This is a genomic window from Aliiroseovarius pelagivivens, from assembly GCF_900302485.1.
GTDB classification, from domain to species: Bacteria; Pseudomonadota; Alphaproteobacteria; order Rhodobacterales; family Rhodobacteraceae; genus Aliiroseovarius; species Aliiroseovarius pelagivivens.
In genome coordinates this window covers 225481-339664 of sequence record NZ_OMOI01000001.1, presented here as the reverse complement: position 1 = coordinate 339664, position 114184 = coordinate 225481, and the positions used below count along the sequence as shown (strand labels likewise).

111 protein-coding genes and 1 riboswitch (2 of these 112 running past the window's edge) are annotated in these 114184 nt (G+C 58.3%); of the genes, 40 read left to right on the top strand and 71 right to left on the bottom strand.

The genetic code is table 11. From position 1 onward, the window contains the following. The 3 genes from ALP8811_RS01695 to ALP8811_RS01685 all read left to right on the top strand — a co-directional run. Positions 1-6, top strand: the end of a protein-coding gene (locus ALP8811_RS01695; RefSeq protein WP_108855467.1) for an EF-hand domain-containing protein. The gene continues 543 nt to the left of window position 1, outside the view; only the last 6 of its 549 coding nucleotides appear in the window; the start codon falls outside the window, past its left edge; its stop codon occupies positions 4-6. Between the two features lie 98 nt (positions 7-104). Then, positions 105-1040 (top strand): aldo/keto reductase, encoded by a 936-nt coding sequence (locus ALP8811_RS01690; protein ID WP_108855466.1) that lies wholly within the window; start codon positions 105-107, stop codon positions 1038-1040. Beyond that, positions 1033-2100, top strand: a complete 1068-nt coding sequence (locus ALP8811_RS01685) for an NAD(P)/FAD-dependent oxidoreductase (RefSeq protein WP_108855465.1) — start codon at positions 1033-1035, stop codon at positions 2098-2100. The genes ALP8811_RS01690 and ALP8811_RS01685 overlap by 8 nt, the downstream gene beginning before the upstream one ends. Here ALP8811_RS01685 and ALP8811_RS01680 read toward each other — a convergent pair. From ALP8811_RS01680 to ALP8811_RS01665, 4 genes are all read right to left on the bottom strand, one after another. Continuing rightward, positions 2097-3020, bottom strand: a complete 924-nt coding sequence (locus ALP8811_RS01680) for a histone deacetylase family protein (protein ID WP_108855464.1) — start codon at positions 3018-3020, stop codon at positions 2097-2099. The two genes, ALP8811_RS01685 and ALP8811_RS01680, sit on opposite strands and share 4 nt — an antisense overlap. 24 nt (positions 3021-3044) lie before the next feature. Further along, on the bottom strand, positions 3045-5726 hold the full coding sequence (locus ALP8811_RS01675) for a bifunctional acetate--CoA ligase family protein/GNAT family N-acetyltransferase (RefSeq protein ID WP_108855463.1): 2682 nt from the start codon (positions 5724-5726) through the stop codon (positions 3045-3047). Positions 5727-5816: 90 nt separating this feature from the next. Continuing rightward, the gene (gene cueR / locus ALP8811_RS01670) at positions 5817-6218 is read right to left on the bottom strand and encodes a Cu(I)-responsive transcriptional regulator (protein WP_108855462.1); all 402 of its coding nucleotides are present in this window, start codon (positions 6216-6218) and stop codon (positions 5817-5819) included. Beyond that, on the bottom strand, positions 6215-8677 hold the full coding sequence (locus ALP8811_RS01665; RefSeq protein ID WP_108855461.1) for a heavy metal translocating P-type ATPase: 2463 nt from the start codon (positions 8675-8677) through the stop codon (positions 6215-6217). The genes cueR and ALP8811_RS01665 overlap by 4 nt, the downstream gene beginning before the upstream one ends. 133 nt (positions 8678-8810) lie before the next feature. Between ALP8811_RS01665 and ALP8811_RS01660 the strand changes: the two genes are divergently transcribed. Further along, on the top strand, positions 8811-9002 hold the full coding sequence (locus ALP8811_RS01660) for a heavy-metal-associated domain-containing protein (protein ID WP_108855460.1): 192 nt from the start codon (positions 8811-8813) through the stop codon (positions 9000-9002). A 29-nt stretch (positions 9003-9031) separates the two neighbouring features. On the opposite strand, the gene oppF is transcribed toward ALP8811_RS01660, so the two are convergent. From oppF to ALP8811_RS01635, 5 genes are all read right to left on the bottom strand, one after another. After that, positions 9032-10018 carry a murein tripeptide/oligopeptide ABC transporter ATP binding protein OppF gene (gene oppF / locus ALP8811_RS01655; protein ID WP_108855459.1) on the bottom strand — a complete coding sequence of 329 codons (987 nt, stop codon included), beginning with the start codon at positions 10016-10018 and terminating at the stop codon, positions 9032-9034. Next, positions 10015-10989 (bottom strand): oligopeptide/dipeptide ABC transporter ATP-binding protein, encoded by a 975-nt coding sequence (locus tag ALP8811_RS01650; RefSeq protein ID WP_108855458.1) that lies wholly within the window; start codon positions 10987-10989, stop codon positions 10015-10017. The genes oppF and ALP8811_RS01650 overlap by 4 nt, the downstream gene beginning before the upstream one ends. 14 nt (positions 10990-11003) lie before the next feature. Continuing rightward, entirely contained in the window at positions 11004-11897 is an 894-nt protein-coding gene (locus ALP8811_RS01645) for an ABC transporter permease subunit (protein WP_108855457.1), read from the bottom strand. A 58-nt stretch (positions 11898-11955) separates the two neighbouring features. After that, a complete protein-coding gene (oppB, locus tag ALP8811_RS01640) occupies positions 11956-12879 on the bottom strand; it encodes an oligopeptide ABC transporter permease OppB (protein WP_108855456.1) in 924 nt (307 codons plus the stop codon). 181 nt (positions 12880-13060) lie between these two features. Further along, positions 13061-14686 carry a peptide ABC transporter substrate-binding protein gene (locus ALP8811_RS01635; RefSeq protein WP_108855455.1) on the bottom strand — a complete coding sequence of 542 codons (1626 nt, stop codon included), beginning with the start codon at positions 14684-14686 and terminating at the stop codon, positions 13061-13063. Positions 14687-14989: 303 nt separating this feature from the next. Here ALP8811_RS01635 and deoC point away from each other — a divergent pair, with 303 nt between their 5' ends. After that, complete coding sequence (gene deoC, locus ALP8811_RS01630; protein WP_108855454.1) at positions 14990-16042, top strand: deoxyribose-phosphate aldolase; 1053 nt, start codon at positions 14990-14992, stop codon at positions 16040-16042. 10 nt (positions 16043-16052) lie between these two features. Next, on the top strand, positions 16053-18404 hold the full coding sequence (locus ALP8811_RS01625; protein ID WP_108855453.1) for an aldehyde dehydrogenase family protein: 2352 nt from the start codon (positions 16053-16055) through the stop codon (positions 18402-18404). Between the two features lie 66 nt (positions 18405-18470). On the opposite strand, the gene ALP8811_RS01620 is transcribed toward ALP8811_RS01625, so the two are convergent. The 7 genes from ALP8811_RS01620 to ALP8811_RS01590 form a co-directional block, all read right to left on the bottom strand. Continuing rightward, positions 18471-19148 carry a DUF1523 family protein gene (locus ALP8811_RS01620; protein ID WP_108855452.1) on the bottom strand — a complete coding sequence of 226 codons (678 nt, stop codon included), beginning with the start codon at positions 19146-19148 and terminating at the stop codon, positions 18471-18473. A gap of 8 nt (positions 19149-19156) precedes the next feature. Continuing rightward, positions 19157-19423, bottom strand: coding sequence for a hypothetical protein (locus ALP8811_RS01615; RefSeq protein ID WP_108855451.1), 267 nt, complete (start codon positions 19421-19423; stop codon positions 19157-19159). A 2-nt stretch (positions 19424-19425) separates the two neighbouring features. Then, positions 19426-20787 carry a DUF6638 family protein gene (locus ALP8811_RS01610; RefSeq protein WP_108855450.1) on the bottom strand — a complete coding sequence of 454 codons (1362 nt, stop codon included), beginning with the start codon at positions 20785-20787 and terminating at the stop codon, positions 19426-19428. A gap of 377 nt (positions 20788-21164) precedes the next feature. Next, positions 21165-23099, bottom strand: a complete 1935-nt coding sequence (locus tag ALP8811_RS01600; RefSeq protein ID WP_108855448.1) for an AAA family ATPase — start codon at positions 23097-23099, stop codon at positions 21165-21167. A 14-nt stretch (positions 23100-23113) separates the two neighbouring features. Then, the gene (locus ALP8811_RS01595; protein WP_245924500.1) at positions 23114-24283 is read right to left on the bottom strand and encodes a hypothetical protein; all 1170 of its coding nucleotides are present in this window, start codon (positions 24281-24283) and stop codon (positions 23114-23116) included. Beyond that, positions 24276-24668 carry a hypothetical protein gene (locus ALP8811_RS16225; RefSeq protein ID WP_146183975.1) on the bottom strand — a complete coding sequence of 131 codons (393 nt, stop codon included), beginning with the start codon at positions 24666-24668 and terminating at the stop codon, positions 24276-24278. The genes ALP8811_RS01595 and ALP8811_RS16225 overlap by 8 nt, the downstream gene beginning before the upstream one ends. A gap of 6 nt (positions 24669-24674) precedes the next feature. Further along, the gene (locus ALP8811_RS01590; RefSeq protein ID WP_108855447.1) at positions 24675-25751 is read right to left on the bottom strand and encodes a coiled-coil domain-containing protein; all 1077 of its coding nucleotides are present in this window, start codon (positions 25749-25751) and stop codon (positions 24675-24677) included. A 203-nt stretch (positions 25752-25954) separates the two neighbouring features. Here ALP8811_RS01590 and ALP8811_RS01585 point away from each other — a divergent pair, with 203 nt between their 5' ends. After that, the gene (locus ALP8811_RS01585; RefSeq protein ID WP_108855446.1) at positions 25955-27235 is read left to right on the top strand and encodes an acetylornithine deacetylase/succinyl-diaminopimelate desuccinylase family protein; all 1281 of its coding nucleotides are present in this window, start codon (positions 25955-25957) and stop codon (positions 27233-27235) included. A 95-nt stretch (positions 27236-27330) separates the two neighbouring features. On the opposite strand, the gene ALP8811_RS01580 is transcribed toward ALP8811_RS01585, so the two are convergent. Continuing rightward, entirely contained in the window at positions 27331-29865 is a 2535-nt protein-coding gene (locus ALP8811_RS01580) for an ABC transporter permease (RefSeq protein ID WP_245924498.1), read from the bottom strand. Beyond that, on the bottom strand, positions 29862-30530 hold the full coding sequence (locus tag ALP8811_RS01575) for an ABC transporter ATP-binding protein (RefSeq protein ID WP_108855445.1): 669 nt from the start codon (positions 30528-30530) through the stop codon (positions 29862-29864). The genes ALP8811_RS01580 and ALP8811_RS01575 overlap by 4 nt, the downstream gene beginning before the upstream one ends. Before the next feature lie 27 nt (positions 30531-30557). On the opposite strand from ALP8811_RS01575, the gene ALP8811_RS01570 reads away from it, so the two are divergent. Continuing rightward, positions 30558-31211 carry an arylesterase gene (locus tag ALP8811_RS01570; protein ID WP_245924496.1) on the top strand — a complete coding sequence of 218 codons (654 nt, stop codon included), beginning with the start codon at positions 30558-30560 and terminating at the stop codon, positions 31209-31211. 175 nt (positions 31212-31386) lie between these two features. Next, on the top strand, positions 31387-31992 hold the full coding sequence (locus ALP8811_RS01565; protein ID WP_181363667.1) for a LuxR C-terminal-related transcriptional regulator: 606 nt from the start codon (positions 31387-31389) through the stop codon (positions 31990-31992). A gap of 104 nt (positions 31993-32096) precedes the next feature. Here the strand turns inward: ALP8811_RS01565 and ccoS are convergent, their stop codons facing one another. From ccoS to ccoN, 8 genes are all read right to left on the bottom strand, one after another. Continuing rightward, on the bottom strand, positions 32097-32258 hold the full coding sequence (ccoS, locus tag ALP8811_RS01560) for a cbb3-type cytochrome oxidase assembly protein CcoS (RefSeq protein ID WP_108855443.1): 162 nt from the start codon (positions 32256-32258) through the stop codon (positions 32097-32099). 4 nt (positions 32259-32262) lie between these two features. Further along, complete coding sequence (locus ALP8811_RS01555) at positions 32263-34458, bottom strand: heavy metal translocating P-type ATPase (RefSeq protein ID WP_108855442.1); 2196 nt, start codon at positions 34456-34458, stop codon at positions 32263-32265. Between the two features lie 33 nt (positions 34459-34491). Next, a complete protein-coding gene (locus ALP8811_RS01550; RefSeq protein WP_108855441.1) occupies positions 34492-34977 on the bottom strand; it encodes a FixH family protein in 486 nt (161 codons plus the stop codon). 3 nt (positions 34978-34980) lie between these two features. After that, complete coding sequence (gene ccoG, locus ALP8811_RS01545) at positions 34981-36393, bottom strand: cytochrome c oxidase accessory protein CcoG (protein WP_108855440.1); 1413 nt, start codon at positions 36391-36393, stop codon at positions 34981-34983. A 397-nt stretch (positions 36394-36790) separates the two neighbouring features. After that, the gene (ccoP, locus tag ALP8811_RS01540) at positions 36791-37663 is read right to left on the bottom strand and encodes a cytochrome-c oxidase, cbb3-type subunit III (RefSeq protein WP_108855439.1); all 873 of its coding nucleotides are present in this window, start codon (positions 37661-37663) and stop codon (positions 36791-36793) included. Positions 37664-37699: 36 nt separating this feature from the next. Continuing rightward, complete coding sequence (locus ALP8811_RS01535) at positions 37700-37879, bottom strand: cbb3-type cytochrome c oxidase subunit 3 (protein WP_370738861.1); 180 nt, start codon at positions 37877-37879, stop codon at positions 37700-37702. Positions 37880-37888: 9 nt separating this feature from the next. Further along, positions 37889-38623, bottom strand: coding sequence for a cytochrome-c oxidase, cbb3-type subunit II (ccoO, locus tag ALP8811_RS01530; RefSeq protein ID WP_108855438.1), 735 nt, complete (start codon positions 38621-38623; stop codon positions 37889-37891). Between the two features lie 14 nt (positions 38624-38637). Beyond that, positions 38638-40239, bottom strand: coding sequence for a cytochrome-c oxidase, cbb3-type subunit I (gene ccoN / locus ALP8811_RS01525; RefSeq protein ID WP_108855437.1), 1602 nt, complete (start codon positions 40237-40239; stop codon positions 38638-38640). A 213-nt stretch (positions 40240-40452) separates the two neighbouring features. Here ccoN and ALP8811_RS01520 point away from each other — a divergent pair, with 213 nt between their 5' ends. Beyond that, positions 40453-41292: a universal stress protein gene (locus tag ALP8811_RS01520; RefSeq protein ID WP_108855436.1), complete on the top strand. Its 840-nt coding sequence runs from the start codon at positions 40453-40455 to the stop codon at positions 41290-41292. A gap of 18 nt (positions 41293-41310) precedes the next feature. Here ALP8811_RS01520 and fnrL read toward each other — a convergent pair whose 3' ends face one another. After that, positions 41311-42051 (bottom strand): transcriptional regulator FnrL, encoded by a 741-nt coding sequence (gene fnrL / locus ALP8811_RS01515; protein ID WP_108855435.1) that lies wholly within the window; start codon positions 42049-42051, stop codon positions 41311-41313. A gap of 78 nt (positions 42052-42129) precedes the next feature. Here fnrL and hemN point away from each other — a divergent pair, with 78 nt between their 5' ends. Then, positions 42130-43485: an oxygen-independent coproporphyrinogen III oxidase gene (gene hemN, locus ALP8811_RS01510; RefSeq protein ID WP_108855434.1), complete on the top strand. Its 1356-nt coding sequence runs from the start codon at positions 42130-42132 to the stop codon at positions 43483-43485. 35 nt (positions 43486-43520) lie between these two features. On the opposite strand, the gene ALP8811_RS01505 is transcribed toward hemN, so the two are convergent. From ALP8811_RS01505 to ALP8811_RS01495, 3 genes are all read right to left on the bottom strand, one after another. Then, complete coding sequence (locus tag ALP8811_RS01505) at positions 43521-44279, bottom strand: esterase/lipase family protein (RefSeq protein ID WP_108855433.1); 759 nt, start codon at positions 44277-44279, stop codon at positions 43521-43523. 70 nt (positions 44280-44349) lie between these two features. Beyond that, complete coding sequence (locus ALP8811_RS01500) at positions 44350-45486, bottom strand: DUF8173 domain-containing protein (RefSeq protein WP_108855432.1); 1137 nt, start codon at positions 45484-45486, stop codon at positions 44350-44352. 107 nt (positions 45487-45593) lie between these two features. Continuing rightward, on the bottom strand, positions 45594-46490 hold the full coding sequence (locus ALP8811_RS01495) for a LysR family transcriptional regulator (protein WP_108855431.1): 897 nt from the start codon (positions 46488-46490) through the stop codon (positions 45594-45596). Between the two features lie 95 nt (positions 46491-46585). Here ALP8811_RS01495 and ALP8811_RS01490 point away from each other — a divergent pair, with 95 nt between their 5' ends. After that, positions 46586-47008 (top strand): PACE efflux transporter, encoded by a 423-nt coding sequence (locus ALP8811_RS01490; RefSeq protein ID WP_181363666.1) that lies wholly within the window; start codon positions 46586-46588, stop codon positions 47006-47008. A gap of 129 nt (positions 47009-47137) precedes the next feature. Here ALP8811_RS01490 and groL read toward each other — a convergent pair whose 3' ends face one another. The 4 genes from groL to ALP8811_RS01470 form a co-directional block, all read right to left on the bottom strand. Continuing rightward, a complete protein-coding gene (gene groL, locus ALP8811_RS01485) occupies positions 47138-48787 on the bottom strand; it encodes a chaperonin GroEL (protein WP_108855429.1) in 1650 nt (549 codons plus the stop codon). Positions 48788-48839: 52 nt separating this feature from the next. Next, positions 48840-49127 (bottom strand): co-chaperone GroES, encoded by a 288-nt coding sequence (locus tag ALP8811_RS01480; protein ID WP_108855428.1) that lies wholly within the window; start codon positions 49125-49127, stop codon positions 48840-48842. 138 nt (positions 49128-49265) lie between these two features. Next, positions 49266-50390 (bottom strand): cytochrome-c peroxidase, encoded by a 1125-nt coding sequence (locus ALP8811_RS01475; RefSeq protein ID WP_108855427.1) that lies wholly within the window; start codon positions 50388-50390, stop codon positions 49266-49268. A gap of 108 nt (positions 50391-50498) precedes the next feature. Continuing rightward, on the bottom strand, positions 50499-51149 hold the full coding sequence (locus ALP8811_RS01470) for a DUF2161 domain-containing phosphodiesterase (protein ID WP_108855426.1): 651 nt from the start codon (positions 51147-51149) through the stop codon (positions 50499-50501). A 186-nt stretch (positions 51150-51335) separates the two neighbouring features. Between ALP8811_RS01470 and ALP8811_RS01465 the strand changes: the two genes are divergently transcribed. From ALP8811_RS01465 to ALP8811_RS01425, 8 genes are all read left to right on the top strand, one after another. Continuing rightward, a complete protein-coding gene (locus ALP8811_RS01465; RefSeq protein WP_108855425.1) occupies positions 51336-52256 on the top strand; it encodes a manganese-dependent inorganic pyrophosphatase in 921 nt (306 codons plus the stop codon). A gap of 139 nt (positions 52257-52395) precedes the next feature. Further along, positions 52396-52992 (top strand): hypothetical protein, encoded by a 597-nt coding sequence (locus tag ALP8811_RS01460; RefSeq protein WP_245924493.1) that lies wholly within the window; start codon positions 52396-52398, stop codon positions 52990-52992. A 533-nt stretch (positions 52993-53525) separates the two neighbouring features. Next, a complete protein-coding gene (locus ALP8811_RS01450; protein WP_108855423.1) occupies positions 53526-54401 on the top strand; it encodes a TIGR01459 family HAD-type hydrolase in 876 nt (291 codons plus the stop codon). Positions 54402-54588: 187 nt separating this feature from the next. Beyond that, positions 54589-55032: a MaoC family dehydratase gene (locus ALP8811_RS01445; protein ID WP_108855422.1), complete on the top strand. Its 444-nt coding sequence runs from the start codon at positions 54589-54591 to the stop codon at positions 55030-55032. Positions 55033-55108: 76 nt separating this feature from the next. Then, positions 55109-56059 carry a bifunctional riboflavin kinase/FAD synthetase gene (locus ALP8811_RS01440; protein WP_108855421.1) on the top strand — a complete coding sequence of 317 codons (951 nt, stop codon included), beginning with the start codon at positions 55109-55111 and terminating at the stop codon, positions 56057-56059. Then, positions 56056-56346 carry a Dabb family protein gene (locus tag ALP8811_RS01435; RefSeq protein ID WP_108855420.1) on the top strand — a complete coding sequence of 97 codons (291 nt, stop codon included), beginning with the start codon at positions 56056-56058 and terminating at the stop codon, positions 56344-56346. Before ALP8811_RS01440 ends, ALP8811_RS01435 begins: the two co-directional genes overlap by 4 nt. Continuing rightward, positions 56346-56798 carry a YcgN family cysteine cluster protein gene (locus ALP8811_RS01430; protein ID WP_108855419.1) on the top strand — a complete coding sequence of 151 codons (453 nt, stop codon included), beginning with the start codon at positions 56346-56348 and terminating at the stop codon, positions 56796-56798. Before ALP8811_RS01435 ends, ALP8811_RS01430 begins: the two co-directional genes overlap by 1 nt. After that, entirely contained in the window at positions 56798-57847 is a 1050-nt protein-coding gene (locus ALP8811_RS01425; protein WP_108855418.1) for a threonine aldolase family protein, read from the top strand. The genes ALP8811_RS01430 and ALP8811_RS01425 overlap by 1 nt, the downstream gene beginning before the upstream one ends. Before the next feature lie 18 nt (positions 57848-57865). Here ALP8811_RS01425 and ALP8811_RS01420 read toward each other — a convergent pair whose 3' ends face one another. Together ALP8811_RS01420 and ALP8811_RS01415 are read right to left on the bottom strand one after the other, a co-directional pair. Continuing rightward, positions 57866-58687 (bottom strand): alpha/beta fold hydrolase, encoded by an 822-nt coding sequence (locus ALP8811_RS01420; RefSeq protein ID WP_108855417.1) that lies wholly within the window; start codon positions 58685-58687, stop codon positions 57866-57868. Between the two features lie 2 nt (positions 58688-58689). After that, positions 58690-59289 carry a 2-hydroxychromene-2-carboxylate isomerase gene (locus ALP8811_RS01415; RefSeq protein ID WP_108855416.1) on the bottom strand — a complete coding sequence of 200 codons (600 nt, stop codon included), beginning with the start codon at positions 59287-59289 and terminating at the stop codon, positions 58690-58692. Between the two features lie 107 nt (positions 59290-59396). On the opposite strand from ALP8811_RS01415, the gene ALP8811_RS01410 reads away from it, so the two are divergent. Next, positions 59397-60410, top strand: a complete 1014-nt coding sequence (locus ALP8811_RS01410; protein ID WP_108855415.1) for a ribose-phosphate pyrophosphokinase — start codon at positions 59397-59399, stop codon at positions 60408-60410. A gap of 66 nt (positions 60411-60476) precedes the next feature. On the opposite strand, the gene ALP8811_RS01405 is transcribed toward ALP8811_RS01410, so the two are convergent. Continuing rightward, the gene (locus ALP8811_RS01405) at positions 60477-60800 is read right to left on the bottom strand and encodes an H-type lectin domain-containing protein (RefSeq protein WP_306418701.1); all 324 of its coding nucleotides are present in this window, start codon (positions 60798-60800) and stop codon (positions 60477-60479) included. Between the two features lie 83 nt (positions 60801-60883). Further along, the gene (locus tag ALP8811_RS01400) at positions 60884-62086 is read right to left on the bottom strand and encodes a TCR/Tet family MFS transporter (RefSeq protein ID WP_108855413.1); all 1203 of its coding nucleotides are present in this window, start codon (positions 62084-62086) and stop codon (positions 60884-60886) included. A gap of 231 nt (positions 62087-62317) precedes the next feature. Here ALP8811_RS01400 and ALP8811_RS01395 point away from each other — a divergent pair, with 231 nt between their 5' ends. Continuing rightward, positions 62318-63244: a heparin lyase I family protein gene (locus tag ALP8811_RS01395; RefSeq protein ID WP_108855412.1), complete on the top strand. Its 927-nt coding sequence runs from the start codon at positions 62318-62320 to the stop codon at positions 63242-63244. 97 nt (positions 63245-63341) lie between these two features. Here the strand turns inward: ALP8811_RS01395 and ALP8811_RS01390 are convergent, their stop codons facing one another. The 7 genes from ALP8811_RS01390 to ALP8811_RS01360 all read right to left on the bottom strand — a co-directional run bounded on the left by ALP8811_RS01390 (position 63342) and on the right by ALP8811_RS01360 (position 70085). Continuing rightward, positions 63342-63749, bottom strand: a complete 408-nt coding sequence (locus tag ALP8811_RS01390) for a F0F1 ATP synthase subunit epsilon (RefSeq protein WP_108855411.1) — start codon at positions 63747-63749, stop codon at positions 63342-63344. Positions 63750-63807: 58 nt separating this feature from the next. After that, the gene (gene atpD / locus ALP8811_RS01385) at positions 63808-65232 is read right to left on the bottom strand and encodes a F0F1 ATP synthase subunit beta (protein WP_108855410.1); all 1425 of its coding nucleotides are present in this window, start codon (positions 65230-65232) and stop codon (positions 63808-63810) included. 18 nt (positions 65233-65250) lie between these two features. Next, entirely contained in the window at positions 65251-66129 is an 879-nt protein-coding gene (locus ALP8811_RS01380) for a F0F1 ATP synthase subunit gamma (RefSeq protein WP_108855409.1), read from the bottom strand. A 14-nt stretch (positions 66130-66143) separates the two neighbouring features. Beyond that, positions 66144-67682: a F0F1 ATP synthase subunit alpha gene (gene atpA / locus ALP8811_RS01375; protein WP_108855408.1), complete on the bottom strand. Its 1539-nt coding sequence runs from the start codon at positions 67680-67682 to the stop codon at positions 66144-66146. Next, positions 67682-68242 (bottom strand): F0F1 ATP synthase subunit delta, encoded by a 561-nt coding sequence (locus ALP8811_RS01370; protein WP_108855407.1) that lies wholly within the window; start codon positions 68240-68242, stop codon positions 67682-67684. The genes atpA and ALP8811_RS01370 overlap by 1 nt, the downstream gene beginning before the upstream one ends. A gap of 362 nt (positions 68243-68604) precedes the next feature. Continuing rightward, a complete protein-coding gene (locus ALP8811_RS01365; RefSeq protein ID WP_108855406.1) occupies positions 68605-69372 on the bottom strand; it encodes a class I SAM-dependent methyltransferase in 768 nt (255 codons plus the stop codon). Between the two features lie 71 nt (positions 69373-69443). Then, positions 69444-70085: a DUF938 domain-containing protein gene (locus ALP8811_RS01360; protein WP_245924489.1), complete on the bottom strand. Its 642-nt coding sequence runs from the start codon at positions 70083-70085 to the stop codon at positions 69444-69446. Positions 70086-70168: 83 nt separating this feature from the next. Here ALP8811_RS01360 and gloB point away from each other — a divergent pair, with 83 nt between their 5' ends. From gloB to ALP8811_RS01345, 3 genes are all read left to right on the top strand, one after another. Beyond that, the gene (gloB, locus tag ALP8811_RS01355) at positions 70169-70933 is read left to right on the top strand and encodes a hydroxyacylglutathione hydrolase (RefSeq protein WP_108855404.1); all 765 of its coding nucleotides are present in this window, start codon (positions 70169-70171) and stop codon (positions 70931-70933) included. Between the two features lie 159 nt (positions 70934-71092). Further along, positions 71093-73420, top strand: coding sequence for an ATP-dependent Clp protease ATP-binding subunit ClpA (gene clpA, locus ALP8811_RS01350; protein ID WP_108855403.1), 2328 nt, complete (start codon positions 71093-71095; stop codon positions 73418-73420). Between the two features lie 20 nt (positions 73421-73440). Next, positions 73441-74391: a M23 family metallopeptidase gene (locus tag ALP8811_RS01345; protein WP_245924488.1), complete on the top strand. Its 951-nt coding sequence runs from the start codon at positions 73441-73443 to the stop codon at positions 74389-74391. Here the strand turns inward: ALP8811_RS01345 and ALP8811_RS01340 are convergent. The 3 genes from ALP8811_RS01340 to ALP8811_RS01330 all read right to left on the bottom strand — a co-directional run bounded on the left by ALP8811_RS01340 (position 74388) and on the right by ALP8811_RS01330 (position 77947). Further along, positions 74388-76124: a peptidoglycan -binding protein gene (locus tag ALP8811_RS01340; protein WP_108855401.1), complete on the bottom strand. Its 1737-nt coding sequence runs from the start codon at positions 76122-76124 to the stop codon at positions 74388-74390. The two genes, ALP8811_RS01345 and ALP8811_RS01340, sit on opposite strands and share 4 nt — an antisense overlap. Before the next feature lie 3 nt (positions 76125-76127). Further along, a complete protein-coding gene (locus ALP8811_RS01335; protein ID WP_108855400.1) occupies positions 76128-77324 on the bottom strand; it encodes a biopolymer transporter ExbB in 1197 nt (398 codons plus the stop codon). Between the two features lie 83 nt (positions 77325-77407). Continuing rightward, positions 77408-77947, bottom strand: a complete 540-nt coding sequence (locus tag ALP8811_RS01330; RefSeq protein WP_108855399.1) for a gamma-glutamylcyclotransferase — start codon at positions 77945-77947, stop codon at positions 77408-77410. Positions 77948-78019: 72 nt separating this feature from the next. On the opposite strand from ALP8811_RS01330, the gene ALP8811_RS01325 reads away from it, so the two are divergent. Continuing rightward, positions 78020-79021: a DUF2125 domain-containing protein gene (locus ALP8811_RS01325; protein WP_181363665.1), complete on the top strand. Its 1002-nt coding sequence runs from the start codon at positions 78020-78022 to the stop codon at positions 79019-79021. Positions 79022-79025: 4 nt separating this feature from the next. Here the strand turns inward: ALP8811_RS01325 and ALP8811_RS16530 are convergent, their stop codons facing one another. From ALP8811_RS16530 to ALP8811_RS01300, 5 genes are all read right to left on the bottom strand, one after another. After that, positions 79026-79532 (bottom strand): extensin-like domain-containing protein, encoded by a 507-nt coding sequence (locus ALP8811_RS16530; RefSeq protein WP_306418700.1) that lies wholly within the window; start codon positions 79530-79532, stop codon positions 79026-79028. Between the two features lie 345 nt (positions 79533-79877). Further along, a complete protein-coding gene (locus ALP8811_RS01315) occupies positions 79878-80795 on the bottom strand; it encodes a prephenate/arogenate dehydrogenase family protein (RefSeq protein ID WP_181363664.1) in 918 nt (305 codons plus the stop codon). Beyond that, positions 80792-81913 carry a histidinol-phosphate transaminase gene (gene hisC, locus ALP8811_RS01310; RefSeq protein WP_108855395.1) on the bottom strand — a complete coding sequence of 374 codons (1122 nt, stop codon included), beginning with the start codon at positions 81911-81913 and terminating at the stop codon, positions 80792-80794. The genes ALP8811_RS01315 and hisC overlap by 4 nt, the downstream gene beginning before the upstream one ends. A gap of 180 nt (positions 81914-82093) precedes the next feature. Then, complete coding sequence (rpsD, locus tag ALP8811_RS01305; RefSeq protein WP_108855394.1) at positions 82094-82714, bottom strand: 30S ribosomal protein S4; 621 nt, start codon at positions 82712-82714, stop codon at positions 82094-82096. A gap of 151 nt (positions 82715-82865) precedes the next feature. Further along, positions 82866-83933 carry a Hint domain-containing protein gene (locus ALP8811_RS01300; RefSeq protein WP_108855393.1) on the bottom strand — a complete coding sequence of 356 codons (1068 nt, stop codon included), beginning with the start codon at positions 83931-83933 and terminating at the stop codon, positions 82866-82868. 188 nt (positions 83934-84121) lie between these two features. Here ALP8811_RS01300 and ALP8811_RS01295 point away from each other — a divergent pair, with 188 nt between their 5' ends. After that, positions 84122-85288, top strand: a complete 1167-nt coding sequence (locus tag ALP8811_RS01295) for an alpha-hydroxy acid oxidase (protein WP_108855392.1) — start codon at positions 84122-84124, stop codon at positions 85286-85288. A 47-nt stretch (positions 85289-85335) separates the two neighbouring features. On the opposite strand, the gene fliP is transcribed toward ALP8811_RS01295, so the two are convergent. Genes fliP through fliF form a run of 4 tightly spaced genes read right to left on the bottom strand, consistent with a single transcriptional unit; the run spans position 85336 to position 88634 of the window. After that, positions 85336-86067, bottom strand: a complete 732-nt coding sequence (gene fliP, locus ALP8811_RS01290; RefSeq protein WP_108857372.1) for a flagellar type III secretion system pore protein FliP — start codon at positions 86065-86067, stop codon at positions 85336-85338. Between the two features lie 17 nt (positions 86068-86084). Next, a complete protein-coding gene (locus ALP8811_RS01285; protein ID WP_108855391.1) occupies positions 86085-86375 on the bottom strand; it encodes a FliM/FliN family flagellar motor switch protein in 291 nt (96 codons plus the stop codon). After that, positions 86368-86994: a FliH/SctL family protein gene (locus tag ALP8811_RS01280; protein ID WP_108855390.1), complete on the bottom strand. Its 627-nt coding sequence runs from the start codon at positions 86992-86994 to the stop codon at positions 86368-86370. Before ALP8811_RS01280 ends, ALP8811_RS01285 begins: the two co-directional genes overlap by 8 nt. Further along, the gene (gene fliF / locus ALP8811_RS01275) at positions 86991-88634 is read right to left on the bottom strand and encodes a flagellar basal-body MS-ring/collar protein FliF (RefSeq protein ID WP_108855389.1); all 1644 of its coding nucleotides are present in this window, start codon (positions 88632-88634) and stop codon (positions 86991-86993) included. The genes ALP8811_RS01280 and fliF overlap by 4 nt, the downstream gene beginning before the upstream one ends. A 127-nt stretch (positions 88635-88761) precedes the next feature. Between fliF and ALP8811_RS01270 the strand changes: the two genes are divergently transcribed. The 10 genes from ALP8811_RS01270 to ALP8811_RS01225 all read left to right on the top strand — a co-directional run bounded on the left by ALP8811_RS01270 (position 88762) and on the right by ALP8811_RS01225 (position 98727). Next, the gene (locus tag ALP8811_RS01270) at positions 88762-89262 is read left to right on the top strand and encodes a flagellar basal body-associated FliL family protein (RefSeq protein WP_108855388.1); all 501 of its coding nucleotides are present in this window, start codon (positions 88762-88764) and stop codon (positions 89260-89262) included. Between the two features lie 11 nt (positions 89263-89273). Then, entirely contained in the window at positions 89274-89699 is a 426-nt protein-coding gene (locus ALP8811_RS01265) for a hypothetical protein (RefSeq protein ID WP_108855387.1), read from the top strand. After that, positions 89696-90304, top strand: coding sequence for a MotE family protein (locus ALP8811_RS01260; protein ID WP_108855386.1), 609 nt, complete (start codon positions 89696-89698; stop codon positions 90302-90304). Before ALP8811_RS01265 ends, ALP8811_RS01260 begins: the two co-directional genes overlap by 4 nt. A gap of 71 nt (positions 90305-90375) precedes the next feature. Then, a complete protein-coding gene (gene motA / locus ALP8811_RS01255) occupies positions 90376-91245 on the top strand; it encodes a flagellar motor stator protein MotA (protein ID WP_108855385.1) in 870 nt (289 codons plus the stop codon). After that, positions 91242-93440 (top strand): hypothetical protein, encoded by a 2199-nt coding sequence (locus tag ALP8811_RS01250; protein WP_146183973.1) that lies wholly within the window; start codon positions 91242-91244, stop codon positions 93438-93440. The genes motA and ALP8811_RS01250 overlap by 4 nt, the downstream gene beginning before the upstream one ends. 252 nt (positions 93441-93692) lie before the next feature. After that, on the top strand, positions 93693-95717 hold the full coding sequence (gene flhA, locus ALP8811_RS01245) for a flagellar biosynthesis protein FlhA (protein ID WP_245924632.1): 2025 nt from the start codon (positions 93693-93695) through the stop codon (positions 95715-95717). Next, complete coding sequence (locus ALP8811_RS01240; protein ID WP_108855383.1) at positions 95714-96487, top strand: flagellar biosynthetic protein FliR; 774 nt, start codon at positions 95714-95716, stop codon at positions 96485-96487. Before flhA ends, ALP8811_RS01240 begins: the two co-directional genes overlap by 4 nt. Beyond that, a complete protein-coding gene (locus tag ALP8811_RS01235; RefSeq protein ID WP_108855382.1) occupies positions 96487-97575 on the top strand; it encodes an EscU/YscU/HrcU family type III secretion system export apparatus switch protein in 1089 nt (362 codons plus the stop codon). Before ALP8811_RS01240 ends, ALP8811_RS01235 begins: the two co-directional genes overlap by 1 nt. 1 nt (position 97576) lies before the next feature. Next, a complete protein-coding gene (locus tag ALP8811_RS01230) occupies positions 97577-97966 on the top strand; it encodes a hypothetical protein (protein WP_108855381.1) in 390 nt (129 codons plus the stop codon). Between the two features lie 122 nt (positions 97967-98088). After that, positions 98089-98727 (top strand): 50S ribosomal protein L25/general stress protein Ctc, encoded by a 639-nt coding sequence (locus ALP8811_RS01225; protein WP_108855380.1) that lies wholly within the window; start codon positions 98089-98091, stop codon positions 98725-98727. 54 nt (positions 98728-98781) lie between these two features. Here ALP8811_RS01225 and ALP8811_RS01220 read toward each other — a convergent pair whose 3' ends face one another. Next, positions 98782-99453, bottom strand: coding sequence for an FkbM family methyltransferase (locus ALP8811_RS01220; protein ID WP_181363662.1), 672 nt, complete (start codon positions 99451-99453; stop codon positions 98782-98784). A gap of 143 nt (positions 99454-99596) precedes the next feature. Here ALP8811_RS01220 and pth point away from each other — a divergent pair, with 143 nt between their 5' ends. From pth to ALP8811_RS01205, 3 genes are read left to right on the top strand one after another with little or no spacing between them, the layout of a single operon-like run. Then, complete coding sequence (pth, locus tag ALP8811_RS01215) at positions 99597-100310, top strand: aminoacyl-tRNA hydrolase (protein ID WP_108855378.1); 714 nt, start codon at positions 99597-99599, stop codon at positions 100308-100310. Beyond that, positions 100307-101329 carry a DUF2332 domain-containing protein gene (locus ALP8811_RS01210; protein ID WP_108855377.1) on the top strand — a complete coding sequence of 341 codons (1023 nt, stop codon included), beginning with the start codon at positions 100307-100309 and terminating at the stop codon, positions 101327-101329. Before pth ends, ALP8811_RS01210 begins: the two co-directional genes overlap by 4 nt. A 22-nt stretch (positions 101330-101351) precedes the next feature. Beyond that, the gene (locus tag ALP8811_RS01205) at positions 101352-102515 is read left to right on the top strand and encodes a serine hydrolase domain-containing protein (RefSeq protein ID WP_108855376.1); all 1164 of its coding nucleotides are present in this window, start codon (positions 101352-101354) and stop codon (positions 102513-102515) included. Positions 102516-102576: 61 nt separating this feature from the next. Here the strand turns inward: ALP8811_RS01205 and trpB are convergent, their stop codons facing one another. The 13 genes from trpB to ALP8811_RS01140 all read right to left on the bottom strand — a co-directional run. After that, a complete protein-coding gene (trpB, locus tag ALP8811_RS01200) occupies positions 102577-103824 on the bottom strand; it encodes a tryptophan synthase subunit beta (protein ID WP_108855375.1) in 1248 nt (415 codons plus the stop codon). 104 nt (positions 103825-103928) lie between these two features. Then, on the bottom strand, positions 103929-104576 hold the full coding sequence (locus tag ALP8811_RS01195; RefSeq protein ID WP_108855374.1) for a phosphoribosylanthranilate isomerase: 648 nt from the start codon (positions 104574-104576) through the stop codon (positions 103929-103931). A 5-nt stretch (positions 104577-104581) separates the two neighbouring features. Continuing rightward, positions 104582-104932, bottom strand: a complete 351-nt coding sequence (locus ALP8811_RS01190) for a LapA family protein (protein ID WP_108855373.1) — start codon at positions 104930-104932, stop codon at positions 104582-104584. A gap of 9 nt (positions 104933-104941) precedes the next feature. Further along, on the bottom strand, positions 104942-105223 hold the full coding sequence (gene ihfB / locus ALP8811_RS01185) for an integration host factor subunit beta (RefSeq protein ID WP_108855372.1): 282 nt from the start codon (positions 105221-105223) through the stop codon (positions 104942-104944). Positions 105224-105498: 275 nt separating this feature from the next. Next, positions 105499-107184, bottom strand: coding sequence for a 30S ribosomal protein S1 (gene rpsA / locus ALP8811_RS01180; protein ID WP_281260681.1), 1686 nt, complete (start codon positions 107182-107184; stop codon positions 105499-105501). A 201-nt stretch (positions 107185-107385) separates the two neighbouring features. Beyond that, positions 107386-107922 carry a hypothetical protein gene (locus ALP8811_RS01175; protein ID WP_108855370.1) on the bottom strand — a complete coding sequence of 179 codons (537 nt, stop codon included), beginning with the start codon at positions 107920-107922 and terminating at the stop codon, positions 107386-107388. Positions 107923-107996: 74 nt separating this feature from the next. Then, positions 107997-108599, bottom strand: a complete 603-nt coding sequence (locus ALP8811_RS01170; RefSeq protein WP_108855369.1) for a (d)CMP kinase — start codon at positions 108597-108599, stop codon at positions 107997-107999. Beyond that, positions 108596-109117 carry a hypothetical protein gene (locus ALP8811_RS01165; protein WP_108855368.1) on the bottom strand — a complete coding sequence of 174 codons (522 nt, stop codon included), beginning with the start codon at positions 109115-109117 and terminating at the stop codon, positions 108596-108598. The genes ALP8811_RS01170 and ALP8811_RS01165 overlap by 4 nt, the downstream gene beginning before the upstream one ends. Continuing rightward, positions 109114-110466, bottom strand: coding sequence for a 3-phosphoshikimate 1-carboxyvinyltransferase (aroA, locus tag ALP8811_RS01160; RefSeq protein ID WP_108855367.1), 1353 nt, complete (start codon positions 110464-110466; stop codon positions 109114-109116). Before aroA ends, ALP8811_RS01165 begins: the two co-directional genes overlap by 4 nt. An 88-nt stretch (positions 110467-110554) precedes the next feature. Then, positions 110555-111283: a tRNA (guanine(46)-N(7))-methyltransferase TrmB gene (gene trmB / locus ALP8811_RS01155; protein WP_108855366.1), complete on the bottom strand. Its 729-nt coding sequence runs from the start codon at positions 111281-111283 to the stop codon at positions 110555-110557. A gap of 73 nt (positions 111284-111356) precedes the next feature. After that, positions 111357-112523, bottom strand: a complete 1167-nt coding sequence (gene metK, locus ALP8811_RS01150; RefSeq protein ID WP_108855365.1) for a methionine adenosyltransferase — start codon at positions 112521-112523, stop codon at positions 111357-111359. 6 nt (positions 112524-112529) lie between these two features. Next, positions 112530-112578: riboswitch (SAM-SAH riboswitch) on the bottom strand. A 33-nt stretch (positions 112579-112611) separates the two neighbouring features. Continuing rightward, positions 112612-114135, bottom strand: coding sequence for an apolipoprotein N-acyltransferase (lnt, locus tag ALP8811_RS01145; protein WP_108855364.1), 1524 nt, complete (start codon positions 114133-114135; stop codon positions 112612-112614). Then, positions 114128-114184, bottom strand: partial view of a hemolysin family protein gene (locus tag ALP8811_RS01140; protein WP_108855363.1) — the end only. Its footprint extends 900 nt past the window's final position; 57 of the gene's 957 nt are visible here — the last part of the coding sequence; its start codon lies off the right edge, out of view — the gene reads right to left on this strand; its stop codon occupies positions 114128-114130. Before ALP8811_RS01140 ends, lnt begins: the two co-directional genes overlap by 8 nt.

Genomic DNA, 114184 nt, shown 5'->3' with positions numbered 1-114184 from the left:
CAGTAAGTGCGTCCCTGCTTCCCTTCTTGGTGAGCCGTCCGAAGATCAGGCCCCGCATCGCGCGGGGCCTTTTCCTTTGCGCGACCTCGTGGCAGTGTCGCGCCATGACAGATCTGATTTCCCTTGATGGCACCCCTGCCCCGCGCTTTGCCTTTGGCACCATGCAGTTTGGCGGCACGGCGGATGAAGACGCCTCGCGCGGAATGATCGAGGCTTGCATCGAGGCAGGCATCACCCATTTCGACACAGCAAATCTGTATACAGACGGTGCATCCGAGACGATCTTGGGCAAGCTTATCGCGCCCCTTCGCGAGCGTCTGATCATCGCGACGAAAATCGGGTATGACGCGCCTGACAGTGTAGCCGCGCTGCGGTCACAGTTCGACGCGTCGCGCGCGCGGTTGGGGCTAGATGCGGTCGATATTCTCTATCTGCATCGCTTCAATCCGAACCTTGCCATGGACGCTCAGATCAAGCTGTTGGCCGCGCTTCAAGCGACAGGGCAGACACGTTATCTGGCGCTGTCAAACTTTGCGGCGTGGCAGGTGATGAAGGCACAGTCGATCGCGCTGGGGCTGGGTACAAAAATCGACGTGGTCCAGCCGATGTACAGCCTTGTAAAACGTCAGGCCGAGGTTGAACTTCTGCCCATGTGTGCGTCCGAGGGTATTCTGGCCGCAACATACTCGCCGCTGGGCGGAGGGCTTTTGACCGGGAAGTACGCCAAGGGCGGCACGGGCAGATTGTCCGAAGACGATCGCTATGCCGCGCGCTATGGGCTGGACTGGATGCACAACACAGCCAAGGCACTGCCCGAGATCGCGCAAGACCTGAACACCCATCCGGCTACACTGGCCGTGGCGTGGGCAGCCCACCATTCAGCGCGCCCCGCACCCATTCTGTCGGCGCGGTCGCTAGAACAATTACAGCCGTCTCTGGACGCGCTGTCATTCGAGATGACTTCGGCGCTACGCGCCCAACTAACCGCGCTGACGCCCACCCCTGCACCAGCGACCGACAGGATTGAAGAACATGGATGATTTTCTGATCATTGGCGGCGGCGTTGCTGGCACATCTGCGGGCGCGCGTCTGTCAAAACTGGGCCGCGTGCGCCTGTTGGAAGCCGAAGGGGCGCTGGCCTATCATGCCTCGGGCCGGTCTGCGGCGCTGTTTGAAGAAAGCTATGGCACGCCCGCCGTTGTGGCGATGAACCACGCCTCGCACGATTATCACAAGGCGGCTGATCTTCTGTCGCCGCGCGGATTGATGATAGTGGGGGCCAAGGGGCAGGACGACCTTCTGGCCGATGATCTGGCCAAGATGCAGTTGGATGCCATCAGCATAGAGGAAGCACGGTCCTTAATGCCGATCCTGAACGCCGATGCGCTGTGCGGCGCGGGCTATCATGCCGAGGCATGGGACATAGACACCGATCGGCTTGTGCAAGGCTTCGCACGTGATCTGCGCCAGAACGGCGAGATCGTCACCGGGGCGAAAGCCACGGCGATCACGCGGCTGCCTGATGGCTGGCAGGTCGAGACGCCGAAAGGCGTGTTCTCGGGTCGTGTGCTGATCAACGCAGCAGGCGCGTGGGTGGACGAAATCGCCACCATGGCCGGTGTGGCTCCCATCGGCATTCGCCCTCTGCGCCGCTCGATGGCGCGCATTCCGGCGCCGGGCGGGTTGGACGTATCAGGCTGGCCAATGACCCTGAACGCGGGCGAAACGTGGTATTCGAAACCCGACGCGGGCGCGTTGATCGTGTCGCCTGCCGATGCGGATCTGACCACGCCCCATGACGCATGGGCTGACGACATGGTGCTGGCCGAAGGGCTGGCCCGGTTTGAAGAACTGGTCACGGAACCCGTCACCCGCGTCATTTCAAATTGGGCCGGGCTGCGCAGCTTCACGCCAGATGGAAACCTTGCCATCGGGCCGGGTGCAGATGACCCAAGCTTTGTCTGGTTTGCTGGGCAAGGCGGCTATGGCATGCAGTCTAGCCCTGCGGCCTCACAATTGCTGGCAGATATCGTGGGCAATGCGCCATCCGAGTTGGACGCCGAGACTGTCGCCAGCCTCAGCGCAAAGCGTTTCGCTTAATCCAATAGGACGTCTAGGTGCTTCACGACCGAGCGCGCCAGCACGTCGGGTTCATACCCGCCTTCCAGCATCGACACGATCCGACCTTCGGCGAACTCGTCCGCCACGGCCTTCAGCTCGCGCGTGACCCACGCGTAATCGGCATCGGTCAGCTGAACGCTGGACATGTCATCGGCCACATGAGCGTCGAACCCGGCAGAGATAAAGACGAATTCCGGTTTGAAGTCGCGCAGATGGGGGATCCAGTGACCTGACACGGCCTCGCGGAATTCGGCACTGCCTGCACCGGCGGACAGGGGAATATCGACTAGATTATCTGTCTCTTTCTCGTGCCCTGTGAAGGGATAGAACGGGTGTTGGAAGCTCGAACAGAACAGAACGCGGGGCTCGGCCTTGAAGATCTCTTCGGTGCCATTGCCGTGGTGAACGTCAAAGTCGATGATCGCCACACGCGACAGACCATGGGCCTCGAGCGCATGTGCTGCGGCTACGGCAATGTTGTTGAACAGGCAAAAGCCCATCGCCTTATCGCTTTCCGCGTGGTGGCCGGGCGGGCGGACCATGCAGAAGATCGGGTTGGCTTCTTTCGACATGACCAGATCGACACCCATGCAACCCGACCCGGCGGACCGTTCGGCGGCTTTCAGGGTGCCGGGGCTCATCACTGTATCCCCGTCAACCTCGACGCTTTCCATGCCCTGTCCCGGTGCCAACGCATAGACGCGATCCAGATAATCGCCGTCATGCACACGCTCTAACTGCTCGCGGGTGACCAGCGGCGCATCGTGATGGCGCACCACATAATCCATGCCCGACATGATCAGCTGATTGTTGATCGCATCCAGCCGCGCCTTGCTTTCCGGATGCAATGGCCCGGCGTCATGGTCGCGACATTCAGTGTGCGAAATAATGGATAGCATTTGGTCTCCTCCCCCAATTCCTATTCAAAGCCAGCGTTCAACGATGACCACATCGCGGTCATCGGGGTCTGGCCGCTGGGAAAAGCCCAGCTCTTTCATTAAGCGAAGCATTGGGTCGTTCTTTTTCAGAACCGTCCCTTCAATCACATCAAGCCCGTGATGCTGTGCCGCGCTGAACAGCCCTTTCATCAGCCGCGTACCAAGACCCTGATGCTGGATCCGGTCCGACACGACGATGGCAAATTCGCAGCTTTTCTGATCCGGGTTGATCACATATCGCGCCACCCCGACCAACACATCCTTCCCGTCGATCTCGGCCATGGCGCCAAGGGCCATTTCGCGGCGATAGTCGATGGCTGAGAACTGAGCCAACATTTCTGGGCTGAGTTCATTTACCGAGCCCATGAACCGCATTTTCTTGGCCTCGGGCGACAGGTCACGCATGAAGGATTGCAGATACTCGGCATCTTCGGGCCGGATCGGGCGGATCACAAGAAGCGTACCGTCCGACAAGAAGGTCTCGCGTGCAAGGTGGCGCGGATAGGGATGGATCGCCATGTGGTCATAGGGACCGTCCTTTGCGGGGGCCCGCTGGACCGAGATCCGCGCATCCACCGCCAACACCCCGTCCGGGCTGGCAAACAGTGGGTTGATGTCCAACTCGGTGATTTCAGGCAGTTCGCTGACGATGATCGACACGCGTTTTAGCACATCAACCAGCGCATCGCGGTCCACGGGGGCCGCATCGCGGAAGCTTTCTAAGGCTTTTGACACGCGCGTTTTGTTGATCAATCGTTCGGACAGAACCGCGTTCAGAGGAGGAAGCGCGACCGCGCTGTCTTTCATCACCTCGACCATTGTGCCGCCTGCTCCGAACAGAACTGTGGGGCCGAAAACCGGGTCTCGGCTGGCCCCGATCACCAGCTCGCGTGGGTCTTTCAGGTTGGCCATAGGTTCAACCGTAATGCCATTGATCTGCGCCTCGGGCCTTGCGGCCTTGGCAGATTTGACCAGCTCATGGAACACCCGCGAGACCGACGTCGCATGGGCCACGTTCACCCGCACCCCGCCTACATTGGTCTTGTGTGTGATGTCGGGCGAAGCAATCTTCATCGCCACCGGATAGCCTACGGATTCAGCCGCAACCAAAGCCTGCGAGTGCGTCGTCGCCTCGATCGTCATGTTCACCGGAATGTTGAAGGCCTTCAGCAGCGCCTTGCTTTCCGTGTCCGACAGCATCTTGCGCCCATCTGACAAGGCCGACGCGATGATCAGGCGCGCGCCGTCCAGATCCAGCCCCTTTTCGAACGCGCGGGCACGTGGAACTTCCAATGCCAGTTTGCGGTTGCGCCGGTGTTGCACCAGATAGCTGAACCCTTCGACCGCCCGTTCAGGCGTTTGGAAATCCGGCACCCCTGCTTTGGACAGGATGGCACGGCCTTCCTCGACCGATGGCTCACCCAGCCAGCAGGCCAGCACCGGCTTCTTGCGCCGCCGGGGCAGCGCGTCCACTACAGCTTGGGCAGTAGCGACGGCATCCGTCATCGCCTGCGGGGTCAGCATCACCAGAACGCCGTCATTGTCAGGGTCGGCAAGCGCGGCTTTCACCGCTGCTGCATAGGTCGCAGGGTCCGCATCGCCCAGAATATCGACCGGGTTGGCGTGGCTCCAAAACGCGGGCAGCACTTTGTCCAGCTTTGCTTTGGTGGCATCCGATAGCGGCGGCAGCGCGATGTCCAGATCACCAGCGCGGTCAGCGGCCAGAACGCCAGACCCGCCGCCATTCGTGATGATGCACAGACGATCGCCATTCACCTTGCGTGTGTTGGCTAGAATTTCTGCCGCGGCGAACAGCTGACCCAAAGTACCGACACGCACTGCACCTGCCCGCTCCAGCGCCGCGTCGAACACATCATCCGAGCCGATCAACGCGCCCGTGTGCGTATGGGCCGCCTGAGAGCTGGTCGCGTGGCGGCCAGATTTCAGTACGATCACCGGTTTCAGACGCGACGCCCGGCGCAGCGCCGACATGAAATTCTGCGCATCCTTGATGCCTTCAATGTACAGCAAGATAGCATCGGTGCGCGGATCCATTGCCAGAAAATCCAGCACGTCTCCGAAATCGATATTGGTTGAGTTGCCAAGGCTGACCATGGCGGAAAAGCCCGAGTGATGCGGCCCGGCCCAGTCGGCAATGGCCGAGACCAGTGCGCCGGATTGGGAAACGAATGCCAGCCGGCCCTTGGGCGGGTCCGAGCGTAGAAAACTAGCATCAAGCCCCAGCCATGGACGCACCAGACCAACACAGTTCGGCCCCATAAAACGGATGCCGCCCTTGCGCGCGGCAGCCACCACCTGCGCTTCCAGATCCTTGCCGCGACCATCCCCTTCTCCAAAGCCCGCCGACAGGATAATGGCAGATTTCACGCCGGCCTCAGCACAGTCGCGCATGATACCGGGCACGGTGTGCGCAGGCGTTGCGATTACGGCCAAATCTACTTCGTCCGGCAGATCCGTGATACGGCGATAGCACGTCGCATCCCCGATGGATTTGTGTTTCGGGTTGATCGGATAAAGGGTACCCTCGAACTCGCCAGCCACCAAGTTGCGCCATGCCATCGCGCCAACTGAATCACCGCTGGGGCTTGCCCCGAACACGGCGACCGAGGTGGGATCGAAAAGCGGGGTCAGCGGGCTTTTGTCCATCAGACGAATCCTTTGCGATTGCGCTTTCATACTCAGCGCAGCTTCGTTCATGGATAAACGCCACGACAACCCGCGAGTCTTTGATGTGCCTCAAGCTTTTGACACAGATGTGGCTTCGATGCCCTTAAGGATCGGACAATCAGGGCGGTCATCCCCGGCGCAAGCCTGCACCAGATGGGACAGCGTATCACGCATGGCGATCAGGTCGGTAATCTTCGCCTCGATCTCGTCCAGATGGGTGCGCGCGATGCGTTTGACGTCGGAACTGGCGCGGGATTGATCCTCGTAAAGGGCCAGCAGCGTGCGGCAATCCTCGATCGAGAAACCCAGCGCGCGGGAGCGGGCGAGGAAGGTCAGCTTGTGCAGCTCGGTCTCGCCAAACACACGGTAGCCGTTGGAGTTGCGCGAGGGCGTGACCAGCCCGATCTCTTCGTAATAACGGATGGTTTTGGCGGGCAGGCCCGTCTGGGTGGCGGCGTCCGAGATATTCATGTGGCCTCCTTCAGCGCGGGCTTGATGAACCGCAGGCGCAGGGCGTTGGTCAGAACCAGAACCGAGGATGCAGCCATTGCCCCTGCCCCCAACATCGGCGACAACAGCACACCCCAGATGGGATAAAGCACGCCAGCGGCGACCGGCACTAAAGCGACGTTGTAGCCAAACGCCCAAAAGAGGTTCTGGCGGATGTTGGTCATGGTGCGGCGGCTGACCTGCAACGCGTTCACGACACCCGACAGCGCGCCCGAGGACAGGACCACGTCGGCCGCTTCGATAGCCACGTCCGTGCCGGTTCCGATTGCGATGCCTACATCTGCTTGGGCCAATGCCGGGGCGTCGTTGATGCCGTCCCCGACGAAGGCGACCTTGCGACCTTCGGCCTGCATATCCGCAATGGTTTGAAGCTTCTCACCCGGAACAACACCTGCGACCACGCGGTCGATCTCCAACCGGTCGGCAATGGCGGCGGCGGTGGCCGTGTCGTCGCCGGTGACCATCACCAGTTCTTTGCCCATCGCCCGCAATGCATTCAGCGCGTTTGACGTATCGGGTTTCACCGGGTCGGCGACACCTATCAACGCGGCGAGCTGCCCGTCATAGGCCGCGAAGAACACGGTCTGACCATCCGCGCGCATGGGATCGGCCCGGTCGACAAGATCCGTCAGAGGTACGCCCTCGCGCGCCATATATTGCTGCGAGCCGATCAACATGCGCTTGCCCTCGGCATCTGCAGACAGGCCGAAACCGGTTTCAGTTTGGACGGCGCTGACCTTTGCTGGCGTTAGGCCGCGATCTGTCGCGCCGGACAGAATGGCCTGCGCCAAGGGGTGTTCGCTTTGCGCCTCGGCCCCTGCGATCAGGGCAAGAAGCGTGTCGGCATCCTGCCCGTCTGCAACCTCGTAAGCGGTCAGCGCAGGCCGCCCTTCGGTCAAGGTGCCGGTTTTGTCGAAGGCAACCACATCCACCGATTGCAGCGCTTGCAACGCGTCTCCGCGCCGGAAGAGCACGCCCAGCTGCGCGGCGCGACCTGTCCCCACCATGATCGAGGTCGGCGTGGCCAAGCCCATTGCACAAGGGCAGGCGATGATCAGCACGGACACACCCGCTACCAGCGCCAATCCCAGCGCGGGATCGGGCCCGATCAGCAGCCAGACCGCGACGGTCAGCACCGCGACGGCCATCACAACCGGGACAAACACGGCGGTGATCCGGTCGACCAGCGCCTGAATGGGCAGCCGCGCGCCTTGGGCGTCTTCAACCATGCGCACGATTTGCGACAGCATCGTGTCAGGGCCAACAGCGGTCACACGCGCTTTCAGGGCACCGGTGCCGTTCACTGTGCCTCCGGTGATCGGGCTGCCCGATGATTTCGCGACGGGCACCGGTTCCCCAGTGATCATGCTTTCGTCGACAAGGCTTTCGCCCTCGATGATTTCGGCATCCAGAGGGACACGTTCGCCAGGGCGGATCACGATGACCTCGCCGGTGATGACCTGCGCGACGGGGCGGGTGATCTGGCGGCCCTCAACCTCGACCGTGGCTTCGTCCGGCGCAAGTTCGACCAACGCCCGGATCGCTTCGCCAGTGCGGCCCTTGGCACGGGCCTCCATCCAGCGACCGACAAGGATCAGGGTGACAATGACAGCGGCGGCCTCGAAATACACGTTCACGGTGCCCGGGGGCAGGATGCCGGGGGTGAGGACCGACACCAGAGAATAAAGGTAAGCCGCCGATGCACCAAGCGCGACCAGCGCGTTCATTTCAGGCGCACCACGAAGAAGGGCGGGAATGCCCTTGGCAAAAAACAGGCGACCGGGGCCGAACAGAACAATTGTTGTCAGGATCAGTTGAAGCCAGTGCGAGTTCGCCTGCCCAATGTTGCGCATGACCCAATGGTGGAAGGGCGGAAAGAGATGCCCGCCCATTTCGATCACGAAGACCGGCAGGGTCAGGGCAGCAGCCAGCAGGGCCTTGTGTTTCAACGCCCGTGCCTCGTCCGCTTTGTCGCGCGGCCCAGCAGAGCTGCTATCCGCGCGCGGTGTCGTCGGAAAACCCGCCTTGGTAGTCTTCGCCGACAGCGCCTCGGGCGTCACGGATCCCGTCAGAAAGGTCACGAACGCGCGTTCCGAGGCAAGGTTCACCCGCGCATCCAGCACACCGGGCGTGGCTTTCAGCATCCGCTCGACCCGGCCCACACAGGCGGCACAAGACATGGACTGCACGTCCAGAACAACCGTGTCACGCCGCGCAGGATAGCCCGCGCGATCCAACGCGGTGGCAAGGTTTTCAGTGGTGGCGGGGGCTGCAAAGGACACCCGCGCCGTTTCCGTGGCAAGGTTCACCGGAGCCGCGTCCACGCCTTCGACCGAGTCCAACGCACGCTCGGCCCGTCCGACGCAGGACGCGCAGGATAGGTTTTCCAGCTCGAGAGTTAGTGTTTTCAGCGCAGCCATAAGATTCTCCGGTGTGACGGAGTATAGATAGGGGTTCCAGTGACTGGAAGGTCAAGGGGTGCGCGGTGAATTTGCCATGTTGACCACCGAAATAGGCGCTGTATTCAGAATACAGATCACGACAGGAGCCACCATGACCACTTTCCACGTCCCCGATATGAGCTGCGGCCATTGCAAAGCCTCGATCACTGAAGCGCTGGAAGGGATGGGCGAGGTCACCCTAGACTTCGACATGGACGCCCGCGACGTGAAGGTCGAGGGGCTGGAGCCCGCCGCCGTCATCGACGCACTGGACGAGATCGGCTTTCCCGCCAGCGCAAAATAAAAAACCCCGGCACTTGGCCGGGGTTTTCATTAGCGTTTGTGACAGGCCACTTGCTGACCATTGCCGCGATCCGTCAGGGGCGGCTTCGTTTCCGCGCATTCCGGCCCGGCAATCGGGCAGCGCGTGCGGAATACACAGCCGGATGGTGGGTTCAACGGCGATGGCAGATCGGCATCCAGGATCATCACCTCTTTTGAGGCTTCCGCGTTCGGATCCGGGATCGGCACGGCAGAAATCAGCGCTTCGGTATAAGGGTGACCGGGCGAACGATACAGCTGCGCTGACTCGCTGATTTCGACCACATTGCCCAGATACAGAACCATCACGCGGGTCGAGATGTGTTTCACCACCGACAGGTCATGCGCGATGAAGATCAGGCTCAGTCCCATCTCTTCCTGAATTTCCATCAGAAGGTTGATCACCTGCGCCTGAATGGACACGTCCAAAGCGGACACAGGTTCATCACAGATGATCAGTTGCGGCTTCACGATCAGGGCACGCGCAATCCCGATCCGCTGACATTGCCCGCCCGAAAACTCGTGCGGGTACCGGTTGATCATGTTGGGCAGAATGCCAACGCGATCCAGCACTTCACGCACCCTGTCTTTCACTTCAGAAGCTGACAGGTTCGGGTGGTGAGTGGTTAACGGCTCGGCCACAATTTGCCCGATGGTCATACGCGGGTTCAGGGACGCCAGTGGATCCTGAAAGATCATCTGCATCTCTTTGCGATGCTCACGCATGTCGTGCTTGTTGAGCTGCAACAGATCATTGCCCAACCAAAGGACGGTGCCTGCTTCCGCTGGGACCATGCGCATGATGGCGCGCGCCAGCGTGGACTTGCCACAGCCGCTTTCGCCCACGATGCCCAGTGTCTCGCCCGGCATCAGATCAAAGTCGATCCCATCCACAGCCTTCAGTTTGTCAACTGGGGTCCAAGGCATCGCGCCCTGACGTTTGATGTCGAACCAGACCTTCAGGTCGCGAACAGAGAGAAGCGGGGATTGCACGTTCATGACAGCTCCTCCAAGGATTTCAGACAGGCCCGGTGGCGCACCGCGCGCCCCGCAACGCCTTCCAGCGTCGGACGTTCGACGACGCAGCGATCATCCGCAAATTCGCAACGCGGCGAGAACGGGCAGCCCTTCGGCATGTTCATCATGTTGGGCGGGCTACCGGGGATTGTCGCCAGCGTATCACTTTCGATGTCCAGACGCGGCACAGCTTTCAGAAGGCCCATCGTGTAGGGATGGGTCGGCATCTCGAACAGGCCCTTGGTGGTGCCATATTCCATCTGCTGACCGCCATACATAACCAGCGTTTCCTTACACGATCCCGCAATAACGCCAAGGTCATGGGTGATCAGAATGATGGCCATGTTGAAGTCCTTTTGCAGGTCCTCAAGCAGCTTCATGATCTGCGCCTGAACGGTCACATCCAGCGCGGTCGTGGGCTCGTCCGCGACCAGAATATCTGGCTTGCACAGCAGCGACATCGCGATCATCACGCGCTGACGCATCCCGCCCGAGAACTCGTGAGGATACATCGTCACGCGCTGTTTCGCTTCGGGAATGCGCACGGCATCAAGCATGTCGACAGCCTGTTTGACCGCTGCTGATTTCGAGATCCCTTTGTGATGGGTCAGCACCTCGGCCATCTGATCGGACACTCTGAGGAACGGATTCAGACAGGTCATCGGATCCTGAAAGATCATCGCAATCCGCTCGGCGCGGATTTTGTTCAGCTTGGCCACAGGCATGTTGAGGATTTCTTGCCCCTCAAGCTTTACCGATCCAGTTGCTTTACCGTTCTGCGCCAAAAGGCCCATGATGGCGAAGACAGTCTGGCTTTTGCCCGATCCGCTTTCCCCCACCACGCCAAGGGTTTCGCCGGCTTCCAGATCAAAGCTGATCTTGTCCACGGCGGTCACAGTACCATCCTGTGTGTCGAAGTTGACGCTCAGGTCACGGACTTCAAGTAGTGCCATAACTCACGCCTCCCTTAGCGGTCTTTCGGGTCCAGCGCATCGCGCAGACCGTCACCGATGAAAAAGAAACAGAAGATGGTGACCACGAAGAAGAACAACGGGAAGGCAAGCTGCCAGAGCGTCCCATAGTTCATGGTCTTGGTGCCTTCAGACAGAAGTGCACCCCAGCTGGTGAAGGGTTCCTGAACGCCAAGGCCAAGGAACGAGATGAAGCTTTCGGTCAGGATCATCTGCGGCACAAGAAGCGTCGCATAGACCACCACCACACCCAGAAGGTTGGGCACAATGTGGCGGATGATGATGCGCCATGTGGGCACGCCGATGGCAATCGCAGCTTCCACGAACTCGCGGTTCTTGATCGACAGGGTCTGACCACGGACGATGCGGCTCATGTCCAGCCATGCGGTCAGGCCGATGCCCACGAAGATCATGGTGATCGAACGGCCCGCGACGACCAGCAGCAGGATCAGCACGAACATATACGGGATCGACATGAAGATATCGACCAAACGCATCATGACGCTGTCCACACGCCCACCGATGAAGCCAGCAGTCGCGCCATAAATCGTGCCGACAATCACCGCGACCAGCGCGCCAATCACGCCAACGGCCAATGAGATACGCGAGCCTTGGACCACACGGTTATACAGGTCGCGCCCATTTTCATCGAAGCCAAAATAGTGCCCGTTCGAGACCGAGGGTTGGCCCACGGTCGCCACGTTGCCAAGCACGTCCCAGTCGATCGTCTCGATATCGTAGTCGCTGATACTCTGCCCAAAGAGCGAGAAGAGTACGATCAGCGTCAGCACGACCACTGACACCATCGCGGCTTTGTTGGCCACGAAGCGCCGGCGCGCGTCTGCCCAAAGGGACCGCCCTTTGACGTCCTCGGTCATACGGCTGGCCATTTCAGCCGTTTTAGGTTGCTGGAGGGGCTGAACAATTCTGTCTGTCATTGCTTTACCCTCACAACCGGATCTTCGGGTCGATCCACGCATAGAGGATATCAACCACCATATTGAACATGATTGTCATGGACCCCAGAAGGATCGTCAGCCCCATCATCACAGCGTAGTCACGGTTGAAAGCGGCGTTCACATAGAAATAGCCGATGCCCCCGGTGCCAAAGATTGCGTCGATGATGAAGGACCCGGTAACCATGCCGACGAAGGCCGGTCCCAGATAGGAAATGACGGGCAGAAGCGACGGCTTCAGCGCGTGACGCCAGATGATCACGTTGTCGGGCAGACCCTTGGCCCGCGCGGTACGAATGAAGTTTGATCGCAGCACTTCCAGCATAGACGAGCGTGTCAGGCGGGCAATCGACGCCATATAGCTGGTCGACAGCGCAATGACGGGCATGATGATGTGCTGCCATTGACCTCCGTTCCAGCCGCCACCGGGCAGCCAGCCCAGCCACAGCGTGAAGACAAGGATCAGGATCGGCGCCATGACGAAGTTGGGCAGCACTTGCGCGCCGATGGTCACGCCAACCGCGAAGTAGTCCAGCCAGCTGTTCTGACGGATCGCGGCCGAGACGCCCAGCGCGCCACCCACGATGATCGCGACAAGGAACGAGATGATCCCGTAAGTCAGCGTCACTGGAAAGCCCTGCGCGATGATGTCATTCACCGAACGGTCTTTGTATTTGTAGCTCGGACCAAAATCGAACTGGGTCACAATGCCCACGACATAGTCCCAAAGCTGCTTATAGACAGGCTGATCCAGCCCGTATTTCGCCTCGATATTGGCGAGGACCTGCGCAGGCAAGGGTCGTTCAGACGTGAACGGTCCGCCGGGCGCGGTCTGCATCAACCAAAACGAGGCGATGAGAAGAATGATGAGTGTCGGGATCGCGACGGCGACCCTTCGTATGATAAAATTAAGCATCTGTACCCCTAGGAGATGCGGCGTTATCGGACCCGTTACACACGAACACGGCGGACCCTACGTAAAGCCGGATCAAGCGCCTATGACAGTTTGACATACAGTGTTCGTTGATCTGGATCAGAAACGCGGATGGGGCACCGCACGCGGATGCGCGGTGCCCCTGTTTCAGATCAGTTCCGGATTACTTCGCGACCTTATACAGGTCTTTCGAGTACCAGTTCTGTTCCACGTTTTCGACGGGCCAGCTGCCGATCAGCTCGGGTTTGATCATGAAACTACCAGCATAGTGGTAGATCGGGATGATCGGCATGTCGGCTGCGATGATTTCCTCGACCTTGGTGTAGTTCGGCTGAGGGTTGTCCATCGTTTTGGCGTCTGCCAGCAAGCCATCGACCATGTCGTTGGCGTATTTGGCGTCGTTATAGCCCGAGCCCGACTGGACCAGATCCAGGAAGGTCGAGGCTTCGTTGTAGTCGCCGCACCAGCCAGCACGCGCGATCTCATAGTTCTGCTCGCCGCGGGTGGTCAGATAGGTCTTCCATTCCTGGTTTTCCAAGGTGACCTTCACGCCAAGGTTCTGCTTCCACATCTGGCTGACAGCCAGCGCCACTTTCTTGTGGGCTTCCGATGTGTTGTACAGCAGGGTCAGGTCGATCGGGTTGTCCGCGCCGTAGCCAGCTTCGGCCATCAGTTCGACAGCTTTTGCATTCCGCTCGTCTTGGCTCCAACCAGCATAATCAACCGACGGCACTTCGAAGCCTGCAGTTGCACCCGGGGTAAAGGTATAAGCAGCGGTCTGGCCGCCCTGCAGAACCTTCTCGGTGATGATGTCACGGTTGATTGCATAGGACAGAGCGCGGCGAACGCGTTCGTCTTTCAGGAATTCCGGTGTGCTGTCGGACACGTTGATCGTGTAGTAGTACGAGCACAGACGCGGGAAGGCAGTGGCCTCATCCGGGTTCGACACTTTCAGCGACGGATACTGACCTGCGGGGATCTCGGTGCGGTCCAGTTCGCCAGCCTGATAACGGGTCAGGGCGACGTTTTCGTCGTTGATCACCAGCGACGTCACGGTGTCGATGATGGTGTTGTCGTTGTCCCAGTACATCTCGTTGCGCTCACGCACCAGACGTTCGTTGGCGACGTGCTCGGTCAGTTTGTACGCACCGTTTACAACGATATTTGCGGGCTTGATCCAGTCCGAACCGTGGGCTTCGATCGCCCATGCCGGGGTCGGGAAAGTCGAGGTGTGGGTGGTGGTCAGCGCGAAATAGGGCAGCGAGCTTCCCAGCGTGACTTCCAGCGTGTGGTCGTCGATCGCTTTCACGCCCAGCTCTTCCACAGCCATATCGCCCGACATGACTTCGGCGGCATTCTTGATGCCCATAACTTCCATGTACCACTGGTATTCCGAGGCGGTGGCCGGATCGGCCAGACGACGCCACGCGTAAACGAAGTCGCCAGCGGTTACGGCTTTGCCGTCCGACCATTTGGCGTCATCACGCAGTGTGAAGGTATAGACAGTCTTGTCATCATTGGTGGTGTGGCTCAGCGCGACACCCGGGACCAGCTCGCCTGCGCGGTTCTGGTTATAGAGACCTTCAAACAGGTCGCGCACGATTTCCGAACCGGATACGTCTTCCACGATCTGCGGGTCAACCGAGGTGTGTTCGTCCAGAACGCGATATGTGAAGGTCTGGTTTTCAGCAAGCTTTTCGCCGGTTTTGGGGTGCATCATGTCTGCAAAGGCCGGGCCAGCAAGTGCAAGGGCCGAGCCCAACAGGGCAGCTTTGATCGAGATGTTCATTAATATTCTCCCTAGTCAATTAGCGATAAGACAGGTGCATTTTGATTAATTTGGGGCCAAGAAAGACTCAGCCCATGTTCTCCTGTCGATGGAGCATCCTAAGCCTAAGACAAAGATCGAAACAACCATTTACGGAGCGGCAAGATATCTACCCGACTCCCCCGCCATTTCGGCGTAATTCATGTTATTTGCCGTCATAATCACATCAACCTTCGTCAGAATGACGACTGTTTGCGTCACCACCCCTGACATCACGGTGATTATTGCCATTCGTGGTCGCTCGTGCGACCATTTGGTAAAACTATGACCACATCAAATGCCCAAGGGGTGAATTCCGTGAAAAGCGAACCGCAGACAACCTCGGATGAGGGGCTGAAGGCGTCGTCTGACCAGTTGCCGCAACTGGCCTTGCCGCGCAATCCGGGGATGGACCTGGATATGAACTGGGTGCGGGCCGTGCAGGCCAATACATCCGCCATTGAACGCCGCTGTGCGACCCTGTCGGGACGTCGCAGCGTGAAGAAGGACTATCAGGCCGCGTGGCTTTTGAAGGCGATCACGATGATCGACCTGACCACATTGTCGGGCGATGACACCGAGGGCCGCGTGCGCCGTCTGTGCGCCAAGGCAGCCCAGCCCGTCCGGCCCGAGATCATGTCGGCCCTCGGGATGGAGCCTGTAACTACCGGTGCCGTCTGCGTCTATCACGACATGATCGAAACCGCCGTATCCCAGTTGAAAGCGCTTGGCGTGACCATGCCGGTTGCGGCCGTGTCGACTGGCTTCCCGGCTGGTCTCAGCCCCTATCACCTACGCGTCGAAGAAATCCGCGAAAGCGTGCGCGCCGGGGCCGAGGAGATCGACATCGTGATCTCGCGCCGCCATGTGCTGACCGGCAACTGGCAGGCTCTGTATGACGAGATGCGCGACTTCCGCAAAGCCTGCGGCGATGCCCACGTAAAAGCCATTCTGGCAACCGGGGAACTGGGATCACTGCGCAATGTCGCGCGTGCCTCGCTGGTGTGCATGATGGCGGGCGCTGACTTCATCAAGACGTCGACCGGCAAGGAAAGCGTGAACGCCACGCTGCCTGTCAGCCTTGTGATGATCCGCGCCATTCGCGACTATTTCGAGGCGACGGGTTACAAGGTGGGCTACAAGCCCGCTGGCGGCATTTCGAAAGCCAAGGACGCGATTACCTATCTGTCGCTGATCAAGGAAGAGCTAGGCGATGACTGGCTTGACCCGCACCTGTTCCGCTTCGGCGCCAGCTCGCTTCTGGGCGACATCGAACGCCAGCTGGAGCATCATGTGACCGGCCACTACTCGGCCACCTACCGCCATCCGATGGGATAAGGACAAAGACATGACCGTGAAAGAACACTTCGACAGCATGGATTATGGCCTAGCCCCCGAAAGCGCGGCCGAGGCTCTGGACTGGATCACCGCGCGTGACGGTGCGTTCGGGCTGTATATCAACGGTGCGATGACCGCGCCGGGTGAACTGTTTAAAAGCCGAAACCCCGCAACGGGCGAGGTCTTGGCGCAGGTAACGCAAGCCAGCGCAGATGATGTGGATGTGGCCGTGATCGCAGCCCGCAAAGCACAGAAAAGCTGGGGGGCTTTGCCCGGCCATGCGCGCGCCAAATACCTTTATGCGCTGGCGCGGCTGGTGCAGAAGCACTCGCGGCTCTTTGCCGTGCTGGAAAGCATGGACAACGGCAAGCCAATCCGTGAAAGCCGCGACATCGACGTACCCTTGGTCGCGCGTCACTTCTATTATCACGCAGGCATGGCGCAGCTGCAGGATGCCGAGTTGCCGGACCGCGAAGCGTTGGGTGTCTGTGGCCAGATTATCCCGTGGAACTTCCCGCTTCTGATGCTTGCGTGGAAAATCGCGCCCGCAATTGCGATGGGCAACACCGTGGTGCTGAAGCCTGCCGAGTATACCTCGCTGACCGCGCTTCTGTTCGCGCAGATATGCGACGAGGCCGGACTGCCCAATGGCGTTGTGAACATCGTGACCGGTGACGGCCGCGTGGGCGAGGCGATTGTCACCCATGAAGACATCGACAAGATCGCCTTCACAGGGTCCACCAATGTGGGCCGCCAAATCCGCCGCGCAACCGCCGGGTCGGGCAAGTCGCTGACGCTCGAACTGGGGGGTAAGTCGCCTTACATCGTCTTCGACGACGCGGACCTCGATTCAGCAGTCGAGGGGTTGGTCGATGCGATCTGGTTCAATCAGGGACAAGTCTGCTGCGCAGGCTCGCGCCTGATCGTGCAGGAAGGCATTGCCGATCGCTTCTATGCCAAGCTGAAGGCCCGCATGGGCAAGCTGCGCATTGGTGATCCCTTGGACAAATCCATTGATGTCGGAGCCGTGGTTGACCCGATCCAGCACCAGCGGATCACCGACATGGTGAACGCAAGTGCGGGCGAGGGCGAGCTCTACCAAGCCCCCTGCCCGCTTCCCGATCAAGGCTGCTTCTATCCGCCGACACTGATCACAGGGCTGTCGTCTGCCTCGACGCTGATGCAGGAAGAGATCTTCGGCCCAGTTCTGGCCGCAACTACCTTCCGCACCCCGTCCGAAGCGGTCGAGATTGCCAACAACACCCGCTACGGGCTGGCGGCGTCGGTCTGGTCGGAAAACGTGAACCTGACGCTGGATGTGGCCCCCAAACTGGTGGCCGGCGTGGTCTGGGTAAATGGCACCAACATGTTTGACGCTGCTGCCGGCTTTGGTGGCGTGCGCGAAAGCGGGTTTGGGCGCGAAGGCGGTTGGGAAGGCTTGCAAGCCTATACCAAGCCGCGCGGCAAAGCCGTTTCGTTGAAACCCATTGCACCCGTGTCCGCCCCGAAAGACGCGAAGGTGGATGCGCTGGACCGTACCGCCAAATTCTATGTCGGCGGCAAGCAGGCCCGTCCTGATGGCGGCTATAGCCAAGCGGTCTGGGCGAAATCCGGCGCGCTTCTCGGCCATGTGGGCATCGCCAACCGCAAGGACATCCGCAACGCGGTCGAGGCCGCGACGGCGGCAAGCGGCTGGGCCAAGACCACAAGCCACGCCCGCGCGCAGATCCTCTATTACATTGGCGAAAACCTCTCGGCCCGTGCAGACGAGTTCGCTGCCCGGATCGATGCCATGACCGGCGGTCGCAGTGGCGCGAAAGAGGTCGACGCGGCGATTTCGCGCCTGTTCACCTATGCCGCTTGGGCCGACAAGTTTGACGGCGCCGCCAAGCCCGTGCCGATGCGCGGCGTGGCGCTGGCCATGAACGAACCGGTCGGCGTGATCGGCGGGTTCTGTCCGGACGAAGCCCCGCTTCTGGGTCTGGTGTCCCTGATGGCGCCAGCCATCGCCATGGGGAACCGCGTGGTTCTGGCCGCATCACAGCCCTACCCTCTGGCAGCGACCGATTTCTATCAGGTTCTGGAAACCTCAGACCTGCCCGGCGGCGTGGTGAACATCGTCACCGGTGATCACGCCACGCTGGCAGCCCCCTTGGCCGGTCACTTGGGCGTGGATGCGGTCTGGTCGCATACCGGCGCAGACATCTCGGCGACGGTCGAGCTGGAAAGCGCAGGCAACCTGAAGCGCAGCTGGATCAACAATGCCAAAGCGCGTGACTGGATGGGGGCCGCTGGCGAAGGCCGCGAGTTCCTAAGCCACGCGACCGAAGTGAAAACCGTCTGGGTGCCTTACGGCGAATAACTCAATTCAGAAAAGAAAAACGCCGCGCGAGGGCATCTCGCGCGGCGTTTTGTTTTTTCACTCTGGTTACTTCCTGCGCCAGCTTCCCAGCCAACGCGACATGCGCCCTTTGGCTTCGTCTGCACGGGCATCCACCGCCTCCCACGCCTCGCTTGCATCCTCAAGTGCGGGGTCGATCGAGCGTTCGCGGAACTGACGCCACAACGCACGGATAAAGCCCAGCGCGATGGCAACAAACAGGAAGAAGGCGATGTTGAACCACGGAATGATTGTCACGTCCGGCCCGGCCACCGGGCGGATGCCCACAGCGTTGGGGAACGTCGAGAGCAGCTCGTTCCGCCAGCCGTAATGCGTCACCACCGCCCACTTCGGCTCTTCAGAGGTCGAACGCAGGTCGTCGACTTCGGTCTGCAAGCTGGCGGTGTCAAATTTGAAATAGGGCGGCCACGACCAACCGGTGTCTTCGTTGCGGTACACCATGACCTCGTCCGCATCCGTGCGAAAGAAGCCCAGAAGATATGTCTTCTTTTTCACAGTCTGAACGAACTGAACGTCACGGTTGATCAGGCCTGCAGACTGGTCGTCAGGCTTAGACCAGAAAACCCGGGTCCAGTCGTCCAGATCCTGACGCTCTTGATAGGTGTTTACAACACGCACCACGTCATGTTGCGGCAGCGTATAGTGCAGCACGCCAAACAGGATAAGTGCGATCAGGCTGCGGATGATGATACGGAAACGGCGCATTTTGAACCTCAGTTAATAAGTATAATCGACAGCAGCACCAGCACAGCAGGAACCACATAGACCAGCAAGATCAGCTTGGGGCGGAAGCTTTTCTGATAGTCCTCCATCCCCTCGCGCAACCACGCCTCGCGGTCGCTTTCATTGCCATTGGGATGCTCTTCAGCCCATTTTTCTTCCAGCTTCTCAAGGCGGACCGAACGGGAATAGAGGCTGACCAGCACATAGATGATGCTGAGCCCGATAAAGCCAAAAATGATCAGACGTAGAAACCCCATCCCTACCTTCCTTTCACCGCACCCCACGGGCCGACCATTTCGATCACCTGTTCGCGGGTGCGTTTGCGTGTGGTGCTCGGGACTTTCAACGGATCTTCACGCCCGCCAAACAGCTTGTCCCGCGCACCAGCCTTGTTTGCCATATAATCACGATGCAGGAACTCTGCCACAAACTCGCGCTTTTCGTCCGGCCATGTGGCGTAGGAAGCATAGAACAGCTCTTTGTGACAGATGAACAGCTGGCGGAAATCCATCGGTGCAAGCTCGGACAACAGCCGGTTGATCAGGTCGCGATCCGGGTGATCGGGACGCGCGCGCAACGTGTAGAAATAGGCCGGGTGACGGCTGTCGATCCGCGGCCACTGCCCGCCTGCCTCGGCCCAGCGCACAAGTGCTGCCAACCCGTGGAAGGCCTGCGGCAGATCGCGGCCCATGCGTTGCGCCACATGCCGCAGCGTGCGCGAGGACATGTCGCCCAGCTCCATCCCGGCCGAGGTCGCGGCGTCTACTAAAATGAACTCCATCTTCTGACGCAGAATGCGCGCGCCCGACGCGCCGCGTTCCTTTACCAAGGGCTCGACCAGATCGTTCTTACGCAGGAAACTGGCGATGCGGTTGGGTTCGGTCGTGTCGACAAAGGGCAGACGCGGGAACCGCTCCATCCTGTCCTTGTCGCCCGAGACCACGACGCAAGGGCTTTCAACATCGCGGAAGATGTAAAGCCCGCCGAAATGCGCGGTCCAGAAATTGCCCTGCTCGAATTCCTGCACACCCAGATCGACCGGAACCTTGGTCACGTCCCCGGTTTCGCGGGCCAGATCAATCATCTGAGCAATCAGATCATCGTCATACCACGCGTTCGGCGCGGTCTGGAAATGGTCGATCTTTTCGGCCAGCGCACGGGCGTTTTTGACGTGACTTTGGGTCGTATCCGCCTCGATCACGATCTTGCGGATATCAAACAGACGCGCGGGATCCGAAATGTCATAGACCGAGTTCATTAACTCGCCCGCCACCGCGTCATGGGCGGTCAGCGCAAAAAGCTTCGCCTCGTTATCCGCAATGAACTGCCGAAGGATGCCGCGCGAGGTCGAGAACATGGCACCCAACAGCGGCGCCTTTTTCTGATCCACCGTTAGAATGATGAACTGCCGGTTGCAGCCATTGGGGTTGAGGTAGAGCGGATCTTTGAATTCCTCGCCGATCTCAGGCGAAAAACCCGAGACGTCGATGTGAAATTCCTTCAGCTTCGTCTGCTTGCCCGAAATCCCCTTGAGCGCGCGGTTATACCGCTCGATCAGCGCGGGGCTGTCGACCCGGATCAAATTGCCAAACATGAGGCCGCGTTGGATGAGGCGTTTCATGATGTGCCCCCGTTTCTTTCACAAGCCGAGCGATGCGCCCGGCCCGTGGGTGTGTGCGGAACGCGCCCACCCACGCCAAAGGCGTACTTCTCGCACGACGGGGCAGGTCGGGCGCGTCGCGGCGTTGCCACGAAGTGTGCCATCATATCAATTTGAATCCTAGGCAATCTAATTCACCTTCGACTTCAAAAAACGAGCCGCTGCGAACAAGGCAAACGCAATAATTCCGATGGGCACAACTGATCCAATTGCCTGCCCCCAAGTCGCAATAATCGAAGCGTCTTCAGGAAGATTTGGATAGATTTGAAACCAGAATTTCACACTGCCAAGCACAAATGGAAGAGCGAAGAGCAAGGACCACGAATTCGTTAGTGACTTCATCTCTTCCCCTCCAAATACCGCTTCTTCGCCTCTTCCTGACGGCCGAAGTCGCGGACCATCGCTTCGATGGCGACCTCGTCGGATTTGTCGGCGTAACGGAACTCTGAATCGGCGTAGCGGTTGACCTCTTGGATCACCATATCGGTGGTGATGGGCACGCGCAGTTCGGCGATCATGTCTTTCTTGGTGTCATAGTCTTTGACCAAGAACAGCTCGGGGTTTTCCATCCACTCATCGGGCAGTTCAAAGTCCATCGCGCGGACTTTCACCGCGTCGGTGATGTTCTTGATCGAGCGGCCCGTGAAGCGTTCGTCGGCCTCCTGAATGCCTTTCAGATAGGTGCCGATTTTGGCGATATCGTCTAGCTCTCCGATCTGGTCATAGACCTTGTCAAAGACGTTCATCAGGCCGGTTTCCTGCGGCTTGTTATGCGCCTCGAAACTGCGGGCGACGGCGGATTTGATTTCCTGCGCGCCGTAGAGGTCATGTTTGCCCAGCGGGATGTCGTGGTTCTTGCCCATGAGCAGATGCAGGATGTCGATATAGTCCTCGCGCGTTTGGGGGCCATCCACCAAGAAGCGCGCACCGGCGCGTTGGCGGAGCGCATCGTCCACATTCTCGGGATAGTTCGAGAACATCCCAAACGTGCAGTTGCCGCGCACCACGGTGTTGGCGCCCGCGAAGCTTTCCATCAGGACAGCCGTGACCTCTTGCTGGCCCGCGCTGGATTGCCGATCCCCGCGCTTGCCCGCGATCTGGTCGATGTCATCCACGGTGCCAAAGCCGATCACATTGGGGTCGAGCACATTGTTGATGAACGCCTTCGCGTTCTGGCCCGACTTGCCCTGATAGCTGTCGATATTGTCGATGCCGAAATTCTGATACCGGAACGGATAGCCCGCGACGGCGCAGTAATCATTCACCAGCCCGGCCATCATCTGGATCAGCGTGGTTTTCCCGGTGCCCGGCTTGCCGTCGCCCATGAAGGTGAAGATGAAGCCGCCGAGTTCGGCAAACGGGTTCAGTTTGCGGTCGAAATCATAAGCCATCAGCATTTTCGACAGCTTCATCGCCTGATATTTGGCGATGTGATTGCCCACAACTTCGTTGGGTTTCTTGAAGGTCATCGTGATCTTCGAGCCGCGATGGGCGCGCGAAGGGGTGAAGCCCGAAATTGTCAGCTCATCGGCTTCAACCCGGTAATTGGCCGAGGTAAACGGGCCAAGGTGGCTGGCGGTCTGGGCGCGCAGCGCGACCTTCTCCATCAGCTGTTCGACAAAGGCCAGAACGGTTGGAACAAGCTTGTCCTCGGAGGTCACGAAGGTGGCCAGTTCCTGATCCAGCTCCCACAGGGCGCCGTTCAGGGCGAGCGGTGCGTTGTCGGTCAGAATCTCTTCAACTGCGCCGACTTCGATGGCGGCTTCGCTGGCGTGATCGGCCAGAAGATACGACGTCGCGTTGGCGAAGACATGCAGGACGATCAGCGCCTCGGCGGTCAGAAGTTCGGAAAACGCAGCGGATTTGTCCGCGCCCAGACGGCCTTCGAGGTTCGCGCGACGCAGGGCAGCCAGTTCGGTCTGTTCGGCAAACCCCTCGCCCACCGCAAGCGCAATCGCGATGGCGCGGCGCAGCGTATGCAGAACAGTCGCCTGCATAGGCGAGACAAGCGGGTCGTCCCCGTCCGAGCCTTCAATCCGTTCGACCAGATGCACCCCTTCGGGCCGTGCAGTTGAGCGTGTCACCAGACCCGGCGTCGTGGATCGGAAACGGCGCGCGCGTCCAATGCCGGGGCTGCGTTCCGCCTTAGGGGCTTCCTTCGGTTTGGCAATCCGGGGCGTGTGATCGAACCCATCCAGATGCCCCGCAGCCGCGCCGTAATGCGCGCGGATTTCTTCTTCGCGAAGCTCCATCAGATCAGCGGGTAAAGACATCTAAAACTCCTAAATCAACGGTAAGACAACACCCGGCCACCCGGGCTGACTACAAATTTGCGTACGTCGTGGAACCCGGCGGGGTTCTTTTCGGCAAGCACTTGAAACGGGCGTTCAGGCATGATGATGGCACGTTCCATGCTGGTCGCGCCGATGTTCGAGCCGGAGCCCGCAAACGGGTCCAGAGCAAAAATCTCGCGCTCGACTTTGCCAAACCAGCCGGACTTCTCTTCCTTGACGCTCTGGCTTTTCAGCTCTTCTACGGTCCACGCCAGCGCCCAGTCTTCACCGGGGGGGCTTTTCGCCTGTTCCAGCACCTCGCGCAGAGGGCCGGTTTGGCGTGTGAACGTGTGGCTATACATCGGGCCGACATGGAACCGACGCAGGCGTTTCGGGTGCAGGTCGTCGAAATCCTTGTCGAACCCGGTGGCGATGGTCACCAGCTGCAAACCCGCCATCGACTGCGCCATCAAATGCGACTGCATTTGCGGCCAGCGACGTTCGTCCTTGGGCAGTGCGACGCGGCCTGTGTCCTCCAACTCCATCAGATAGATGGTGGGCAGGTTCACTTCGCTGTCATAGACCGCCCAATGGGCCAGATAGACGCGACGGGTATCGCGACCTTCGCCCTTGTTGTGCCGCCAGATAACGTCGGGATGCATCTGCGGCCAGAAAAGATCGCCGCGCGCCAGCTCTTCATAATACAGGCGCTGCGACAGCGCGTATTGCAGCCTTTTCGGCACGCTCAGATCACCCACGATCTGGCTGACCATCTGACTTTTCAACGCCTCGACCGAGGCCATACCCTTCAGATGTGTGTCCGCCTGTGCCGCATCGGACGCCATCTGGAGCAGCTCGGCATGGATCGGAAATCCGCTATCGCGCCGGTCAAAGGTCAACGTCTTGCCCCCCAGCCCATAGGCCGTTTCGGACATGTGATACTTGTTGGCCAGCGCCTTGAAGCTGAGGCCAAGCTTGATGACGTAGCGGGCAAGCACGTCGACCTCGTCGCGCGCAAGTTTGCCTTCGACTTCCATCTGTCCGGCCACGCGGGCGAGATGCGCGGTGATCTTCTCGAACTTCGAGAAATACCGCCGCGTGATCTGTGTATCCGTCAGCTCGGCATGGTCGCGGGGGGCGAATCCGGCCGAGGTGCGTTCTGAGGTTTTGATGTCGTTATTCACGGATCATCCTTGAATCTGAATCCAACAAGCTTTGCCGGACCTTAGCTGCTACTCCACGATGCCCTGTAACCGTCCAGATAGTGTCCGCAAGCAACTCTCGATGAGTCAAATCTCGAAGCCTGCGAAGAGGTGAAACCGGCAACAATTTAGCGAGAAGGCTGAAGTAATGCCAAGTACCCCAGGCCATCAGAGGTGCTAGGATTGTGAACATCACCCAAACTGCAAATACACACAAAACCGGAATGGCAACAACGATCAAGAAAAGCGTTTCAACCAAATTCCAACCGATTTCAGCACCTGTGAGCCAATCGAGTCCTATAAGCACAATCGTCGAAAGCAGGAATACACCTACCAGTGCCGATAGTGCCCATAGAAGAAATCTCATCGGTTTTTATTGCCCATACAGATTCTTGTCGTGCTTCTCGACAATCTCTTGGAAACGGCGAGCGAAGCGTTCGTCCGCTTTGGCCTTGGCCTCCAACACGTCGCGGGCGAAGACCATCTGGTCCTCATGGGCTTCCATCATGTCGGCCATACGCTGGTTCGTTGCCGTGCCAATCGCGGCCATGGCGGCTTGGGCTTCCTTGTCGGTCTCGACGCCGATCTCGTTGATCCGGTGCGCCACGTCCTGCTGCTGCGCCGTTTTCAACGATTTTGTCAGCGCATCATACAGCACCACGCGTTGCTTGGTGTCTGTCTGCAGCTTGTTGATCAGCACCATCTGCGTCGCCGCTTGGTTCTGCAGTGAATCGACCCAGGTTTTGCCCTTCTCGATATAGCGCTCAAGCGTTTGGGACTGCGCAAGCTTCACTTGCTCTTCCTGCACCATCTCGTTGTATTTGCTGTTCAGGTCCGCCAGCTCGGTCTCAAGCTGCGTGCGTTTGGCGGCGTCCTGTTCGTTGGCAATCTTGTTCTCAAGCTCGATGATCTTGGGGTCCATACCAAGGATTTCAGCGCGAAGGCTTTCCAGCTCGCCTACGGTCATTTCGCGGTCATCCAGCGTGGTCGCCAGATTTTCACCAACCTTTTCCTTCTGCTCATTCAGCATCGCAAGCTGACCTTCCAGCAGGTTCACAATGCTGTCCGACTGCGCGATCAGCTCTTGCAGCTTGTCATCGATCGAGGCCGTACGCATCCGTTCCTGACGCATGCTTTCGGATTTCCCCTTCGAGAAGATGCCGACAAAGCTTTCCCAGCCGGTTTTCGACCGCATCTGGTCAAAATCTGTGGAAAAGCCCGAGGTCACGTCATCAAGACCCATGATCAGCTCGGCGATATTCGCATTCATCGCTTCAGTGTGGGAATGCACGTCGTCCAGCGTCGCGTTTTCAATGTCGATCGAGATATCTTCGCCCGATTCCGCCTTGGCACGCGCGGTTTCAATCCGCGTGGTCAGTTCGGAAATCTTGGCCTGCGCCTCTTGAACCTGCGCCTGGCTTTCACGAATCTGCTTATCAAAACTGGACATATGCCCTCCTTCTATCCACAAAATTCTTCGGTCAGGTCTTGCTGCCTGCGCGAAGCATGTTAATCACTGTTACATTAGTATTTAGGTTGAGCTTACCGCGATTTAAAGACCCACAACAGCGTTTTCCTTCGCGTTTTCCGGGAAAATAGATGGCCAGTGTATCCACCATTGAGATACGCGCGCAGGACGCCTAGGGTCTCGGTATGACCGACAGAACCGACCCGTTGCTTACCGAAATCGCGCGCCGTCAGGATGACCTGATCCGGCTGACCCAAGACCTGATCCGCATCCCCACGCTGAACCCGCCGGGACGGGAATATCGAACCATTTGCACCTATATTGCCGAGCGGATGGGCGCGCAGGGGTGGACCGTTGAATTGATCCGGGCCGAGGGCACGCCGGGGGACAGCGACACGTATCCGCGTTGGAATGTGATTTGCCGTCACGAAGGGGCTGCGCCGGGCGATTGCGTGCATTTCAACAGCCATCACGACGTGGTCGAAGTGGGCCATGGCTGGACCAAAGACCCATTTGGCGGCGAACTGGAAGACGGGCGCATCTATGGGCGCGGGGCTTGCGATATGAAGGGCGGGCTAGCGGCCTCGATCATCGCGGCGGAAGCCTTTGTCGCGCTATATCCTGACCATCGCGGAATTGTGGAAATCAGCGCCACAGCGGACGAGGAATCGGGCGGATATGGCGGTGTCGCCTATCTGGCCGAGAAGGGCTATTTCAACCCGGACCGCGTTCAACACGTCATCATTCCCGAACCCCTGAACAAGGACCGTATTTGCCTAGGGCATCGCGGCGTCTGGTGGGCCGAGATCGAAACCAAGGGGCGCATTGCCCATGGCTCGATGCCGTTTCTGGGCGACAGTGCGATCCGTCACATGGGCGCGGTGCTAGAGGAAATGGAGCGCCATCTGTTCCCCCTTCTCGCCACCAAGCGCACGGATATGCCGGTCGTGCCCGAAGGGGCGAAACAATCAACACTGAACATCAACTCGATCCACGGTGGCGAGTCGGAGCAAGATCCCGGCTTTACCGGCCTGCCCGCACCTTGCGTGGCAGATCGCTGCCGCATCGTGATTGATCGGCGGTTCCTGATGGAAGAAGACATCACCGAGGTTAAAGCCGAGGTCAGCCGGATGTTGGAAGCCATCCGCAATGAACGCCCAAATTTCGAATACGAGATCCACGACATGCATGAGGTCATTCCAACAATGACCGACAAGAACGCGCCCGTTGTGACCTCGACCGCTGCAGCGATTGAAAAGGTACTGGGTGCGCAGCCGTCCTATGTGGTCAGCCCCGGCACCTATGACCAGAAGCATATCGACCGCATCGGCAAGCTGAAGAACTGCATCGCCTATGGGCCGGGCATTCTGGATCTGGCGCATCAGCCCGATGAATGGGTGGGCGTGCAGGACATGATCGACAGCGCAGGCGTCATGGCTTTGGTGTTGAAGGAATTGCTGACCTAACGCGTTTGGTAGGCCCGCATGGGGCGCTGCCCCCGCCTGACCGGACGCTGTCCGCTCAGGCTCCCCCGGGATATTTTTGGCAAGAAAATGCGGAGTTACTCGCGGGCACGCAGGACGCGGGCGGGTTTCGCGGATAGTGGGCGGTAGGCGAAGAAGAGGCCTGCAAGGACGGTGGCGATGACACCCCCGGTTACGATGGCAAGCGCATTTGCCAGATCAAAGGCAAAGCTTTCTTCCATGATGTAATGCGTCACGGCCCAACCTGCGATGCCCCCCGCGACCACCGCCACGACGCCTGCCGCAGCACCCAGCACGGCCGAGCGGATGGCGAAGTTCAGCAAGATACCAGCGCGGGTTGCGCCCAGGGTTTTCAGAATTGCGGCCTCGTAGGTGCGGGCGCGCTCTCCGGCGGCGGCGGCCCCCATCAGGACCACAAAGCCGGTGACGAGCGTGGCGAGCGCCCCGTAGGTGATCGCAGCGGCCACCTGCCCCATCAGCCCGGTGATCTGGGTGATCGCGTCACGCACGGAAATCAGGGTGATGTTCGGATGGGCATTGCCCAGATCACGCAGGATCGCAGCCTCGCCTTCCTGCTCGGAATAGATCGTGGCGATATAGCTGTGCGGCGCCCCGGCCAACGCGGACGGGTTCATCGTGAGGATGAACCCCATACCAGCCTGACTGAAGTCAACCTCGCGCAGGGATGTGATTTCGCCGGTGATGTCGCGGCCAAGGATGTTGATGGTCAGGTGGTCCCCTATGCCGATGCCCATCTCGCGCGCCTCTTCTGCGGCGAAGCTGATCTGCGGCGGGCCTTGGTAGTCCTCGGGCCACCATTCGCCTTCGACGACCGTGGTGCGGGTGGGCGTGGCCGAGTAGGTCAAGCCGCGATCGCCCCGAATGACCCAATGACCGCCTGCCACTTCGCGCGAGGGACGGTCGTTGATTTTGGTGATGACACCGCGCAGCATTGGGGCGGTGTCGATGCGGCTGACGAAGGGATCGCTTTCCAGTCGGGTTTTCACTGCGTCGATCTGGTCCGGCTGGATGTCTACGACGAAGAAACTGGGGGCCACATCCGGCAGGTCACGCGATATCGCCCCGCGCAGGTTGTTATCAATCTGCCCGACGGCGGCCAGCACGGCCAGCCCAAGGCCGAGCGAGAGGACGACCGCCCCTGCTTCGCCCCCCGGGCCTCCAACGGCAGTGAAGGCCATACGCAGTGTCGGTACGCGGCGCAGGATTTGGCGATGGCCCAGCCAACGGGCAGCGTATTTAACGGCGATGCCCGTCAGGACCAGCGTGGCGAAGGCCCCGCCAAGGCCAATGAAGCTCCACATCGCCAGCGCCTGCATTCCCGAGAACCGTGCGGCCACCCAGACCAGCAGCGCCAGAATGGCAACGCAGAGCCCGATGAACAGTGGGCGCGGCAGGCGGTTCGACCCAAGGGCCGCGTCGCGGAACAGGTCGGCGGCTTTGACTTCTTCCGTCCGGGCAAGGGGCCAGAGGGTGAAAAGGAGCGCCGCAAGGGCACCGTAAAGCGCGGCCTCGGCCAGTGGGCCGGGATAGAGGGTCAGTTCCGCGGATACGGGCAGCGACTGTGCGATGACGGGGACCAACAAGGCGGGGATCACCGCGCCAAGGATCACGCCCAGCGCCAGTCCCAGCACGGTTAAGATGCCGATTTGCAGGAAATAGGTCAGGAAGATCACGCGGCGTTCCGCACCCAGAGCGCGCAGGATCGCGATCGTGCCGGTTTTTTCGTCCAGATACGACCGGATCGCAGCCGAGATACCGACGCCTCCGACAGCCAGCCCCGCCAGCCCGACCAGCACAAGGAATGCACCCAATCGGTCAATCAGGCGCCGCATTCCGGGCGCACCGTCGCGTGCGTCTTGCCAGCGCGCGCCATTGGGCTCGAGGTCAGGCATCAGCGCGCCATAGGCGGGGCCGATACCGCCTTCGGGCAGGCGCATGCGATAGTGGCTGTCAAACAGCGTGCCTTCGGAAAGCAGGCTGGAGCCATCCAGCGCAGAGCGCCGGAGGATCGAGCGTGGGCCAAGGCCGAACCCGCCGGAGGCATTGTCGGGTTCGCTGACCAGCTCGGTCATTAGGACAAATGGGATCTCGCCAAGTGTCAGGGTGTCGCCAATCTGTAGCCCCAATCGGTCAATCAGCAGATCGTCCATGATGATCCCCGGCTGTCCGTTCACGCCGTCCAGAGCGGTCGCCATCGGCATCGGCGGGTCAAGTCGCGCCTCGCCATAAAGCGGATAGGCGTCATCGACAGCCTTCACCTGCGTCAGCGCGCGTTCTTCCCCCACCACGATCATCGATCGGAAATCAGCGACGGCTGACAGGTCGTCCGCTGCATCGCTAATCATGGCCAATTCGGCGTCATCCGCGAAGCGATAGGTGAACGAAATCGAGGCATCGCCCCCCAAAAGAACCGCGCCTTGGCTGGCAAGTCCCGCGCGCAAAGCCTCGCGCACCGTTCCGACAGCGGCAATGGCCGCAACCCCCAGGATCAGGCAGGCAAGGAAAATGCGGAAGCCCTTGATCCCGCCGCGCAACTCGCGCCGGGTCAGGCGCCACGCCATCCCGAAATTCTGGGCGAAGTTCTGGATCATGCAAGCCGCCCGTCTTGGATGTGGACCACGCGGTCACAACGCTCGGCCAGTTCAGGGGCATGGGTTACAAGGATCAGCGTCGACCCGTGGCGGTCGCGCAGACCAAACAGAAGATCCATGATCGCGGCCCCGGTGGTGCCATCCAGATTGCCGGTCGGCTCATCGGCCAGCAGGATCTCGGGCCGGGGTGCTGCGGCGCGGGCCAAGGCAACACGCTGTTGTTCACCGCCCGACATCTGGCTGGGATAGTGATGTAGGCGATGGGACAGGCCAACGGCCTCAAGCTCTTGCGTGGCGCGGTCGAACGCGTCCGACACGCCAGCCAGCTCCAACGGTGTGGCGACGTTTTCCAAGGCGGTCATGGTTGGGATCAGGTGGAAGGATTGAAACACCACCCCCATGTGATCGCGCCGGAACCGTGCAAGCCGGTCTTCATTCATCGCGCCAAGGTCTTGACCAAGCGCCTGAACTGTCCCGCCTGTCGCCTGATCCAAACCGCCCATCAGCATCAGAAGCGAGGATTTGCCCGACCCGGACGGCCCTGTCAGGCCTATGGTTTCCCCAGCGGTCACATTTAGGTCAATGCCCTTGAGGATCTCGGTCCGGCCTGCATTATTGCCAAGAGTCAGGCGCACGTCGCGCAGCGATAGAACCGGGGTCGTCATTGGGCGGACCTTCTTTAGGAGAATGGCATGATATCAGCTGCATATGGGGTTTTGACCCGCAGTCTCAAGGGGCTTTTCGTGACAGTCTTCATGACCGGCGCCGCGCAGGCGGAAACCACCACTATTCTGGCATTGGGCGATAGTTTGACGGCGGGATATGGATTGCCGCAGGGCGAGGGGTTCGTTCCTCAATTGGAGACCGCACTGATCAACCAAGGGCTCGACGTCCAAGTGGTCAACGCCGGCGTGTCCGGTGACACCTCGGCCGGAGGTGCCGCGCGCCTTGGCTGGATCCTGACCGACGAGATCGACATCGCGCTGGTTGCGCTTGGCGGCAATGACATGCTGCGCGGCATCTCGCCTGAAGAAACACAGCGCAATCTTGCCTCTATCCTGACAGAGCTGAGGGACAAAGGCATCCCTACCCTTCTGATCGGCGTCCTTGCCTCGTCAAACTTCGGCGAGATGTATCGCGCTGATTTCGAAAGGATATTCCCCGACCTTGCGAAAGAATTCAGCGTCGATCTGTTTCCGAATTTTCTGGAAGGCATCGCCACAGCCGGGTCGTTTTCCGATGCACGGCGCTTGTATCTTCAGCCAGACGGGCTGCACCCCAACCAGCAGGGCGTGGTCCGCATTGTGGACAAAATAGTCCCTTCTGTGGTATCCTTAGTGCGTTAAACCTCTGGCTGCGCCCTTATTTTACGCGTGTAATGCCGCAGTTTTTTTTGACGGGTGACCCGCATAAAACTTATTCCTTGAGACACCTATGCGGGTTTTCGTGGCTGTGCCAATTCAGCGACCCGTTGTAGCAGGTCGAGCCCTTACGCTCGATGCCAAGGTGCGGAGTTCCGCTGTGAGAATACTGATCGCCTCTGACGACCCTGCGCTACAGCGCAAGGCTCTTTCCGCCGCTGGTGCACGCGGTATGCCCGTGCCGTCCAGTTTCGACAACATGCAGCGCGTCTTGGACGCACTTGCGAGTCCCCCCGGCTTTGACTGTGCTATTATCGACTATCGGCTTCCAGACCTTGGCGGTCTGAAAACCATCGAAAAGCTGTGTCGGCGAGATAGACGTTTGGCGGTCGTTCTTTTGCTGCCGAAGAAAGAACTAGCGGCGTCGCGACAGGCGCTTCAAACCGGTGCCTGCGCGGGGGCTCCGGTCGAGATATCCGAGACTGCCTTGGCAAGTATTCTGACGTTGATCAACGAAGACCTTGGCCTGATGGTCTTTCCCAAAGCACAAAAACCAAGCTTTGAACGCGACGGCACCGGACTATCGCGGCGCGAGAAGCAGATTCTGGACAGCCTGTGCGAGGGGCAACAGAACAAGGAAATCGCGCATATGTTTGGCATTCAGGAAGTCACCGTGAAAATGCATATGCGGTCGATCATCACCAAGCTGGGCGCAAAGAACCGCACCCATGCGGCGATGATCGCACTTCGCAACGGGATTGTCTGAGCGGTAAACGATCCCACGAGACATAGAATTCCGGACGTGTTCAATATTCCGTTCGAGCGCAGCGAAAGGCCCGAGATTGAAACTCGATCAAACGTGGAAGCGCTTCATTCTTCGGGTGGCTCTTCGTCCCACCGATCGCTAAGAATTCGCTGACCGTCGCCGTCTGGATCGTCGTATTGTTCTGACTTCAAGGTCCAGAAGAACGCAGCCAGACCCAGCGCACCCAGAAGCAGGGAAATGGGGATCAGGTACACAAGCACGTTCATCAGCTTAGCCTTTCTTCAAACGCAGAGCGTTCAGTGACACTGTCACCGACGAGGTCGACATGGCAAGCGCTGCTGCCAGAGGCGTAGCAAAACCCATCAATGCAATCGGAATGGCGATGGCGTTATAGCCAGCAGCAATTGCAAAGTTTTCTTTGATCCGGCGGGTAGCAGATTTCGACATGTCGATGGCACCGGCCAGCGGCTCCATCGATTTGCCTAAAAGCACGATGTCAGACACCACGCGGGCGGCCTCCAACGCGGATGCAGGCGAGATCGAGACATGAGCTGCGGCCAAGGCCGCCGTGTCATTCAGACCGTCTCCGACCATCAGCACCTTACGGCCCGACTTGCCCAGACGGGCCACGTATTCGGCCTTATCTTCTGGCAGCGTGTCGGCCTTCCAGTCCTCGATACCCACACGGCCAGCGATGTCGGCCACGGCTGCAGGCACATCGCCCGAGATCAGGGTGACACCCATGCCTTTGGCTTTCAGCGCGGTAATAGCCTCTTCAACACCGGGGCGCAGAGCGTCGGTGAAACTGAAGGCCACCGGCTTGGCGCCCGAGATCGATAGATAGGTGGCGGTCTGCCCAACGGCGTTGGCGCCCAGCCATTCGGCGCGACCCAGACGGACCGTTTTGCCGTTCCACTGGCCTTCGATGCCTTTGCCCGGCACTTCGGTAACTTGCGCCACCTCGGCGGGTTGCACGCCAGCGGTGCGGGCAGCTTGGGTCAGGGACTGCGCGAGCGGGTGACTGGAACCTTCGGCCAGTGCAAGCGCCACCTGCAGATCGCGGTCCTTATGGCGGGCCAGCGCATCCAGCGCGGGTTTGCCTTCGGTCAGCGTGCCGGTTTTGTCGAAGACGACGTGATCAACCTCGGCCAAACGCTCCATCGCGGTGGCGGATTTCAGAAGCATCCCCTGCTTGAACAAACGGCCAGAGGCCGCGGTGGTCACAGCAGGCACTGCAAGGCCTAGAGCACAGGGACAGGTGATGATCAGTGTAGCCACGGCGATGTTCATCGACATGCGCCAGTCGCCGGAATACCAGAACCAGAACAGGAACGCGGCGAAGGACAGAAGGTGAACCACCGGCGCATAGACCGCCGCTGCCTTGTCGGCGAGCGACGTATAGCGGTTGCGCGCGGTCTCGGCGATGGCGACCAGATCGGCCATCCGGTGCAGCGAGCTGTCACGACCAGCCGCAGTCACACGCACGGTCAGAGGGCCGGTCAGGTTTACCTCGCCGGCGGACACGATGCTGTCCGGCGACGCGGCCACTGGCAGGCTTTCCCCGGTCAGAAGCGAGCGGTCCAGTTCGCTTTCGCCGCCGGTCACGATGCCGTCCACAGGCACACGGGATCCCGGCACGACGCGCACAATCTGGCCCGGCTCCAGCTCGGACACGGGAACTTGCTCATCCGCTTGGCCGTCCACAACGCGAAGCGCGCGGGGCACCTCAAGTGCGGCCAATTCCTCGGCTGCGGATCGGGCGACAGCGCGGGTGCGATAGTCCAGATAACGACCCGCCAACAGGAAGAAGGTCAGCGACAGCGCCGCATCAAAATAGGCGTGGGCGCCCGAGTGCATTGTCTCGTAAATCGACATGCCTAGCGCCAGAAGGATTGCCAGTGAAATCGGCACATCCATGTTCAAGCGGCGAACCCGAAGGGCCGACCACGCGGATTTGAAAAACACCTGGCTAGAGAAGCCAACCGTCGGAATGGCGATGCCTGCGCTGATCCAGTGAAACAGATCGCGTGTGGCATCGGTGGCACCGGACCAGACCGCAACACTTAGAAGCATCACGTTCATCATCGCAAAGCCCGATACGCCCAAACGCATCAGAAGGTCTTTGCCGTGCTTGTCCGTCGCGGTCCCGGTCAGCTGACCTGGATCCAACTCGTAGGCTTCGAACCCGATACCCGTCAGGTAATCGGCAAGCGTCTGTGCCTCGATATCCGGGTCCACATCTACAACGGCACGTTTCAGCGTCAGGTTTACACGCGCGGCGCGCACGCCATCCTGCTTGGCCAGACCACGTTCGACGCCCGCAATACAGGCCGCACAATAGATCTGAGGCAGCGACAGCATGATCCGCTTCGCTTCCATCCCATTGCCACGATAGCCCTTGCCCGCCTGTGCTTCAGCAAGCGGGGCAGCGTCACAGGCCGGACAGGCAGAAATCGGAGCAGCCATAGTGTTTTCCTTGTTCGCGCGTCAGAAGAAAGCCTAGTTGGCTTTCAGAAAGATCGGGATACGTTGCTGAAAGCTGGTGCCGTCTTCGGCCACGGCATTCATACGCAGGTTCCAGTTGCCCCCACCCAGCTTGCCGACTTGCGCCGTATAGACCCCAGTCGAGCTTTGGCTGAAGGCCGGTTCCTGATCTTCGTTCACATGTGTCGCCCGGCCCAGAAGGCCATAAAGCGACGCAACGGTCACGGCGTCGCCGTTCACGTCCTTGATGTCCAGAAACAGCGTCTCGCCTTCGATCCGGGCAGCAACATCCCAACCAAGCGCCTCTTGCGCGGTACGCTGGGCGTCGAATTTCTGGCTGGCCACGTAGGAATTCTTAGTTTCCAGCCCGGGGAATGTTCCCACGGCCGAATAGGCCATGAAAACATTCACACCGATGATGACCGAGAATGCAGTGACCACGATGGCCAGAACATGTTTGCCAGTCAGTTCGAACTCTTTCTTCTCAGTCTTCTCAGCCATGGCTTAGCGCCCTCTTCCGTTAAAGACAGTGTCAAGGTGAGCACGGTCTCCGGTCACGCCGTCCACGACCCAGATGCGCAGGTCAGTACGGTCCAGCTTGGCGGCTTCCGTTCCCGGAGGTGCAACAACGTAGACACGCTGTTTTGCCTCGGTATCAGGCGGAGCTACTAGCACAAGTTTGTCCGTGCCTTCCAGTTCTACCGTCAGGGCGCTGCCATCGGTCAGGGTGAAGTAATAGGGCCATTCTTCGCCGTGGCGGTTGCGAACACCCACGTCATAGGTGTTGCGGATCGAGCCGTCCGACAGCGTCACATAGGTCGGGTTACGCACGGGGCGAATGGTGACATCCACCTTGGGACGTGCAAACAGCGCCACGGTCAGGGCGACCCCAACAAGTGTCCAAAGCGACGTGTACAGAATGGTGCGCGGACGCAGCAGATGCTTCATCACCGGGATTTTCTGGTTCCCAGCGCGCTCGTACGACTCGTCTTTCAGCGCAAGATAGTCGATCAGGCCACGTTCCTTGCCAACCTTCACCATCATCTCGTCACAGGCGTCGATGCACAGGCCGCAGGTGATGCATTCCATCTGCTGGCCGTCGCGAATGTCGATCCCCATCGGGCAGACAGCGACACAGGCGTTACAGTCGATACAATCGCCCAGATCGTCCCGCTTCTTGCCGCGTCCTCGCGGCTCCCCACGCCATTCGCGATACGCGATGGTGATGGTGTCTTCGTCCATCATCGCAGCCTGGATACGCGGCCATGGGCAGGCATAGATACAGATCTGCTCGCGGGCGATACCACCAAAGAAGAAGGTGGTCAGCGTCAGCACCAATACCGTCGAATAGGCCAGCGGGTGCGCTTGACCGGTCACCAGATCCACCAAAAGCGTTGGCGCATCGGCAAAATAGAAGACCCACGCGCCGCCTGTGGCGACAGCGATCAGCATCCAAGACGTGAACTTGATCAGGCGCTTGCGGATTTTCTCGCCGTCCCATTTCTGGCGTTGCAGGCGGATCCGGGCGTTCCGGTCGCCTTCGATCCAACGTTCCACAAGGATCATCAGATCGGTCCACACTGTCTGTGGGCAGGTATAGCCGCACCAGACCCGGCCCGCGGCCGATGTGAACAGGAACAACCCAAGCCCCGCCATGATCAAAAGACCCGCGATGAAATAGAACTCATGCGGCCAGATTTCGATCCAGAAGAAGAAGAAACGGCGGCTGGCCATGTCCACCAGGATCGCCTGATCTGGCAGGTTCGGCCCACGATCCCAACGGATCCACGGTGCAAGATAGTAGATGCCAAGGGTGATCCCCATGATCCACCACTTAAGGCTACGGAAGGTGCCCTTTACCCGTTTCGGGAAGATTGGCTCGCGCGGGGCGTATAGCTGTTCTGGGGCGTCAGACATGACTGTTTCTCGGATCCTGTGTTTCGCTTGTGGTTCCACTTAGGAACTATTCCAGATCTAAGCATTGATGTGGATCAAGACTTTTTCTGAAGGCTTTCACCGACTGCCTATCTAAGCCCCTGAGAAACTACGAGTTTGCACAGTGTCGCAGTGCAAAAAGGTCGCAGGGAAAGGGAACGATTTCGACATTGTGCATGAAAATCTGATTCTTCCGCACCCCTAAAAAAGAAAACCCGGGCGCCATGCACCCGGGTTTGGAATTTGTCGGCACCGACCTCGGAGAAACGCGCGAACAGGATCAGAGGTCGGTGCCTTCGACCGGGGAGTGAGGCCCCGGAACTTGGTGTGCCCGAGCGCGTCCGCGCTCAGACAAAGGTCTTGGTCCAGTGCCGGTGGCTTATTCGCCGCCGCCCAACTGGTGGATGTAAGCCGAAACAGCGTTGATCTGGCTGTCGGTCAGCTTGCCGCTCCAGGCCGGCATAACGCCGTAGGGGCCTTCAGAAACGATCGACGTGATCGTGTCTTTGTCCTCGCCGAACAGCCAGATGGCGTCGGTCAGGTTCGGAGCACCTTGGGCGCGATCACCCATGCCGTCTTCCATGTGGCAGGACGAGCAGTTGTCTTCGTAGACCACAGCACCATCAGCAACCAACGACATGTCAGCAGCATCTTTGGTGACTGGCGACAGCGACATGGCATAGGCCACAACCTGTGCGATTTCTTCATCGCTCAGATAGTCGTCACCGAAGGCGGGCATTTCCGAATAACGAGTGTCATCGTCATCTTCCGAACGAATGCCGTGAGCCACAGTCGTCTGGATGTCTTCCAGCGTACCGCCCCAAAGCCAGTCATTGTCCAGCAGGTTGGGGTAGCCAACGGCACCGTTCGCGCCCGAACCGTGACACTGCGAACACCAAGTGGCATAGGTCGCACGGCCAGACTGAATGGCGTAGTTGTGCAGATCCGAACCTTGGCTCAGCGTGGTCAGGTCAGCAGAAGCCAGCTGGGCTTCCAATTCACTGTTCATGCCCTTGAAGCGATCGATTTCTTCGGCAACTTCCGCGCGGGTCGAGAAGCCAAGGTAGCCAGCGGTGGCGCCCTTGATCATCGGCCATGCAGGATAGGCGATTGTGTACCAGATCCCCCAAACGATCGTCAGGTAGAATACCCAGACCCACCAACGGGGCAGCGGGTTGTTAAACTCCTGAATGCCGTCCCATTCGTGGCCCGTGGTTTCGGGCTCTTTCTTTTCAACAGGTTTCTTACTCATTGCCGCAACTCCTTTTGAGCTGAGCGCCCGGGAACATCAGTCCCGGTCACCGGCAGGTTTGTCTTCATGGCGGAAGGGGATGTTCGCGATATCCTTGTGGACCTTGTTCGATCCCGGGCGGAACGCAAATAAAGCTGCCCCGACGAAAAAGGCGAACATCGCGATCAGGAACCAACTGTCTGCGAAGGCACGCATAATACCATAGGTGTCCATCATCCCAGCTCCTTACCGGCTTGCGTCAGGTGTGAAAGTCGAGAAGTCGACCAGAGTACCCAACATCTGCATATAGGCGATCAGCGCGTCCATCTCGGACACACCCGGCTTGCCATCGAAGTTGCGCGCTTGCGCCTTCGGATAGCGAGCCTGGAGCGCATCGACGTCCGAATTGTCGCCATCGGGATCAGCTTGGCTCAGCCAGTCTGCTTCCGCGTTTGCGATCTGTTCGTCGGTGTAAGGTACACCCACGATCCGGTTCGTCTTCATCACGTCCTGGATGTATTTCGGCTCGATCAGCTTATCCAAAAGGAAAGCATATTTCGGCATCACCGAGGGCGGTACGACCGACTGCGGATCAACCAGGTGATCTACATGCCATTCGTCCGAGTAGCGGCCACCGACGCGGGCAAGGTCAGGCCCTGTCCGCTTGGAGCCCCACTGGAACGGGTGGTCGTACTGGCTTTCAGCCGCAAGGCTGTAGTGGCCATAACGCTCAACTTCATCACGCATCGGGCGGATCATCTGCGAGTGACAGACATAGCAGCCCTCGCGGATATAGATGTTCCGGCCCTCAAGCTCGAGCGGCGAGTAGGGGCGCATGCCTTCCACGTCCTCGATTGTATTTTCGAGGTAGAAGAGCGGTGCGATCTCTACGATGCCACCCACGGTCACAACCAGAAGGCTACCGACCAGAAGAATGGTGGCGTTTTTCTCAATAACGCCGTGTTTGTCGAGAATTCCCATTAGTCATTCCCTCCTTATTCTGCCGGTGCCGCTGCTGCGTCGCCTGCTGCTTCAGCAGCCGGTGCACGCTTCACGGTCATCCAGAGGTTGTAGCACATGATCAGAGCACCACCGAGGAACAGAACCCCGCCCAGGCCGCGAACCACATACATCGGGAACTTAGCGGCAACAGTGTCTGCGAACGAGTTCACCAGGAAGCCTTGCGCATCAACTTCACGCCACATCAGGCCTTCCATGATACCGGTTACCCACATCGACGCGGCGTAGAGCACGATACCGATGGTGGCGAGCCAGAAGTGCCAGCTTACCAGTTTCTGGCTGTACAGGCCTGCGCGGTTCCACAGTTTGGGGACCAGGAAGTACAGCATCCCGAAGGTGATCATACCGTTCCAGCCAAGAGCACCAGAGTGTACGTGACCAATGGTCCAGTCAGTGTAGTGCGACAGCGAGTTCACGGCGCGGATCGACATCATCGGACCTTCGAAGGTCGACATGCCGTAGAAGCCGATGGACACAACCATCATACGGATAACCGGGTCGGTACGCAGTTTGTCCCATGCACCCGACAGGGTCATCAGACCGTTGATCATACCACCCCAGCTGGGCATCCACAGCACGATCGAGAACACCATGCCAAGGGTCGAAGCCCAATCCGGCAGAGCGGTGTAGTGCAGGTGGTGCGGACCAGCCCAGATGTACAGGAAGATCAGGGCCCAGAAGTGGATGATCGACAGCTTGTACGAGAAGACAGGGCGTTCAGCCTGCTTCGGTACGAAGTAGTACATCATGCCAAGGAAGCCAGCGGTCAGGAAGAAGCCAACGGCGTTGTGGCCATACCACCACTGCGTCATGGCGTCTTGCACACCGGCGAAGACCTGAACCGACTTCGAACCGAAGATCGAGACCGGGATCGACAGGTTGTTGACAACGTGCAGCATGGCAACGGTGACAATGAACGACAGGAAGAACCAGTTGGCGACGTAGATGTGCGGTTCTTTCCGCTTCATCAGCGTGCCCATGAAGACCACCAAGTAAGCCACCCAAACAATGGTCAGCCAAAGGTCGGTGTACCACTCGGGTTCGGCATATTCTTTCGACTGCGTCGCGCCCAGCAAATAGCCGGTTGCAGCCAGCAGGATTACAATCTGATAGCCCCAGAATACGAACCAACCCAAGTTACCGCCCCAAAGACGTGCACCCGAGGTGCGCTGCACCACGTAGAACGAGCTGGTGATCAGAGCCGTGCCGCCAAATGCGAAAATCACTGCAGAAGTGTGCAGTGGGCGCAGGCGTCCAAAGTTCAAATAACCCTCGGCCCAGGCAAAGTTCAGGTCAGGGAAGGCCAGCTGGAACGCGATAAACGTTCCGACAAGAAAGCCTACGACGCCCCAAAAGGCGGTCAAGGCAACGCCCACGCGAATGGGCCCATCCATATATCCGGTTTCAACGACCTTTTCGCTTCCCACACCTCGAAGTGTGTAAACGAACAGGCCAGCCGCGATCAGAACTACCAAAATAGCGTGTACTTGGTAGGCTACGTCGCGGGCATAGCTTGCGGCGATTGCGGCCAATACTGTTATTAGCGCGAAAATCACCAGTTTGAGGTAATCCCACATTTTGCGTCCCTTCGTCATTGTCTTGTGCCCACACGATCCTAAATAGACTCAGGGCACCTTTCGACTTTCGTCGGTTTGGACTTAACCCCTTCCCCTCGCCTTGATCCATGTCAAAACTTGCCGCACCTAGGCAGTTTTCGGCGATTGACCCATGTCAAAGCGTCACATGTGAAGGCTTGGCACCCTTCCAGTGACACTCGCTGGAGGCCTGACATGGACTACAAAACGATTATGACAATCATATCAGACGACACGCTGTTCCGTCCTGCACTGGATACAGCCCGTTGTCTGTCCGAGCGTTTCGACGCACATCTCGAAGCCTTGTGCCTTGGTATAGACCCTTCGCAGCAAGGGTTTTACTACGCCGGGGCATCCGCGATGATGGTGCAGGATAACATCGCTCAGGTACGGGAAGACATCGAAGCGCTAGAGCAAAACATCAGACAAATTCTTGCGTCGAATGTGACGCCTTGGTCGTCGGCAGCACTGGCGACACAATCGGTCACGTTGAACCATGTGGTGTCGCACCGCTCACGATTCGCAGATTTAGTCATCCTACCTCGCCCCTATGGTGAAGGCCGCGGCCACAATTCCGAGGCCATTATCGAAAGCGCCATGTTTGACGGCGGCGTACCGGTTCTGGTGCTGCCCGATGACGTTTCGATGTCGGAACCTCCCTCAAATGTGGTGATCGCCTGGAATGAAAGCACCGAATCGCTACGCGCGATTCGCGCCGCCATGCCGTTCTTGAAGGCAGCCGAATCAATCTCGATCGCTGTCATTGACCCGCCTCAGCACGGGCCTGAGCGGTCGGACCCGGGCGGGGCGCTCAGTCAGATGCTGGCACGTCACGGTGTAAGGGCCGAAGTTTCGGTTCTGGCAAAAACCATGCCGCGCATTGCCGACATTCTGAACCGCCACGCCAGTGACAAGAATGCAGACCTGATCGTGATGGGGGCCTATGGCCACTCGCGCTTCCGCGAATCGATTCTGGGCGGTGCTACCCGGCATATGCTGGAAGTTGCCGCAGTTCCGGTACTGATGGCGCACTAAAGCTCGCTGGTCGGCGGTCTAGAAAATATGGCCGCCGTCCACATCATCCCCGGTCTCGGACACCAGTCTTTGCAGGTCGGGGATGTGCACTTGGCGCTTGCCTTGCAGTTGGATCACACCCGACTTCTTCAGGGCCGAGATTTGGCGGCTCACAGTTTCCAGCGTCAGGCCAAGGTAGTCTGCCATTGCTTCGCGTGTCAGCGGCAGATCAAATTCCATGCCATCTTTGGGCAGCCGCTTATGCAGCGCCGCATCCCGGCGGGCAATGATCATGACAAGGCTGGCAATCTTTTCACGTGCGGTTTTGCGCCCCAGAACCAACATCCATTCGCGTGCGCTGTCCAGTTCATCCAGCGTCATCTGCAACAGCCGCCCGCCAATCGATGGGGTCGAGCCCATAAGATCTTCAAAGGGCTTCTTACGGAAGCAACACAAGGTCAGGTCAGTAACTGCGACCACGTCAAAGGGCGCGTGCTCGCGACCGGGGCGGCCGATGAAATCAGAGGGCAGCAACAGACCGACCATCTGAGTTCGACCATCTTCCATCGTCTGGCTTAGCGTTGCGATCCCAGTGACCACGCTGGCCACGAACTCCATCGGGTCACCCGCCCAAATGACAGGTTGGCCCGCTTCGTAGGTGCGATAGTATTTAATATCGTCGAGATGCTCCAACTCATCCGGTTCGCAGCGTGAACACACGGCACGATGGCGAATCGGGCAAGTCCCGCAATCTCTAGAGTTGAAACTGGTATCGTTCATGGCTTCCTGAACAAGAGAAGTATCTTGCTTTGATCCTGATCAAAGTATGCAGCGCGTTTGATGTTACAGCGTATTCGAATGCAGACACTTACGCAACTGAAACGCCTTGGTCTTTTTGACGCGCGCGTCCCCCGCTACACAAGTTACCCGACCGCGCCTCATTTCAAGGCAGGCTTCGGCCCCGAGACACTTGCGAATTGGATCAGCGCGATCCCCGCAGGCAATAAAGTCTCGCTTTACGTACACATTCCGTTTTGCCGGCGTCTGTGTTGGTTCTGCGCCTGTCGCACCCAAGGCACGTCGACAGCTGAACCCGTCGCCGCCTACGTGGATAGCCTGAAAAGTGAGCTTGCTACGATCAAGTCGCTTCTGGCTCCCGGGATCGAGATCGAGCACCTGCACTGGGGTGGCGGTACACCTACATTGTTGCAACCCGAGATGATCGCCGATCTGACCGACGCCATTCTGAACACGATGCCCCTTGCCGAGGGCGCTCAGTTCTCGGTCGAGATTGACCCCTCTGAAGTGGACGATGCCCGTCTTGACGCCTTGGCCGCAGCCGGAATGAACCGCGCTTCGATTGGCGTGCAGGATTTCGATCCGATGATCCAAGAGGTCATTGGACGTCCGCAAAGCTATGAAATCACCAAGGATGCTGTGGACGGTCTGCGCGCCCGTGGCATCGACAGCCTGAACATGGATATCCTGTACGGCCTGCCCCACCAGAATGTCGCGCGCGTCACGGATTCGGTTGAAAAGCTGATCAGCCTTGGCCCGGATCGTGTGGCGCTTTTTGGCTATGCCCACGTGCCGTGGATGGCACGTCGCCAGACCCTGATCCCCACCGAAGCCCTGCCGTCTGCGGAAGCACGGTTGGAGCTGTTCAACGCCGCCCGCGACCTATTTGTGGCAAGTGGCTATGACGAGATTGGCATCGACCACTTTGCCCTACCCACGGACGGGTTGGCCAAGGCGCACAAAGCCGGCACGATGAAGCGGAACTTCCAAGGCTATACCGAGGATGCGTCCGAAGTGCTGATGGGCGTGGGTGCAAGCTCGATCGCACGTTATCCGCAGGGGTATGTGCAAAACCAGCCTGCTACCGCCAAATATCAAGCTGCCGCGCGTGACGGGCAGCTGACCGCCGCCAAGGGGCACACGTTTGAAGGTGATGACATCGCGCGCGGCCGCGTGATCGAAGACCTTCTGTGCTACTTCCGCGCAGACCTTGCGGCGCTGGCCAAGGAACAGTCACTTCCGATTGAGACGCTGCTGGAGTGGGTCGATGGGCTTGAGGAAGCGATGCCCGGCACAACGGATCTGGTGGACAACGTCCTGACCATCCGCGACGAATCCCGCCCGCTTGCACGTATCATCGCCCGTCACTTTGACGCCTACGAGGTGAATGAAAGCGGGCATAGTCAGGCGGTGTAATCGCCGCCTGATCTATCTTTCGTCAACGGACGCCGTCACGGTGATTTTTTACGATAGCCCGCTTCGATGGCGATACGGTCCAATACCTCGGCCAAGGTCAGACCATGTTCGAATTCACCATCGCGCAGGAAGTTCTCGACCTGCGTGATGACCAGCGGGTTCACCATCATGAAGGTGTGGGTCACGGGAAGGGTGATGTGGTCATCCATCCCCTCGACCCGAGTACTTTCAACCGAGACCTTCCCATCATCCGCGCCGTCGATCACTGCCGAATAGATCGGGTTTAGCGACCGGTTTCCGGCGATAACGCCCAGCTCGAACTGGGCGCGGCCCGTTTGATTGGGAACCGAATCCTCACCCGTGCCCAGCTGCAACCCGGCCGGGCCATTGATCCATTCAAACGGCTCTAGCTCGGCAAATTCGTCCACCAGCTCTGACCCTTGATTGGGCGGGGCCAACATCACAACCCGGCCCAGGTTTTTGGGGCGATTGTCATCCAGCCAGACACGCACAAGGATGCCCCCCATCGAGTGGGTTACGAAGTGCAATCGTTCGTCGCCACAAGCTGCGACGGCAGGGGGAATGGCAGAATTTGCCAGAACGGGGATCTCGGCTTTGGTCGATGGATAACCAAGGTTGATCACCTTATGGCCTGCGGCCTCCAAGGCTTCCTCCATCACCCACATCGACGAGGCTGATCGCGCAAGCCCATGCAACAGCACGACACAATCCGCACGAGCGGGAAGCGCGCTGCCTAGGGCGATCAAAAGGGCAAATACTGGGGTCAATCTCATGGGGTTAGGATACCGGTATCAACACAAGGGTTCGAGCCGATAGGCCAGACGGTCACCCGATGGGCACGGTTCAGCGCATCTCGGTATAAAATCCCGGCGCAAACCAGCGGATAATCAACGCCCCTGCCCCGACCACAGCGATCGCAAGCACGCCAATCCAACCGATCACGGGGATCAAGGCCAACAAGGTGACTGAAACCGCACCAATTGCTGCAGCGATTGCGCGTTCCGACAGGGTTTCGGGCAGCGGACGACTGAGTGCGCTCATCACGCCAACACCCAGAATGTAGGTGCCAATCACGTAGCCCGCGACCCCAAGCAACACCGCCAACACGATCGAGGCCGGAACCAGCAAGATGCCATAGCCCGTCAGTGCAAACAGGAACAGAGATCCGGCCAGTGCCGAGATCGACAGGAACCCCATCCACAAAGCGCGCATCGGCGTTTCCAGCGTGCGCTCGCGCAGGTTCATCAGGAATGAGGGGGCCAGTGCAGCGATCAAAGTCGCAACGGCCGTCAGGATGAGAATTGCGGTCACCTTGCTGCCAAGCCAAGATGCCCAACCACCACTGCTGGGTTGCGCAGTGGCACCGCCGTCGGGATCAGCCGTGGGATCAAATGCATCCGCATCGTGACGTTCGATCCGGTCAGCGGGAACAACATGCGCCGGGATCTCAATCGCCTCTGGCTCATCCGCGTAAAGATAAAGCGTGCCCTCGATACGAGCATTTTCACCGAAGCTGATAGATTTCGTGGCGAAGCTGGCATCACCTGCAATCACCTCGGTCAGAAGGATATGTTCGGCCGCAATCAGCGCATCGTCACCTACAGGTGCTGTGATCTCGGCGCGTTGAGCACCCAGACGCAAATCACCCGAGATCGGGGCAGTCACCAGAACCGTATCGCCAAGCAGTTGCGCGTCTCCGCCGACCGGGGCCGAGACATTGACGTTCATGCCTGCTGCATACAGGCTTTGTCCCACCGGTGCCGAGATCGAAACCGAACGACCGCCGGCATGGGCGCTTCCGGTAACAGGCGCCGAAATCACCACCGTATTACCAGCCACAAATGCGTCATCCACGGCATCGCCTGACAGGGTGACATTATCCCCTGCGATGTAAGCGTCGTCGCCAAAGCGATAGACCTCGTCCGCAAGTGCCGGAGTTGCGATCAGTGTAGCGCAAAGAAGAAGGATTGAACGAAACATGGCTGTCCCCTGCCAAATCAATTGATGTTATCAACCTTAACATAGGTCGTGTCATAGAATTTGTAAGAGGGGATCGCAAGAATTCCAATGGATTTCCAGATGGGATCTTACCCCCGCCACGCTTCTTGAGGCAAAGTCATCAGGCGATCTCGCAGCCAACTTCCTGCCGCACCCAATCCCCGGCGCTCGGTCCAGACGACATCAACACCCGCAAGATCATCACTTTGCTGAAAGCTCGTCGACAACTTGGTCAACCTGCCTTGCGATATCGGGTCATGGACAACCGTGTAGGGAAGCTCGGCCCAGCCCAAGCCGGATTTTACCATTTCCACGATAAGGCTTGAGTTTTCAGCCTCCCACAGCAGCGGGCTCTTCATGTTTCCATAGGAACCATCCCGCCCCTTCGACCGACTATGCAGGACAATCTGCCGGTGTTCACGCAACGCCTTTAGATCAACGGGCTGCACACCAGCAAGGGGATACGTGGGCGAGCACACCATAACGAGGGCCGTATGTCCGACACCACGAAACTGAAACCCCAGTGGATAGCTTTCTTGCTCGGACATCAGCCCCAAATCAGTTCGGCCAGAGATCAGAAGTTCAGGGGTGTCATTCACCCCCGGAGACAGCAGTTCAAGTTCGACCGTAGGAAACTTCTGGGCAAATTCCGAAAGCGCATCCAGAACCGGCGGCAGGCTCAGCCCTTGCTCGATCGCCACACTCAACCGGTGCTCAATCCCCTCGGACAAAGATCCCGCCTTGGCCATCAGTTCTTTCTGCCCAAGTGAAATCGCGCGCGCATAGGGTAGCAGCGCCCGCCCCTCATCCGTCAGCACTGGCAAACGCCCAGAGCGGTCGAACAAAGTGACACCCGTATCGATCTCGAGATTGGCGATGGCGGTAGAGATGGCGGATTGCACCTTCCCTATGCGACGCGCGGCCGCCGAGAAGGATCCAAGTTCTGCAGCCAGCATGAACGCTGTAAGCCCGTCTTGTGACACCATGACCTATCTCATTATTAGATACATACGAACTTTATTACCGCAGTATCTTTGATAGATGAAGGGTGAAAAAGAAAGGGCACCCGATGGACACTCCCATGCGTAGCGGCCGCGATCGGCTGAGATACACCATCAGTTTCGAGCTGATCTTGATGGCATTTCTTGTGCCCGTGGGCGCGATCTATTTTGACAAAGGCGTGCATGAAATCGGAGCGTTGGGGCTGGTCCTCTCCCTCAAGGCAATGGCTCTGAACCTTGTGTATAACTGGGTCTTTGATCGCGTAGATGCCCGCGCTGGCCGGATTTCCTCTGATCGCTCTGTCATTGGGCGGCTTTTGCACGCGACAGGGTTCGAGCTGACCCTGCTGGTCACATCCCTTCCGATTTACATGTGGTGGCTGCAGCTTGGGCTGATCGAGGCCATTGCCACCGATCTGACCGTAACCACTTTCGTCGTCTTCTATACCTATGCGTTCACCTTGGGTTATGACCGCCTGTTCCCAGTACGCGTGGTTGCCTGACACCCCCCAAACGTAACAAAGGCGCCCCGTGGGACGCCTTTGCTCTAAGTCTTTGGACTGTTTGGCTAGTGGCGGATTGGCCTAATGGCCAATCGCCTGTCGCAACAGAATTCGCTTGGCGAATTCTGATTACATCATGCCGCCCATGCCGCCCATGCCGCCCATGTCGGGCATGCCAGCGCCTGCGCCACCGTCTTTCGACGGCTTGTCAGCAACCATGGCTTCGGTGGTGATCAGCAGACCAGCGATGGAAGCAGCGTCTTCCAGAGCGGTGCGGGTCACTTTGGCCGGGTCGATCACGCCGAACGAGAACATGTCGCCATATTCTTCGGTCTGAGCGTTGAAGCCGAACGAAGTGTCGTCGCTTTCGCGAACTTTGCCAGCAACTACAGCGCCGTCAACACCAGCGTTTTCAGCGATCTGACGCAGCGGCGCTTCGATGGCCTTGCGCACGATCACGATACCAGCGTTCTGATCCGAGTTCGCGCCTTCCAGGCCAACCAGAGCCTTACCGGCCTGAACCAGAGCAACACCACCACCAACGATGACGCCTTCTTGAACAGCAGCGCGGGTCGCGTTCAGAGCATCGTCCACACGGTCCTTACGCTCTTTCACTTCCACTTCGGTCATGCCACCGACGCGGATTACAGCAACACCGCCTGCCAGTTTGGCAACGCGCTCTTGCAGCTTCTCACGGTCGTAGTCCGAGGTGGTTTCTTCGGCTTGGGTGCGGATCTGAGCAACACGTGCTTCGATCTCGGCTTTCTCGCCAGCACCGTCGACGATGGTTGTTTCGTCTTTGGTGATTTCGATCTTCTTGGCTGTGCCCAGCATGTCCATGGTGACGGACTCGAGCTTCATGCCCAGATCTTCCGAGATCACCTGGCCGCCGGTCAGGATCGCGATGTCCTGCAGCATGGCTTTACGACGATCGCCAAAGCCCGGAGCTTTAACAGCAGCGATTTTCAGGCCGCCGCGCAGCTTGTTGACAACCAGAGTTGCCAGAGCTTCGCCTTCAACGTCTTCAGCAATGATCAGCAGAGGCTTCTGCGACTGGATTACCTGCTCGAGCAGCGGAACCATCGACTGCAGCGACGACAGTTTCTTCTCGTGCAGCAGAACCAGACAGTCGTCCAGATCAGCAATCATCTTGTCGGGGTTGGTCACGAAGTACGGCGACAGGTAACCGCGGTCGAACTGCATGCCTTCAACAACAGTGGTCTCGGTTTCCAGACCCTTGTTCTCTTCAACGGTGATAACGCCTTCGTTGCCAACTTTTTGCATCGCGTCTGCGATCTGCTGGCCGATTTCGGCTTCGCCGTTGGCCGAGATGGTGCCAACCTGTGCAACTTCGTCGCTGTCTGCAACGTCACGCGCCGAAGCTTTGATGCCTTCAACAACTTTAGCAGTTGCCAGGTCGATGCCGCGCTTCAGATCCATCGGGTTCAGGCCAGCTGCAACCTGCTTCAGGCCTTCGCGAACAATCGCTTGGGCCAGAACGGTTGCAGTGGTGGTGCCGTCGCCAGCTTCGTCATTGGTGCGCGAAGCCACTTCTTTGACCATCTGCGCGCCCATGTTTTCGAACTTGTCTTCCAGCTCGATCTCTTTGGCAACCGACACACCGTCTTTGGTGATGCGCGGGGCACCGAACGACTTGTCCAGAACCACGTTGCGGCCTTTCGGGCCCAGGGTCACTTTGACAGCGTCAGCCAGTACGTTGACGCCGCGCAGCATTGCATTGCGGGCATCGGTAGCGAACTTTACGTCCTTAGCAGCCATTTAGCTTACTCCAGTAAATTCGTGTAATTCAGATAACTCAGTCAGCAGACGATCAGGACAGGATGCCCATGATGTCGGCTTCTTTCATGATCAGCAGCTCTTCACCGTCGACGGTGATTTCGGTGCCGGACCATTTGCCGAAAAGGATCTTGTCGCCTTCTTTGACGTCCATTGCGATGCGATCGCCGTCGTCGTCCTTGGCGCCAGCGCCTACGGCCACAACCAGACCTTCGGCCGGTTTTTCCTTAGCGCTTTCCGGAATGATCAGACCACCAGCGGTTTTTTCGTCGCTCTCAACGCGGCGAACAAGCACGCGGTCATGCAGCGGGGTAAAAGCCATTTCTGAGACTCCCTAAGCTCAGTTTACGTTCCTTTAGCACTCACCTGATGCGAGTGCTAACGGCGCATAGTTAGGGTTGGCAAATAAGGGAGTCAACAAGGGCCGGGCAATTTTCGACGCTGCAACGCAGCAAGCACCTTAGTCTTCCAGCAAATGCTCGTATCGCTGATCCGTCAGCGTCTTCATGAATGCGACCAACGCATCAATCCGTCGATCATCCAAAGCAGGGCCTTCGGTCAGCTCCATAACGGACAGGTTTTGCGGAATCTCTGGCATCGCCCATGGTTTTCCGGTTTCCGGATTGATCTGCCGATCCGGGTTCCTGGTGTTGTACTTGTTATAAAACAGCACCACCGTGCGCAGATCCTTGAACACACCGTTGTGCATATAGGGACCGGTCACGGCCACATTGCGCAGGGTGGGCACTTTGAAACGACCGGCGGCTGAGGCCGCGTCGACATCGGGATTGGCGAGCAACCCGGCATCCAAGCCTGATGCACCGTTTGCCGCACGCACCGCAGCATTCACCGGAACGCCGATATTGTGATACTCGTAATTCGTGAACGTCTCGTCCGGCGCGATGGGGGACGGGCGTAGTTGGTGGCACAGGTTGCAGTTGGTGAACTGCTGCGAGGTGAACAGAACGCGCCCCAGCTCTTCTTCTGGCGTCAATTCGACCTCGCCCCGCAGGAAGCGGTCGTATTTGCTGTCAAAGGGCGCGAAAAGCGGCGTGCTTTCAAACGCGGCGATCGCTTGTGTCATCGCGTCATAGGCCGCGTCATCCGACGCCCAGATCCCGTCCCCAAACAGCGCCTTGAACGACGTGACATAGTCCGCGTCCTCTTGCAGACGTGCGACAACCGAGGTTTTGTCCGGCATCCCCATTTCAATTGGGTTCAGGGGCGGCCCACCCGCCTGCCCGGCCAGTCCGGCGGCACGACCATCCCAGAACATCCCTCCGCGCCATGCGGAAACGTCCAACTGCTCGAAGTCCGGTGTGAACATCGCGTAACCGGCAGTAGGTGCGCTGCGATCGCCAAGGCTTTCGCCATCATCTCCCAAGGACACGGCACGTCCGGTAGTCGTCTCGCGCGGGTCGACAAAGGCGAATTCGGGATCATGGCAAGTTGCACAGGATTGTGTGCGGTTCTTAGACAGGTTCACATCAAAGAACAGTGCCTCGCCCAGTTCCTCTAGCGTGTCGAACGCAAATACAGGAGAGGCCGTGGCGGCCAGAAGGGCAATTGTCAGAAGCGGGCGCATGGGCGTGTCCTTGAGTTATCCCGCCGTTCTAGCGCGCCTCACCACAAGCGCAACTTGATCCTGATCAAAATCATCAGACTAAGCAGTGGTCCGCAGTTCCATGCAGGATCATTCCGGGTCACGCCCCGTTGGCGTCAGGTCATAAATCCCACGCTCGACCCGTGCGAACCACCCATAATGGTTGATCGCCATCATGTTGGTCGCCTTCCCTACGCCCGTTGCCTTGGCAACCTCCGCTCCGCGACTTGGGCCATGCTCGGCCAGATAGGCGCGCAACTTCTCGGCGTCCTGTCGATAGGCCGTGACGAGCTTGCCGTTGGTGCCACCGGTATTCGGATCCCCTTCGCGCCGGGCGAATTCGGACAAAAGCCGCTTGGCCTTCACCTTGGACTTGCGCGGCTGAAACGGGCCCGGATCGGCGTGTACCTGCACGACCCCATCCTTCAATCGGACCGAGACAACGCCCAGTCCCAACCGCTTGCACAGCCCGACATTTCCCTTGAACGCCCGCCACCCCGGTTTGCCCGCCCAACGCGGCACGGCCACATAAACCAGATCGCTGATCGCTTGCCGCGCGACGGCCTGCTGCAGCAGTGTCAGCGAGAACCCCGCCTTCAGCTCGACGATCACCGGTACGCTGTCGCCCTCGCGTAGGGCCACTACATCCGCCGCCCCGACCTCGGCCTTGACCTCATAGCCAAGACCCTCGAGCCAGGATTTGACGGGGGCGTATAGGTCAGTTTCAGCAGGTTTGGTCACAAGGGCATTCTTTCAAGCAGAGGTTCCAACAGTTTCACCACACGGCCCGATGACCGCAAGTGGTTTGCGCCCAACACATGACAGGGTTTCTGCAACTGCACAGATGTTGGCCCTATCAGGGATGACAAGGCGCATCGGCCTTTCTATAAGGCACGCAACACGATCACACATAGACGGATGATGCATATGACAACCCTCGTATTCGGCCACAAATCCCCCGACACCGACTCGACCGGCTCGCCACTGGTTTGGGCTTGGTACCTGAATGAAGTGAAAGGCGTCGACGCCAAGCCGGTTCTGCTTGGCCAGCCCAACACCGAAGCCGCCTTCATGCTGAAGCGCTGGGGCTTTGACATGCTGGACATCATCGAGGACGTGGCCGACGATCAGGCTTGCGTTATCGTCGACACCAACAACCCCGCCGAGCTGCCCGCAAACATCAACGGCGCAGACGTTCAGGCCATCATCGACCACCACAAGCTGGTTGGCGGTCTGGAAACCAAAGGCCCGATCGACATCACCATCCGTCCGCTGGCCTGCACCGCGACCATCATGTACGACCTGATGGGTGACGACGCTGCCAAGATGCCGGAAAACATCAAAGGCGCTGCCCTGACCTGCATCCTGTCGGATACGCTGGAATTCCGTTCGCCCACCACCACCGACCGCGACCGCGAAGTTGTGGCTGCTCTGGCCGCTGATCTGGGCGTGAACGTCACTGAATATGCAGCCGAGATGTTCGCCGCCAAGTCGGACGTGTCCAAGTTCTCGGATGCTGAACTGATCCGCATGGACTCGAAAGAATACGAAGTGTCGGGCACCAAGTTCCGCGTATCGGTTCTGGAAACCACCGCACCGGAAATCCCGCTGGGCCGCAAAGAAAGCCTGATCGAGACCTTCAAAACCGTCGCTGCCGAAGACGGCGTGGACGAGGTTCTGCTGTTCGTCGTGGACATCCTGAAGGAAGAAGCCACCCTGCTGATTCCGAACGACGTGGTCAAAGGCGTAGCTGAAAAGAGCTTTGGCGCCACCGTCGAGGGCGACGCCGTTGTCCTGCCCGGCATCATGAGCCGCAAAAAGCAGATCATTCCGAACCTGGTTGTGTAAGTCACTTCGGACACCTTAAAATTAGAAGGCCCGCGCTTTTGCGCGGGCTTTTTTGTTTCCACGCACCTCACGGAAAGCTCATTCCTCAGACACATGCGAATGTGATAGGAATGCAGCACATATTATTGAAGGAACGTAGATGCGCCTGCCCTTTCACCGACTGCCCACGACCTCACCTCTTAGATCGATCGCCCTGATCACAACGGTCAGCTTGTCCGCAAGCCTTGGCGCCCATGCGCAGATGAGTCACGGCGGACATGGGCACAATCATGGCGCAGACGGCACCGGACATGACGAGATGCGCATGCCGGGGCTACGCGGCGAGAATGCAACGCCCGAGGAAAGTCAGGAACTGGCCATACTGTTTCGCAATTTCACGACGCTTGAACGCGAGGTTGAAGACCTGCCCAACGGCATTCGAACAGTGACGCGATCAACCGACCCCGCGGTTATGGAAGTGCTTGTCAGTCACGTCGCAGGCATGATTGACAGGGTCGAGCGTAAGGACGATCCGAAAATCATCATTCAAAGCCAGACCCTGAACATCTTCTTTGAGCGCGCCGAGACGATATCCAACACCATTGAGGTGACAGACGAGGGCATTGTCGTGACCCAGACGTCAGACGACCCTGATGTTGTTTCCGCCTTGCAGACCCACGCTCAGGAAGTCTCGGCAATGGCGGCGCAGGGCATGCATGCAGTTCACATGATGATGATGCAGCGCGCGGGGAATTGATCCCGAGCCAATTGGCTTGCAGAGAAAATAAAAGCTTTCATAGGGCACCGCCCGTCAAACCATGTGTTTGCCTCCGGCAAAACGGGGCGGTCGGGCGAACTGTCTATTCCTCGAGAGCAGACCTCTAACCCGACGGCCGCTCTCGCAAAACGGAATTGAGGTTTTGAAGCACTTCATTGCTTTCTTCAGATTGGGCGATCAGACAAGGATCCCATTCGTTGTAAAAAATGAATTCCCCGCCTCCAAACTCCCAAAGCTCGCAGAGAACTTGCTTTCGCATAGCTGGCGTTCTGTATAGCGCCGTAATCGCCTCAACAACGATTGGAAGGTCACTCTGATCGAACTCCAAGCTCATATGGCCATTCGTCTACGTGATGAGCTTAAACGCCATGCCACTTATTCCTAACTGCTACCTCCGGGGAATGTATCCTCGCGACCGCAGCATAGATCTGGACACGCATTCCATACAACTCCCCCTAGCCACTCCGCCTCCCCTCTGCCATATCTCCCGCAACACCCAAGGAGACCGCGCCATGACCCGTATCATCACCAGCTTGTCCGAGATTTCCGCCAACTACGACGCCCTGTTCGTCGATCTGTGGGGCTGTGTGCATAACGGAATCACCGCGTTTGACGAAGCCGTCGCCGCCCTGCGCTCCTATCGTGCAAATGGCGGCTATGTGGTGCTGGTCACGAATTCTCCCAAACCCCGCGCGGGCGTGATGGAGCAGTTGCCGGACTTCGGCGTGCCCGCGGATTGCTATGACACCATCGCCACCTCGGGCGACAGCGCGCGTGCCGCGATGTTCACTGGGGCGGTTGGCAACAAAGTCTATTTCATGGGCGAATGGGAGCGGGACGCGGGCTTCTTCGAGCCGATGGAGGTGATCGACACCCCGGTCGACATCACGCGTGTACCGGTGGCCGAGGCCGAGGGAATCGTCTGCTGCGGGCCCTTCGATCCGATGGCCGATCTGGAAGAATTGCGCCCTGCCCTGATGATGGCAAAGCAGTTGGGGCAAAAGCTGCTCTGCGCGAATCCAGACATCATCGTGGACCGTGGCGAAGCACGCGAATGGTGCGCAGGCGCCGTGGCAAAAATGTATGCCGAGATGGGCGGCGAGAGCTTGTATTTCGGCAAGCCGCATCCCCCGATCTATGACCTTGCCCGCCGCCGCATGGTGGCCGAGGGGCGGTCGACACCGGACAATCGCATTCTGGCCATTGGCGATGGAATCGCGACCGACATTAAAGGCGCGTTGGGCGAGGATATCGATTCTCTTTTCATCACGGGCGGGCTAGCGCGCGAAGAGACACAAACCCGGTCTCAGCCCGATCCAGACACGCTGGATCAGTATATCCAGTCTCAGATGATTACACCGACCTATGCGATCGGCTATCTACGCTGATATAAGCGACTGTTTTTTAGTCATTCCTGCGGTCCCGCCCGGGTGATTACAGTGCAACTGCGGCCACCTGACGCGGGCGTCATGTGGTATTTCTACGCAGATTACCCCTTGATTTTTTCTGCAACTGCAAAGTAATGTTATTACCGATACGGACGACAAATCGTCCATTTGTTACCCGGAGGACAAAATGTTGGACAACTTCCCACGCGGAACGATCTGCATTGAAGAGCTGGAAATTGGTATGTCGCGCCACATCGTCAAAGAAGTGACGGACCGCGACATTGAACTGTTTGCCGAGGTCTCGACCGACCGCAATCCGGTGCATCTGGATGACGAATTTGCCAAAGACACGATCTTTGAGGGGCGCATCGCCCACGGAATGCTCAGCGCTGGGCTGATCTCGGCCGTGATTGGCGAACAGCTGCCCGGGCATGGCACCATCTATATGGGTCAGCAACTGACCTTCCTGGCCCCCGTACGCCCCGGAGACGTCGTGCGCGCCGAGGTGACCGTTATGGACATCGATCACGCCAAACGCCGGGTTACACTGAAGACCGTTTGCCTTGTGGATGGGAAACCCGTTCTAAAGGGCGAAGCAAAGGTGCTCGCACCTTCGGCCAAGCTGGACTAAGGCGCAGCTTTCACGAATTCGATCCGCAAGCCGCCTTGGGCTTGCACAGGCCACGCTGGAACGCTAAGGCCAGAATATGCGGATCATTCGTGACTATCAGTTTGTTGAACCATCTGACCGGGGCGCCACGGCTGTCATCGGAAATTTCGATGGCGTGCATCTGGGCCACCAGTATGTCATCGACATCGCGCGCCAGAAAGCGACCGAACTGGGTGCCCCTTTGGGCGTCATGACGTTCGAACCTCATCCGCGTGAATACTTCGCCCCGAAAGCCCCTCCGTTTCGCCTGATGAACGCCGACACGCGCGCGCACCGGCTGGAAAAGCTGGGGATCGAGGCGCTGTTTGAACTCAGCTTCAACGACACGCTGTCGGCGCTGACACCTGAAGAATTCGCCCGCGATGTGATCGTAGACGGGCTGGGCCTGACCCATGTGTTCGTTGGCGCAGATTTCCATTTCGGCAAGGACCGGGCGGGAACACCGGCCGTGTTGGAAACGCTGGGGCAAGAACTGGGATTCGGCGTGACCGTCGCCCCCCTGATGTCAGATGACGTGGGCGAGGTCAGCTCGACCGCAATCCGCACAGCCCTGACCGAAGGCCGCCCACGTGACGCCGCGCGGATGCTGGGCCACTGGCACCGCATTGATGGCGAGGTGATCCGGGGCGACCAGCGCGGTCGCGATCTGGGCTTCCCTACCGCGAACATGTCGATCTCTGGGCTGCATCCACCGAAATTCGGCGTCTATGCGATCGAGGTCGAGATCCTGACCGGCCCGCATCAGGGCACCTACGGCGGCGCGGCCTCGATGGGAACGCGCCCGATGTTCGGGGAGAACCTGCCCAACATCGAAAGCTTCATTTTCGACTTTAAAGGCGACATCTATGGCGAGCAGCTGTCCGTTGCTTTGATCGAGTATCTGCGCCCGGAAGAGGTGTTCGACGGTCTCGACGCACTGATCGCACAGATGGACGCAGACTGCGCACGTGCGCGCGATATTCTCTCTCAACTAGCGGGCCGCCCATGATCCGTCATATCGTTTTCTTCACCGCCAAACGCCCCGAAGACCGCGACCGCGTGCGCGAAGGCTTGGAGCTTCTGAAAGGCATCCCAGACTGCATCCGTCTGGAGATCGCCGAGAACCGGTTCGAAGACCCGATTCCCGGCCCATCACCCGATGTGGTCGTCTATGGCGAGTTCGAAGACGAAGCCCAGCTGGCCGCCTATAAGGCGCATCCGATCTATCAAGAATCGATTGCCCGCGTCCGCCCATTGCGCGAGATGCGGATTGCGGCAGATTTTCTGGCCGACTGATGGCAAATCCCCTGCGCAAAAAATTCTGGGAGCGTCCGCTGGACCAGCTTACCCCCCAAGAATGGGAAGCTCTCTGTGATGGATGCGGCAAATGTTGCCTGAACAAACTTGAAGATGAAGACACCGGAGAGGTCGTCTTTACCCGCGTGGCCTGCCGCCTTCTAGATGGCGAGACCTGCCAGTGCTCGCAATATGACATTCGTCTGCAATTCGTTCCCGAATGCATCCATCTGACGCCAGAGAACATCGGCGAAACAGCCTATTTCATGCCCGCCTCCTGCGCCTATCGCCTGCGTCACGAAGGCAAACCTTTATATGACTGGCACCCGCTGGTCTCGGGCGACCCGGACAGCGTGCACAAGGCTGGGCGCAGCGTTCAGGGCTGGACGGTGCCGGAATTCGAAGTCCCGGAAGAAGAATGGGAAGACCACCTGATCGAGGAGCCACACTGATGTATTTCGCCTCTGACAACACGGGTCCCGTGCACCCGAATGTGATGGCCGCTTTGGCACGCGCCAACGAAGGTTACGCCATGCCCTATGGGGCAGACGATATCATGGCACAGGTCACAACCCGCATTCGCGAGATCTTTGAAGCACCCGAAGCGGCGGTGTATCTGGTGGCAACGGGCACGGCGGCAAACTCGATTTCGCTGGCGACTTTAACACGTCCCTTTGACACGATCTTCTGTTCGCCAGAGGCGCATATCCACGAGGACGAGTGCAACGCGCCCGAGTTCTATACTGGCGGCGCGAAACTGACCTTGGTGCCTGCTGAGGACGCGAAAATGTCGTCCGACGCGCTGCGCAACTCCATCGCTGGCGAAGAAACCCGTGGAGTGCACGGCCCGCAGCGCGGCCCGGTGTCGATCACCAATGTGACTGAACGCGGCACAGTCTATTCCGTGGCTGAAATCAAAGCCCTGTGCGATGTGGCCAAGGGTTTCGACCTGCCCGTCCATCTGGACGGTGCACGCTTTGCCAATGCACTCGTCGCTTTGGGATGCACCCCTGCCGAGATGACCTGGAAGGCCGGCGTCGATGTGGTCAGCTTCGGCGGCACCAAGAACGGCTGCATGGGTGTCGAGGCGGTCATTTTCTTCGACCCCAAACACGCTTGGGAATTCGAACTTCGCCGTAAACGCGGCGGGCATCTGTTCTCGAAGAACCGTTTTCTGGCGGCGCAGATGTTGGCCTATCTTGAGGGTGATCTATGGCTGGATCTGGCACGCCAAGCGAACGCGGCCAACGCACGGTTGGTGCGTGGCCTGAAGCAGATCGACGGCATCGTCTTCCTGCACGAACCCGATGCAAACATGAGCTTCGCAGGCTGGGCCCGTGCGGGTCATCAGCGTTTGCATGACGCAGGTGCGGCCTATTACATCTGGGAAGGTCAGCTGGACGGCGACAATCCCGACGAGATCCTGACCGCCCGTATGGTCGCAGACTGGTCCATGTCAGACGAAAACGTCGATCGGTTTATCGCGCTGGCGCGGGGATAATCCCGCACCGCACATTGGTCAGACGGCTTCGGCGTGCAGAAGGTGTTCACGAATGCACGCGGCGACCTCGCGCGGGTGGCTGATCGGCCCCATATGCCCCGCCCCGGCAATCACCTTTCGGCGGACATTCGGGAACCGAGCCTCCATCCGATCATGAACGGCGCGCACAAGATCGGGTGAACGTTCACCTTCCAGCAACAGAACCGGTAGCGTCACCTTCTCCAATGCCCCCGGCGCCACCTGGCCGTGCACGTCTTCATGCGTCACACAGCGTGCAGCCGGGATCAAGTGGATTTGATCCGCCATATCGGTCTTCAGACGGTTTGGAAGCGCCTCCCACCCAGCATCGCTGCCCCATTGGCAGTTGAACAGGCGTGCGGCCTCCATCCGATCACCCGCGCGCATGGCGTCCGCGAAAACACCGGTCATATAAGCATTGTTTTCGACATAGGCCGGATCGTCTTTGGCCGTCGAAAACAGGACGGGTTCGTACAGGGTCAAGCTGCGCACCTTGTCGGGCGCCATCTGGGCCAGACGCAAGGCAATCGTCCCGCCGAAGCTGTGCCCGACCAGATCAACCGGTCCCTGCGCGTGACGGTCCAAAAGATCCAGCGCGGCTTGCGTCGCAGTGTCCTGATAGTCGTCCTGCCCATCCCATTCCGCACTGCGCCCGTGCCCGGGCAGGTCATAGGCAAGTGTCGTCAGATCGTTCCCCAACACTGTCCGCACACCGCGCCACGCACCGGAATGCGCCAGCGAGCAGTGGATAAACAGCGCCGCGCGCGCGCCGGTGCCCTGCTGATCCCAATAGGTCGGGCACCCGCCCAGTTCTTCCAGCATAATTAGTCCTTATCGGCCAGATGCACATCCAGCAGGTCAAGGCGGTCTTGGCCCCAGAACTTCTCGCCATCATCGCAGACATAGAAAGGCGACCCGAACACGCCCGCATTCACAGCGTCGTCGGTGTTTCGCGCATAGGTCTCGGCCCCCATCAGAAGACCGCTGTCTGCCAGTGACGGATCAAACCCGGCCTCGGACAGGCACGCCTTGATGACTGCATCTTCCGCGATGTCTTTTTCGTCCATCCAGATCGACCGCATCAAGGCATCGACCAGCACGCCAACGTCCCCTGTTCCTGCGCTTTGAGCGGCGATGATCGCATAAGACGCAGGCGCACCATTGGTGGGCCAGTGCGCCGGGGTGAGGTTGATCGGCATATCCAGCGCCTTAGACCAGCGCTTCAGCTCTTGCATGCGATACTCCATCCGTGACGGATGGCGATCTTTTGGTAGCTGTCCACCCGTACGGGTAAAGAGTTGCCCGATATCAACCGGCTTGAAGGTCACCGACACCCCGTGCTTGTCCGCGATCTGAGCAAACCGTTTGCCACCAAAGAAGGCCCACGGCGAAAGCACTGTGAAATAATAGTCAATATGGTTCATTTTTCGGTCCCCTGTTGCGCCAATGCTGTTTCCCGAAATCTATCCCGATGCTATTGGGTGTCAACGTCACGATTCTGTCATACAGAGCAATTCTGGGATCTGCTGCCATGCCTTCCATCACCGAACCGAAACTTATCTCGGGCAATGCCAACCGCCCGCTGGCCGAAGCTGTTGCGAAACGCATGTCTATGCATCGCGGCTCGAATGTTGGGCTTGTCGACGCGCGTGTCGAACGCTTCAACGACCAAGAGGTCTTCGTCGAGATCTACGAGAACGTGCGCGGCGAGGATATGTTCATCATCCAGTCGACCTCGAACCCGGCAAATGACAACCTGATGGAACTTCTGATCATGTCGGACACGCTGCGCCGGTCCTCGGCCAAGTCCGCCACCGCCGTGATACCCTATTTCGGCTACGCCCGTCAGGATCGCCGCACCAAGGCCCGCACGCCGATCTCGGCCAAGCTGGTGGCCAACCTGATCGCCCAATCGGGCATCGAGCGGGTTCTGACCATGGACCTGCACGCAGCCCAGATCCAAGGCTTCTTCGATATTCCGGTGGACAACCTTTATGCCAGCCCGATCTTTGCGCTGGACGTGAAACATCACTTCAAGGATTGCCTGGACGAGGTGATGGTGATCTCGCCCGATGTCGGCGGTGTGGCCCGTGCCCGCGAGCTGGCAAAACGCATTGGTGCACCTCTGGCTATCGTCGACAAGCGTCGTGAAAAGGCTGGTGAAGTGGCCGAGATGACCGTGATCGGCAACGTGGAAGGCAAGCGCTGCATCATCGTAGACGACATCTGCGACACCGCTGGTACGCTGTGTAAAGCTGCCGAGGTTCTGATGGAGCAAGGCGCGCAAGAGGTGCATTCCTATATCACCCATGGCGTCATGTCCGGCCCCGCAGTCGAGCGGGTTCAGAACTCGGTAATGAAATCTCTGGTGATCACCGATTCCATCGAGCCGACACAACCGGTTCTGGATGCCAAGAATATCCGCGTCGTACCCACCGCACCGATGTTTGCACAGGCCATCCTGAACATCTGGGGCGGCACCTCGGTTTCGTCGCTGTTCGACCACGACACGCTAGAGCCGCTGTACGAAGGCATGTACTCCTGATCCACTCAGGATGTCAGAGACACGAAAGGGCCCCGCGGGGCCCTTTTTTATTGCTAGCATCCGGGATCACACATCCCACATCTCATCATCAGACACTTCGCCGATCGCAAGCCAATCCGTGCGTACACGCGCGACCCTCGTATCTCCCCAAGTGCGAAACAGAATATCGAACCCATCGGTCGTCACATTTTCGGCCATAACATCTGCACGTTGATTGCTCTGCCCTGCGATATCCCACATCGACATCGAAATCGTGACCGTCGGAGGCACCTGGAAAGCTTCAGAAAACCGAATCGGGCACTTTAACTTGCGTGGACCGCTTCCTGTCCACATCTCGCCGTCATCTTCAAAATCCGAAAACAGCACTTTGCTGCCTTGGTCGATACCCACCAAATGGGACCTAATTCGCTTCATAATCAATATTTTCCACCAAACCCAAGTAAATCATGCCCAACGTCGGCGATCAAAACAAGTTAGGGCTTCGCTTTTAAACGCAAAAAGTGTGGAAAAAGGATCAACACAATTACTGCGGACAGCAAAAACGGGGCGCCGGGCAGATAGAGACCACCTTTTGAGTCGGCAAAATACTGGAACACACCGGTCATCACCATTGGAGCAATGACTGCTGCTATCGACCCAAGGCTGGCAATAACTCCTTGCAGCAGCCCTTGCCGATCTTCTGACACCATATTCGCCATCATCGCCGTCATCGTAGGAGGCGCCATGTCGGCCAATGCTGCCACGATAATGAATGAGAACATCACCCAGACGTTTCCGGTCAACCCGAATGCAATCAAAGCTGCAATGGCACAGATGATCGAGAAGATCAGGGTTCGATACTCGCCAATTCTAGGCAGCATGAATCGCATCACGACACCTTGCGTAAAGGCAACCGCGATCCCGTAAGAGGCCAAAGAAATACCGATCAGGGCCGTACCCCAGCCAAAGACCTCGCGCGTCCAGAAAGCCCAGAGCGTTGGATAGACCATGTTGGCGAATTCAAAAGCGAAGATCAGGATAAGCGGCAGCATGAGGCCGGGCAAACGAAACGCGTCAAGAATCGAGCCGAATGGGTTCAGGTCACGTTTGGTGAAGGCGCGGCGTTTCTCAGGTGCCAAGCTTTCGGGCAACAAAAACAAACCAACCGCCACATTCAACGCGGCAAATCCCGCCGCCAGCCAGAACGGCGCCGTAATATGCACGCTGGCGACAAGACCACCGATTGCTGGCCCCATCACAAACCCGATGCCAAATGTGGCGCCGATCAATCCAAAATTCGCCGCGCGCTCTTCTGGCTTGGAGATATCGGCAAGATAGGCCGTTGCGGTAATATAGGTGGCACCAGCAATCCCGGCCAGTACCCGCCCCAGCAGAAGCCACCAGAATGTTGTGGCCAGTGCCATCACCACGTAGTCCACTGCCAAAGCAACCAGCGCCAGAAGCAGCACGGGACGACGCCCTAGACTATCAGAGATTCCACCGATTACAGGCGCGAACAGAAACTGCATCGCCGCATAGGACGCCATCAAAATGCCGCCCCAGAACGCGCCGTCAGCGGTATTGGCTGCTCCGACACGCTCCATCAGATCGGGCATAATGGGGAACACAATACCAATGCCCACCGCGTCCAAAAGGATGGTGGCCAAGATGAACCAGAGAGCAGAACGATGTTTCATCTGAGGATTTCCAAGAGGGTTAGTGCGTCAATTGGATGAAGTACTGACGGGAAGTGGCATAGGTTGCAATGTTTAAAGTTTTTGAACCCAGCGCCGCGGAAGCCTGAATTTCTTTTGAAATAAAGCGGGAAGCTGAAGCTTCCAAACGCCATACAAATTCTACGTGAAGTAGGCTTTGACACATCACTGCATGCCGGGCAGTCTTCTGCAAATTCAAATCACAGGACATTCATGAAATATACCTTTGTCGCTGGCCTGATTGCATCAATCAGCCTGTCCGCTCCTGCCGCGTTCGCAGCAGAGAAACCCGGCAAATCCATTCTGAAATCAACCCGGATCGAAAAAGAACTGCGCGCCAAAACCAAGTATGGTTACACGCTTGCAAAAGGCCACAGCCGCGCGGGTCAGAAAGCTCAAAGGTTTGAGCTTCGCCATGGCGATTGTGGCGGCAACAAGTATTGGGATGACTGTACCAACGACCGGCAACGGATTGAGCGCAAAGAAGACCCCAAAGATCGGTTGCAAAAGGTGGGTGGTCAGACGTGGTACGGGTGGTCTTTCTTTTTGAATCCCGACTTCCGCGACATCGGACCCGGAAATACAACGCTGGGACAGTTGAAGATGAAAGGGTGGCGCACCCCTTTGTGGCATTTCAACATGCGCGATGGAAAAGCGATGATGTGGTTTGGGAACGAAGGTGGGTGCACAATCGGCCGCGTTTCGAAGCTTCGCGGAAGGTGGAATGACGTCGTGATTTTCGCCGACTACAGCACCGCTCCAAAGGGGCCGAGCTTCGTGATGTATATGGACGGGAAAGAGGTCTGCAAGCGCCAAAAGCCCATGGTAACCCAAACCATGCTGAACAATAGCGAACGCGATCTGTTCCTGAAATATGGCATATACAACAGCTACTTGAGCCGCTGGCTGGAACGCAACAAAACCCAAGCTGTCACCGCTGCACCGTTCCAAGATCGCTATGCGACAGAAACCGGATCTTCGAAAACCTCAAACAGCGCGAGCTCTACCCCATTCGCCTACAACTGGGGTGTGACCCTACCCACGCAGGTCGTATTCTATGATGAAATGCGTTTCGGCAAGAACCGCGCGCAAGTGGACATACGCATGCTGGAAGCCGCGGGGGCAAAACCGGTGGACTAAACGGCTTCAAAAAGAATCCGTACCCGCGCAGACAAACAAAAACCCCGCCCAATTGGGCGGGGTTTCTTTTGTTTCTGCCGGACGTCTGCCCTGTGGATCAGCGAGCGGTGAAGCCCAGTTCGCTGGCCATAGCGGCGATGTCGACGGTGCGTTTTGCCAGCTCGTCAAGATTCTCGGCGGTCGCATTTTCCGATGCCTCAGCGGCGTCAGAGATGAAACCATCCAGAACTTCTTGCGTCACTTCCGAGGTCGGAAGCGCACGCTCGGCCAGAACCGAGGTGCCGTTGGCGGTCACTTCAGCGAAACCGCCAGTGACTGCAAACTCGGCATTGCCTTCGGGGGACTCAACGCGAACGATACCGGGGCGCAACGTGGTGATCGTCGGCGCGTGGTTCGGCATCGCGGTCAGGTCGCCATCGGCGCCCGGCAGCTGAACTGCGGTAGCCTGAAGCGAAGCAAGGCTCCGTTCGGGCGACACCAGGTCGAATTGCATCGTATCAGCCATTTGGGATCTCCTTCAGGGGTCATCAGGGGGAGGGAACCCTCCCCCATCATAGTCCCGATTAGGCAGCGTCAGCTGCCATTTTCTCGGCTTTGGCGATCACTTCGTCGATGCCGCCAACCATGTAGAAGGCGCCCTCGGGCAGGTGGTCGTATTCGCCGGCCACAACAGCCTTGAACGACTTGATCGTGTCTTCCAGCGGAACCTGAACACCGTCCGAACCGGTGAACACTTTTGCCACGTCGAAGGGCTGCGACAGGAAGCGTTCGATCTTACGAGCGCGCGCAACAGTCAGCTTATCTTCTTCCGACAGTTCGTCCATGCCAAGGATGGCGATGATGTCCTGCAGCGACTTGTAGCGCTGAAGGATTTCCTGAACGTCGGTGGCAACCTTGTAGTGCTCTTCACCGATGACCAGCGGGTCAAGCAGACGCGAGGTCGAACCAAGCGGGTCCACAGCCGGGTAGATGCCTTTTTCCGAGATCGCACGATCCAGAACGGTCGTGGCGTCAAGGTGGGCAAACGAGGTTGCGGGTGCAGGGTCGGTAAGGTCATCCGCAGGTACGTACACGGCCTGAACCGAAGTAATCGAACCCGATTTGGTCGACGAAATACGTTCCTGCATGGCACCCATGTCGGTGGCCAGCGTCGGCTGATAACCAACCGCCGAAGGAATACGACCCAGCAGAGCCGAAACTTCCGAACCAGCTTGGGTAAAGCGGAAGATGTTGTCGACGAAGAACAGAACGTCCGAACCAGTGTCGTCACGGAACTGTTCCGCCAGGGTCAGACCCGACAGAGCAACACGCATACGTGCTCCGGGAGGTTCGTTCATCTGGCCGTAGACCAGCGCAATTTTCGACTTTTCCAGATCGTCGGGAACGATAACGCCCGATTCGATCATCTCGTGGTAAAGGTCGTTGCCTTCACGGGTACGTTCACCAACACCAGCGAACACGGACACACCCGAGTGCACTTTAGCGATGTTGTTGATCAGTTCCATGATCAAAACGGTTTTGCCCACGCCGGCACCGCCGAACAGACCAATTTTACCACCCTTGGTGTAGGGGGCCAGCAGGTCGATAACCTTAATGCCTGTGGTCAGAATTTCGGTCTCGGTCGACTGCTCATCAAAAGCAGGCGCGTCACCGTGGATCGGGCGGCTTTCTTTCGATTTCACAGGGCCTTTTTCGTCAACGGGCTCGCCGATAACGTTCAGGATGCGGCCCAGAGTTGCGTTGCCGATCGGCACCGAGATCGGTGCACCGGTGTCAGTTACTTCCTGACCACGTACCAGACCTTCAGACGCGTCCATAGCGATACAGCGCACGGTGTTTTCACCAAGGTGCTGCGCCACTTCGAGGACAAGTTTATTGCCGTTGTTTTCGGTGTTCAAAGCGTTCAAAATTGCCGGAAGGGCATCCTCGAACTGAACGTCCACAACGGCGCCAATCACCTGGGTGATCTTACCTTTAGCGTTAGCCATTGTTGTTTCTCCGGTTCCTTAGAGCGCCTCAGCGCCCGAAATGATTTCGATAAGTTCGTTGGTGATCACGGCCTGACGCGAACGGTTGAACTGAATGGTCAGTTTGTCGATCATGTCGCCTGCGTTGCGGGTTGCGTTGTCCATTGCGGACATCCGCGCGCCCTGCTCCGAGGCTCCGTTTTCCAACAGCGCGGTGAAGACTTGCGTGGCCACGCCCGAAGGCAGCAGCGTTGCAAGAATGCCTTCTTCCGACGGCTCATAGTCATACACGGTCGAGACTTCTTCTGCACCGTCTTCAGGAGCATCAAAGCTGGCCGGGATAACCTGCTGGGCAGTCGGGATCTGGCTGATCACGCTTTCGAACTTGTTATAGAAGATCGTCGCGACGTCGAACTCACCCTCGTTGTAACGATTGATAAGATCGTTAGCGATGGATTGTGCGTTGCCGTAACCGACATTGCGCACGCCCGACAGATCAACGTGGTTGATCATCAGATCTCCGAAGTCACGCTTCAGCTGTTCGCGACCCTTCTTGCCAACGGTCAGCATTTTAACCGTTTTGCCAGAAGCGATCAGCTCTTCAGCTTTTGCGCGTGCCAGTTTGGCGATCGACGAGTTGAAGCCACCGCAAAGGCCGCGTTCGGCGGTCATGACCACAAGCAAGTGGACCTGATCCGAACCCGTACCAGAAAGCAGTTTCGGAGCGCTTCCGCCCCCCGACGAAGCTGCCAGCCCACCCAGAACGGCGTTAAACCGTTCTGCGTAGGGACGACCTGCTTCGGCCGCTTCCTGTGCCCGCCGCAGTTTTGCGGCGGCCACCATCTGCATGGCCTTCGTGATCTTCCGCGTCGACTTGACGCTTTCGATCCGATTTTTGAGGTCCTTAAGGTTGGGCATCTGTCTGAGCCCCCTTAAGCGAAGTCAGCGGCGAACGCGTCCAGCGCTGCTTTGACCTTGTCCTCAAGTTCACCTTTAACCTTGCGGTCGTTGTCGGTGATGTCGGCAAGCAGATCAGCGTGTTTCTGACGCAGGTGGTTCAGAAGACCAGCTTCAAAACGACCAACTTCCGATACGTCGATCTTGTCCAGGTAGCCGTTGGTACCAGCGTAGATCACGCAGACGATCTCTGCGTTGGTCAGCGGCGAGTACTGAGCCTGCTTCATCAGTTCTGTCAGACGTGCACCACGGTTCAGCAGCTGCTGTGTCGAGGCATCAAGGTCCGAACCGAACTGAGCGAAGGCTGCCATCTCGCGATACTGAGCCAGCGACAGTTTAACAGGACCGGCAACCGACGACATTGCTTTCGTCTGAGCCGACGAACCAACACGCGAAACCGACAGACCGGTGTTCACAGCAGGGCGGATACCCTGGTAGAACAGTTCGGTTTCCAGGAAGATCTGACCGTCGGTGATCGAAATCACGTTGGTCGGAATAAACGCGGAAACGTCGCCACCTTGGGTTTCAATAACCGGCAGAGCGGTCAGCGAGCCCGAGCCGTAGTCTTCGTTCAGCTTGGCCGAACGTTCCAGCAGGCGCGAGTGAAGATAGAAAACGTCACCCGGATAAGCTTCACGGCCCGGCGGGCGACGCAGAAGCAGCGACATCTGACGATAGGACACAGCCTGTTTCGACAGGTCATCATAGATGATCAGGGCGTGGCGGCCGTTGTCACGGAAGTGCTCGGCCATCGCGGTTGCGGCATAGGGTGCCAGGAACTGCATCGGAGCGGGGTCCGAAGCGGTTGCAGCAACGACGATCGTGTATTCAATCGCGCCGCTTTCTTCCAGTTTCTTCACCAGCTGCGCAACGGTCGAGCGCTTCTGGCCAACAGCTACGTAGACGCAGTAGAGCTTCTTGCTCTCGTCGTCGCCAGCGGCTTCGTTGTACGATTTCTGGTTCAGGATCGCGTCCAGAGCAACGGCAGTTTTACCGGTCTGACGGTCACCAATGATCAGCTCTCGCTGGCCACGGCCAATTGGGATCATCGCGTCAACCGACTTCAGGCCGGTTGCCATCGGTTCGTGAACCGATTTACGCGGGATAATGCCCGGCGCCTTAACGTCAGCAACGTTGCGCTTTTTGGTTTTGATCGGGCCTTTGCCGTCGATCGGGTTACCCAGACCGTCAACAACGCGACCAAGCAGTTCGTCACCAGCAGGCACGTCCACAATCGCGTTCGTACGCTTAACGGTGTCGCCTTCTTTAATGTCGCGGTCGGAACCGAAGATAACAACACCAACGTTGTCAGCTTCAAGGTTCAGAGCCATCCCGCGGATACCACCGGGGAACTCGACCATTTCACCAGCCTGAACATTGTCCAGACCGTATACACGGGCGATACCGTCACCGACCGACAGAACGCGGCCAACTTCGGCCACTTCGGCGTCTTGGCCGAAGTTCTTGATCTGGTCTTTCAGGATCGCAGAAATTTCTGCTGCTTGGATACCCATTATCCGACCTCTTTCATGGAATTCTGAAGTGCATCGAGCTTGGCTTTGACCGACGTATCGATCATGCGCGAGCCCACTTTCACGACCAGGCCACCGATGAGCTTTTCATCGACAGCCAAGTTGATGTTCACATCCTTGCCGATCGAGGCTTTGAGAGCCTTGGCAAGTTTGTCTTGCTGCGCCTTGGTCATGGCTTTGGCGGCGGTCACCTCTGCGGTAACCTCACCTTTGTCCTCGGCGATCAGGGCGCGCATGGCGTCCAGAAGCTGAGGCAATACGAACAGACGCCGTTTCTGGGCCATAAGCCCCAACGCGTTCGCGACCATTGGCGTAAGTTTCATTTTTTTGGCGACAGCTGCGATCACGGCGGCCTGTTCATCGCGGGTATGCACCGGCGAATTGATCAGATCGACAAGATCAGAGCTATCGGCGAGAGCAGTATCAAGAGCGGCAACATCCGCTTCAACTGCTTTCAGTTCTTTACCCTCTTTGGCCAAATCAAAAATGGCCGTGGCATAACGTTGGGCAATGCCAGTTGAGATCGAGACTGGTTCGGACACGTCCACCCTTCCGATGTCTTGAGCCCCATCGTGGTTTGCAGAACAAACCGGGGCGGCCTACAGAAGCCGCACTTTCGCGCGTACTATCTAAATCGTCGTCGCATGTAGCAGGGAATACCCCACCTCGCAACAGGCTTGCGTGGGTTTATCGCCAACATTTCCGGCTTAGGTTTCGTTAGAATTCGCCGCTAATTCGTCCATACCCCTTAACCCTAGGGACAATTTGCGTATTAGGGGCCAAAACTCCGGCACCACAAAACGGAATACCTTTGCATACCGTTTGACCCGCAACCTGTGCTTTTCGGGCATCATCACCTAATACACAGACCAAATCAGCATTCTGAAAGCGACTGATTCTGTGCCTAAAGCTTCCCCTGCCGCGAGGTGCTGGGCTCGGGCACACCTAACCCTTCCAATACCTTCAAGGGTCGGCGCACAGCCTGTGCCAAGCCGGGGCGTTTGGGGGCGGGCACCTGCTTTGTCACCTCGACCATCAGAACACCGCCCGCCAGAATGACAGGCAATTGGTGTCCGGCACGTTCCCAAAAGGTACCAGTCTTGCGCCAGAACCGCTTTCCTGACGGCGGCTGATACAAAGATGACAAGTGCCGTTCGACCTGAAAGCCATGCTCGCGCAATTGTCCTTCCAACTGCCCCAGCGAATAGGGGCGTCCATAGCCAAAGGGCGTGGCATCCGACCGCGCCCATAGCCCGGCCCTGTTCGGCGCAACAAAAAGCGCTCGGCCACCCGGGCCAAGCACGCGATAGCATTCGTCCAGCAACTGTGTGGGTGTGTCCGAGGTCTCAAGCCCGTGCATCACGACAAGCCGGTCCACAACCCCCGTATCCAGCGGCCACAATGTGTCTTCCACCAGAACCGAGACATTGGGCATCCCAGCAGGCCAAGGCATCACCCCCTGCGGAGCGGGCATCAGCCCGATCACCCGACGTGCCGTCGACAGATACGGGCGCAGCAAAGGCACAGCAAACCCATACCCGGCGACGGTCTGTCCTTTGGATTGCGCTTTCGGCCACAAGCTGAGGACTTTGTCACGGATCGCCTTTTGCGCCGCGCGCCCCAACATGCTGCGGTAATAGAAATTCCTTAGATCCTGAACATCAAGATGCATGAAGCTTCAATCGGCCCTCGTTCATTCAGTGCCGAGACTACTCGAACGCCCACAAATTGGAATGCCCATCTTCAATCTGAAGTGCGGCGCAAAACCAGTGCAAGATTGTTTGCGGGCATTTCGATCAAGTCGACTGTATGCAGGCCAGCCTTCTCGGCCCATGCCTGAACAGTTTCCAGATCTTTATAGCCGATCAGGGGATCCTGCCCTGACAATGTCGCATGGAAAGACGCATCCCCTTCGCTACGGAACTGGCCTCCGGTACGAAACGGACCATAAAGGAACCACACCGCCCCCGGTGCCAAATTCCGCGCCACACCAGCGATCACCGCTTGCGCGGTTTCGTCCGGGATCAAATGCATCAGGTTTACGGTGACGATCATCTCCATCGGCCCGCTATGCCAGGCGGGGGCCGAAGCATCCAAGAACTGCGCCATGCGCATGTTCTGCACGCCAAGCTCTGCACGCCAGGCATCAATACTGTTCAGGCGCTCAGCCGAGATATCGGTGGGCTGCCATGTAACCTGCGGAAAGGCCTGCGCGAAGGCCACAATATGTTCACCTGTACCCGAGGCCAGTTCGAGCGCGACACCCTGCGACGGCACAAACGTCTCCATGGCGTCGACAATCGGCGACAGATTGCGCGACGCCGAGGGCGCTGATAAGCGCCCGTCACCGCGCTGATGCGCGATCGAATGAGGTTGTTCTCCCACCATTTTATCCCTCGGGATGCATTACCAGTATTGAGGCTCTGACGCGTTTGGGCAAGACTGAAGGTCTAGCACGGAGGACCAATATGCTCGATCTTGTCACCATCCCCTGCCTTTCGGATAATTATGCATTTCTTTTGCATGACGAAAAGACCGGGAAGACAGCGTTGATCGACGCGCCCGAACCTCTGCCCATCGAGGACGAGTTGGAAAAGCGCGGCTGGACCCTGTCCGAGATCTGGCTGACCCACCATCACTGGGATCATATTGACGGCGTTGCGGATCTGGTCGCCAGCACCGGAGCCCGCGTATTCGGAGCCGAAGCCGACAAGCATCGGCTGCCGCCGCTGGATCAAAGCCTTACACCCGGAACCAGCTTTGACTTTGCCGGCCACACCGTCGAAGTGCTGGACGTACCCGGCCACACGATCGGCCATATCGCGTTCTATGTCCCCGCCGCCAAGGCCGCCTTTACCGGCGACAGCTTGATGGCCATGGGCTGTGGCCGCCTGTTCGAAGGCCGCCCCGAACAGATGTGGGATAGTTTACAACGCCTATCTAAACTGCCGCCAGACACGCTGATCTGTTCAGGCCATGAGTATACCGGCGGAAATATCTCGTTCGCGCTGACCATCGAGCCACAGAATGATGCCCTGCGTGACCGCCGCGACCGCGTCGAGGCCGCCCGCGCAGACGGTCTGCCCACGGTCCCGTCCCTTCTGTCGGACGAGCAGGAAACCAACCCTTTTCTGCGCGCGCACTTGTCGTCCGTTAAAGCTGCCCTACATATGGAGACCGCCGACGACGCCGAGGTCTTCACCGAGATCCGCGCCCAGAAAGATGATTTCTAAGGCAAATCGCAAGAAATCACGCTTGTGCGAGCATAAATTGACCAAAAGGGTCTTGATAGCGACGCAAGGACAACCGAACCTGAATACTATGAGGCAACGGTAATAAGGCGAAGTAATCGCCAGCGATGTCCACCGCTGAAACTACGAGGAGTGCGCAACATGCCATCTTTTTCCAAACCCCTCGAAGAGGCCATCCATCAGGCATTGGCTTTGGCAAATGACCGCAAGCACGAGCTTGCGACGCTAGAGCACCTGCTGCTGGCGCTTCTGGATGAACCGGACGCGACGCGGGTGATGCAGGCGTGTTCTGTCGATCTGGACGTGCTGCGCCGAGTACTTGTCGAATTCATCGACGAAGAGCTGACCACCCTGATCACCGACATTGAGGGCAACGAAGCGGTCCCGACCGCAGCTTTCCAGCGCGTCATCCAGCGCGCCGCGATCCATGTGCAAAGCTCGGGTCGGACCGAAGTGACCGGTGCCAATGTATTGGTCGCAATCTTTGCCGAACGCGAATCGAACGCGGCGTTTTTCCTGCAAGAACAGGATATGACCCGCTATGATGCCGTGAACTATATCGCGCATGGCGTCGCGAAAGAGGCTGGCTTTGGCGAAGCACGCCCGATCTCTGGCGCACCGGACTTCGATGACGAGGACGTGCAAGACGCACAACCCGCCGAAGAAAACGACAGTGCGCTCGCAAAATACTGCGTCGATCTGAACGCTAAGGCACGTGAAGGCGAAATCGATCCCTTGATCGGGCGAGCCCACGAGGTCGAGCGCGCGATTCAGGTGCTCTGCCGCCGCCGCAAAAATAACCCGCTTCTGGTGGGTGACCCTGGCGTTGGCAAAACCGCAATCGCAGAAGGTCTGGCCACCAAGATTGTCGGCGGCGAAACGCCCGAGATCTTGTCGGAAACCACGATCTACTCGCTCGACATGGGCGCGCTTTTGGCGGGCACCCGCTATCGCGGTGACTTCGAAGAACGCCTGAAAGCCGTGATGAAAGAGTTGGAAGACCACCCAGACGCAGTTCTGTTCATCGACGAGATCCACACCGTAATCGGTGCAGGTGCGACGTCGGGCGGGGCAATGGATGCCTCGAACCTGCTGAAGCCTGCGCTTCAGGGCGGCAAGCTGCGCTGCATGGGCTCGACCACCTACAAGGAATTCCGCCAGCATTTCGAAAAAGACCGCGCTTTGTCGCGTCGTTTCCAGAAAATCGACGTGAACGAGCCGACTGTCGAAGACGCGGTGAAGATTCTTCAGGGTCTGAAGCCCTATTTCGAAGAGCATCATGGCGTGAAATACACCGCCGACGCGATCAAATCTGCGGTCGAACTGTCTGACCGCTATGTGAATGATCGCAAACTGCCGGACAAAGCCATCGACGTGATTGACGAAGCCGGTGCTGCACAACATTTGCTGATCGCCTCGAAACGGCGCAAGACCATTGGGACGAAGGAAATCGAAGGCGTGGTGGCCAAGATCGCCCGCATCCCACCGAAAAGCGTTTCGAAAGATGATGCAGAAACCCTGCGCGACCTTGAGAAGTCGCTTAAGCGCGTGGTGTTCGGTCAGGATACCGCGATCGAGGCTCTGTCCTCGGCGATCAAACTGTCACGCGCCGGTCTGCGCGAACCTGAAAAGCCCATCGGCAACTATCTGTTCGCCGGTCCTACCGGTGTGGGTAAAACCGAGGTCGCCAAGCAACTGGCAGACAATCTGGGCGTCGAGCTTCTGCGCTTCGACATGTCCGAATACATGGAGAAACACGCCGTCAGCCGCCTGATCGGTGCGCCTCCGGGCTATGTCGGATTTGACCAGGGTGGTCTTCTGACCGATGGCGTTGATCAGCACCCGCACTGCGTGCTGCTTTTGGACGAGATCGAGAAAGCGCACCCGGATGTCTATAATATCCTGCTTCAAGTCATGGATAACGGCGAGCTGACCGACCACAACGGTCGCACCGTCAGTTTCCGCAATGTGGTTTTGATCATGACCTCGAACGCGGGTGCGTCCGAGCAAGCCAAAGCCGCCATCGGATTTGGCCGCGACCGTCGCGAAGGCGAAGATACCGCCGCCATCGAACGCACGTTCACGCCGGAATTCCGCAACCGTCTGGACGCGGTAATCAGCTTCGCACCACTTGGCAAAGAGGTGATCCTGCAAGTGGTAGAAAAGTTCGTTCTGCAGCTTGAGGCCCAGTTGATGGATCGCGGCGTGCATATCGAACTGACTCGTGCCGCGGCTGAATGGATTGCGGACAAAGGCTATGATGACCGCATGGGTGCGCGCCCCTTGGGACGTGTGATCCAAGAGCACATCAAGAAGCCGCTGGCGGAAGAACTTCTGTTCGGCATGCTGGCAAAGGGTGGTTTGGTTCAAGTGGGCGTCAAAGGCGGAAAGCTGGATCTTCGCTTTGAAGAGCCGAAAACCCCGCGTATCGGCCGCCGCAAGAAGCCCCCTCTTCTGCCCGCAGACTGATGCGCGCCCTTGGGGCTGCTTTGCTAATAATCAGTGCCGCAACTCCGGTTGCGGCACGTGACCCCATTCTTGGCTTCCCCGTTGATTGCACTCTGGGGCAGGATTGCTTCATCCAAAACCATGTGGATTCCGATCCCAGCATAGGGACGGCGGATTTCACCTGTGGGACGCTGTCATATGACGGACATCAGGGAACGGACATCGCGCTGATCTCGGACGTGGAAGCGATCAAGGGTGTTTCGGTCACCCCGATTTCCCCCGGAGTGGTACGGCGGCTTCGCGACGGTGTCGAAGACCAGTTTTTCGCTGCATCCGCCCCCCATCCTGATGGGCAGGACTGTGGTAATGGGGTGGTGATCGACCATGGCGGCGGCTGGGAAAGCCAATATTGCCATTTGCGCAATCGCAGTATCGCGGTCGAGATTGGGCAGCGCGTCGGCCTGCAAACCACACTTGGCCAGATTGGCATGTCAGGCCGAACTAAGTTTCCCCACCTGCATGTTTCCCTGCGCAAAGACGGGCGCGTTGTCGATCCATTCAACGCTGTTCCCTTGAACTATTGCGGCGATGAAGACGCAAAGTCCCTTTGGGCAGACAAGATCACTTATCGCCCCAGCGGCTTTGTGAATGCCGGGTTCAGCCCCCAGATCCCCGACTATGACGAGGTTAAATGGGGCAAAGCTGCCCCTCAGCCTGTTGGTATTGACGATGGTGCTTTGGTGTTCTGGGCGCAGATATTTGGTGCACAGGCCGGTGACGTGATGCAACTCGTCATACATGGACCAAACGGCGTATTCATCGAGCACGAAGAAACTCTGGACAGCACACAAGCCCGCGCGATGCGCGCAGCAGGGCGACGACTTCACGAAGGCAACACCCAGCCTGGCCATTATCATGGCAAAGCCATTCTGACCCGCAATGCGCGCGAGATTGGCAGTATCTCGGCCACCACGACGCTAACGGCGCCTTAGCGTTCGGTCAGTTTCAACTCGATCCGGCGGTTTTCGGCACGGGCCTCGGGCGTATCGTCAGGATTAACCGGTCGATATTCTCCAAACCCAGTTGCCGCAAGCCGTTCCGGCGGGAAGCCCAGCGCGTCGATCATGTATTCTACGACCGACAAGGCGCGCGCCTGACTAAGTTCCCAATTGTTGCGGAACGCCCCACGCCCGGACAGCGGAACGTTGTCCGTGTGCCCGTCGACGCGGATGACCCAATCTACCTCGTTTGGAATTTCGCCGGCCACCTCCGACAGCAATGTTGCTACGCGCGCGACCTGAGCCTGTCCTTCGGGTTGAAGCTCGGCGCGGGCACTGGCGAACAGCACTTCGGACGAGAACACAAACCGGTCGCCCACAATCTGCACGCCTTCCCGATTTCCCAGAACATCGCGCAGCTTGCCGAAAAACTCGGACCGATAGGCGGACAGCTCTTTGGCTTCGGCCTCAAGACGTTTGCGTTCGGCTTCTTCCAGCTCGGCGCGTCTACGCTCTTCGGACGCGACGCGGGCAAGCGCCGCGTTCAGCTCGGACCCGAGTTTTTGGATCTGAACCTGTGCCGCTTGATCGCGGGCTGATCCATCATCCAGAATGGCCTGCAAGCCACCCAACTGCGTCCGCAGAGCGGCAACCTGTTCGTTCAACAGCGCGATCTTGCGCTGGCTTTCCGCGCTTTGGGCCTCTTCTTCGGCCAGTGCCAAGTTGGCGGCCGCCAGCAAACGCGCCCGTTGCTCGGACTGGGTGAGCGTTTCACTTGCAATTTGTTCGGCATCCAGGCGCGCAGCCAATTCCGCATCAAGCCGATCGCGCAGCTCTGCCGTGTCCGCCCCATCAGCCGCCTGTTCCTCAAGTTGCAACAAGGCCGACGCCAAGCGCTGATCCAGATCCACACCTGCTGCCTTGGCCGCTGCCAACAAGGTCAAGGTTTCCTCGGCCCGTTTGCGCTCTTCTTCAAGGGCCAAAGTCATCGCGGTCAGCTCGGTGTCAGCGTTTAGCAACCGTTCACGCAGCGCCTCGGCGGCAGCAGCTTCGACCAATCGCCCTGCCTCTTCTTCGTCCAAGGCCGTCTGCCCATCGGCTACCTTCACTTCCAGATCCGCAACCAATGCTTCCAGTGCTTCGCGTTTAGCGGCGGCCAGTCGGGCTGCCTCGGCACCTTCGTCTACTTCGTCGCGCGCTTTGGCCAAGGCCAGCTGCAACGCCTCTTGCTCGCTCAGCAACTGGGTGCGAGCAACCTCAAGCTCTTCCACGGTCGCAGTCAGCGCTTCACCTTCGGCAAGTGCTCGGTCCCGTTCGGATAGAAGCGTGGCCACCTGTGCCTCGAAACTGGTGATCTTCGCAGCCTGAGCGGTAAGCTCTGCAGCTTGGCTTTCGGTCTGCGTCGTCAGCTGGGCAATCATTGCCGCCTGCGCGTCTGATATCGAGCGCGCCTCGCTGAGCGTCGCGTTCAGTGTACCGACCTCACCCTGAAGCGCTTCGGTCCGATTACGTTCCAGCCCCAGAGCATCAGCCAATTCGGACACCTGCGCTGACAGCGCATCCAATTCGTTCGCCTGCCCCGAGATCGTCTCGCGCAGGATAAACTGCACGATCATGAAGATCGTCAGAACAAACATCAAGACAAGCAATAGCGCGGTCATGGCATCGACGAAGCCGGGCCAGATGGACCCGCTCATGCGATTGACTGATCGGCGGGTCAGCGCCATGACTTAACCCTGCTCCTGACCCGAGGCGACACGGATCGCATGGGTCAGGGTTGCCAAATCGCCACGCAGATCGGCCAGGCTTTCCTGCCGCCCTGCCTGCATTTCCTCTAGTATCCGCAGCATCTGCACGTCAATCGAGCGTAGACGCATCCGGCTTTCCGCATCCACCTGCGCCTCTTCGTCGGGAACATTCGCTTCAAGGATCTGGCGCACGGCCTCTTGGCTTTCGGCGATTTGCATCAATGCCTCTGTTTGCCCATTGTCCTGCGACAGCTGCGCGGTCAGGGCTTCAACGTTCGTGGCCAAGGTGTGTAGCCGTTCATCCATCATGGCACGATGCGCGTCCGACTGCACAAACATGGTCTGCATGGTTTCAATTTGCTCGGCTAGAATACCCAGATAGGCACCCGCTTCGGACGCATCTTCACCATCGCCCGTCGCATAGCTCAGCTTGGTGATGGTCGACAACCATTCCTCAAGCTCGCGATAGAAGCGGTTCTGGCCGTGACCTGCGAAAAGCTCCATCAAGCCAACGACCAGCGACCCGGCAAGTCCCAAAAGCGAGGATGAGAAGGCCGTCCCCATGCCGCCAAGCTGTTCTTCCAGGCCGGTCATCAGACGGTTAAACACTTCAACGCCGCCCTCGCCTTCGCCGGGGGCCAAGGATCGGATCGTCTCGACCACCGCAGGCACGGTGGTGGCAAGACCAAAGAACGTGCCCAGAAGGCCAAGGAAAATCAGAAGGTTGACGATATAGCGCGTGATGTCGCGGGCTTCATCAATCCGGGTGGCGATACTGTCCAGAATCGACCGCGACGAGGCCGAGCCGATTTGCAGCTGCGTCCCCCGGTTCGAGCGCATCAAGGCGGCCAGCGACGCCAGAAGGCGCGGGGCGCTGTCGGGATCGTGCGTGTCGCGTTGCTGGACAAATCCCTCGATCCAACCGACCGAAGCAAAGACCTGCCAGACCTGCAAGAAGCAGGCCAACAGACCGATGACAAAGACGAACAGGATAAACCCGTTCAGATACAGGTTTGCCATGAACACGGGCATCACATGTGGCAACGCCACGAACGTGCCGAAGCCAACAAGGCCCAAAGCAATCAGCATCAGAATGATCTGACGCACGGGATGGGTGAAAGACGGCTCGATGTCTTTTCGTTTGGGCGCAGTCAGCGTCCCGCGATCCGGGTGATCCATGCGGGGTAAGTCCTTGTCGCCATTATTATTGGTGACAGGATAGGCAGGTTTTTATTTTCTGCCAAGCTTTCTGTCGGTGGAATTCAGGCACCCGTCAGCGTACGGACCTGACGCGACAACCAAGACAGATCATCGTCTTCAATTCCAAGCTCGGTCAGGTGGCTTGCCGTGTTGTAGAGGTATTCGGTATTTGGGCCCCTGCCCCCAACAGCAGTCGAGATGATCTGAGCCTGCTCGTCCAATTCAATCTGGCAATATTGCACGTGATCGGGGTCGATCACATAGGTCACGGCCTCGACCTGGCGGCCATCGCGCAGGTCGATCATCAGCCGTTTCTCCAGATAAGCCGAGGAGACTAACTCGCGTTCGCGCAGGTCGGCCATGGTCTGGTCATAGGTGCCGGGACGGGCGCGAAAGGCCAGCCCCTGACAATGCGCACCGGTCAGTTCGTCCAGCGCCAAAACCAGGCCGGGATGGTCTTCGGTTCCACGGTGATGGATCGACCGCATACAGAAGCTGCGATGATAGTCCGGCAACGTGGCCACCAGCGCTTCGTCATGGTCGAAGCCGGGGTTCCACATCAACGAGCCATAGCCGAAAACCCAAAGATCACCGTTGCTCATTTCACTCGCCCTTCCGTCTTTCGCGCAGTACACACGCCTATAAGCATGTATCGTGCAAAAAGGGAATTGAAGATGCGTAAGCTGGTAGTGATTGCAGTGGTTCTGGCAGGGCTTTGGGCCGGGTATTGGTTCATCGGCGCAAAGGGCGTCGAAGGCGCATTTAATACCTGGATCGAAGATCGTCGCGCCGATGGCTGGGTGTCGCAGGCGCAGGATGTCTCGACCCGCGGATTTCCCAACCGGTTCGACACCATCTTCACCGGGCTAGAGCTGGCCGATCCGGATACCGGGTTGGCATGGCGCGCTGATGAATTTCAGATCCTTGCCCTGTCTTATCAACCCAATCACGTGATTGCCGTTTGGCCCGGTCAGCAGGTTCTGTCTTCGCCCGAGCAGAACATCACCTTTGAAGCAACTACGTTCAAGGGATCGCTGGTCTTTGACCCCAGCCCCGACCTGCCGTTGGATCGCAGTTCGATCGTGATCGAGGGGCTGACCATGCAATCCAATGCTGGTTGGACCGCGGGGCTTGAGGCCGGGCAGATCGCAACGCGAAAATCCTCGGTCGCGCCGCATCGCCACGATATTCATTTCGAAGCAACTGGCCTGCTGCCCGCTTCCTCGTTCATCCAAGGATTCGCCGGTGGGGATTTGCTTCCGCCCGTTTTCGAACGCGCCCTGCTGGACGCCAGTGTCGACTTCACCGGACCGTGGGACCGGCATGCCATCGAAAATGCCCGCCCACAGATCACGCGGATCACGTTGGACGAGTTTGACGCGACATGGGGTGAATTGGGGCTGAAGGCCGTTGGCACCGTAGACGTCGATGAACGTGGCCTTCCCACAGGCGAAGTCGCCATCAAAGCCAAAAACTGGCGCAAGATGATCGAGATCGCCGAAGCATCCGGCGCCATCGCGCCCGAATTGGTCAGCACGGTGACCGGCGCGCTTCAGTTCGTTGCTGGACTGTCTGGCAACTCGAAAACACTGGATGTGACCCTGCGCCTATCTGGCGGGGCGGTGTTCCTTGGCCCCATTCCCATCGGCGCGGCCCCCATCATCAAGATCCGATAAGGGGTCAGCGACAGTACGCGCCGCTGCGATAGCGGGCGGTATCAAAATGGAAATGGTCCTGATGATACTTGTCCGCATTCGGGCCAAGGACGGTTCCGAATGGGCCACAGGCAGCCTTGTGCATCTTTTTCAGCACCTTGCCCTGAACGGGATCGCGCCAGCCACGCAGCACCGACAGCTCGGCCCCGTTTTTCAAACGGATACCTGCAATATCGACCGCGCGGCCCTTGCCGTGTTCGCTGATCTTCGCACCGCGTTTGTTGTTACGGGTGCGGCAGGCATAATGCGCAACAACGCGCAGCGATGACGGACCGCCACCCAAACGCCCGACAGCCGGAAAAACGCCATTGCGCACCCAACTGTTCAGTGCTTTGGCCGTTGTGCAATCCATCACAGCCGCCTGACTAAGCTTGACGCCAGACACCTCGGTCACACGCACCGGCGAGGAGATTCCGCACCCACTGATCTTGCCCGGGACGGCTGAAATCTCCTGCCCCTTGATCTCATTCACACCACAAATCCGGCCACGACGCCCTGACTTTGCGGGCGTAGGCGTCGAAGAAGCGATTTTACGGGAAAAACCCTTTGGACGGCTAACGGGGCGCAGCGACGTTGCCACAGCAAGCTTGGTTGGCACGGTCGGCTGTACAGGTGACAGCACAAGAGGCGTCAACGCCGGACGCGCCATGGGACGGATTGACGTCGACCGCGCGGGCTGATCCGCTGCAACGGATCGCGGTTCTGGCCGGAGCGATTCAGCCTTCGCAACGCCAACAAAAGCCACAAGGGCGAGCACCCCTGCCTGCCAGACAAACCTGCCGCGAACGGAACGCCTCATCATACCCTCGTAATCAGCCTATTCGTGTTTGGTCGAACGTCCAAAGTCGGGCGCATCCGTATCCTGCCCGGCTTCAATAATGCCACGGCGGATTGCTCGGGTGCGAGTGAAATAATCAAACAGGTGATCCCCATCGCCCGTGCGGATAGCACGTTGCAGGGCGAACAGCTCTTCCGTGAAGCGGCCAAGGATCTCTAAGGTCGCCTCTTTATTGGATAAAAATACGTCACGCCACATGGTCGGATCAGATGCGGCGATACGCGTAAAGTCGCGGAAACCTGCCGCCGAGTAGTTGATAACCTCGGTATCGGTCACGCGACCCAGATCATCGGCTACACCCACCATCGTATAGGCAATCAGGTGCGGGGCGTGGCTGGTGACGGCTAGAACCAGATCGTGGTGATCCGCATCCATCATATCGACATTCGCGCCCATCCCCTGCCAGAGATCACGCAGGCGCTGTGTTGCGGCCTCGTCTGCGCCGTTCGGCACAAGGATGCACCAGCGGTTGTCATAAAGCTCGGCAAAGCCAGACCGCGGACCGCTGTGCTCGGTCCCGGCAAGCGGGTGACCGGGGATGAAGTGGACGTTCTCGGGCAAGTGTGGCGACACGGCTTCGATCACGGCACCCTTGACCGAGCCCACATCCGTAACAGTGGCACCGGCTTTCAGCACTGGGCCGATTTCTTGCGCGACGGCCCCCATCGCGCCAACGGGCACGGCCAGAACCACAAGATCCGCACCTTCTGCGGCCTCGGCGGCGGTGTCCACGATACGGTCACAAAACCCGACGTCGCGTGCGATATCGCGAGTCTCGGCCGAACGGGCGGTGCCAACGATTTCGCCAGCCAACCCACCGCGTCGCATCGCATGCGCCATCGACGACGCGATAAGGCCAAGGCCAATCAGGGCCACACGTTGGTAAACCACGCTCATGATGCACCCTCTTCCGCATTGCTGTCATCCGTGGCGGGTGTAACGCCTTTGAATCGCCCGATCATATGCGCGACACGGCGGCAGGATGCTTCATCCCCAACCGTGATACGCAGGCAATTGGGCAGCGCATATCCGGCCACGCGGCGCACGATGATACCTTCGCTTTGAAGAAAATCGTCGCAGGCATTCGCCTCGTCCGCATCGGCAAAGCGCGCAAGAATGAAATTCGCACAAGAGGTGTCAGATGGCACGCCCAGCGCGGCCAAAGCCTCGGCCAGCCACGCCCGCAGACGTGTGTTTTCGCGCAGGCAGCGTTCCACATGTTCATGGTCGCCCAACGCGGCTTCGGCAGCATCAAGTTGGGGCATCGACAGGTTAAATGGCCCACGCACGCGGTTTAGGACCCCGATCACCTCGGCCGACGCATACCCCCAACCGATACGCAGCCCACCAAGGCCGTACATCTTCGAGAATGTGCGCGTCATGACCACATTCGGGAACTTTTCGACCAACGAGGCTCCGCCATCAAAGCCTTCGACATACTCGGCATATGCGCCATCAATGACCATCAACACGCCATCTGGAAGCTCGCGCGCAAGGCGCGACAGGTCGGCTCGGCTAACCATAGTGCCCGTTGGGTTGCCCGGATTGGTCACAAACACAAGAGAGGTCCGGGGCGTCACCGCCTTCAGGATCTCGTCCACATCCACCATGCGCTCGCGTTCCGGCACCATCACCGGCGTCGCACCCGCCGCAAGGGCCGAGATCTTGTACATCGAGAACCCGTGCTCGGTATAGATCACCTCGGTCTCGGGGCCGCTATAACACTGACAGAGAAAGGTAATCACCTCGTCCGAACCGACACCACAGATGATCCGCTCGGGATCCAGCCCGTGCAGCTTGCCAATGGCCGCCCGAAGGCTGGCATGGTCGGTGTTCGGATAGCGATGCAGCGCATGACCTGCCTTTTGGAATGCCTCTACGGCAAGCGGGCTTGGCCCGAACGGGTTCTCGTTCGAGCTGAGCTTGATCACATTCGACATCCCGTCGATGCCCGAGGCACCGCCTACATAGGGCTTGATCTGCATGATCCCCGGCTGGGGGACAGGTTTCGTCATGACTTGGCCTTTCCTTCGTAAACGCGGTTTTAGACCCAGTCCAAATTCAAGACCAGCGATGTTTGGGTAAGGTCGAATTTTTCAAATAGAATTGTAAATTGGCCGCATGTTGCTGCTAGAAGCACAAAAAAAGGGCCGCGACTTGCGCGGCCCTTCTGAATTCTTCCGGTTCGGCGAAGATTAGTTCTTCGCGTAGAATTCGACCACGAGGTTCGGTTCCATGATCACCGGATAAGGCACGTCCGACAGGCCGGGGGTGCGGGTGAAGGTGGCGGTCAGCTTCGAATGATCAGCTTCGATGTAGTCAGGTACATCACGCTCGGCCAGACCAACAGCTTCCAGAACCAGAGCCATCTGCTTGGACTTGTCACGCACTTCGATGACGTCGCCTTCTTTGACGCGGTACGAAGGAATGTTCACTTTCTGGCCGTTAACTTTAACGTGGCCGTGGTTCACGAACTGACGTGCAGCGAAAACGGTCGGCACGAATTTGGCGCGATACACAACAGCGTCCAGACGACGCTCCAGCAGACCAATCAGGTTTTCACCGGTGTCGCCTTTAACACGCTCGGCTTCGCCATAGATGCGGCGGAACTGTTTCTCGGTCAGGTCGCCGTAGTAGCCTTTCAGCTTCTGCTTGGCGCGCAGCTGCAGACCGAAGTCCGACATTTTGCCCTTGCGGCGCTGGCCGTGCTGGCCGGGGCCGTATTCGCGACGGTTTACCGGCGACTTCGGACGTCCCCAGATGTTTTCGCCCATACGGCGGTCAATTTTGTACTTGGCAGCAGTTCTTTTGGTCATCTGCTGATCTCCTTCTAAGTTATGAAGGGCGTTGTCCTCTGGCTTGCGCCTGACAGGGATCCTCTTGCGAGGTCCACCAACACCAATGAAAACCGGCCCCTCGCGGGACCGGACTTGGGGCTTATAGCGCCATGGGCGGCAGAGTCAACGCCTAGGCGAAGCCCATCTGCACCAAATTATCGTGAATCTCATAAGGCGCCGGAGCATTGCGAGCGGCCATGCCATCAAGCTGTGGAAACAGGCTCATCAGGCGGGCGCGATGCTCTGCATTTGTCGTATCCAAATCAGCAAATGCAGGATGCTGGCTTTCAACCGGAACACCATTGGCCCAGATCACTTCATGCCGCCCTAGAAGGACCTGATAGAATGAGATCTCGGACGCATTCCGGTCCGTTGTGATCAGGCTTCCATCGACCAGATCCGCGGCGCTGGCAAGAACTTCATCACGACCGGCCAGCTGCTGCGCTCGCATGCCGGATACAAGGATCTGTTGATGCGGTGAAACCAGCAAATCAGAATCCGGTTGTCCCGACCGGATGGCGCCTGCCCGCAGACGGATCGGCTTGGTTTCAGGATGAACCATCATGCGCACCTCGGATACGTGGCGCTGACCCACCCAGAGAACAGGCTGGCCACCATGTTCGCGGGTCAGAACCACGCTGCCTTCGCGCAGCTCCTCGACCGCGCATTCGCCCGAAGGCGTACGCACGCGGGTGCCCTCGGAAAGAACAGCGACACCAGAGGGCTGTTCGGTCAGCAAATCTTCCTGCGTTGCAACCATATTGGCACGCACGACGCGCAGTGTTGTATTCGCACGCGGCATAGCCCCAGCGAAAACCAAAAGGGGACACCCCCCGTTTGGCGACACGACCAACGACACACGATAGCTTTCATACCCATCCGTGACTTCAAAGCCGACATTCAGTCTGGGGTCATCGTCTGCCAGCAATTCAAGACCGGCCGCACCAATGGTAGCGGCCCCGACAAGCTGGTGCGCAAAAATGGCGGCGCGTCGCCTGTTATCAACTTGGTCACCGACATTTTGCAACAGCGCGAGCTCTCGCGTGCAGTCGACGCGCAGCGCCTCTCCACTCCATTGCCAATCTGATCCTGCGGTTAGTGTTTGCAAAGGCGCATTGTCGGTCAAATTGACCTTCGTTTGCGCCCATGAAATTACGAATGTTCCTTCGTAGCCCATATTCATGGTTATACCTGCCATTATATTTTTTTTTGAAGAGTACCACGGGCGAATCACCCTGATAAGCGTTTTATGATCTACGCGCGCCAGCTGTCGCAGAAGGGTAACAAGTCCGTTCTTTCGTGGCGTGAGAGAGGCAATCGAAACGACCTCTTGCACGACGCACGTGAAATTGGTAATAATTTCTTACCAATTCTCAGGAACACGCCATGCCCGTCATTACCGAAATCGAAGATCTGCGCCGCATCTATAAGCGCCGCGTCCCAAAAATGTTCTATGACTATGCCGAAAGTGGCAGCTGGAGCGAGCAGACGTTCCGCGAGAACACCTCGGATTTTGACAAGATCTATTTCCGTCAGCGTGTCGCGGTGGACATGGACAACCGCTCAACCCGAACAACCATGCTGGGGCAGGATGTGTCGATGCCGGTGGCTCTGGCGCCTGTGGGCCTGACCGGCATGCAATGCGCAGACGGCGAAATCAAAGCAGCCAAGGCAGCGGAAGAATTCGGCGTGCCGTTCACCCTGTCCACGATGTCGATCTGCTCGATCGAGGATGTGGCCGAGAACACCACCGCCCCATTCTGGTTTCAGGTCTACACTCTGAAAGATGACGATTTCATGCGTCGTCTGTTCGACCGCGCACGCGCCGCAAAATGCCCGGCCATCGTAGTGACGGTAGATTTGCAGGTACTGGGCCAGCGCCACAAGGATTTGAAAAACGGACTGTCCGCCCCACCCAAGCTGACCGTGAAATCTGTGGCCGATATGATGACAAAGGTGCAATGGGGTCTGGGGATGCTCGGCACCAAGCGTCGTTTCTTCGGCAACATCGTGGGTCATGCAGAAGGGGTCGAGGACCCGTCATCTTTGCACACCTGGACCGCGCAAGCCTTTGATCCATCACTGGACTGGGATCGCATCAAGCAGTTCAAAAAGATGTGGAACGGTCCGATGATCGTCAAAGGGATCATGGAACCGGAGGATGCCATCGCCGCCGTAAACGCCGGGGCGGATGCCATCATCGTTTCCAACCACGGAGGGCGGCAACTGGACGGCGCGCTCAGTTCGATCCGGGCCCTTCCCGCAATTCTGGACGCGGTGGGCGACAAGGTCGAAGTACATCTCGACAGTGGCATTCGTTCCGGTCAGGACGTTTTGAAAGCCATCGCGATGGGCGCCAAGGGCACCTACATCGGTCGGGCCTACACCTATGGCCTGGGCGCCATGGGACAAGAAGGCGTGACCCGCGCGCTCGAGGTTTTGCACAAGGAAATGGATATCTCGATGGCCTTCTGTGGCCACAGGGATATCACCAAGGTAGACCGGAAAATCCTGCGCATCCCCAAGGGATTCTCGGGCGACTGGGAAGACTGATTGACGCAAATGACCTGCGGGCTGGCCGACACCAGTTTGGCCAGCCGCTAGAAATAGCTGCGGACCAAGGCTCCGGAAATCAGCGTCCACCCGTCGGCGACGACGAAGAAGGCCAGTTTGAACGGTAGCGAGACGATGGCCGGCGGCACCATCATCATTCCCATCGACATCAAAATGGCCGCAACCACCAGATCAATGATCAGAAACGGCAGGAAGACCAGAAAGCCGATCTGAAATGCCCTCTCGACCTCGGATAGCAAGAATGACGGGACCAGCAGCGACAAAGGAGAACTGTTGCTTAGGTCCACGCCCACGGTTTCCTCACGCAAGGTCGCCAAATGGGTAAACGTGTCAGGATCAATCCGATTGGCCATGAAGATGCGGAAGGGTTCGATCGCGGCTGTAAATGCTGGCTCTATATCCATGCGCCCTTCCGAGAAGGGCTGCGCGCCTTTGATCCAGGCCTCCATGAACACTGGTTCCATGATGAAGTAAGTCAGGAACAGCGCAAGGCTGATGATCAGCATATTGGGCGGTGATTGCTGCAAGCCAATCGCTTGCCTCAGGATCGACAGTACCGTCACAATGAACGGGAAGCACGTGATCATGATCGCCAACCCCGGCACAAGACTGAGCACTGTGACCAACACGAAAATCTGGATCGTGCGCGTGGCCAGTGATCCGTCGTCACCCAACGAGATCGAAATATCCTGCGACAGCCCTGCATCTCCGGAAGCAATCCAGAAAACACCAGCCAGTAGCCAGCTCAGCCCTGTCATCCACGCGCGCATATACGTTACAGCCCTGATTTCAGGTCGACCAGTTTGGTCAGGCGAACAGCAATCTGTCCATTTGGGTCACCCTCGATTTCCTCAAGTTCACCCTGCCCAATCAGCCTGTCACCCACATAAAGATCCACCGGATCTTCTATCCGCTTGTCCAGCGCCAACACGTCATCTTGTCTCAGCTGCAACAGCTCTTTCACCGTCGGGCGCGCCACCCCAACCGAGATCGTGACCTCGATCGGAACCCGCGCGAAGGGGCTTGTGTCGGTTTCCAGTTCAGGTTGGGATATAGGATCAGCCATGATCAAACGCCTTTTCATTCACGTGATACAATGCGTCTAGAGCGTCCGAGATGCGCGCCACGGCGGTGGATAGATCCACGCGGCATTCGCTTTCCCCAGAACGCAGATAAATCTGCCCATCCGGCAGCGTATCTTTCTCGAAAATCTCAAACGGGACCGAGCTCACACCCTGTAGAAATGCTTCAAGCGTCGGTCGGCTTCCTGGCGACACCAGCACATCAATAGGCGCATCGGCCATTTCCGCCGCCAAGGGCATCATTGCCTCAGACACGATTGGGCCGATAGCCTCGTCAATCGCCTTGGGCAACACGACCTGAAGCACTTGGTTCAGAAGCGGTTCCAAGGACGATAGGACATGGCTGCGCGCTTCTTGATAAGTAAATCCCAGATCTTCCAGGTTTCGGGCAAATTCAGATTGTACACGCGCGCTATCCTCGTCCATGGACTTCGCGGCATCATCCCACCCGGATTGATATCCTGCTTCGTACCCTTCCAGTTTGCGCGCCTCTAACTGCACTTCAAGGTCAGCGCGGCTCAGCGTGATCTGGGCGCTTGCGTGCGACTGCCCAACCGCACCCAATCCATCGCCGAAGTCTTCAAGAGCGAACCGAATGCTCATCCCGTGACCTCCTCATCTTCTTCCATCCACCCACGCAGGATCTCGACCGTTTCGGCTTGGCGCTCGGAAATCAGATCCCGCAATCGTTGGACCGGATCGTTTTCGGATTCGGCCAATGTGGGCACGCTAGATAGTTTTTCCGCTGGCGATGTCTCGGCCAATAAAGCTGGCGGCGCGGCTTGCGACTGCGTCAATGCGTCAGCCGAACCAACCGGGGCTTCACCGGTACTCGCTCTGGCATCCGGTGTTCCAATCGCAGGCAGACTTCCAATCGGCTCGATCGCCGGTGATGCGGCTTGAGCAGTCAGCATGGGGCGCACAACAAACAGCCCAAGTCCAAGAGTGACAATCGCCAGGATCACGAGCTTGATCAAAGACATGGCATCAATATTTAGGTCGCCAAGAAACCTCGATGATGGCGCACTGCCCGCAGCTTCGATCTGCTCGAACTCCATGGTCTTCATGGTGATAACGTCCCCGCGCGTTTCGTCAAACCCGACCGCGCCAGCCACCAGTTCACGCAGACTTTCCAGTTCGGCGTCGGGGCGTGGGGCCCATTCAGTGCTTCCATCTTCCGACGTCGTGCGAATGCCGTCGACTAGAACAGCAACCGTCAAACGTTTCACCGCCCCCGGAGATTTCAGGACTTCGCGCGTGGTTTCGGACACCTCATAGTTCACACGCTCACGTGTTTCCGAGTTATTCGACGATGATGATCCGCCACCGGCTGCGCCGTCTCCATCCGGCAAATTCGACGCGACGCTTACGCCCCCCGTTTCGCTGTCATTGGCTGCATTCGTGCTTTCAGATGTGTCAGTCGACACCGCCACACGACTTTCTGGGTCAAATCTCCGCTCACGGATCTGCTCTTGCTCGGTCGCCGTTTCAAGGTTCAGTTCGACCACAGCATTCCCAAACCCAACCCGCGCTTCCAACAGACGCTCGACGTTCTGCTTAAGACGTTCTGCCTGATCTTGCGTCGCAGCAGTCCCGCCAGTCGCAAGATCTTCCGCCCCCATGAGGCCTGCACGACTGTCGATGACTGACACTTTGTCGGGCGAAAGACCTGGCACAGCCGATGCAACAAGAAACTTGAACGCTTTGATCTGCTGTGAGGACAGCGTCCCGCTGGCCGTCGTCAACGTAACCGAGGCGGTAGGATCATTTCGCTGTCTAAATTGTTTGCTCGACGCATTCGCAATATGCACGCGCGCATTGCGTACCATGGGGCTGGCCAATATCGTGCGCGCCAGTTCCCCTTCTTTGGCACGCCAATAGGCGGCATCAAACATCTGCGACGTTGTGCCAAACCCACTAAGCCCATCCAAGAGTTCGTATCCCTTGCCCGAATTTGCGGGCAAGCCTTCACTCGCCAAGGTCATGCGAAGCGCATCACGGCGTGTTGCATCAACAAAGATCGAGTCACCCCGGATTTCATAGACGACATTGCGACCATCAAGAGCCTGCACAACCTCGCCAGCAGCGCTGCTTTCGAGACCCGCATAGAGAAGGGTCATTTGCGTGCTTGTAGCCATACGAGACAGGCCGATCACCGCCAAAAACATGGCTAATGTCGCGGCGATCACGATGATCCTTCTCCGTAGGTCCATCGCCTCCCAAACCGAGATCAACTGCTGCAAGACGTAACTCCTTATTCGAGCGGGCTTCTACCCCCGTCATGTCAACCTGTTCTCCCTGATCGGCCTTAATAATTGGTTAGTGCCCATCGGATTATATCAACCCAGTGAAATTGGATTCGGAGATCACATGTCGGCGGCAGACATCACCACAGAAACCGAACAGGACGAGGCTTCAGGCAAGAAATCCAAAAAGGGTCTTGTGGTTGGGCTGGTTGGCGCACTGCTGCTGGGCGGCGGCGGTTTCTATGCAACCTATGCAGGGCTGATCGGGGGGCATCCCGCGCCCGAAACGGAAGACGAGCCTGCTGCCGAAGTGCAAGAACTGCCCGCCGTAAGTTTTGTCGAGCTTGACCCGCTTGTTATCTCGCTTGGACCGAATACACGCAACCGCCACCTACGCTTTCGCGCCTCACTTGAAGTCGAACCGAACTACGAAGACGACGTGACGAGGCTGAAGCCACGCGTTGTGGACGTGCTGAACGCCTACTTGCGCGCGGTGGACACGGCAATGCTGGAAGACCCTCATTCCTTGGTAAAATTGCGTGCGCAAATGCTGCGTCGAATTCAGCTGGTTACCGGTGATGGGCGCGTACGTAACCTTCTGATCCTCGAATTCGTACTTAACTAGGGAGTAAGGATATGGACTTGATTGCAGACTTCATCCTTGGGCTAGGAGCATTCGGCACCGCTCTTTATTGCCTGATCCTGTCGCGACGCCTGAAGCGATTCAACAATCTGCGGGATGGCATGGGCGGGGCCGTCGCAGTGCTGAGCGCACAGGTCGATGATATGACAAAAACTCTGGACCATGCACAGTCTGCAGCCGGCCAAAGCGCGGCTATTCTAACGGAACTGACAGAGCGCGCCGAAACATCTGCACGCAAGTTAGAACTGATGATGGCCAGCCTTCATGACCTGCCCGAGCCAACGGAACAACGCCATGTCGAGCCGATGCAAGACAGCCAGCAACAAAGCGGATTCGCTTCGACGCGTTTGGCCGACCCTGAACCCAATCCTGGCATTCCGGTCTTCTTGCGCCACGGCGTCATGGAGGCAGCGGAATGAGCACCTCGCCAACCAAGATTTCCAAGCTGCGCACTAAACTGCGTACAAGAGGTATTCTCGTACTGTTTGCGGCGGTTCTGGCTACATCCGGCATCTTGCGACTGGGCCCAATAACGGCCGCTTTCGCAGAAGACCTGACAAAGCTGCTTTCTGACACCTCGGCCGATACAAGTGCGGAATTCCCAGCACCCAAGCCACAGGATGTTGCCGTGGTTCTCGCTGCTTTGCAGGAACGTGAAGCCGCGTTGGAAGAGCGTGAGAAAAAACTTGCACATCGCCATGAAGCACTACGCCTTGCTGAGGATCGCGTTACCTCAAAACTTGAAGAGCTGACCGAAGCCGAAGAAACTCTTGCCGCGACCATGGCGATGGCCAGAACAGCCGCGGCGGATGACTTGTCACACCTGACAATTCTTTATGAAAACATGAAGCCAAAACAGGCAATCCCACTTTTCGCAGCAATGGATCCCGAGTTCGCCGCAGGCTTCATAGCTCAAATGAAACCGCTCCCGGCTGCGCAAATCATGGCGGGTCTCGACCCCCAAATCTCCTATGCCATCAGCGTCGTATTGGCCGGGCGGAATGCCGCTGTCCCAACACAATAAGCCAATAATCAGAAATTAACCCGTCCATGAGAAGACTCGGATGTCCAAGCTTGAACTAGCAAAGGTGCATTATGATTGGTTTCGTTGGTATCGCCCTGATTTTTGTAATGGTGTTTGGCGGCTATCTTGCTGCAGGCGGCAAGATGGGGATCATTCTGAAGTCACTTCCCTTTGAATTTACGATGATCGGGGGGGCTGCTGCGGGTGCGTTTGTGATCTCGAATGACATGGCTTCCATCAAACACACCGTCAAAGATGTGAAGAAAGTCTTCAAGGGGCCGAAATGGAAACCAGACGACTACCGCGATTTACTTTGCCTGCTATTCGAACTTATCCGACAGGCGCGCCAGAATGCTGTTGCATTGGAAGAGCATATCGAGAGCCCGGAAGACAGTCCGATTTTCCAGCGCTACCCCAACATTCTTGCTGACAGTGAAGCGATCGAACTGATCTGCGACACATTGCGCTCTGCATCCATGAACTACGATGACCCTCATCAGGTTGAGGAAGTTTTGGAAAAACGAATGGAAGCCAATCTGCATCATGCGCTGCATTCCAGTCACGCGCTGCAATCGATGGCCGATGGTCTGCCGGCGCTGGGCATCGTTGCGGCTGTACTTGGCGTGATCAAAACCATGGGATCCATTGATCAACCGCCTGAAATTTTGGGCAAAATGATTGGCGGAGCTTTGGTAGGGACATTTCTAGGGGTTTTTCTAGCTTATGGTCTGGTTGGACCGTTCTCAGCCAAAGTGAAGTCTGTGACCGAAGAAGAAGCGCACTTCTATCAGCTTATTCGCGAAGTTCTGGTCGCCAATCTCTACAATCATTCCGTCAACATCTGCATCGAAGTGGGACGCCAGAACACGCCGGGCCCACATCGCCCCAGCTTTAACGATCTGGAAGAGGCGTTGAAAGAGCTCAAGAAAGCTGCCGCATGAGAAACCAGGCGTTTTTATTTGCAGCGATCTGTTTAATGTCCATGCCTGCACTAGCACGCGATGTCGCCGTTCGATCCGGCGAACATGAAGCGTTCACACGGCTGGTATTCTATCTAAAACCCGCCGATAAGTTCGAGATATCAAAAACAAAAGAGGGATATCTGTTGTCCCTTTCGCCAGATGTCACAGGTTACAATCTGTCACGCGCGTTTGACTTGATTGGGCGCACGCGCGTTCGCACACTAACCCCTACAAAAAGCGGAGCGCTCGACATCCAAAAGGGATGTGACTGCCATATCAAAGAACTTCGGCTATCAACTGGAGAACTGGTGCTTGATATCGTTGATGGGCCAGATCCGAACAACATACCAAGCACAACTTCCAGATTTTTTCCCGTGCCTCGTACTATGAATGTCGATCAACAACGCGCAACTCTACCACTGTTAAACGCCGCCGCTGATCAGAGTGAAATGATCGACAACCAAGACAAGCCTTCGGGCGCTTCGGCTGCTGAAGACTCCGGGACGGCCAGCGAAACACCGCAGCTCGACAAACAGGAACTCCTAAGCCAGCTTTCGCGCGCCGCGTCTCAAGGCCTGATCGACGCAAACATAAATCCACCAGATATCCTTCGAAATGCGGACCCAGCGGACACGACGGAACCAACGCTGGAAACGCAGCTGATTCCGCATTCACCCGAGCACCAAGTGAGGATGCAAACCGCCGTCGAGCAGGCACGCGCTGATCACTTTGGCGGTGGCGAACCTGCAAGCACAAGTCAGCCCTGCCTACCCGACCAGCAGTTCGATATCGCCCGTTGGGGTGTCTACACTTCTGAAGTCAATGCGCCGGTCTTTGAATCTTCGGATTTTCTGGGAGAGTTTGATCGCCCTGATATGGACCGTTTAGTGTCGCATATCCGGCAGAAAATCTACATGACATTCGGACTTGAAGCGTTGCAACTAATGGAGAATTACGGTGACGACATGGGAGATGGCGCCGTCCTTCGCATGATGGCCGAGGTTGTTGAGTTCGGAGAAGCCAAGTCTCACGCTGACTGGGATTCGCAGCTCATCTGCAACACTCGCGGCGCCATGTGGGCCGCGCTTGCCCAACCGACCATAGAAGACAAGATTAACACAAAGGCCATTCTCAGAAGTTTTTCAGAGCTCCCCCCCCACCTTCGATCACATCTGGCACCGATACTTGCCAGAAAATTTCTAAATTCAGGGCGCGTCGGAACTGCCGTTGAAATCCGCAATATTGCCACACGATCTGCTCTGGCTCCGTCGGGCGCGGCATCTGTTTTGGATGCCGATATCGACATTGCAGAGGGTAAGGTAGAGAAGGGAGAACAACGGCTTACCGACATGATTCAAGAGGATCATTCGCAAACTCAGCCTGCGATCTTGGCACTTATCAAAAGCAAACTGCAGAACGACCGAGGTATTTCGGATCACGAACTTACCTTGCTTGCGTCTGTCGCCTTCGAGCACAAAGAAAGCAGGGCGGGAGACGAGTTGCGGCAACTTCATATTCGCGCACTTTTCCATATGGGTCGTTTTGCTCAGGCGTTTGAGCTGTTGGACAATCCACCCAATGGCTCCGTACAGGCCAAACATCTGGATGATGCAGGCAGCTATCTTGTGTCACTTGGGTCGGATGCAGAATTCCTGATCTACCTTCTAACACGGACTGATTGGGGGACCACCTCTGCAGAAGTTCGGCTCATGATGGCTGAACGCCTGAGAACACTGGGCTTTCCCGAGCATGCACGACGGCTTGTTCTATCTGGTGACGATACACCCTCTAGGACTGCGCGCGAGTTTTTGGCAGAAGTCGCCCTTGCGCAAGACAAGCCGAAGGTCGCGCTCGGATACCTTACCGGACTTACCAGCGACAACGCCTCTTCTCTTCGCAAGATCGCCTTAGATAAGAGCATCAATCCGGATGGCAACTCATTGCCTTCATCGCCTGCGAACAATCCGTCGGATGTATGGCACAAACTGAACAACTCAGATCACCCCATCCCCGCAGAGGTACAGAAGATCCTGTCATTGGAAACGTCACCGTTTATGGGCGACTCCCAAACTCGTCTACAAACCTATCAAGGTATTTTGGATGGCAGTAGCGAAACACGCACGGCACTTAACGAACTGCTAAACATGTTTCCAAGCATTGATGGCGCGAGGTAACTGATCATTAAGCGTGAACCTATACGTTGACACAAAACTCAGCAGCAAGAAGTGCGCAGTTATGGTCATACCTCGGACACCCCAACCCCGACGCGATTTAGGTTTGGAACTCACCTCCTCGGGCAGCCCCAAATGTCGGACATCACAACGCGAAAGCGTCGGTGAAAACGATCATCCCTGCTCTGGCCGGTGACGATTTTGAAAAGCATTCAAGGGATCTTTCGCCCAACCATTTTGCTCGCACTCGCCCTGATGGCCATCATCGTGATGATGATCCTTCCCATGCCTGCCTGGGTGCTGGATTTGGGCCTAGCCGCGTCATTCGCTCTGGCCATATTGATGTTTACGGTCACTCTATTTATCGAGCGCCCGCTGGATTTCTCGGCCTTTCCGACGGTGTTGCTCGCGTCGTTGATGCTCAGGCTTTCGCTGAATGTATCTTCCACCAAACTGATCATAGGAAACGGGCACACAGGCACCTCAGCGGCAGGAAGCGTGATTGAGGGTTTTGCCAGTTTTGTCATGGGCGGCAGCATCCTGCTGGGTTTGGTCGTGTTCTGTGTACTTCTGATCGTCAATTTCATCGTCATCACCAAGGGTGCAACCCGCATGGCCGAAGTCGGCGCCCGCTTTGCATTGGACGGAATGCCCGGCAAACAACTTGCCATCGACAGCGACATGGCGGCCGGGGCGATCGATCATACTGAAGCGAAGGCGCGGCGCGAGCGGGAACAGGCCGAAACAACATTCTTTGGGTCACTAGATGGCGCTTCAAAATTCGTCAAAGGGGATGCAGTTGCAGGACTTCTGATCACCTTCCTGAATCTGGTTATGGGGCTGATAATCGGGGTCGTAATCCATGGGATGGACATCTCAGCAGCCTTTCAAACCTACGCTATTCTGACAGTCGGAGACGGGTTGGTCACACAGATCCCAGCTGTGATCATCTCGATAGCATCGGCATTGTTGCTGGCGCGCGGGGGGACCTCGGGCTCGACCGATTTGGCCTTGTTCTCGCAGTTTGGCAAACACCCATCGGCCCTTGCAACTGTGGCTTTTTTGATGGGTCTATTTGGGCTGGTTCCCGGCCTGCCCTTTGTGCCGTTCATCTTAGGCGCGATTGCCTTGGGAACCGCATCTTGGTGGGCTGCGAAGCAACAAGAAGCCACTGACGTGTCAGACGCGCAAGAACTGCAAGATGGCACCCCTGAACCGCCCCAGGAAAGCATTGGTGATATACTTGATCTGGACGATATTCATGTGGAATTCGCAGCCGATCTGGTAGCGATGGTTTTGGATCCGGCCACTGGTCTGGACGCCCGCATTTCCAGCATTCGCAACCATACCGCTAGTGCGTTTGGCTTGATCCTGCCCGAGATCCGACTGACCGATAACGGATCGCTTCCCTCTGGAACCTATACGATTAAAATTCAGGGGGTCGAGCAAGCGCGCAACCGCCTTATTCCGGATAAAGCGCTGATCATCCTCAGCGGGGATGACACCCAATTGCCCGAGGGCGAAGATGTGCTGGAGCCCGTCTATCAGGCGCCAGCACGCTGGATTGCGGATGGCGATCAGGAACAGGCCGCGCTGGCCGGTTGTGCCGTTGTCTCGCCGACCGAAGTCTTGGCCACGCATCTTCTTGAGGTGATGAAGCAAAATTTCCCTCGCCTGCTGGGCCTTAAGGCGCTGCGGCGGCTGCTGGACGAGTTCGTGAACCTCTCGGACCCCACCCGGGCCGAGGCCAATCGCCGCCTTCTCGACGAGCTGGTCCCTGACAAGGTGCCGCTTGATCTGCTGCATTCGGTTTTGCGTCTGCTGCTGGAAGAGCGTGTGTCCATCCGCAATCTTCCCGTCATCCTTGAAAGCGTGGCCGAAGCGCGCGCCGTTTTCGGCACGCCCGAAGCCATCTGCGACCACGTCCGTCAACGGCTAAACATCCAACTTTTGGCCGAGCTGAAGCGCGAAGACGGCACGATCCCGTTGGTACAGCTGGCCCCAGAATGGGAGGCCTGCTTTCAGTCTCATCAGCTCGATCCGGATCGGGGCGAGGTTGCCCTACCCCCGGAAGAGTTCAACCGCCTAGCCAACGCGGTGGCAGACAAGATCGCACGAGCGGGGGAAACCGGTATCTATCCTGCCGTTGTCACCTCATCTCGCCGACGTCGCTTTCTTCGCACCGTCCTGTCAGCGAAGGGAATCGCCAATCCCGTTCTTTCTTTCGAAGAAATCGGAACCGAGGCCAGGCCCTCTCTGGTCGGGTTGGTGCCCGCATGAATGCTCAGCTGGCACAGATCATGGATCAGGCGCAGGCGTTTTTCATGCTGGGTTTTGTCGTGTTCTTGCGGGTGGGCGCAGCGATGGCGCTGCTGCCTGCATTTGGGGAAACCATGGTGCCTGCTCGGATACGCTTGATGCTGGGACTTGCCTTTACCGTGATCGTCGCCCCCGCCGTTGCAAGCCAAATCAACTCGGCTACAACAGGGAATACACCCCCACCTTTTCTGCTGAGCGAACCAATTATCGGGCTTGGGTTTGGGATCGTCTTGCGTCTGGCGATCATGACATTGCAGATCGCCGGCAGCATCGCAGCGCAATCAACATCGCTTGCACAATTGATGGGCGGGAATAACTCGGACCCGCAACCTGCCATCGGGCATGTCCTGACGATCTCGGGTCTGGCTTTGGCAGTTATGTTGGGGCTACACGTGCGAATTGTTGAAGGGTTTATCCTATCTTATCAAATCTTTCCCGTCGGAGACCTGCCAAACCCTCTTGGGTTTTCAGACTGGGGCATCGCGCATATCGCACGCAGCTTCGGCTTTGCTTTTGCGCTGGCGGCGCCCTTCGTGATCGTCTCGCTGCTTTATAATGTGGCCCTTGGCGTCATCAACCGCGCCATGCCGCAACTGATGGTGGCCTTTGTCGGTGCCCCTGCCATTACGGCGGGCGGTCTGATCTTGCTGGCCCTCACCACGCCGGTGTTGCTGCCGATTTGGCAGCGCGCGTTCGAAGCCTTGTTGCTTGACCCGTTCGGAGGTTGGTGATGGCCGGTGAAGACGACGACAGCAAGCAACATGAACCAACCCAGAAGAAACTGGATGACGCCCGAAAGCGGGGCGAGGTCGCGCGGTCCTCGGACCTAAACACTGCGATGTCTTATCTGGTTCTGTTGTTGCTTGCGGCGGCGGTGGGGGCCTCGACCATGACAGGGCTTGGGGGCGTGTTTGCCACATTTCTGGAACGGTCTGATCAACTTGCCCACAACGCCTTTCAGGGCCGAGGAGGCCCCGTCCTTGCAGATGCCGTCACTTCGATCGCATGGCACCTGATACCTTGGCTCTTCATGCCCATGGTGGCGGTCTTGGGATTGACCGTCGTGACCCAGAGCTTTGTGGTCTCACCCGAAAAGCTGATGCCAAAGCTGAACCGGATTTCGCCCCTTTCAAACGCAAAAAACAAGTTCGGGCGCTCGGGCCTGTTCGAGTTTTTCAAAAGCTTCGTGAAACTGTCGATCTACAGCGTCATTCTAGGGATGTTCATCTGGATCAACCTGCCCGATATGCTCGCGGCCCTTGCCCTGAACCCCAGCATGGTATCCGTGCTGCTGCTGGACCTTTCAGTCGAGTTCTTTGCCATCGTCCTACTGGTGGCGCTGGTCATCGGCGGGATCGATTTCATGTGGCAAAAACAGGAACACCTGCGCAAGAACCGCATGTCCCACAAAGAGCTTATGGACGAGATAAAGCAGAACGAAGGCGATCCGCATATGAAGGGTCAGCGGCGCCAGCGGGCCTATGACATCGCCACCAACCAGATGCTGCAGGATGTGCCCGATGCCGATGTGATCGTTGTCAACCCGACCCACTATGCGGTTGCTCTAAAATGGTCGCGCCTGCCCGGCGAAGCGCCCGTCTGCGTCGCCAAAGGCGTGGACGAAATCGCCGCCCGCATCCGCGAGGTCGCCTCGGAGCACGGCATCCCAATCCATCGTGATCCACCCACAGCACGCGCTCTGCATGCCACGGTCGAGATTGGCAGCGAAGTCCCACCGGATCAGTATCAGGCCGTGGCGGCAGCCATTCGATTTGCCGAAAACATGCGCCAGCGCGCGAAAAATTCGCTAAGGACCTAAGATGGCAGACCCGCTTTCCCAACTAGCAGACCTGACAGCTTTGACACTCGACCGCGCAATGGCCGAGCTTTCGGGCACAGCTACGAAGATCGCGGCGCTTGAAAGTCAAATCGCGGATTTGAGAACACGGCTGAACCAGCTTCCGGGATTGGACGCAGATACAGGCCAGAATCCCGCGCTATCCAGCGGGCATTTCGATCAATGGCAAAAGCAGGTTCGGATGCAACTGGGCCGGTTGAACATCCTGCTCGCGCAAGCCCGTGCCGACCATGAAGAGCGGATGGCGGACACCCGGCTTGCCTTCGGGCGAAACGCCGCCTTAAATGCCATTCGCGCAAAAAGGACAGCGGATGTACGCAACATGCTGCGCAGACGTGTGGAACACCAATAAAACCTCGCTGAAACCGCACAATTCCCTTTTCAACTGACCCGATCCGGTCTATAGGCACGGCTTCACTGCGGGGCTTACACCCTTGGAGGATTCCCGCACCTATTTGATTATGGAGAAAACCAATGGCACGTGAGATTCCGAATCTTGAAGCCACGGTACGTACGGGGACAGGCAAGGGGGCCGCTCGTCAAGCTCGCCGCGAAGGCCAGGTACCGGGTATCGTATATGGTGGTGGCGCTGATCCGCTCGCTATCAACATCCCCTTCAACGAGCTTTTCAAAAAGCTGAAGGCCGGTCGTTTCCTTTCGACCCTGTGGAACCTGAAAGTCGACGGTCAGGAAGATGTCCGCGTGATCTGCCGCAACGTACAGCGTGACGTTGTCAAAGACCTGCCGACCCACCTGGACCTGATGCGCCTGCGCCGCACCAGCCGGATCAGCCTGTTCATCCACGTTGATTTCGAGAACGAAGAAGAAGCCCCCGGCCTGAAACGCGGTGGTGTTCTGACCATCGTGCGTCCGGAAGTCGAGCTGAACGTTCTGGCTGGCGACATCCCTGAAAAGATCGTTGTTGACCTGACTGGCAAAGACGTCGGTGACGTAATTCACATCTCGGACGTTGACCTGCCGGAAGGCGCCAAGACCACTGTTGACCGTGACTTCGTCATCGCCAACATCTCGGCACCCAGCTCGCTGCGCTCGTCGGATGACGGTGACGCTGGTGAGGAAGCAGTTGAAGAAGAAGTCGCTGCAGAAGAATAAGCACCACCTGAAAAGGTATTGCGAAACGGGATCCTTCGGGGTCCCGTTTTTTTGTCAGCTAGGCGCTTCGTCAAGTCGTTCGAACACAAGAACGCTGCCGCGCGTCCCCCACGGCATCCAACCGAAACCATTTGAAAACATGTCCATGATCAACTGGCGCAATGCATGAAGGCCAAATTGTTCCGGGTGAACCTCCATGATGACTATGCGTGTCTCGGGCCACCATTTGCAGCTGGCGAGACCTCGCTCTGCGCCCTCGATATCCATCGAGATGACGGTCGGCCGCGAACGCTTCTGTAGATCCCGGAACTTCAACGCAGGAACTGTGACCAGTTTTGAAGCTTTCCTTCTCTTCCCTCCATCCTCTGAGATTGATGAGGCCCAGAAACCGGGAAAGACTTCAAATGTAATGGTTTCGTCTGAAAAACTGTCGGGCACAACAGCGCCCTGAATGACCTGCAATGCACCAAGCTCATTCTTCACCGCATTGTCGCCAATGGCCTTGAACATGTCAGGGCTTGCCTCGACTACGGTAACATTTTCAGCCCCAACTACCCGCGCAGCTTGAAGCGCGACGAAACCAGCACCTCCACCAAGATCAAGAACGCGATCATCTGGTTTGAGATGCCGTTTCAAAGCCCGGGATTCGTTCTGTTCGTACCACCCGCGATCAATTGCTTCCCGTATGTTGGAGTTCATGCACTTACGAGGGATCTTCAGGATCAAACCATCCAGTTTGAATTGCGGCATGCTGCTCTCCTTGGATGGCCGATCACGTGGGGGAATTGCCACGCCGGATCAGGCCAAGTAGATTACCATAAATGATAATTTCGGGTTCCGATCCCGATGTCCAGAAGGAAAGATGGCACATGAAATTGTTTGTCGGGCTTGGTAATCCGGGTGCGAAATATGCGGGCAACCGGCACAACATCGGCTTCATGGCTGTCGAGCGCATCGCCGAGGACCACAGCTTTGCCCCGTGGCGCGGCAAGTTTCAGGGCAGCGTGAGCGAGGGCAAGCTTGGATCCGAGAAGGTCATCCTGCTGCGCCCCGAGACCTTCATGAACCTGTCTGGCCAATCCGTGGGCGAGGCGATGCGCTTTTACAAGCTGACGCCAGACGACGTCATCGTGTTTCATGACGAGCTGGATCTGGCCCCCGGAAAGTGCCGCGTCAAAACTGGCGGCGGTCATGCCGGGCATAACGGGTTGCGCTCGATCCATGCGCATATCGGGGCCGAGTATCATCGGGTTCGCATGGGCATCGGACATCCGGGAAACAAGGCGGCAGTGGCTGGCTTTGTCCTTCGTGATTTTGCAAAGGCGGATCAGGATTGGCTGGACGATGTTTTGCGCGGCTGTGCGGATGGGGCCGCGGATCTTGCGGCCGGTGATAGCGGCAAGTTCATGAACGCGATTGGACGGCGTGTGAACCCGCCCCGGTCCTCGGGTGGCTCGGCGTCCGAAGCGCCGAAGAAGAGCCAGAAGAAAGAGCCGCAGCAGCCTCGGCCCAAAGCGACACCAGATGCCGCGCAAGAAGACGCGCGCAGCCCGCTGCAGAAGCTGATGGACAAGTTCTCGTGACCTTGCGCGAGGCATTCGAGGTTCAGGCAGACAACAACGCGCGGCTCGACAGTCCGTTTACGGCGCGCGTGTTGTGCATCGCAGGCGCGACGCTGAAACCGGGCACGCCCCTGACAAATCGCATGTTCGATTGGGAGGGCAACGTCGGCGCGTTCGGCCAGTCCCTGCCCTTGCGCTTTCTGGCCGGCCTGCATGCGCTGGTCTTGACCGGCGACTGCCCAGAGCTTGTGGCCATCTATCCGCCGAACCCCACCCCCAGCGATGACCAGATCACATCCGCCCTTCACGTCGCTCTCACCGACCATGCCACGACGCTCGATCGCTGGCTCGACTTGCCGCCCCAAACCAACGAGGTGCGCCGCGCCGCCGTGATGGTTGCCGCTGGTCATTGGTTGGCCGCACGATACGGGTTGCCCATGCGCGTGTTAGAACTGGGGGCCAGTGCCGGGTTGAATTTGATGTGGGATCAGTTCGCGCTTCAGGCAGGCGAAACGCAGTTGGGACCGACTGACGCCCCGGTCTTACTATCGCCCGATTGGCGCGGGGATCTGCCCACGGGCAGCCTGCCAAAGGTGCTGTCACGGCGCGGGGTCGACCTGATGCCGATGGACATCACGGATCCTGACGACCTGCTGCGCATGTCTTCTTATCTGTGGGCGGACCAACCTGAACGGCTCACACGCAGCCGGGCTGCCGCCTCGATCTTCGCTGCGACGGTGGATCAGGGCGACGCCGCCGCGTGGCTAGAGGCGCAATTGGACACCGTCGCGCCGGATCATCTGACCCTGATCTATCATACGATCGCGTGGCAGTACTTCCCGACCGACACCCAAACCCGCTGCTTGGCGGCCATTGAGGCCGCCGCACAACGCGGGCCCATCGCCCACCTATCGATGGAAGCAGATGACCGCAAAGGAGAGGGCGCGGCCATTACGTTGACGCTCTGGCCCGCGGGGCGGAAGTTGACGCTTGGTCGTGTAGATTTTCATGGACGCTGGGTGGATTGGTCGGCACCTTGATCTCGGAGAACTCGGAGATCCCATGCGTACCGTATTGAAATTTCTTGCCCGCGCCACACTTGTCCTGATCGTGCTTCTGGTCCTTGTAGGGTTTTGGAAACGCGAGCAAATCACGCGACTGTTGGCCGTGAACTCTCTGTTCTCGGAAGAGAAGATCGTGGGGAATTTTTCAAACATGGACAGTGCCTTTCTGACCCACAGCATGTCGCGTGGGGATGGGCCTGTTACCCCCTTGCCGGGCGGAGAAAGCTGGGCGCCGGATGCTGGGGTGAATACATGGATCAAGGACCGTGCGGTGACCGGGTTGGTGGTGCTGAAAGACGGACTTCTGCGCCACGAAAGCTATTACCTTGGCACCGGGCCAGAGGATCGCCGGATCAGTTGGTCGATGGCGAAAAGTTATCTCTCGGCGCTGATCGGGATCGTGTTGGAACAGGGTGCCATCGCATCCTTGGATGATCCGGTCGTGCAATATGTGCCCGCGCTGAAAGGCAGTGCGTACGATGGGGCGAGCATTCGCAACGTTCTGAACATGGCGTCAGGCGTCGTCTTCGACGAGGACTATCTGGACTTCAATTCGGACATCAATCGCATGGGCCGCGTGTTGGCGCTGGGGCGGTCGATGGATCAGTTTGCAGCGGGACTTGAGGATAGCTTCGCGCCTGCAGGTGAGACGTGGAAATACGTTTCGATCGACACGCATGTGATTGGCATGATCGTGCGCGGGGCCACCGGACGCAGTATTCCAGACCTGCTTCAGGAACACGTCATCGCCCCCATGGGGCTTGAGGCGGACCCATACTACCTGACCGACGGCTATGGCGTGGCCTTCGTGCTGGGCGGGCTGAACCTGACCACCCGCGACTATGCCCGCTTTGGCGAGATGTTCCGGCAAGACGGCATGTGGAACGGTCAGCAGATCGTGCCTGCGGATTGGATTGCGGCCTCCACGCGCCCGTCAGCTCCGACGGCCACAGGCAGCGAGCAATACGGGTATCAGTGGTGGATGGCGCCGGATGCGACCGAGGGCGAGTATTACGCGCGCGGCATCTATGGCCAGTACATCTATATCGACAAAACGCGCGGCGTCGTAATCGCGCTGAACGGCGCAGATCGCGGATTCCGAGGCGAAGGCGTAAATGCCGGGAACATCGACATGTTCCGGCACATCGCAGCCAGCTTGTAAGGCAAACGGAAACGGGCCGCCCAAACTGGACGGCCCGGCATTCGTTCAACAAGGGCGCGGATTAATCCGCGTCGCGCCCTTCGGTATCCGACATATCAAAGCCCAGATATTTGGCGACGGTGAAGATGTCCTTGTCGCCACGTCCGCACATGTTCATGCAGATAATGTGATCCTTCGGCAGCTTCGGCGCGATCTTCGCGACGTGGGCCAGTGCGTGGCAGGGTTCCAGCGCGGGGATGATGCCCTCGGTCGAGCAGCACAACTGGAACGCGTCCAGCGCTTCCTTGTCGGTGATCGCCACATACTCGGCGCGGCCAATTTCGTGCAGCCAGCTATGTTCCGGCCCGATGCCCGGATAGTCCAAACCTGCCGAGATCGAGTAGCCGTCCAGGATCTGCCCATCATCATCCTGCAGCAGGAAAGTGCGGTTGCCATGCAGCACGCCGGGGCGTCCGCCGGTCAGGGATGCACAATGCTCCATATCGTCATTTACACCCTTGCCGCCGGCTTCGACGCCAATGATGTTCACGCTGTCATCGTCAAGGAACGGATAGAACAGGCCGATGGCGTTCGAGCCGCCACCAATGGCCGCAATGATCGTATCAGGCAAACGGCCCTCGGCCTTCTGCATTTGCTCTTTGGTTTCTTTGCCGATGATCGACTGGAAGTCGCGGACCATGGCCGGATAGGGGTGCGGACCAGCCGCCGTGCCAATGCAATAGAACGTGTCGGCCACGTTCGTCACCCAATCGCGCAGCGCGTCGTTCATCGCGTCTTTCAAGGTGCCGCGACCGCTTTCGACGGCCACAACCTCGGCCCCCAGAAGGCGCATACGGAACACGTTCGGGGCCTGACGCTGTACGTCATGGGCGCCCATATAAACGATGCATTTCAGGCCGAACTTGGCGCAGACGGTGGCTGTGGCAACGCCGTGCTGACCGGCACCGGTTTCCGCGATGATGCGGGTCTTGCCCATGCGGCGGGCCAGCAGGATCTGACCCAGCACGTTGTTGATCTTATGCGCGCCGGTGTGGTTCAGCTCGTCCCGCTTCATATAGACCTTGGCGCCGCCCAGATGCTCGGTCAGGCCTTCAGCGAAATACAGCGGGCTGGGACGGCCGACATAGTGGGTCCACAGATCGTTCATCTCGGCCCAGAAACTGTCGTCGGTCTTAGCCTTCTCGTACTCGGCCTCGAGATCGAGGATCAGCGGCATCAGTGTCTCGGACACAAAGCGTCCGCCGAAGTCGCCAAACCGGCCCTTTTCATCAGGACCGTTCATAAAGCTGTTAAAAAGATCGTTGGCCATGGTGCCCCCCGCTCTGCGCATTTCACACCTGCATAGATTGGGGGGGCGTGGTTTTCCAGCGGTTTTTAAGCCCTACGAGCTTCCATCGCGCCAAGCGTGCAGCGCTATTCCGTTGCAGACAGTGCGTTCGAAATGAACGCCCGCACCAAGGCGGGATCTTTCACACCAGGCGCACTTTCCACGCCCGAGGACACGTCCACCTGCTTGGCGCCCGTCAGACGGATCGCCTCGGCCACGTTGTCTGGGGTCAGGCCGCCTGCCAGCATCCATGGGCAGGGCCAGTATTTGCGCTGCACCAGACGCCAGTCGAAGGCGATTCCGTTGCCGCCGGGCAGATCCGCACCCTTGGGGGCCTTGGCGTCGATCAGCAGCTGATCCGCAGCCCCGGCATACTGCTCGATCTGCACAACATCGTCTGGCCCGGCAATGCCGATGGCCTTGATCACCGGCAGGCCAAAGCGCGCCTTGACCTCGGCCACGCGCTCCGGGCTTTCCGAGCCGTGAAGTTGGATCATGTCCGTCGTAGTACCGTTCACGATCTCTTCGATCCCGGCATCGTCCATGTTCACGACCAGCGCAACCTTCGCCACGCCCATGGGGACGTCCAGCATCAGCTCGGCCGCCTGCGCGACCGTGACCGAGCGCGGGCTTTTGGGGAAAAAATTGAACCCGATATAGCGCGCGCCGGCCTCGACCGCAGCCGCAAGCTGAGCGGGATCTTTTAACCCGCAAATCTTAACTGAGATGTTCATCTGTTTCAGCTGGTCTTGTCCAACAAGGCCAGAACATCGTCGCCGGTGCGGGCCTTGGGTTCACGCAGGGTTTTCACCTCGCGCGCAAGTTGGTCGCGTTCGCGGCGGTTACGCGCACCTTCCGCGCGCAGCTTGTGTTCACGCAGCCATTCCCAGACAAAGCCGATCAGGATACCCGCCACGACGCTGCCAAAGATTATCACGAAAAGCGGAAGTGAGATGGACCAGCTCCATCCCAAGAAACCCGACAATTCGCCGGGCAGAATATTCAACGTCACACTGTCGCGGTTGGCCAGCGCCACCGTGATCAACACAACACCAAGTGCCGCCAGAAAGGCGTAACGGATATACCGCATTTGGACCTCTTATTTGCCGTTCAGTCGATCCCGCAACAGCTTGCCGGTCTTGAAAAACGGAACATGCTTTTCTTCGACTTGGACCGACTCGCCCGTACGCGGGTTACGTCCAATACGAGCATCTCTTTGCTTCACCGAAAATGCGCCAAAGCCGCGCAGTTCGACCCGATCGCCACGAGCCATGGCTTCAATGATCTCTTCGAAAATGGTGTTCACAATGCGCTCAACGTCACGCTGATAGAGGTGCGGGTTTTCATCCGCGATCTTCTGGATCAGTTCAGACCGGATCATTCTGGTCCCCCCAAATTGGCTATCTAATGGATTTTGCATCCTTATTCTGTCGAAGTATAGGAGCAAACCAAAGCGCTGCATACAAGTCTTAGGTCATAACTTGGGGGAAATTAAACGGATTTCGGCCGTTTTCCGGGCGAAAATTCACATGCTGCAAATGCACATCGTTTCCGGTCTGGAAGCTCTCGCGAAGCAGAAACGTGATTCGCACCGCCCAAAACAGAACGGCCCCACGCATCGCGCAGGGCCGTTCCAGAATTTTCAAGCGCTAGGACTTAGTCCTGCTTCAGAGCGGCGCCCAGGATATCACCCAGCGATGCACCCGAATCCGACGAACCATACTGTTCTACGGCTTCTTTCTCTTCTGCGATCTCGCGAGCTTTGATCGACAGACCCAGACGACGCGATTTCGAGTCGACGTTGGTCACGCGAACGTCCAGCTTGTCACCAACCTGGAAACGCTCGGGGCGCTGTTCAGAGCGGTCACGCGACAGGTCCGAGCGACGGATGAAGGACTTCATGCCTTCATACTCGACTTCGATACCGCCATCTTCGATTGCAGTCACTTCAACAGTGATGATCGAGCCACGCTTCACGCCGCCAACGGCTTCTGCGAAGGGGTCGCCGTCCAGAGCTTTGATCGACAGCGAGATACGCTCTTTGTCGGTGTCAACTTCCGAAACAACGGCTTTGACGATGTCGCCCTTCTTGAAGTCCTGAATGGCTTCTTCGCCACGCTGGTCCCACGAGATGTCCGACAGGTGAACCATGCCGTCGATTTCGCCGTCGAGACCAATGAACAGACCGAATTCGGTGATGTTCTTGACTTCGCCTTCGACCTCGGTGCCCTCGGGGTGTGTCTCTGCAAACACTTCCCACGGGTTGCGCATGGTCTGCTTCAGACCCAGAGACACGCGACGCTTGGCGCCGTCGATTTCCAGAACCATGACTTCGACTTCTTGCGAGGTCGAAACGATCTTGCCGGGGTGTACGTTCTTCTTGGTCCACGACATTTCCGAAACGTGTACCAGACCCTCGACACCCGGCTCCAGCTCGACGAATGCACCGTAGTCGGTGATGTTGGTCACGCGGCCAGTGTGCACCGATTCCAGCGGGTACTTGCCAGAAACCAGATCCCACGGATCGTCCTGCAGCTGCTTCATGCCCAGGCTGATGCGGTGGGTTTCTTTGTTGATCTTGATGACCTGAACCTTGATGGTTTCGCCGATCGTCAGGATCTCGGACGGGTGGTTTACACGGCGCCATGCCATGTCGGTGACGTGCAGCAGGCCGTCAACACCGCCGAGGTCAACGAACGCACCGTATTCGGTGATGTTCTTGACGACGCCGTCAACTGCTTGGCCTTCCGACAGATTGCCGATGACTTCGGCACGCTGCTCGGCACGCGATTCTTCCAGGATAGCGCGACGCGAAACAACGATGTTGCCACGGCGACGGTCCATTTTCAGGATCTGGAACGGCTGCTTCAGACCCATCAGCGGGCCAGCGTCACGTACGGGGCGTACGTCAACCTGCGAACCGGGCAGGAACGCAACAGCGCCGCCCAGATCGACGGTGAAGCCGCCTTTGACGCGACCGAAGATCGCGCCTTCGACGCGTGCATCGTCTGCGTATGCTTTTTCCAGGCGGTCCCATGCTTCTTCACGGCGGGCCATCTCACGCGAGATAACGGCTTCACCGCGGGCGTTTTCAGCCGCGCGCAGGTAGACTTCCACTTCGTCGCCAACGGCGATTTCAGGGGCTTCACCCGGGTTTGCGAATTCTTTCAGATCAACGCGGCCTTCCATCTTGTAGCCTACGTCGATGATGGCTTGGCCAGCTTCAACAGCGATGACTTTGCCTTTGACAACAGAACCCTCGGCGGGCGTGTCCATTTCGAAGCTTTCATTAAGGAGGGCTTCGAATTCCTCCATTGATACGTTAGCCATGTGGCGTTTCATTCCTTTACAGTCATTTTCACGGGCCGAGCGGTTGTCTCCGCCGGTCTTGGATTTTCCAATTTGGTCAACAGGTTAGACGCAAAACAAAGAGGGCCGAAGCCTCGGCCCTGCTCGATTTCCCCTGTGTCGCGGCAATTGCACCTTGTCGACAGGGCGGGATTTACGGGGATTCTGCCTGTAAATCAAGGGCATTCCGCGTGGTTACAGCGGGATGCCCTTCTTCTCAAGTTGCTCGATCAGCTCTTGCTGCAAGGCATTGCTGTCGCCGCCACCGAACTGAACGCTACCACCCGTAAAGCCGGTGCCAAAGCTTTGAGCAGCCACAACCGTCTGGGTCAGGCCCGACACGAACTGCCGCGTTTCAAGCGGAGACAGCGGGTGAATGAAAACCGACCAGATCTGACCGCCTGCAACCGCATAGCGCGCATCCAGCACCGCATCGAAATTGGCTTGCAACATCCGCTGCATCAACGCTTCGTCCATTGCGCCAGCAGGCCCGATCCGCACCATAGCCCGCATCCGATCCGCCGCCGGATCGGTGACCACAACCATCGGCACGCCAGAAATGACCACCTGAAACCCATTACCCTGCGGCTGAAGCTCGGGATCAATCGCGGCCAGAATTCGCCCGATCCGCTCGTAGGTCATAGGCGGTTCGCTCTGCTCTTGCGCAAGCGCGGGCAGATGGCTGGCAATGGCCAGCATTGCGGCAAGGATCAGGGTTTTCGCACTGTGCATTCGGGCACCTCCGTCTATGTCCAGCATAGCCCGGCCCGGTGTCACATACGATGCACAGTGTGGTGAGGATGATGTCAGCGCTTGGCGTCAATCTGGGCGACAGCCCGCGCAACGGCGTCCTCGATCGACAGGTCAGATGTGTCGATGATCACTGCATCCGCGGCGGGTTTCAAAGGCGCCTCTTCCCGTTCGCTGTCACGTTTGTCGCGGGCGATCACGTCGGCCAACACTTGCTCACGGGTGACATCGTGGTCTTTGGCGGAGAGCTCTAAAAAACGGCGCTCGGCACGCACTTCGGCGCTGGCTGTGACGAAAAGCTTCACGTCTGCGCTCGGGCAGATCACCGTGCCGATATCGCGCCCATCCAGCACCGCACCACCGTCACAAGCAGCGAAACTGCGCTGGAAGTCCACAAGCGCGGCGCGCACCTCGGCAATCACAGCGACTTTCGAGGCCGCCTGCGCTACGTCGGGCGTGCGCAGATCGCCTTGCATATCTGCAGGGGTTAGCGTCTTGGCGGCGTCAATCGGATCAGCACCCGTCAGGGTCTTCGCCCCAACGGCACGATAAAGCAGGCCGGTATCCAGATGCGCAAATCCGAAATGTGCAGCGACTGCTTTGGAAATTGTCCCCTTGCCCGCAGCGGCAGGGCCGTCAATTGCTACGATGAATGTCATGCCAATTGTCCTCTCCAACGACGCCACATCATTCCGGCAACTCCGACAAGAAGTATGGTCATTGCGACGGACACAAAGCCCGATTTCAACATGGTGAACAGCGCCGCGATCGAGACAACTTCTTCATCAATCCCTTCAGCACCCAGACGCAATAGATCCGCCACGGCACCGTTTTCATTCCAGTCAAAAACAGCGGCCAGAACAGCAAGGACCGAAAACCCCGCGGCCCACTTCGTTGGAAACAGCAAAAGATAGGCAAGGATCAAAGAGACGGCCATCAATCCGGGGTAAAGAGTATCCAGCTTATGTTGGACACCCAGATAATGGGCCCTGCCGTTTTCGCTGAGGGCTGCCAGAAAAGCGCGTGCCTCTTCGGTGGTATATCCGCTCGGTCGCAAATCAAACGGCATCAACCCGTTCGCGTCGCTCATGATGATCGGCAAAGACCAAAGCACCATGGCGCAATACACAAGCACCATCGCGGCAAACACCGCCCAGAAGGTCCGTTTCAAGCTCATCCGTTGCTGCGTACGATTTGCGCGCCAAGGCCAGACATCAGCGGCTCGAACACCGGGAAGCTAGTGGCGATGGGGCCACCATCGTCCAGATTGATCGGCTTTTGCGATGCGAAGCCCAGACAAGCAAAGCTCATCGCTATGCGGTGGTCCAAGACAGTGGCGACAGTGCAGCCACCGGGGACGCCATCGGGGCCAAGGCCCTCGACGCTCCACCAATCTTCGCCTTCGTCCACGGTGATACCAGCGGCGCGCAGGCCTTTGGCCATGGCATCGATCCGGTCACTTTCCTTCACGCGCAGCTCGTGCACGCCGGGCATGTCAGTCTTGCCGGTCGCAAAAGACGCTACGACGGACAGGATCGGGTATTCGTCGATCATGCTGGCCGCGCGTTCCGGCGGAACCACGATGCCCTTCATGTTGGGCGAGTATTTCGCACGCAGATCGGCGACGGGCTCGCCGCCCTCAAGGCGTTCGTTCTCGAACTTTAGGTCGGCACCCATGTCTTGCAGTGTATAGAACAGACCCGCACGTGTTGGGTTCAGGCCGATATTGGGGACCAGCACGTCCGATCCGGGCACGATTAGCGCCGCGCAAACGGGGAACGCAGCCGAGCTTGGGTCGCGCGGAACCGTGATGGTTTGCGGCTTCAACTCGGGCTGGCCGGTCAGAGTGATCTTGTGGCCCTCGTCGGTATCCTCGACCGTGATCTCAGCGCCAAAGCCCGCGAGCATCCGTTCGGTGTGGTCGCGGGTGGCTTCTTTCTCGATCACCACGGTCTTTCCCGGCACGTTCAGGCCAGCAAGCAGCACGGCTGATTTCACCTGCGCCGAAGCCATCGGCGTGGTGTAGGTCACGTTGACAGGTTCGCGTGCGCCGACGATGGTCATCGGGATGCGACCACCCTCGCGCCCATAGCTTTGTGCGCCAAACAGCGCGATGGGATCGGTCACGCGGCCCATCGGGCGCGAACGCAGGGATGCGTCGCCCGTGAAGGTCGCCGTGATCGGAGAGGTCGCCATCGCGCCCATGATCAGACGCACACCGGTGCCCGCGTTGCCGCAGTCGATCACGTCCTCGGGTTCAGCAAAGCCACCGACGCCGACGCCATTCACACGCCATTCGCCCTCACCCAGACGTTCGACGTCAGCACCAAAGGCACGCATTGCGTCGGCTGTTCCCAGTACGTCTTCGCCTTCCAAAAGGCCCGTAATGTTGGTCTCGCCCACGGCCATGGCTCCAAGGATCAGCGAGCGGTGGCTGATCGACTTGTCCCCCGGCACATTGGCCGTGCCCTTCAGAGGGCCGGATTTGCGGGCGGTCATGGGGATGGCGGGGCCGTGGCCGGACATGGGCGTTCTCCTTTAGTCTTGCAGCCCTGATAGCGCAGACATTCCAGCGAGGCCAGAGCAATTGGGCTTGAAGGCAAGCCCAGTACGATCAGATCCGGCGGAAGGTCATGTAATGCGGCTTCCGGCCTTCACGCAGCGCCTTTTGTTCGTAGCGGGTTGAAATCCAGTCGCTCCACGGGGTGCGCCAGTCATCGGCGCATTCGCCCAGCCATTCGAAGCCCGCGCGCGGGACTTCTTCCAGCGTTTGGCGCACATAGTCGGGAATGTCGGTGGCAACGCGGAACTCGGCACCGGGTTTCAGGACCTTGTGGAAAGGTTCAAGGTATTCCGGCGTCACAAAGCGGCGGCGGTGGTGACGTTTCTTGGGCCACGGGTCGGGATAGAGCAGAAACGCCTTGTCGATGCTTTCGGGCGGAAGCACATCGAAAAGATCGCGCACGTCCCCCGGATGCACCGCGACGTTTTCGCAGCCTGCATCACGGATCTTGCCCAAAAGCATGGCGACGCCGTTGATATAGGGCTCGCAGCCGATGATGCCCATATCGGGATAGGTGGCGGCCTGATGAACCATATGCTCGCCGCCGCCGAAACCAGTTTCCAGCCAGACGGGTTTGTCACCGAACAGCGCCTTCAGGTCCAACGGCGTGCGGTCGGGATTTTCCTCCCAGCCGACAGCGCCAGGGCTGAGTGCTGCCAGATCCTCGTCCAGATAGGTCTGCTGGCTGTCGCGCAGCCCTTTGCCTTTCAGACGGCCATAGAAATTGCGCCATGGCGCGCCCGAGCGGTGTTTGTTTTGCGATGCATCATCTTGGGTCATGGCCGCGCCTATGCAATGCAAAGGGCGGGCGCGTCAAGTGACGGCCCGCCCTTTTGGTAGTATTGGTTTTAGATCAGACGGCTTTTTTCAACTTCTCAACCAGATCAACTTTTTCCCAGCTGAAGCCACCATCGGCCTCGGGGGCACGGCCAAAGTGACCGTAAGCGGCGGTGCGCTCGAAGATTGGCTTGTTCAGGCCCAGATGCTCGCGAATGCCGCGCGGGGTCAGGTCCATGACCTGCGCTACGGCACGTTCGATACCTGCTTCATCCACTTCACCGGTGCCGTGCGTGTCGACATAGATCGACAAGGGTTTGGCCACGCCGATGGCATAGGACAGCTGCAGGGTGCAGCGTTCGGCCATGCCGGCGGCAACGATGTTTTTCGCAAGATAGCGCGCAGCGTAAGCGGCCGAGCGGTCCACTTTCGTCGGATCTTTACCCGAGAATGCACCGCCGCCATGCGGGGCTGCACCGCCATAGGTGTCGACGATGATCTTGCGGCCTGTCAGACCCGCGTCACCATCCGGCCCGCCGATCACAAACTTGCCAGTCGGGTTCACGTGCCATTCCGTGCCACCGTTGATCCAGTCGGATGGAACGACTTCGCGAATGTAGGGCTCGACCACGGCGCGTACGTCGTCGCTGGTCATGGATTCGTCGAGGTGTTGGGTGGACAGCACGATCGAGGTGACCTCGACCGGTTTGCCATCTTCATACCGCAGCGAGAGTTGCGATTTCGCATCCGGGCCAAGTGTCGGCTCGGTTCCGTTTTTACGCACCTCAGCAAGGCGCTTCAGAATAGCGTGCGCATACTGAATCGGGGCGGGCATCAGTTCGGGTGTTTCATTCACAGCATAGCCGAACATGATCCCCTGATCGCCTGCGCCATCACGGTCCACGCCCTGGGCGATATGGGCCGACTGTTCGTGCAGGAAATTCATAACCCGGCAGGTGTTCCAGTGGAATTGTTCCTGCTCGTACCCAATGTCGCGAATGCAGTCGCGGGCGATCTGCGCGATCGAGCCCATCATCACTTTGAGGCGCTCTGGGTCGGACAATCCGACTTCGCCGCCGATGACAACCATGCCGCTGGTGGCAAAGGTTTCGCATGCGACGCGTGCGTGCGGCTCTTCCGCTAGGAACGCATCCAGCACAGCGTCTGAAATCCGGTCGCAAACTTTATCTGGGTGGCCTTCGGACACACTTTCCGAAGTGAAGGTGTAGTTCTGTCGTGACATGAAACATGCTCCATTTAATTCTACCCGCCACGCCAGGAAGCCGTTGTGACGGTGATCTAGGTTGGTATCTGGACTAAATTCGTAAAGGTCAATGTAAAAAGCGTCTACGCCCCAGAATGGCCACGAGAGCGACGCAGATCAACAAAAAACCGAGCGGAAGGTCCCCGACACGCGCGTATAGCGTTTCAGAGCCGGTCCCGGGCAATCGTGCATCAAGGTAACCTGCCTGCCCCAGATCCAGCGACGATCGGACCTGCCCCCGCACGTCGATTGCGGCACTGATCCCCGTATTGGCCACGCGGATGACAGGCAGGCCAAATTCAATCGCACGAAAGCGGGCTTGTACCAAGTGCTGCTGCGGGCCCGAGAAATCACCGAACCACGCATCATTCGTTGCTTGCAAAATCCAGTCGGGCCGCTCGGGGGCGTTGCGGATATCACGGGGGAAAACCGCCTCGTAACAGATCAACGGCAACACCTTACCCAGTGCCCCCATGTCGAACACAACTGGCCCCGGCCCTGCCGAATAGCCCTGTCCATATTGCGCGGCGAAGGCTCGGATACCAATGCGGGCCATCGCATCGCCAAGCGGGACGTATTCACCAAAGGGAACAAGGTGGTGTTTGTCATAGACCGGGCGGGCAATGCCGTCCGAATTCACCTGCACCAGACTGTTGAAATACCGCTGCCCCTCGCCCCTCTGGATGCCCATCAAGACGGGCGAACCAGCGGCGGCTTCGGCCACAAGCGGGAACAGAAGTTGGGCATGCTGCAACAAATAGGGCACCGAGGTTTCGGGCCAGATGATCAAGTTCGGACGCGCGTCTTCGGGCGGAGTTGCGGTCAGATCCAACTGAAGACGGACGAAGCTCTCGGCAAAGTCCGGATCCCATTTCTTGTGCTGGGGCGCATTAGGTTGGATCAGGCGCAATGTATGAGGTGTGTCCTCGGGCAGCGGGTTTGACGACAGCGCTGCGACCAGACCCAAAATCAGAGACAAAGCTGTCACCCCGACAATGCCATTGCGACGTCGACCAATCACTGCAACCGCCAACATGGCAACCCAAAGCGCGGTCAGAACGCTTAGCCCCGACACACCAACAAGACTTGCGATCTGCGCCAATGGCGTATCGATCCATGCAAGCCCCGGCCCGCCCCACGGAAATCCGGTAAACAGCGCACCACGCAAAAGTTCGGCCGCGCCGAGCCCCACGGGCCAGTAAATCCAACCGAGGCGGCTGTCACCGGCAAGCCAACGCGCCAACCCCCAGCCCAGCGCCCAGAGCAAGGCGAGTCCGCCCGCCATACCGAGAAGCGCAAAGGGGGCCATCCAACCGTGACGGTCTGGTTCGACGAAGAACGGATTGACCAGCCAGCTCATCGTGACTGTGAAATAGCCAAGTCCGAAGAGCCAGCCCTGAAGCGCGGCTGCACGCGGAGACCGGCTGTGTCGCCACATCAGAAACGCGGTCAGAAGTCCCACCAGCGTCGTCGCCCAGATCAGAAACGGGGCTTGCCCCAATGCGGCAACAGCACCCGCCAAGAGCAACGCAATGACTCGCACCCGCGGGCGCGCAGCCAATCGCGCCACGCGGGCGTCAATGTCAGGCATTCTTAGAAGACGCGTCATCCGCGCTGGCCTCGGCAACCGCGTGGGCTGC

Excerpts from the sequence above, each read along its gene's own strand:
- ALP8811_RS01690 (WP_108855466.1), top strand. The coding sequence starts at position 105 with ATGACAGATCTGATTTCCCTTGATGGCACCCCTGCCCCGCGCTTTGCC.
- ALP8811_RS01685 (WP_108855465.1), top strand. The coding sequence starts at position 1,033 with ATGGATGATTTTCTGATCATTGGCGGCGGCGTTGCTGGCACATCTGCG.
- ALP8811_RS01680 (WP_108855464.1), bottom strand. The coding sequence starts at position 3,020 with ATGCTATCCATTATTTCGCACACTGAATGTCGCGACCATGACGCCGGG.
- ALP8811_RS01675 (WP_108855463.1), bottom strand. The coding sequence starts at position 5,726 with ATGGACAAAAGCCCGCTGACCCCGCTTTTCGATCCCACCTCGGTCGCC.
- cueR (WP_108855462.1), bottom strand. The coding sequence starts at position 6,218 with ATGAATATCTCGGACGCCGCCACCCAGACGGGCCTGCCCGCCAAAACC.
- ALP8811_RS01665 (WP_108855461.1), bottom strand. The coding sequence starts at position 8,677 with ATGGCTGCGCTGAAAACACTAACTCTCGAGCTGGAAAACCTATCCTGC.
- ALP8811_RS01660 (WP_108855460.1), top strand. The coding sequence starts at position 8,811 with ATGACCACTTTCCACGTCCCCGATATGAGCTGCGGCCATTGCAAAGCC.
- oppF (WP_108855459.1), bottom strand. The coding sequence starts at position 10,018 with ATGAACGTGCAATCCCCGCTTCTCTCTGTTCGCGACCTGAAGGTCTGG.
- ALP8811_RS01650 (WP_108855458.1), bottom strand. The coding sequence starts at position 10,989 with ATGGCACTACTTGAAGTCCGTGACCTGAGCGTCAACTTCGACACACAG.
- ALP8811_RS01645 (WP_108855457.1), bottom strand. The coding sequence starts at position 11,897 with ATGGCCAGCCGTATGACCGAGGACGTCAAAGGGCGGTCCCTTTGGGCA.
- oppB (WP_108855456.1), bottom strand. The coding sequence starts at position 12,879 with ATGCTTAATTTTATCATACGAAGGGTCGCCGTCGCGATCCCGACACTC.
- ALP8811_RS01635 (WP_108855455.1), bottom strand. The coding sequence starts at position 14,686 with ATGAACATCTCGATCAAAGCTGCCCTGTTGGGCTCGGCCCTTGCACTT.
- deoC (WP_108855454.1), top strand. The coding sequence starts at position 14,990 with ATGACCACATCAAATGCCCAAGGGGTGAATTCCGTGAAAAGCGAACCG.
- ALP8811_RS01625 (WP_108855453.1), top strand. The coding sequence starts at position 16,053 with ATGACCGTGAAAGAACACTTCGACAGCATGGATTATGGCCTAGCCCCC.
- ALP8811_RS01620 (WP_108855452.1), bottom strand. The coding sequence starts at position 19,148 with ATGCGCCGTTTCCGTATCATCATCCGCAGCCTGATCGCACTTATCCTG.
- ALP8811_RS01615 (WP_108855451.1), bottom strand. The coding sequence starts at position 19,423 with ATGGGGTTTCTACGTCTGATCATTTTTGGCTTTATCGGGCTCAGCATC.
- ALP8811_RS01610 (WP_108855450.1), bottom strand. The coding sequence starts at position 20,787 with ATGAAACGCCTCATCCAACGCGGCCTCATGTTTGGCAATTTGATCCGG.
- ALP8811_RS01600 (WP_108855448.1), bottom strand. The coding sequence starts at position 23,099 with ATGTCTTTACCCGCTGATCTGATGGAGCTTCGCGAAGAAGAAATCCGC.
- ALP8811_RS16225 (WP_146183975.1), bottom strand. The coding sequence starts at position 24,668 with ATGAGATTTCTTCTATGGGCACTATCGGCACTGGTAGGTGTATTCCTG.
- ALP8811_RS01590 (WP_108855447.1), bottom strand. The coding sequence starts at position 25,751 with ATGTCCAGTTTTGATAAGCAGATTCGTGAAAGCCAGGCGCAGGTTCAA.
- ALP8811_RS01585 (WP_108855446.1), top strand. The coding sequence starts at position 25,955 with ATGACCGACAGAACCGACCCGTTGCTTACCGAAATCGCGCGCCGTCAG.
- ALP8811_RS01580 (WP_245924498.1), bottom strand. The coding sequence starts at position 29,865 with ATGATCCAGAACTTCGCCCAGAATTTCGGGATGGCGTGGCGCCTGACC.
- ALP8811_RS01575 (WP_108855445.1), bottom strand. The coding sequence starts at position 30,530 with ATGACGACCCCGGTTCTATCGCTGCGCGACGTGCGCCTGACTCTTGGC.
- ALP8811_RS01570 (WP_245924496.1), top strand. The coding sequence starts at position 30,558 with ATGATATCAGCTGCATATGGGGTTTTGACCCGCAGTCTCAAGGGGCTT.
- ccoS (WP_108855443.1), bottom strand. The coding sequence starts at position 32,258 with ATGAACGTGCTTGTGTACCTGATCCCCATTTCCCTGCTTCTGGGTGCG.
- ALP8811_RS01555 (WP_108855442.1), bottom strand. The coding sequence starts at position 34,458 with ATGGCTGCTCCGATTTCTGCCTGTCCGGCCTGTGACGCTGCCCCGCTT.
- ALP8811_RS01550 (WP_108855441.1), bottom strand. The coding sequence starts at position 34,977 with ATGGCTGAGAAGACTGAGAAGAAAGAGTTCGAACTGACTGGCAAACAT.
- ccoG (WP_108855440.1), bottom strand. The coding sequence starts at position 36,393 with ATGTCTGACGCCCCAGAACAGCTATACGCCCCGCGCGAGCCAATCTTC.
- ccoP (WP_108855439.1), bottom strand. The coding sequence starts at position 37,663 with ATGAGTAAGAAACCTGTTGAAAAGAAAGAGCCCGAAACCACGGGCCAC.
- ALP8811_RS01535 (WP_370738861.1), bottom strand. The coding sequence starts at position 37,879 with ATGATGGACACCTATGGTATTATGCGTGCCTTCGCAGACAGTTGGTTC.
- ccoO (WP_108855438.1), bottom strand. The coding sequence starts at position 38,623 with ATGGGAATTCTCGACAAACACGGCGTTATTGAGAAAAACGCCACCATT.
- ccoN (WP_108855437.1), bottom strand. The coding sequence starts at position 40,239 with ATGTGGGATTACCTCAAACTGGTGATTTTCGCGCTAATAACAGTATTG.
- ALP8811_RS01520 (WP_108855436.1), top strand. The coding sequence starts at position 40,453 with ATGGACTACAAAACGATTATGACAATCATATCAGACGACACGCTGTTC.
- fnrL (WP_108855435.1), bottom strand. The coding sequence starts at position 42,051 with ATGAACGATACCAGTTTCAACTCTAGAGATTGCGGGACTTGCCCGATT.
- hemN (WP_108855434.1), top strand. The coding sequence starts at position 42,130 with ATGCAGACACTTACGCAACTGAAACGCCTTGGTCTTTTTGACGCGCGC.
- ALP8811_RS01505 (WP_108855433.1), bottom strand. The coding sequence starts at position 44,279 with ATGAGATTGACCCCAGTATTTGCCCTTTTGATCGCCCTAGGCAGCGCG.
- ALP8811_RS01500 (WP_108855432.1), bottom strand. The coding sequence starts at position 45,486 with ATGTTTCGTTCAATCCTTCTTCTTTGCGCTACACTGATCGCAACTCCG.
- ALP8811_RS01495 (WP_108855431.1), bottom strand. The coding sequence starts at position 46,490 with ATGGTGTCACAAGACGGGCTTACAGCGTTCATGCTGGCTGCAGAACTT.
- ALP8811_RS01490 (WP_181363666.1), top strand. The coding sequence starts at position 46,586 with ATGCGTAGCGGCCGCGATCGGCTGAGATACACCATCAGTTTCGAGCTG.
- groL (WP_108855429.1), bottom strand. The coding sequence starts at position 48,787 with ATGGCTGCTAAGGACGTAAAGTTCGCTACCGATGCCCGCAATGCAATG.
- ALP8811_RS01480 (WP_108855428.1), bottom strand. The coding sequence starts at position 49,127 with ATGGCTTTTACCCCGCTGCATGACCGCGTGCTTGTTCGCCGCGTTGAG.
- ALP8811_RS01475 (WP_108855427.1), bottom strand. The coding sequence starts at position 50,390 with ATGCGCCCGCTTCTGACAATTGCCCTTCTGGCCGCCACGGCCTCTCCT.
- ALP8811_RS01465 (WP_108855425.1), top strand. The coding sequence starts at position 51,336 with ATGACAACCCTCGTATTCGGCCACAAATCCCCCGACACCGACTCGACC.
- ALP8811_RS01460 (WP_245924493.1), top strand. The coding sequence starts at position 52,396 with ATGCGCCTGCCCTTTCACCGACTGCCCACGACCTCACCTCTTAGATCG.
- ALP8811_RS01450 (WP_108855423.1), top strand. The coding sequence starts at position 53,526 with ATGACCCGTATCATCACCAGCTTGTCCGAGATTTCCGCCAACTACGAC.
- ALP8811_RS01445 (WP_108855422.1), top strand. The coding sequence starts at position 54,589 with ATGTTGGACAACTTCCCACGCGGAACGATCTGCATTGAAGAGCTGGAA.
- ALP8811_RS01440 (WP_108855421.1), top strand. The coding sequence starts at position 55,109 with ATGCGGATCATTCGTGACTATCAGTTTGTTGAACCATCTGACCGGGGC.
- ALP8811_RS01435 (WP_108855420.1), top strand. The coding sequence starts at position 56,056 with ATGATCCGTCATATCGTTTTCTTCACCGCCAAACGCCCCGAAGACCGC.
- ALP8811_RS01430 (WP_108855419.1), top strand. The coding sequence starts at position 56,346 with ATGGCAAATCCCCTGCGCAAAAAATTCTGGGAGCGTCCGCTGGACCAG.
- ALP8811_RS01425 (WP_108855418.1), top strand. The coding sequence starts at position 56,798 with ATGTATTTCGCCTCTGACAACACGGGTCCCGTGCACCCGAATGTGATG.
- ALP8811_RS01420 (WP_108855417.1), bottom strand. The coding sequence starts at position 58,687 with ATGCTGGAAGAACTGGGCGGGTGCCCGACCTATTGGGATCAGCAGGGC.
- ALP8811_RS01415 (WP_108855416.1), bottom strand. The coding sequence starts at position 59,289 with ATGAACCATATTGACTATTATTTCACAGTGCTTTCGCCGTGGGCCTTC.
- ALP8811_RS01410 (WP_108855415.1), top strand. The coding sequence starts at position 59,397 with ATGCCTTCCATCACCGAACCGAAACTTATCTCGGGCAATGCCAACCGC.
- ALP8811_RS01400 (WP_108855413.1), bottom strand. The coding sequence starts at position 62,086 with ATGAAACATCGTTCTGCTCTCTGGTTCATCTTGGCCACCATCCTTTTG.
- ALP8811_RS01395 (WP_108855412.1), top strand. The coding sequence starts at position 62,318 with ATGAAATATACCTTTGTCGCTGGCCTGATTGCATCAATCAGCCTGTCC.
- ALP8811_RS01390 (WP_108855411.1), bottom strand. The coding sequence starts at position 63,749 with ATGGCTGATACGATGCAATTCGACCTGGTGTCGCCCGAACGGAGCCTT.
- atpD (WP_108855410.1), bottom strand. The coding sequence starts at position 65,232 with ATGGCTAACGCTAAAGGTAAGATCACCCAGGTGATTGGCGCCGTTGTG.
- ALP8811_RS01380 (WP_108855409.1), bottom strand. The coding sequence starts at position 66,129 with ATGCCCAACCTTAAGGACCTCAAAAATCGGATCGAAAGCGTCAAGTCG.
- atpA (WP_108855408.1), bottom strand. The coding sequence starts at position 67,682 with ATGGGTATCCAAGCAGCAGAAATTTCTGCGATCCTGAAAGACCAGATC.
- ALP8811_RS01365 (WP_108855406.1), bottom strand. The coding sequence starts at position 69,372 with ATGCATCTTGATGTTCAGGATCTAAGGAATTTCTATTACCGCAGCATG.
- gloB (WP_108855404.1), top strand. The coding sequence starts at position 70,169 with ATGCTCGATCTTGTCACCATCCCCTGCCTTTCGGATAATTATGCATTT.
- clpA (WP_108855403.1), top strand. The coding sequence starts at position 71,093 with ATGCCATCTTTTTCCAAACCCCTCGAAGAGGCCATCCATCAGGCATTG.
- ALP8811_RS01340 (WP_108855401.1), bottom strand. The coding sequence starts at position 76,124 with ATGGCGCTGACCCGCCGATCAGTCAATCGCATGAGCGGGTCCATCTGG.
- ALP8811_RS01335 (WP_108855400.1), bottom strand. The coding sequence starts at position 77,324 with ATGGATCACCCGGATCGCGGGACGCTGACTGCGCCCAAACGAAAAGAC.
- ALP8811_RS01330 (WP_108855399.1), bottom strand. The coding sequence starts at position 77,947 with ATGAGCAACGGTGATCTTTGGGTTTTCGGCTATGGCTCGTTGATGTGG.
- ALP8811_RS01325 (WP_181363665.1), top strand. The coding sequence starts at position 78,020 with ATGCGTAAGCTGGTAGTGATTGCAGTGGTTCTGGCAGGGCTTTGGGCC.
- ALP8811_RS01315 (WP_181363664.1), bottom strand. The coding sequence starts at position 80,795 with ATGAGCGTGGTTTACCAACGTGTGGCCCTGATTGGCCTTGGCCTTATC.
- hisC (WP_108855395.1), bottom strand. The coding sequence starts at position 81,913 with ATGACGAAACCTGTCCCCCAGCCGGGGATCATGCAGATCAAGCCCTAT.
- rpsD (WP_108855394.1), bottom strand. The coding sequence starts at position 82,714 with ATGACCAAAAGAACTGCTGCCAAGTACAAAATTGACCGCCGTATGGGC.
- ALP8811_RS01300 (WP_108855393.1), bottom strand. The coding sequence starts at position 83,933 with ATGGCAGGTATAACCATGAATATGGGCTACGAAGGAACATTCGTAATT.
- ALP8811_RS01295 (WP_108855392.1), top strand. The coding sequence starts at position 84,122 with ATGCCCGTCATTACCGAAATCGAAGATCTGCGCCGCATCTATAAGCGC.
- fliP (WP_108857372.1), bottom strand. The coding sequence starts at position 86,067 with ATGACAGGGCTGAGCTGGCTACTGGCTGGTGTTTTCTGGATTGCTTCC.
- ALP8811_RS01285 (WP_108855391.1), bottom strand. The coding sequence starts at position 86,375 with ATGGCTGATCCTATATCCCAACCTGAACTGGAAACCGACACAAGCCCC.
- ALP8811_RS01280 (WP_108855390.1), bottom strand. The coding sequence starts at position 86,994 with ATGAGCATTCGGTTCGCTCTTGAAGACTTCGGCGATGGATTGGGTGCG.
- ALP8811_RS01270 (WP_108855388.1), top strand. The coding sequence starts at position 88,762 with ATGTCGGCGGCAGACATCACCACAGAAACCGAACAGGACGAGGCTTCA.
- ALP8811_RS01265 (WP_108855387.1), top strand. The coding sequence starts at position 89,274 with ATGGACTTGATTGCAGACTTCATCCTTGGGCTAGGAGCATTCGGCACC.
- ALP8811_RS01260 (WP_108855386.1), top strand. The coding sequence starts at position 89,696 with ATGAGCACCTCGCCAACCAAGATTTCCAAGCTGCGCACTAAACTGCGT.
- motA (WP_108855385.1), top strand. The coding sequence starts at position 90,376 with ATGATTGGTTTCGTTGGTATCGCCCTGATTTTTGTAATGGTGTTTGGC.
- ALP8811_RS01250 (WP_146183973.1), top strand. The coding sequence starts at position 91,242 with ATGAGAAACCAGGCGTTTTTATTTGCAGCGATCTGTTTAATGTCCATG.
- flhA (WP_245924632.1), top strand. The coding sequence starts at position 93,693 with ATGGCCATCATCGTGATGATGATCCTTCCCATGCCTGCCTGGGTGCTG.
- ALP8811_RS01240 (WP_108855383.1), top strand. The coding sequence starts at position 95,714 with ATGAATGCTCAGCTGGCACAGATCATGGATCAGGCGCAGGCGTTTTTC.
- ALP8811_RS01235 (WP_108855382.1), top strand. The coding sequence starts at position 96,487 with ATGGCCGGTGAAGACGACGACAGCAAGCAACATGAACCAACCCAGAAG.
- ALP8811_RS01230 (WP_108855381.1), top strand. The coding sequence starts at position 97,577 with ATGGCAGACCCGCTTTCCCAACTAGCAGACCTGACAGCTTTGACACTC.
- ALP8811_RS01225 (WP_108855380.1), top strand. The coding sequence starts at position 98,089 with ATGGCACGTGAGATTCCGAATCTTGAAGCCACGGTACGTACGGGGACA.
- pth (WP_108855378.1), top strand. The coding sequence starts at position 99,597 with ATGAAATTGTTTGTCGGGCTTGGTAATCCGGGTGCGAAATATGCGGGC.
- ALP8811_RS01205 (WP_108855376.1), top strand. The coding sequence starts at position 101,352 with ATGCGTACCGTATTGAAATTTCTTGCCCGCGCCACACTTGTCCTGATC.
- trpB (WP_108855375.1), bottom strand. The coding sequence starts at position 103,824 with ATGGCCAACGATCTTTTTAACAGCTTTATGAACGGTCCTGATGAAAAG.
- ALP8811_RS01195 (WP_108855374.1), bottom strand. The coding sequence starts at position 104,576 with ATGAACATCTCAGTTAAGATTTGCGGGTTAAAAGATCCCGCTCAGCTT.
- ALP8811_RS01190 (WP_108855373.1), bottom strand. The coding sequence starts at position 104,932 with ATGCGGTATATCCGTTACGCCTTTCTGGCGGCACTTGGTGTTGTGTTG.
- ihfB (WP_108855372.1), bottom strand. The coding sequence starts at position 105,223 with ATGATCCGGTCTGAACTGATCCAGAAGATCGCGGATGAAAACCCGCAC.
- rpsA (WP_281260681.1), bottom strand. The coding sequence starts at position 107,184 with ATGAAACGCCACATGGCTAACGTATCAATGGAGGAATTCGAAGCCCTC.
- ALP8811_RS01175 (WP_108855370.1), bottom strand. The coding sequence starts at position 107,922 with ATGCACAGTGCGAAAACCCTGATCCTTGCCGCAATGCTGGCCATTGCC.
- ALP8811_RS01170 (WP_108855369.1), bottom strand. The coding sequence starts at position 108,599 with ATGACATTCATCGTAGCAATTGACGGCCCTGCCGCTGCGGGCAAGGGG.
- ALP8811_RS01165 (WP_108855368.1), bottom strand. The coding sequence starts at position 109,117 with ATGAGCTTGAAACGGACCTTCTGGGCGGTGTTTGCCGCGATGGTGCTT.
- aroA (WP_108855367.1), bottom strand. The coding sequence starts at position 110,466 with ATGTCCGGCCACGGCCCCGCCATCCCCATGACCGCCCGCAAATCCGGC.
- trmB (WP_108855366.1), bottom strand. The coding sequence starts at position 111,283 with ATGACCCAAGATGATGCATCGCAAAACAAACACCGCTCGGGCGCGCCA.
- metK (WP_108855365.1), bottom strand. The coding sequence starts at position 112,523 with ATGTCACGACAGAACTACACCTTCACTTCGGAAAGTGTGTCCGAAGGC.
- lnt (WP_108855364.1), bottom strand. The coding sequence starts at position 114,135 with ATGCCTGACATTGACGCCCGCGTGGCGCGATTGGCTGCGCGCCCGCGG.